Origin of the sequence: Wolbachia endosymbiont (group B) of Gerris lacustris, assembly GCF_964028355.1 — a bacterium.
Classification (GTDB): domain Bacteria; phylum Pseudomonadota; class Alphaproteobacteria; order Rickettsiales; family Anaplasmataceae; genus Wolbachia.
This window is the reverse complement of record NZ_OZ034761.1, coordinates 1,095,758-1,211,100: the sequence shown is the minus strand read 5'-3', so window position 1 is coordinate 1,211,100 and position 115,343 is coordinate 1,095,758. Positions and strand designations below refer to the sequence as shown.

93 protein-coding genes and 30 pseudogenes (2 of these 123 running past the window's edge) are annotated in these 115,343 nt (G+C 34.5%); 73 read left to right on the top strand and 50 right to left on the bottom strand.

Translation table 11 applies throughout. The annotated features are described in order from the left end of the window. Window positions 1–283: pseudogene (locus ABWU62_RS06190) on the bottom strand (IS256 family transposase); its annotated part reaches 698 nt to the left of the window's first position; the annotation flags it as partial. A gap of 81 nt (window positions 284–364) precedes the next feature. On the opposite strand from ABWU62_RS06190, the gene ABWU62_RS06185 reads away from it, so the two are divergent. Beyond that, window positions 365–1,370, top strand: a protein-coding gene (locus tag ABWU62_RS06185; protein WP_353287646.1) for an IS630 family transposase whose coding sequence is annotated in 2 segments (ribosomal slippage) — window positions 365–826 and window positions 828–1,370 — 1,005 coding nt in all. Because the reading frame shifts where the segments join, the coding sequence is not laid out codon by codon here. 10 nt (window positions 1,371–1,380) lie between these two features. Here the strand turns inward: ABWU62_RS06185 and ABWU62_RS06180 are convergent. The 6 genes and pseudogenes from ABWU62_RS06180 to ABWU62_RS06155 form a co-directional block, all read right to left on the bottom strand. Then, window positions 1,381–1,641, bottom strand: a pseudogene (locus tag ABWU62_RS06180) (transposase); the annotation flags it as partial. A gap of 45 nt (window positions 1,642–1,686) precedes the next feature. Further along, window positions 1,687–2,325, bottom strand: a pseudogene (locus tag ABWU62_RS06175) (IS256 family transposase); the annotation flags it as partial. A 14-nt stretch (window positions 2,326–2,339) separates the two neighbouring features. Further along, window positions 2,340–3,345, bottom strand: a protein-coding gene (locus ABWU62_RS06170; RefSeq protein WP_353287090.1) for an IS630 family transposase whose coding sequence is annotated in 2 segments (ribosomal slippage) — window positions 2,340–2,882 and window positions 2,884–3,345 — 1,005 coding nt in all. Because the reading frame shifts where the segments join, the coding sequence is not laid out codon by codon here. A gap of 77 nt (window positions 3,346–3,422) precedes the next feature. Beyond that, a pseudogene (locus tag ABWU62_RS06165) lies at window positions 3,423–3,683 on the bottom strand (transposase); the annotation flags it as partial. Window positions 3,684–3,753: 70 nt separating this feature from the next. Continuing rightward, window positions 3,754–4,521: a hypothetical protein gene (locus ABWU62_RS06160; protein ID WP_353287842.1), complete on the bottom strand. Its 768-nt coding sequence runs from the start codon at window positions 4,519–4,521 to the stop codon at window positions 3,754–3,756. Between the two features lie 226 nt (window positions 4,522–4,747). Further along, a complete protein-coding gene (locus ABWU62_RS06155; protein WP_353287841.1) occupies window positions 4,748–5,107 on the bottom strand; it encodes a hypothetical protein in 360 nt (119 codons plus the stop codon). 159 nt (window positions 5,108–5,266) lie between these two features. Between ABWU62_RS06155 and ABWU62_RS06150 the strand changes: the two genes are divergently transcribed. The 5 genes from ABWU62_RS06150 to ABWU62_RS06130 all read left to right on the top strand — a co-directional run bounded on the left by ABWU62_RS06150 (window position 5,267) and on the right by ABWU62_RS06130 (window position 10,043). Beyond that, window positions 5,267–6,349: a type I glyceraldehyde-3-phosphate dehydrogenase gene (locus tag ABWU62_RS06150; RefSeq protein ID WP_353287840.1), complete on the top strand. Its 1,083-nt coding sequence runs from the start codon at window positions 5,267–5,269 to the stop codon at window positions 6,347–6,349. A gap of 3 nt (window positions 6,350–6,352) precedes the next feature. Then, a complete protein-coding gene (tatC, locus tag ABWU62_RS06145; protein ID WP_353287839.1) occupies window positions 6,353–7,111 on the top strand; it encodes a twin-arginine translocase subunit TatC in 759 nt (252 codons plus the stop codon). 134 nt (window positions 7,112–7,245) lie between these two features. After that, window positions 7,246–7,935: an AAA family ATPase gene (locus ABWU62_RS06140; protein WP_353287838.1), complete on the top strand. Its 690-nt coding sequence runs from the start codon at window positions 7,246–7,248 to the stop codon at window positions 7,933–7,935. 393 nt (window positions 7,936–8,328) lie between these two features. Further along, a protein-coding gene (locus ABWU62_RS06135) for an IS5 family transposase (protein WP_353287093.1) occupies window positions 8,329–9,121 on the top strand; the annotation gives its coding sequence in 2 pieces (ribosomal slippage) (window positions 8,329–8,592 and window positions 8,594–9,121; 792 coding nt in all). A gap of 685 nt (window positions 9,122–9,806) precedes the next feature. Next, entirely contained in the window at window positions 9,807–10,043 is a 237-nt protein-coding gene (locus tag ABWU62_RS06130) for a hypothetical protein (protein ID WP_353287837.1), read from the top strand. On the opposite strand, the gene ABWU62_RS06125 is transcribed toward ABWU62_RS06130, so the two are convergent. Beyond that, window positions 10,020–10,830 (bottom strand): IS5 family transposase gene (locus ABWU62_RS06125; protein ID WP_410542191.1). Its coding sequence is split into 2 segments (ribosomal slippage): window positions 10,020–10,556 and window positions 10,558–10,830, totalling 810 coding nucleotides; the frame shifts between segments, so codons are not numbered across the junction. The two genes, ABWU62_RS06130 and ABWU62_RS06125, sit on opposite strands and share 24 nt — an antisense overlap. Before the next feature lie 133 nt (window positions 10,831–10,963). Here ABWU62_RS06125 and ABWU62_RS06120 point away from each other — a divergent pair. From ABWU62_RS06120 to ABWU62_RS06105, 4 genes are all read left to right on the top strand, one after another. Beyond that, window positions 10,964–11,857 (top strand): hypothetical protein, encoded by an 894-nt coding sequence (locus tag ABWU62_RS06120; protein WP_353287835.1) that lies wholly within the window; start codon window positions 10,964–10,966, stop codon window positions 11,855–11,857. Window positions 11,858–12,014: 157 nt separating this feature from the next. Further along, on the top strand, window positions 12,015–12,614 hold the full coding sequence (locus tag ABWU62_RS06115) for a peroxiredoxin (protein WP_353287834.1): 600 nt from the start codon (window positions 12,015–12,017) through the stop codon (window positions 12,612–12,614). After that, complete coding sequence (gene trxB / locus ABWU62_RS06110; RefSeq protein WP_353287833.1) at window positions 12,601–13,548, top strand: thioredoxin-disulfide reductase; 948 nt, start codon at window positions 12,601–12,603, stop codon at window positions 13,546–13,548. The genes ABWU62_RS06115 and trxB overlap by 14 nt, the downstream gene beginning before the upstream one ends. 92 nt (window positions 13,549–13,640) lie before the next feature. After that, complete coding sequence (locus ABWU62_RS06105) at window positions 13,641–15,092, top strand: ankyrin repeat domain-containing protein (protein ID WP_353287832.1); 1,452 nt, start codon at window positions 13,641–13,643, stop codon at window positions 15,090–15,092. Here ABWU62_RS06105 and ABWU62_RS06100 read toward each other — a convergent pair. Then, window positions 15,087–15,879 (bottom strand): IS5 family transposase gene (locus tag ABWU62_RS06100; protein WP_353287093.1). Its coding sequence is split into 2 segments (ribosomal slippage): window positions 15,087–15,614 and window positions 15,616–15,879, totalling 792 coding nucleotides; the frame shifts between segments, so codons are not numbered across the junction. The genes ABWU62_RS06105 and ABWU62_RS06100 overlap by 6 nt on opposite strands. Window positions 15,880–15,955: 76 nt before the next feature. Here ABWU62_RS06100 and ABWU62_RS06095 point away from each other — a divergent pair. Then, window positions 15,956–16,438 (top strand): annotated as a pseudogene (locus tag ABWU62_RS06095) (IS66 family transposase); the annotation flags it as partial. A 111-nt stretch (window positions 16,439–16,549) separates the two neighbouring features. On the opposite strand, the gene ABWU62_RS06090 reads toward ABWU62_RS06095, so the two are convergent. The 7 genes and pseudogenes from ABWU62_RS06090 to ABWU62_RS06060 form a co-directional block, all read right to left on the bottom strand. Further along, window positions 16,550–17,555, bottom strand: a protein-coding gene (locus tag ABWU62_RS06090; protein WP_353287090.1) for an IS630 family transposase whose coding sequence is annotated in 2 segments (ribosomal slippage) — window positions 16,550–17,092 and window positions 17,094–17,555 — 1,005 coding nt in all. Because the reading frame shifts where the segments join, the coding sequence is not laid out codon by codon here. Window positions 17,556–17,574: 19 nt separating this feature from the next. After that, entirely contained in the window at window positions 17,575–19,227 is a 1,653-nt protein-coding gene (locus tag ABWU62_RS06085) for a phage tail tape measure protein (protein ID WP_353287831.1), read from the bottom strand. Window positions 19,228–19,336: 109 nt separating this feature from the next. Further along, a complete protein-coding gene (locus ABWU62_RS06080) occupies window positions 19,337–19,594 on the bottom strand; it encodes a phage tail assembly protein (RefSeq protein ID WP_149168985.1) in 258 nt (85 codons plus the stop codon). 46 nt (window positions 19,595–19,640) lie between these two features. Further along, window positions 19,641–20,147: a phage major tail tube protein gene (locus tag ABWU62_RS06075; protein WP_265023128.1), complete on the bottom strand. Its 507-nt coding sequence runs from the start codon at window positions 20,145–20,147 to the stop codon at window positions 19,641–19,643. 11 nt (window positions 20,148–20,158) lie between these two features. Then, the gene (locus ABWU62_RS06070; RefSeq protein WP_353288181.1) at window positions 20,159–21,334 is read right to left on the bottom strand and encodes a phage tail sheath subtilisin-like domain-containing protein; all 1,176 of its coding nucleotides are present in this window, start codon (window positions 21,332–21,334) and stop codon (window positions 20,159–20,161) included. Next, on the bottom strand, window positions 21,327–21,887 hold the full coding sequence (locus tag ABWU62_RS06065) for a hypothetical protein (protein ID WP_353287830.1): 561 nt from the start codon (window positions 21,885–21,887) through the stop codon (window positions 21,327–21,329). The genes ABWU62_RS06070 and ABWU62_RS06065 overlap by 8 nt, the downstream gene beginning before the upstream one ends. Window positions 21,888–21,893: 6 nt before the next feature. Continuing rightward, window positions 21,894–22,838: pseudogene (locus ABWU62_RS06060) on the bottom strand (hypothetical protein); the annotation flags it as partial. 78 nt (window positions 22,839–22,916) lie between these two features. On the opposite strand from ABWU62_RS06060, the gene ABWU62_RS06055 reads away from it, so the two are divergent. After that, window positions 22,917–23,922, top strand: a protein-coding gene (locus ABWU62_RS06055; protein WP_353287829.1) for an IS630 family transposase whose coding sequence is annotated in 2 segments (ribosomal slippage) — window positions 22,917–23,378 and window positions 23,380–23,922 — 1,005 coding nt in all. Because the reading frame shifts where the segments join, the coding sequence is not laid out codon by codon here. A gap of 16 nt (window positions 23,923–23,938) precedes the next feature. Here the strand turns inward: ABWU62_RS06055 and ABWU62_RS06050 are convergent. The 7 genes and pseudogenes from ABWU62_RS06050 to ABWU62_RS06020 form a co-directional block, all read right to left on the bottom strand. Next, window positions 23,939–24,433 (bottom strand): annotated as a pseudogene (locus tag ABWU62_RS06050) (hypothetical protein); the annotation flags it as partial. Next, window positions 24,430–24,624 (bottom strand): hypothetical protein, encoded by a 195-nt coding sequence (locus ABWU62_RS06045; RefSeq protein ID WP_264686509.1) that lies wholly within the window; start codon window positions 24,622–24,624, stop codon window positions 24,430–24,432. The pseudogene ABWU62_RS06050 and the gene ABWU62_RS06045, both read right to left, overlap by 4 nt. Continuing rightward, window positions 24,614–25,234 (bottom strand): annotated as a pseudogene (locus tag ABWU62_RS06040) (hypothetical protein); the annotation flags it as partial. The pseudogene ABWU62_RS06040 and the gene ABWU62_RS06045, both read right to left, overlap by 11 nt. 15 nt (window positions 25,235–25,249) lie before the next feature. Continuing rightward, window positions 25,250–26,255 (bottom strand): IS630 family transposase gene (locus ABWU62_RS06035; RefSeq protein ID WP_353287112.1). Its coding sequence is split into 2 segments (ribosomal slippage): window positions 25,250–25,792 and window positions 25,794–26,255, totalling 1,005 coding nucleotides; the frame shifts between segments, so codons are not numbered across the junction. A gap of 82 nt (window positions 26,256–26,337) precedes the next feature. Then, window positions 26,338–26,919 (bottom strand): annotated as a pseudogene (locus ABWU62_RS06030) (hypothetical protein); the annotation flags it as partial. Window positions 26,920–26,931: 12 nt separating this feature from the next. Then, a complete protein-coding gene (locus tag ABWU62_RS06025; protein ID WP_353287828.1) occupies window positions 26,932–28,854 on the bottom strand; it encodes a DUF4815 domain-containing protein in 1,923 nt (640 codons plus the stop codon). 6 nt (window positions 28,855–28,860) lie between these two features. Then, a complete protein-coding gene (locus ABWU62_RS06020; RefSeq protein WP_353287827.1) occupies window positions 28,861–29,544 on the bottom strand; it encodes a hypothetical protein in 684 nt (227 codons plus the stop codon). Window positions 29,545–29,985: 441 nt separating this feature from the next. Between ABWU62_RS06020 and ABWU62_RS06015 the strand changes: the two genes are divergently transcribed. The 7 genes from ABWU62_RS06015 (at window position 29,986) to ABWU62_RS05985 (ending at window position 37,680) form a co-directional block, all read left to right on the top strand. Next, on the top strand, window positions 29,986–30,477 hold the full coding sequence (locus ABWU62_RS06015; RefSeq protein ID WP_265017254.1) for a sigma-70 family RNA polymerase sigma factor: 492 nt from the start codon (window positions 29,986–29,988) through the stop codon (window positions 30,475–30,477). Between the two features lie 76 nt (window positions 30,478–30,553). Further along, window positions 30,554–31,360, top strand: coding sequence for an ATP-binding protein (locus ABWU62_RS06010; protein WP_353287826.1), 807 nt, complete (start codon window positions 30,554–30,556; stop codon window positions 31,358–31,360). A 23-nt stretch (window positions 31,361–31,383) separates the two neighbouring features. Then, entirely contained in the window at window positions 31,384–32,193 is an 810-nt protein-coding gene (locus ABWU62_RS06005) for a helicase RepA family protein (RefSeq protein ID WP_265018055.1), read from the top strand. Between the two features lie 26 nt (window positions 32,194–32,219). Then, window positions 32,220–32,708, top strand: coding sequence for a hypothetical protein (locus tag ABWU62_RS06000; RefSeq protein ID WP_353287825.1), 489 nt, complete (start codon window positions 32,220–32,222; stop codon window positions 32,706–32,708). Next, window positions 32,705–33,889: an AAA family ATPase gene (locus ABWU62_RS05995; RefSeq protein WP_353287824.1), complete on the top strand. Its 1,185-nt coding sequence runs from the start codon at window positions 32,705–32,707 to the stop codon at window positions 33,887–33,889. The genes ABWU62_RS06000 and ABWU62_RS05995 overlap by 4 nt, the downstream gene beginning before the upstream one ends. A 35-nt stretch (window positions 33,890–33,924) precedes the next feature. After that, a complete protein-coding gene (locus tag ABWU62_RS05990) occupies window positions 33,925–35,997 on the top strand; it encodes an AAA family ATPase (protein ID WP_353287823.1) in 2,073 nt (690 codons plus the stop codon). A 150-nt stretch (window positions 35,998–36,147) separates the two neighbouring features. Further along, the gene (locus ABWU62_RS05985) at window positions 36,148–37,680 is read left to right on the top strand and encodes a hypothetical protein (RefSeq protein WP_353287822.1); all 1,533 of its coding nucleotides are present in this window, start codon (window positions 36,148–36,150) and stop codon (window positions 37,678–37,680) included. A gap of 667 nt (window positions 37,681–38,347) precedes the next feature. Here the strand turns inward: ABWU62_RS05985 and ABWU62_RS05980 are convergent. After that, window positions 38,348–38,479, bottom strand: coding sequence for a hypothetical protein (locus ABWU62_RS05980; protein ID WP_353287821.1), 132 nt, complete (start codon window positions 38,477–38,479; stop codon window positions 38,348–38,350). Here ABWU62_RS05980 and ABWU62_RS05975 point away from each other — a divergent pair. Next, window positions 38,473–39,478, top strand: a pseudogene (locus tag ABWU62_RS05975) (IS630 family transposase). The gene ABWU62_RS05980 and the pseudogene ABWU62_RS05975 overlap by 7 nt on opposite strands. Before the next feature lie 388 nt (window positions 39,479–39,866). Here ABWU62_RS05975 and ABWU62_RS05970 read toward each other — a convergent pair. Then, complete coding sequence (locus tag ABWU62_RS05970) at window positions 39,867–40,820, bottom strand: Rpn family recombination-promoting nuclease/putative transposase (RefSeq protein ID WP_353287820.1); 954 nt, start codon at window positions 40,818–40,820, stop codon at window positions 39,867–39,869. A gap of 128 nt (window positions 40,821–40,948) precedes the next feature. Here ABWU62_RS05970 and ABWU62_RS05965 point away from each other — a divergent pair, with 128 nt between their 5' ends. From ABWU62_RS05965 to ABWU62_RS05950, 4 genes and pseudogenes are all read left to right on the top strand, one after another. Then, a complete protein-coding gene (locus ABWU62_RS05965) occupies window positions 40,949–41,869 on the top strand; it encodes a helix-turn-helix domain-containing protein (protein ID WP_353287819.1) in 921 nt (306 codons plus the stop codon). Between the two features lie 171 nt (window positions 41,870–42,040). After that, window positions 42,041–42,697, top strand: coding sequence for a RadC family protein (locus ABWU62_RS05960; protein ID WP_353287818.1), 657 nt, complete (start codon window positions 42,041–42,043; stop codon window positions 42,695–42,697). Window positions 42,698–42,804: 107 nt separating this feature from the next. Then, window positions 42,805–43,968 carry a hypothetical protein gene (locus ABWU62_RS05955; protein ID WP_353287817.1) on the top strand — a complete coding sequence of 388 codons (1,164 nt, stop codon included), beginning with the start codon at window positions 42,805–42,807 and terminating at the stop codon, window positions 43,966–43,968. Window positions 43,969–44,043: 75 nt separating this feature from the next. Then, window positions 44,044–44,211: pseudogene (locus ABWU62_RS05950) on the top strand (helix-turn-helix domain-containing protein); the annotation flags it as partial. Window positions 44,212–44,246: 35 nt separating this feature from the next. Here ABWU62_RS05950 and ABWU62_RS05945 read toward each other — a convergent pair. Together ABWU62_RS05945 and ABWU62_RS05940 are read right to left on the bottom strand one after the other, a co-directional pair. After that, a pseudogene (locus ABWU62_RS05945) lies at window positions 44,247–45,227 on the bottom strand (IS256 family transposase); the annotation flags it as partial. Between the two features lie 14 nt (window positions 45,228–45,241). After that, window positions 45,242–46,247 (bottom strand): IS630 family transposase gene (locus ABWU62_RS05940; protein WP_353287090.1). Its coding sequence is split into 2 segments (ribosomal slippage): window positions 45,242–45,784 and window positions 45,786–46,247, totalling 1,005 coding nucleotides; the frame shifts between segments, so codons are not numbered across the junction. A gap of 281 nt (window positions 46,248–46,528) precedes the next feature. Here ABWU62_RS05940 and ABWU62_RS05935 point away from each other — a divergent pair. Both ABWU62_RS05935 and ABWU62_RS05930 read left to right on the top strand, forming a co-directional pair. Further along, entirely contained in the window at window positions 46,529–48,583 is a 2,055-nt protein-coding gene (locus ABWU62_RS05935) for an AAA family ATPase (RefSeq protein ID WP_353287816.1), read from the top strand. 346 nt (window positions 48,584–48,929) lie between these two features. Then, a protein-coding gene (locus ABWU62_RS05930; RefSeq protein ID WP_087740684.1) for an IS5 family transposase occupies window positions 48,930–49,722 on the top strand; the annotation gives its coding sequence in 2 pieces (ribosomal slippage) (window positions 48,930–49,193 and window positions 49,195–49,722; 792 coding nt in all). A 431-nt stretch (window positions 49,723–50,153) separates the two neighbouring features. Here ABWU62_RS05930 and ABWU62_RS05925 read toward each other — a convergent pair. Continuing rightward, window positions 50,154–50,279: a hypothetical protein gene (locus ABWU62_RS05925; protein WP_019236432.1), complete on the bottom strand. Its 126-nt coding sequence runs from the start codon at window positions 50,277–50,279 to the stop codon at window positions 50,154–50,156. A gap of 76 nt (window positions 50,280–50,355) precedes the next feature. Between ABWU62_RS05925 and ABWU62_RS05920 the strand changes: the two genes are divergently transcribed. Continuing rightward, window positions 50,356–50,493, top strand: coding sequence for a hypothetical protein (locus tag ABWU62_RS05920; protein ID WP_019236431.1), 138 nt, complete (start codon window positions 50,356–50,358; stop codon window positions 50,491–50,493). A gap of 414 nt (window positions 50,494–50,907) precedes the next feature. Here ABWU62_RS05920 and ABWU62_RS05915 read toward each other — a convergent pair whose 3' ends face one another. The 3 genes and pseudogenes from ABWU62_RS05915 to ABWU62_RS05905 form a co-directional block, all read right to left on the bottom strand. Beyond that, entirely contained in the window at window positions 50,908–51,930 is a 1,023-nt protein-coding gene (locus ABWU62_RS05915) for a virulence RhuM family protein (protein ID WP_172758862.1), read from the bottom strand. Between the two features lie 400 nt (window positions 51,931–52,330). Next, window positions 52,331–53,123 (bottom strand): IS5 family transposase gene (locus ABWU62_RS05910; RefSeq protein WP_353287093.1). Its coding sequence is split into 2 segments (ribosomal slippage): window positions 52,331–52,858 and window positions 52,860–53,123, totalling 792 coding nucleotides; the frame shifts between segments, so codons are not numbered across the junction. Window positions 53,124–53,183: 60 nt separating this feature from the next. After that, window positions 53,184–53,501 (bottom strand): annotated as a pseudogene (locus ABWU62_RS05905) (IS630 family transposase); the annotation flags it as partial. Here ABWU62_RS05905 and ABWU62_RS05900 point away from each other — a divergent pair. Then, window positions 53,495–53,683: a hypothetical protein gene (locus ABWU62_RS05900; protein WP_353287815.1), complete on the top strand. Its 189-nt coding sequence runs from the start codon at window positions 53,495–53,497 to the stop codon at window positions 53,681–53,683. The pseudogene ABWU62_RS05905 and the gene ABWU62_RS05900 sit on opposite strands and share 7 nt — an antisense overlap. On the opposite strand, the gene ABWU62_RS05895 is transcribed toward ABWU62_RS05900, so the two are convergent. Next, on the bottom strand, window positions 53,674–53,823 hold the full coding sequence (locus ABWU62_RS05895) for a hypothetical protein (RefSeq protein ID WP_353287814.1): 150 nt from the start codon (window positions 53,821–53,823) through the stop codon (window positions 53,674–53,676). The two genes, ABWU62_RS05900 and ABWU62_RS05895, sit on opposite strands and share 10 nt — an antisense overlap. On the opposite strand from ABWU62_RS05895, the gene ABWU62_RS05890 reads away from it, so the two are divergent. Then, a protein-coding gene (locus ABWU62_RS05890; protein ID WP_353287090.1) for an IS630 family transposase occupies window positions 53,817–54,822 on the top strand; the annotation gives its coding sequence in 2 pieces (ribosomal slippage) (window positions 53,817–54,278 and window positions 54,280–54,822; 1,005 coding nt in all). The genes ABWU62_RS05895 and ABWU62_RS05890 overlap by 7 nt on opposite strands. Window positions 54,823–54,837: 15 nt before the next feature. Here the strand turns inward: ABWU62_RS05890 and ABWU62_RS05885 are convergent. The 4 genes and pseudogenes from ABWU62_RS05885 to ABWU62_RS05870 all read right to left on the bottom strand — a co-directional run bounded on the left by ABWU62_RS05885 (window position 54,838) and on the right by ABWU62_RS05870 (window position 57,487). Continuing rightward, the gene (locus tag ABWU62_RS05885) at window positions 54,838–55,329 is read right to left on the bottom strand and encodes a hypothetical protein (RefSeq protein WP_353287813.1); all 492 of its coding nucleotides are present in this window, start codon (window positions 55,327–55,329) and stop codon (window positions 54,838–54,840) included. A gap of 32 nt (window positions 55,330–55,361) precedes the next feature. Then, window positions 55,362–56,168 (bottom strand): AAA family ATPase, encoded by an 807-nt coding sequence (locus ABWU62_RS05880; RefSeq protein WP_353287812.1) that lies wholly within the window; start codon window positions 56,166–56,168, stop codon window positions 55,362–55,364. Between the two features lie 16 nt (window positions 56,169–56,184). Further along, window positions 56,185–56,688: pseudogene (locus tag ABWU62_RS05875) on the bottom strand (AAA family ATPase); the annotation flags it as partial. Window positions 56,689–56,694: 6 nt separating this feature from the next. After that, window positions 56,695–57,487 (bottom strand): IS5 family transposase gene (locus ABWU62_RS05870; RefSeq protein WP_353287093.1). Its coding sequence is split into 2 segments (ribosomal slippage): window positions 56,695–57,222 and window positions 57,224–57,487, totalling 792 coding nucleotides; the frame shifts between segments, so codons are not numbered across the junction. A 189-nt stretch (window positions 57,488–57,676) separates the two neighbouring features. On the opposite strand from ABWU62_RS05870, the gene ABWU62_RS05865 reads away from it, so the two are divergent. Further along, window positions 57,677–58,132: a crossover junction endodeoxyribonuclease RuvC gene (locus tag ABWU62_RS05865; protein WP_353287811.1), complete on the top strand. Its 456-nt coding sequence runs from the start codon at window positions 57,677–57,679 to the stop codon at window positions 58,130–58,132. A 102-nt stretch (window positions 58,133–58,234) separates the two neighbouring features. Beyond that, window positions 58,235–58,666: pseudogene (locus ABWU62_RS05860) on the top strand (ParB N-terminal domain-containing protein); the annotation flags it as partial. Here the strand turns inward: ABWU62_RS05860 and ABWU62_RS05855 are convergent. Then, a complete protein-coding gene (locus ABWU62_RS05855; protein ID WP_353287810.1) occupies window positions 58,615–58,755 on the bottom strand; it encodes a hypothetical protein in 141 nt (46 codons plus the stop codon). The pseudogene ABWU62_RS05860 and the gene ABWU62_RS05855 sit on opposite strands and share 52 nt — an antisense overlap. Here ABWU62_RS05855 and ABWU62_RS05850 point away from each other — a divergent pair. The 6 genes and pseudogenes from ABWU62_RS05850 to ABWU62_RS05825 all read left to right on the top strand — a co-directional run bounded on the left by ABWU62_RS05850 (window position 58,749) and on the right by ABWU62_RS05825 (window position 64,407). Beyond that, window positions 58,749–59,754 (top strand): IS630 family transposase gene (locus ABWU62_RS05850; RefSeq protein ID WP_353287090.1). Its coding sequence is split into 2 segments (ribosomal slippage): window positions 58,749–59,210 and window positions 59,212–59,754, totalling 1,005 coding nucleotides; the frame shifts between segments, so codons are not numbered across the junction. The two genes, ABWU62_RS05855 and ABWU62_RS05850, sit on opposite strands and share 7 nt — an antisense overlap. Window positions 59,755–59,987: 233 nt before the next feature. Continuing rightward, window positions 59,988–60,993, top strand: a protein-coding gene (locus ABWU62_RS05845) for an IS630 family transposase (protein WP_353287090.1) whose coding sequence is annotated in 2 segments (ribosomal slippage) — window positions 59,988–60,449 and window positions 60,451–60,993 — 1,005 coding nt in all. Because the reading frame shifts where the segments join, the coding sequence is not laid out codon by codon here. A gap of 15 nt (window positions 60,994–61,008) precedes the next feature. Continuing rightward, window positions 61,009–61,791, top strand: a pseudogene (locus ABWU62_RS05840) (DNA-methyltransferase); the annotation flags it as partial. A gap of 28 nt (window positions 61,792–61,819) precedes the next feature. Next, window positions 61,820–62,299: a hypothetical protein gene (locus tag ABWU62_RS05835; protein WP_353287809.1), complete on the top strand. Its 480-nt coding sequence runs from the start codon at window positions 61,820–61,822 to the stop codon at window positions 62,297–62,299. Between the two features lie 19 nt (window positions 62,300–62,318). Continuing rightward, the gene (locus tag ABWU62_RS05830; protein WP_353287808.1) at window positions 62,319–63,797 is read left to right on the top strand and encodes an ankyrin repeat domain-containing protein; all 1,479 of its coding nucleotides are present in this window, start codon (window positions 62,319–62,321) and stop codon (window positions 63,795–63,797) included. Next, a pseudogene (locus ABWU62_RS05825) lies at window positions 63,785–64,407 on the top strand (phage terminase large subunit family protein). Before ABWU62_RS05830 ends, ABWU62_RS05825 begins: the two are co-directional and overlap by 13 nt. Here ABWU62_RS05825 and ABWU62_RS05820 read toward each other — a convergent pair. Beyond that, window positions 64,370–64,528 (bottom strand): hypothetical protein, encoded by a 159-nt coding sequence (locus ABWU62_RS05820; protein ID WP_353287807.1) that lies wholly within the window; start codon window positions 64,526–64,528, stop codon window positions 64,370–64,372. The pseudogene ABWU62_RS05825 and the gene ABWU62_RS05820 overlap by 38 nt on opposite strands. A gap of 45 nt (window positions 64,529–64,573) precedes the next feature. On the opposite strand from ABWU62_RS05820, the gene ABWU62_RS05815 reads away from it, so the two are divergent. The 3 genes and pseudogenes from ABWU62_RS05815 to ABWU62_RS05805 all read left to right on the top strand — a co-directional run. Then, a complete protein-coding gene (locus tag ABWU62_RS05815) occupies window positions 64,574–65,806 on the top strand; it encodes an IS256 family transposase (RefSeq protein ID WP_353287800.1) in 1,233 nt (410 codons plus the stop codon). Between the two features lie 35 nt (window positions 65,807–65,841). Continuing rightward, window positions 65,842–66,374: pseudogene (locus tag ABWU62_RS05810) on the top strand (transposase); the annotation flags it as partial. Window positions 66,375–66,401: 27 nt separating this feature from the next. Further along, window positions 66,402–66,608 (top strand): annotated as a pseudogene (locus ABWU62_RS05805) (recombinase family protein); the annotation flags it as partial. A gap of 284 nt (window positions 66,609–66,892) precedes the next feature. Here ABWU62_RS05805 and ABWU62_RS05800 read toward each other — a convergent pair. Beyond that, window positions 66,893–68,836, bottom strand: coding sequence for an ankyrin repeat domain-containing protein (locus ABWU62_RS05800; protein WP_353273360.1), 1,944 nt, complete (start codon window positions 68,834–68,836; stop codon window positions 66,893–66,895). Between the two features lie 929 nt (window positions 68,837–69,765). On the opposite strand from ABWU62_RS05800, the gene ABWU62_RS05795 reads away from it, so the two are divergent. The 3 genes from ABWU62_RS05795 (at window position 69,766) to ABWU62_RS05785 (ending at window position 82,031) form a co-directional block, all read left to right on the top strand. Further along, window positions 69,766–71,073, top strand: coding sequence for a hypothetical protein (locus ABWU62_RS05795; RefSeq protein WP_353287806.1), 1,308 nt, complete (start codon window positions 69,766–69,768; stop codon window positions 71,071–71,073). A 29-nt stretch (window positions 71,074–71,102) separates the two neighbouring features. After that, window positions 71,103–76,997: a hypothetical protein gene (locus ABWU62_RS05790; protein ID WP_353287805.1), complete on the top strand. Its 5,895-nt coding sequence runs from the start codon at window positions 71,103–71,105 to the stop codon at window positions 76,995–76,997. 69 nt (window positions 76,998–77,066) lie between these two features. Continuing rightward, on the top strand, window positions 77,067–82,031 hold the full coding sequence (locus ABWU62_RS05785; RefSeq protein ID WP_353287804.1) for an ankyrin repeat domain-containing protein: 4,965 nt from the start codon (window positions 77,067–77,069) through the stop codon (window positions 82,029–82,031). A gap of 329 nt (window positions 82,032–82,360) precedes the next feature. Here ABWU62_RS05785 and ABWU62_RS05780 read toward each other — a convergent pair whose 3' ends face one another. Further along, window positions 82,361–83,278: an Rpn family recombination-promoting nuclease/putative transposase gene (locus tag ABWU62_RS05780; RefSeq protein ID WP_353287803.1), complete on the bottom strand. Its 918-nt coding sequence runs from the start codon at window positions 83,276–83,278 to the stop codon at window positions 82,361–82,363. 129 nt (window positions 83,279–83,407) lie between these two features. Here ABWU62_RS05780 and ABWU62_RS05775 point away from each other — a divergent pair, with 129 nt between their 5' ends. From ABWU62_RS05775 to ABWU62_RS05755, 5 genes and pseudogenes are all read left to right on the top strand, one after another. After that, complete coding sequence (locus ABWU62_RS05775; RefSeq protein WP_353288178.1) at window positions 83,408–84,319, top strand: helix-turn-helix domain-containing protein; 912 nt, start codon at window positions 83,408–83,410, stop codon at window positions 84,317–84,319. 170 nt (window positions 84,320–84,489) lie between these two features. Then, a pseudogene (locus tag ABWU62_RS05770) lies at window positions 84,490–85,144 on the top strand (JAB domain-containing protein). Between the two features lie 106 nt (window positions 85,145–85,250). Beyond that, window positions 85,251–86,372, top strand: a complete 1,122-nt coding sequence (locus ABWU62_RS05765) for a hypothetical protein (RefSeq protein WP_353287802.1) — start codon at window positions 85,251–85,253, stop codon at window positions 86,370–86,372. 77 nt (window positions 86,373–86,449) lie between these two features. After that, the gene (locus tag ABWU62_RS05760) at window positions 86,450–87,355 is read left to right on the top strand and encodes a helix-turn-helix domain-containing protein (protein WP_353287801.1); all 906 of its coding nucleotides are present in this window, start codon (window positions 86,450–86,452) and stop codon (window positions 87,353–87,355) included. A 49-nt stretch (window positions 87,356–87,404) separates the two neighbouring features. Beyond that, a complete protein-coding gene (locus ABWU62_RS05755) occupies window positions 87,405–87,560 on the top strand; it encodes a helix-turn-helix domain-containing protein (RefSeq protein WP_237398570.1) in 156 nt (51 codons plus the stop codon). A 243-nt stretch (window positions 87,561–87,803) separates the two neighbouring features. Here ABWU62_RS05755 and ABWU62_RS05750 read toward each other — a convergent pair whose 3' ends face one another. Further along, window positions 87,804–89,036 carry an IS256 family transposase gene (locus ABWU62_RS05750; RefSeq protein WP_353287800.1) on the bottom strand — a complete coding sequence of 411 codons (1,233 nt, stop codon included), beginning with the start codon at window positions 89,034–89,036 and terminating at the stop codon, window positions 87,804–87,806. Between the two features lie 77 nt (window positions 89,037–89,113). Here ABWU62_RS05750 and ABWU62_RS05745 point away from each other — a divergent pair, with 77 nt between their 5' ends. The 14 genes and pseudogenes from ABWU62_RS05745 to ABWU62_RS05680 all read left to right on the top strand — a co-directional run. Then, the gene (locus ABWU62_RS05745) at window positions 89,114–90,058 is read left to right on the top strand and encodes an IS110 family transposase (RefSeq protein WP_265022222.1); all 945 of its coding nucleotides are present in this window, start codon (window positions 89,114–89,116) and stop codon (window positions 90,056–90,058) included. Window positions 90,059–90,280: 222 nt separating this feature from the next. Next, window positions 90,281–90,622, top strand: a pseudogene (locus ABWU62_RS05740) (major capsid protein); the annotation flags it as partial. 97 nt (window positions 90,623–90,719) lie between these two features. Further along, a complete protein-coding gene (locus tag ABWU62_RS05735; RefSeq protein WP_353287608.1) occupies window positions 90,720–91,025 on the top strand; it encodes a hypothetical protein in 306 nt (101 codons plus the stop codon). Then, window positions 91,026–91,523 carry a phage tail protein gene (locus tag ABWU62_RS05730; RefSeq protein ID WP_353287609.1) on the top strand — a complete coding sequence of 166 codons (498 nt, stop codon included), beginning with the start codon at window positions 91,026–91,028 and terminating at the stop codon, window positions 91,521–91,523. Continuing rightward, a complete protein-coding gene (locus ABWU62_RS05725; RefSeq protein WP_353287799.1) occupies window positions 91,523–91,999 on the top strand; it encodes a hypothetical protein in 477 nt (158 codons plus the stop codon). Before ABWU62_RS05730 ends, ABWU62_RS05725 begins: the two co-directional genes overlap by 1 nt. After that, the gene (locus ABWU62_RS05720; RefSeq protein WP_353287798.1) at window positions 91,986–92,450 is read left to right on the top strand and encodes a phage baseplate assembly protein V; all 465 of its coding nucleotides are present in this window, start codon (window positions 91,986–91,988) and stop codon (window positions 92,448–92,450) included. Before ABWU62_RS05725 ends, ABWU62_RS05720 begins: the two co-directional genes overlap by 14 nt. After that, window positions 92,451–92,705, top strand: a complete 255-nt coding sequence (locus ABWU62_RS05715) for a PAAR domain-containing protein (RefSeq protein ID WP_353287797.1) — start codon at window positions 92,451–92,453, stop codon at window positions 92,703–92,705. It abuts the gene before it with no gap. Window positions 92,706–92,707: 2 nt separating this feature from the next. Next, window positions 92,708–93,043: a GPW/gp25 family protein gene (locus ABWU62_RS05710; protein ID WP_172758849.1), complete on the top strand. Its 336-nt coding sequence runs from the start codon at window positions 92,708–92,710 to the stop codon at window positions 93,041–93,043. A gap of 2 nt (window positions 93,044–93,045) precedes the next feature. Continuing rightward, window positions 93,046–93,846, top strand: a complete 801-nt coding sequence (locus tag ABWU62_RS05705) for a baseplate J/gp47 family protein (protein WP_353287796.1) — start codon at window positions 93,046–93,048, stop codon at window positions 93,844–93,846. Next, window positions 93,846–95,006 carry a phage tail protein gene (locus ABWU62_RS05700; RefSeq protein ID WP_353287795.1) on the top strand — a complete coding sequence of 387 codons (1,161 nt, stop codon included), beginning with the start codon at window positions 93,846–93,848 and terminating at the stop codon, window positions 95,004–95,006. Before ABWU62_RS05705 ends, ABWU62_RS05700 begins: the two co-directional genes overlap by 1 nt. Before the next feature lie 168 nt (window positions 95,007–95,174). After that, window positions 95,175–95,885, top strand: coding sequence for an ankyrin repeat domain-containing protein (locus ABWU62_RS05695; RefSeq protein ID WP_353287682.1), 711 nt, complete (start codon window positions 95,175–95,177; stop codon window positions 95,883–95,885). Between the two features lie 38 nt (window positions 95,886–95,923). Then, entirely contained in the window at window positions 95,924–96,385 is a 462-nt protein-coding gene (locus tag ABWU62_RS05690) for an ankyrin repeat domain-containing protein (protein WP_265022317.1), read from the top strand. A 4-nt stretch (window positions 96,386–96,389) separates the two neighbouring features. Further along, window positions 96,390–96,832, top strand: a pseudogene (locus ABWU62_RS05685) (DUF2924 domain-containing protein). Window positions 96,833–96,835: 3 nt separating this feature from the next. Continuing rightward, window positions 96,836–97,831: pseudogene (locus ABWU62_RS05680) on the top strand (recombinase family protein); the annotation flags it as partial. Between the two features lie 122 nt (window positions 97,832–97,953). Here ABWU62_RS05680 and ABWU62_RS05675 read toward each other — a convergent pair. After that, window positions 97,954–98,400: pseudogene (locus ABWU62_RS05675) on the bottom strand (IS5 family transposase); the annotation flags it as partial. Window positions 98,401–98,496: 96 nt separating this feature from the next. On the opposite strand from ABWU62_RS05675, the gene ABWU62_RS05670 reads away from it, so the two are divergent. Beyond that, the gene (locus ABWU62_RS05670) at window positions 98,497–98,775 is read left to right on the top strand and encodes a hypothetical protein (protein WP_353287794.1); all 279 of its coding nucleotides are present in this window, start codon (window positions 98,497–98,499) and stop codon (window positions 98,773–98,775) included. A gap of 292 nt (window positions 98,776–99,067) precedes the next feature. Here the strand turns inward: ABWU62_RS05670 and ABWU62_RS05665 are convergent. Next, window positions 99,068–99,217: pseudogene (locus tag ABWU62_RS05665) on the bottom strand (IS66 family transposase); the annotation flags it as partial. A gap of 401 nt (window positions 99,218–99,618) precedes the next feature. On the opposite strand from ABWU62_RS05665, the gene ABWU62_RS05660 reads away from it, so the two are divergent. Beyond that, window positions 99,619–100,188 carry a hypothetical protein gene (locus ABWU62_RS05660; protein ID WP_353287793.1) on the top strand — a complete coding sequence of 190 codons (570 nt, stop codon included), beginning with the start codon at window positions 99,619–99,621 and terminating at the stop codon, window positions 100,186–100,188. Here ABWU62_RS05660 and ABWU62_RS05655 read toward each other — a convergent pair. Both ABWU62_RS05655 and ABWU62_RS05650 read right to left on the bottom strand, forming a co-directional pair. Then, window positions 100,183–100,933: pseudogene (locus ABWU62_RS05655) on the bottom strand (IS5 family transposase). The gene ABWU62_RS05660 and the pseudogene ABWU62_RS05655 sit on opposite strands and share 6 nt — an antisense overlap. 135 nt (window positions 100,934–101,068) lie before the next feature. Beyond that, window positions 101,069–102,028, bottom strand: coding sequence for a hypothetical protein (locus ABWU62_RS05650; RefSeq protein WP_353287792.1), 960 nt, complete (start codon window positions 102,026–102,028; stop codon window positions 101,069–101,071). Between the two features lie 295 nt (window positions 102,029–102,323). Between ABWU62_RS05650 and ABWU62_RS05645 the strand changes: the two genes are divergently transcribed. Next, window positions 102,324–102,548, top strand: coding sequence for a hypothetical protein (locus ABWU62_RS05645; protein ID WP_353287791.1), 225 nt, complete (start codon window positions 102,324–102,326; stop codon window positions 102,546–102,548). A gap of 336 nt (window positions 102,549–102,884) precedes the next feature. Here ABWU62_RS05645 and ABWU62_RS05640 read toward each other — a convergent pair whose 3' ends face one another. Then, window positions 102,885–103,850, bottom strand: a complete 966-nt coding sequence (locus ABWU62_RS05640; RefSeq protein WP_353287790.1) for an Rpn family recombination-promoting nuclease/putative transposase — start codon at window positions 103,848–103,850, stop codon at window positions 102,885–102,887. Window positions 103,851–103,978: 128 nt separating this feature from the next. Between ABWU62_RS05640 and ABWU62_RS05635 the strand changes: the two genes are divergently transcribed. From ABWU62_RS05635 to ABWU62_RS05620, 4 genes and pseudogenes are all read left to right on the top strand, one after another. Further along, entirely contained in the window at window positions 103,979–104,878 is a 900-nt protein-coding gene (locus ABWU62_RS05635) for a helix-turn-helix domain-containing protein (RefSeq protein WP_353287789.1), read from the top strand. 354 nt (window positions 104,879–105,232) lie between these two features. Beyond that, window positions 105,233–105,469, top strand: a complete 237-nt coding sequence (locus tag ABWU62_RS05630) for a hypothetical protein (protein WP_353287788.1) — start codon at window positions 105,233–105,235, stop codon at window positions 105,467–105,469. Window positions 105,470–105,522: 53 nt separating this feature from the next. Next, window positions 105,523–105,888: pseudogene (locus ABWU62_RS05625) on the top strand (helix-turn-helix domain-containing protein); the annotation flags it as partial. A 76-nt stretch (window positions 105,889–105,964) separates the two neighbouring features. Continuing rightward, window positions 105,965–106,687 (top strand): annotated as a pseudogene (locus ABWU62_RS05620) (IS256 family transposase); the annotation flags it as partial. Between the two features lie 16 nt (window positions 106,688–106,703). Here ABWU62_RS05620 and ABWU62_RS05615 read toward each other — a convergent pair. After that, window positions 106,704–107,709 (bottom strand): IS630 family transposase gene (locus tag ABWU62_RS05615; RefSeq protein ID WP_353287261.1). Its coding sequence is split into 2 segments (ribosomal slippage): window positions 106,704–107,246 and window positions 107,248–107,709, totalling 1,005 coding nucleotides; the frame shifts between segments, so codons are not numbered across the junction. Between the two features lie 78 nt (window positions 107,710–107,787). On the opposite strand from ABWU62_RS05615, the pseudogene ABWU62_RS05610 reads away from it, so the two are divergent. The 4 genes and pseudogenes from ABWU62_RS05610 to ABWU62_RS05595 form a co-directional block, all read left to right on the top strand. Then, window positions 107,788–108,303, top strand: a pseudogene (locus tag ABWU62_RS05610) (transposase); the annotation flags it as partial. 143 nt (window positions 108,304–108,446) lie between these two features. Then, on the top strand, window positions 108,447–109,442 hold the full coding sequence (locus ABWU62_RS05605) for an Rpn family recombination-promoting nuclease/putative transposase (protein WP_353287787.1): 996 nt from the start codon (window positions 108,447–108,449) through the stop codon (window positions 109,440–109,442). A 97-nt stretch (window positions 109,443–109,539) separates the two neighbouring features. Beyond that, the gene (locus ABWU62_RS05600; protein WP_353287648.1) at window positions 109,540–110,772 is read left to right on the top strand and encodes an IS256 family transposase; all 1,233 of its coding nucleotides are present in this window, start codon (window positions 109,540–109,542) and stop codon (window positions 110,770–110,772) included. Window positions 110,773–110,918: 146 nt separating this feature from the next. Beyond that, a pseudogene (locus ABWU62_RS05595) lies at window positions 110,919–111,041 on the top strand (phage tail assembly protein); the annotation flags it as partial. A 16-nt stretch (window positions 111,042–111,057) separates the two neighbouring features. Here ABWU62_RS05595 and ABWU62_RS05590 read toward each other — a convergent pair. The 3 genes from ABWU62_RS05590 to ABWU62_RS05580 all read right to left on the bottom strand — a co-directional run. Further along, window positions 111,058–112,063 (bottom strand): IS630 family transposase gene (locus ABWU62_RS05590; protein WP_353287306.1). Its coding sequence is split into 2 segments (ribosomal slippage): window positions 111,058–111,600 and window positions 111,602–112,063, totalling 1,005 coding nucleotides; the frame shifts between segments, so codons are not numbered across the junction. A gap of 51 nt (window positions 112,064–112,114) precedes the next feature. Next, entirely contained in the window at window positions 112,115–113,989 is a 1,875-nt protein-coding gene (locus ABWU62_RS05585; protein ID WP_353287786.1) for an OTU domain-containing protein, read from the bottom strand. Between the two features lie 188 nt (window positions 113,990–114,177). Continuing rightward, a protein-coding gene (locus ABWU62_RS05580; RefSeq protein ID WP_353287785.1) for a hypothetical protein crosses the window boundary here: on the bottom strand, window positions 114,178–115,343 show its 3' portion. The gene runs 88 nt beyond the window's last position; the window shows 1,166 of its 1,254 coding nt (coding positions 89–1,254); its start codon lies beyond the right edge, outside the window; its stop codon occupies window positions 114,178–114,180.

Here is a 115,343-nt window from a genome sequence, read left to right as displayed (position 1 = left end):
CCTTAAAAAACATGCCATCCATGAACACTATTGGATACACTGATTGCAGTGGACGGCTGCGCCATTCATTGATTATTGGTAGCAATTTACCAGTAATACTGGATATCTCTGCTGCTGATATTTTATGGTCATATATTTCCTCAACGTGTGAAGCTATGTCTCTGTATCCCATGCCACTGGCGTATGTACTTAAGACCTTTGCTTCAAGTTCTGGATGTAGGCTCGTTTGCCTTTTTTTGACTATTTGCGGTTCAAAGTTTCCCTCCCTATCTCTTGGTGTTATACCAATTCCCGCTATACAAGCAACGAATAGACAATAATGGAAAAAAAGCCATACTGGAGTAAGTAAAATAGCGAGGTTTAGATGGCATTAAGATCAAAATTATTGGATGAAAAAGTGGTGGAATCAGCAAAAGAGATGCTGAAGAAAGTAAGAAATAATGCGTATGTTGCAAAAAAACTAAATGCTGTAATTGCAGCAAAAAAGCACAGTATAACAGCTGTAGCAAAAATATGTTGCATTTCGAGAAAGGCAATTACTACATGGATAAAGCACATAAAATTTGGAAGAGAAGAAAAATTATTTTCTCCACCTCAACGCCGTAGAAAAACTATATTGAACCAAAGTCAACTTGAACAAATTGAGGTGTGGATGGAGGAAAACCCCAATATTACTATTAGAGAAATGAGAATAAGAATCCAAGAAAGATTTGGTTTGAATATCAGCAAATCCACAATACATCGTAATATGCAAAGAATGAAATTCTCATATATCACACCAAGACCAGTTCATAGTGGACAGGATAAAAATAAGCAAGAGGAGTTTAAAAAAAAACCTCAATGAAACTATTGTCATGCATTCTGAAAAAGAGCTATTTTTCTTCGATGAATCACGGTTTGGTACACATTCAAAAGTTGGACATGGGTGGTTTAAAAAAGGCAGTAGGACACAGGTTAAGGTAAAATTAGGTAGGGAAAATTTTTATCTCTATAGTGCAGTTAATCCCAGAAATGGAGAGAATTTTAGCTTATTTGCACCAAACGTCAACACTGCTTGTATAAATATATTCCTTGAACAGATGTCGCAATATTTAGGAATACGAAAGGCTTTTCTCGTGATGGATTGCGCTAGTTGGCATAAGTCAAAAAGTTTAAAGATACCTAAAAATATCGAAATTATATACCTACCACCATACTCACCTGACCTCAATCCTGTTGAGAGGTTTTGGTTATATATAAAACAGAACATTTTGCGCAATAAAATCTACGATACAATTGTTCTGCTTGAGAGCGCTTTGTGTAAATTTATTACCTCTCTTTCCCCTTCCACGGTTAAACAACTCTGCAATGCTTCTTATTTGGTTCATTAATAATGAGAGTTGGTATTAGCAGCTCAAATGAACCTGCACTCGTGCGTAAAGTTTTTGCATTTCTCCCATTTCTTCGGTTATTTTCTTCACTTTTAGCTGACATGTGGCTTTCTATTTCACCTTCCAGACTTGCCTCTAGCAACCTTTTTATAAACGGTGTTAATGCTCCATCTCTTCCTGTCAATGGTCTTCCTTCTCGTATAGATGACAGGATATTTGTTTCTAATTCTTTATAATCTACCAACCCATTAGTTCTATTTGCTTGACTCATATCAAACCTCCATTTTTTATATCAATTTATTACTTTTTTTTCGGTTTGACACACTTTTTTGAACGTTCCCCGATATATTTTTTTCAAATCATTTATGAAAACTTTTACATCTTTGCTAGATACATACTTCAGTGAATTCCTTATCTGATGCACTATGCATAGCTGTACTTCTGCTTTAGGAAATACACTATTTATAGCGGTAGGAAAGCTTTTTAGCCCATCAATACAGGCAATTAGAATATCTTCTACTCCTCTTTCTTTGAGGTCATTTAGTACTCCCAACCAGAAGTTAGCTCCTTCACTTTCAGCCAAATAAAAACCTAATACTTCTTTTCTGCCATTTTGATTTATGCCCAATATATTATACATACATTTACTTATGCAATGTCCGTCCTCCTTGACCTTAAAAAACATGCCATCCATAAATACTATTGGATACACTGATTGCAGTGGGCGGCTGCGCCATTCATTGATTACTGGTAGCAGTTTATCGGTAATACTAGATATCTCTGCTGCTGATATTTTGTGGTCATATATTTCCTCAACATGTGAAGCTATATCTCTGTATCCCATGCCACTGGCATATGTGCTTAAGACCTTTGCTTCAAGTTCTGGATGTAGGCTTGTTTGCCTTTTTTTGACTATTTGTGGTTCAAAGCTTCCCTCCCTATCTCTTGGTGTTATACCAACTCTCATTATTAATGAACCAAATAAGAAGCATTGCAGAGTTGTTTAACCGTGGAAGGGGAAAGAGAGGTAATAAATTTACACAAAGCGCTCTCAAGCAGAACAATTGTATCGTAGATTTTATTGCGCAAAATGTTCTGTTTTATATATAACCAAAACCTCTCAACAGGATTGAGGTCAGGTGAGTATGGTGGTAGGTATATAATTTCGATATTTTTAGGTATCTTTAAACTTTTTGACTTATGCCAACTAGCGCAATCCATCACGAGAAAAGCCTTTCGTATTCCTAAATATTGCGACATCTGTTCAAGGAATATATTTATACAAGCAGTGTTGACGTTTGGTGCAAATAAGCTAAAATTCTCTCCATTTCTGGGATTAACTGCACTATAGAGATAAAAATTTTCCCTACCTAATTTTACCTTAACCTGTGTCCTACTGCCTTTTTTAAACCACCCATGTCCAACTTTTGAATGTGTACCAAACCGTGATTCATCGAAGAAAAATAGCTCTTTTTCAGAATGCATGACAATAGTTTCATTGAGGTTTTTTTTTAAACTCCTCTTGCTTATTTTTATCCTGTCCACTATGAACTGGTCTTGGTGTGATATATGAGAATTTCATTCTTTGCATATTACGATGTATTGTGGATTTGCTGATATTCAAACCAAATCTTTCTTGGATTCTTATTCTCATTTCTCTAATAGTAATATTGGGGTTTTCCTCTATCCACACCTCAATTTGTTCAAGTTGACTTTGGTTCAATATAGTTTTTCTACGGCGTTGAGGTGGAGAAAATAATTTTTCTTCTCTTCCAAATTTTATGTGCTTTATCCATGTAGTAATTGCCTTTCTCGAAATGCAACATATTTTTGCTACAGCTGTTATACTGTGCTTTTTTGCTGCAATTACAGCATTTAGTTTTTTTGCAACATACGCATTATTTCTTACTTTCTTCAGCATCTCTTTTGCTGATTCCACCACTTTTTCATCCAATAATTTTGATCTTAATGCCATCTAAACCTCGCTATTTTACTTACTCCAGTATGGCTTTTTTTCCATTATTGTCTATTCGTTGCTTGTATAGCGGGAATTGGTATTAGCAGCTCAAATGAGCCTGCACTCGTGCGTAAAGTTTTTGCGTTTCTCCCATTTCTTCGGTTATTTTCTTCACTTTCAGCTGACATGTAGCTTTCTATTTCACCTTCCAGACTTGCCTCTAGCAACCTTTTTATAAACGGTGTTAATGCTCCATCTCTTCCTGTCAATGGTCTTCCTTCTCGTATAGATGACAGGATATTTGTTTCTAATTCTTTATAATCTACCAAACCAGTAGTTCTATTTGCTTGACTCATATCAAACCTCCATTTTTTATATCAATTTATTACTTTTTTTTTCGGTTTGACACACTTTTTTGAACGTTCCCTACCAAGCCGTTGACAATGCAGCACCAATTCCAGCTCCAGTTGCAGCTATAAGACCAGAGCCTAATAATTCCATATTTGTTTCAGCGCTGTTGCTAGTTATACTGTTAATTAACATCATCGTGCCTGCTCCTAAAGCTGCTACTAACCCAATCCTTGATGGTTTACTTGTTGCATCAAGAGAATATTGTACTACCTCTCTAAGCTCTGAATTCCTGTTTTCTAACGCTACTGCTATTGATGCTGGTAACATAATCATTATTGGCATGGATAACAGTCCTCCAAGTGTTGTACCAATAATTTCACTCACTTTTGATTTTCCAAGATTAACTCCTAAGGCTGTTATACCTAATACTCCAATTGAGCTGATAATCCTTATATTTCTTTCTTCCGTTTCTCTCACATGCGCCTCATATTGTATTGTAGCTTCTGCTAACGCTAACCCAATACTATTTGGTTGCTGTGGAATCTGATTTACTCGCCCTAACTCTTGTGAAGTTTTCCCTCCAATACTTTTGACGGCATCTTCTAAGTCTAATAACGATCTGTTATTTAACCTTACGTTATCTTGACTATCACACAGGATAATGCAGTCTAAAATTGTCATTCTCAGATTGTTCATTTCTATATCATCATTAATATGATCTTTTAATATACCTATAATCTCTAATGCTCGCTCCTTCATATCTCCTTCTTCTTCTGCATTAATTGGTGCAAGTATGAGAAAAATTATTCCAAGCAACTCTTGTTGTAAGTTTTTTAAATCCATAATAATTATCATTAATATTGAGTTAAATAATATAGTACTATAGTTACTTAATCAAATTAATTATTAAGATATTAAAGAGTAATATCCTTAGCCGTAAAATACAAAAATAACTGACGGGTTCTTTATAATTAGAAATATTAAGGAATTTACTAAATAAAAAAGGTAAAAGAATGTTATCTACTTTTCAGAGTCAGCTATTTAGCTAACTCTGAAGAGTAGGAAAGAGCTATATGCTCTGTCCTTGAATATTTGTTTGTTCAATAGTAGTACTTTCCAAATTTTGTAAAGATTCAAATTCTTCTTGCATATTCAGTATGTCTTCTATTACTTGCTGATCTTCATCTCTTTCTTCTAATTGAAATGCTGCTGCTTCTTGAGGTGCTTCTAGCAGTTTTTTTAATATTTCTGTGCGCAGTTTCTCTGTTATTGATTTCCACTGTAGCATTACTAGCATTTCATTTTGCAGCACTGACATTTTCTGTAGTGTTTTCACTTTTTCTGACAGTCCTTTATTTTCTTTTTGCAATGCTTCTATTTTTCTTTGCTGATACTGATTATCTGAATTTGTCATTGGTAATCCATGCATAACCTACTCCAAGTTAAAATTTAGACATTATTAATTAAGTGATACAGTTTCTTTAGTCAAGATAAGCATCAATATATTATGAAATTAGGATTAACAACTAAAAGAATAGAATGAAATATCAGGCAATATCCTCTATAATTAAACTTTTAAGATGGAAAAATGACAATTCGTGTAGGAATTAATGGTCTTGGTAGAATAGGCAGAAGTGTATTGCGTGCTATTTTTGAAGTAGAAAACTATAGCGAGCAAATAGAAGTTGTGGCGGTAAATGGGTCGCTCAGTGCTGAGCAGAATGCACATTTGATTAAATATGACTCTGTTCATGGCAAATTTAACGGCGATATTGATTTTAACGAGTCTGAAAATTGGCTATCTATAAACGGCAAGAAATTTTCTTTATATAGAGAACGTAGCCCTGAAAATATTCCTTGGAATATTGATGTAGTGCTTGAATGCACTGGTGCATTCAACAAGCGTGCGGAAGCAGCAAAGCATAATGCAGAGAGAGTAATTGTCTCTGCTCCAGTTTCAGATGCTGATGTAACTGTAGTTTACGGCGTAAATAACGATATGCTAAAAAAGGAGCATAAAGTGATCTCAGCAGGTTCTTGTACTACAAACTGTCTGGCTCCGATTGTACACATTTTACACTCCAATCTAGGTATAAAAAGCGGTTTTATGACCACTATACATGCCTATACGAATGATCAAAATATTCTTGATGGTAATCATAAAGACTTGCGTAGAGCAAGGGCTTGTGGCCTTTCTATGGTGCCAACTACAACTGGAGCAGCAAAAACAATTGGTTCTGTGATTCCTGAGTTAAAGGGTAAGCTAGATGGTACTGCTATTAGAGTTCCGGTTAGCAACGTTTCTATGGTTGATTTTAAATTTACGACTGATAAGAAGGTAACAGCTAGAGAAATAAATGAAATGTTTAAGGATGCAGCTCTCTCCTCTACGTCATTCCAGCGCGTGACGCTGGAATCTAATTTCTGGATCCCAGTGTCAAGCACTGGGATGACATCAGAGGGTACTAGGATGACAGAGGGTTATCCAATGTCAAATGTACTTTCTGTATGCACGGAGCCTTTAGTTTCAATAGACTTTGTCCATAACCCTTATAGTGCAATTGTGGATTTAGCTGGTACATATGTCACAGGTGATATCTGTAGAGTTGCAGCGTGGTACGATAATGAATGGGCTTTTTCACTGAGAATGTTAGATATAGCTTTATTGTAAAGTATGAACGAAAACTCACAAAAATATGCTTCATTTTATGAGCACTTTGCGGAACTTAGAAAAAGGGTTATTTTTTGCTTTCTATTTTTTTGTGTTACCTTCGGGTTTTGTTACTACTTTAAAGAAAATATATACCGCTTTTTACTTGCACCTTTAATAGAAGTTACAAAAGATAGCAATGATTTTTCTCTAATCTATACAGACTTAACAGAAGCGTTTTTTGTATATCTCAGGGTTGCAATAATGAGTGCACTGTTGTTTTCTTTTCCTGTGTTTGCATGGCAATTCTACATGTTTCTAGCACCTGGCTTATATAAAAGAGAAAGGGCAGTGTTATTGCCATATTTAATTGCAACACCAGTTTTGTTTATAACAGGAGCTTCCGTAGTTTATTACTACATATTTCCCTTAGCCTGGAAATTTTTTATTGCTTTTGAACATAGCAGTAAATCTTTCGGTATACCAATAGAGTTTATGCCATCGGTTAGTGAATATTTAGACCTTGTTCTTCAATTCATGTTTGCGTTTGGTACTGCATTTCAAATTCCAGTCATACTAACCTTAATGGTGAGAGTAGGGCTAATCACTGCACAAAGTTTGTCAAATAAACGGAGAATTGCGATAGTGGTAATTTTCATTATTGCTGCAATCTTAACTCCACCTGATGTACTAAGCCAAGTAGGGCTTGCAATTCCAATGTTAGTATTATATGAGCTGTCTATTCTGATATGTAGATATATTGAGAAGAAAGCAAAGGATTGAATTAAGAATATTATTTATAAATAAAGAATGAGCACCGGAGCGCTTTTTCTTGAACATTGAAATGGGATTATGTAAACTGCCCTTATTGATTTTTCAGTAGACGCCAAGTGAATTAAAATATTACGAGGTGTGTTATGATAATAGTTGTTGGTGGTCAAAAAGGTGGTACTGGTAAAACGACCATAGCCACAAATATAGCGGTGATGCGTGCTAGGGAAGGTAGAAATGTCCTTCTCTATGATCTTGACCCATTAATGCTAGCTACCTTGTGGGCATCCCAGCGAGACAAGGACAAAAGTTTACCGAAAATTAACAGTATTCACAAGGTGTTAGGCCAAATTAACATTGGTGTAGTAATCGGAAATGAGCTACAAGCTTTACAGTCCAAATATCAAGATATTATTGTTGACGCAAGAAGAGTAGATGAAACTTTAAGGGCTGCCTTATCATTAGCTAATCTAGCTATATTTCCGATTCTTCCATCTGCACCTGATATGTGGACGTTTAACACTCTGAGCAACTTAGTTGCCGGTGCTCAGAGTTGTAACAAAAACTTTCAAGCAAGAATCTTACTTAATCGAGTGAATACTAATCCAGTTGTAACTAAAACAGGAATTGAAGAATGTGATGCTTTTTTAAGCTGTTTTGACAACTTAACAAGGTTCGATAGTTTTTTGAGTCAGCGAATTGCAATTGCACGTGCCTCTCGCGAAGGTATGGCGATTGTTGAATCAGCAGACTTAAAAGCAATTAGGGAAATTGAATCTGTTTATGAGGAAGCCTTATCTACTGTAGAAAATCAGAGCCAGCACAGTCAGTGTTAAGGTTGCCACCTAGTTTACATCAAAAATTGAGGGAAATAGCCTTTATAACAAAAGATACAGTTTCTAACATTGGATTCAGGGTTTTAACGGAATACATTAAAACTTTAGAGAAATAAGAAACCAATCAAAATGAAGAAGAGAGGTTTGTTTCCTTGATTGTCTTTCAACTATTTTTCTGAAGTTGGAGGTTCGATAGGTTGCTGTGTAAAAGATTGGGAAGTAGTTTTGTTAGTGTTGAAAATTATAGCTCTTTTCCTAATAGTAGGAACATGATGGAATAGGTAAAGTAGTGAGGAGATGTGAATGCCAGCAGCATATAGTTATGATTTAAGAACCTGTACATGATCTCAAGAAAGGAATAAACTAAGAGATAATGTATATAAGTTAGGATATATGAGGAGTGTATACCCAAGTGATATAAGTCGGGAAAGATTTGAGATTATATTACCAGATCTAGAATCCTGTAGAAAAAAAACAAAACCAAGAAAACTGGATTTATATGAGTTATTTTGCGGTGTACTTTATGTGCTAAAAAGTGGCTGTCAGTGGCGAATGCTACCAAAAGAGTTTCCAAAATGGCGCAATTGTTACGATTACTTCAAGAGATGGAGTAAAAAACCGAATGAAGATAGAGAAAGTGTTCTAGAAATTGTCTTAAAAAAAATTAGTTGGAGAGGTTCGTTTCAACAGTGGTCGGAATACAAAAACAAGCTTCTGCATCATTGATGCTCAAAGTGTAAAAAACACCGATATTGCTGAAGAAAAAGGTTATGATGCCGGCAAGAAAATTTCAGGAATAAAGCGTCATATTGCAGTAGATACGCAAGGTTTGCCACATGCAATTTATATTACTACAGCTAATATCGGAGATCGTACTGCTGCTGTAGAGATGATTTGTAACGCAAGAAAAAATCTTTCCGAAGTTCAAAATATACTAGTTGATGCAGGTTATACAGGAGAAAATTTTGCAACTCAAATAAAAACGACTATTGGTGCAACCGTTGAAGTAATAAAACGAAGTGAATTACATACCTTTGTTGTATTGCCAAAAAGGTGGGTTGTAGAGCGTTCTTTTGCTTGGCTGGAAAAGTGTAGACGGTTATGGAAAAATTGCGAGCGTAAACTCAATACTAGACTACAAATGGTCGTTCTAGCTTTTACTGCCTTGCTCCTCAAAAGATTATGAACAGGCTCTAAGGAAAAAAGCATTGAATGCAGGGGAAAGTAGAGCATTTGTAGCCAAGAGGTTTAAAGTTAACATTCTATGAATGGCAAAAAGGTGCAAGAAAATAGGCGATTTTAAATCAAAATGTAGATCCAATAGAGCGTGATTGATATCTTGCTAGTAATAGTGTAACAGCTTTTATTAAGATATTTTTTGCCATACGGCAGCAATAACAAAGTTAGAAAATTGATGGCTGAATATGTTGGCATTGATAAACAGTATATTATGCTTCAAGCAATATTTACTTTAGTAGCTTCTACAACTTTTTTTAGTATATTGGTGCTTTGTACCAACAGCAGTATTTGCACTTGCTACGTGTTTCTTTGTTAAAAATGATGTACATGCTGCATTTTCTGCAAAAGAACTTTCTCCTGAGTTTACCAAAGTTATTACTGAAAGAGTAGTAAATAATGTTGAGCTCAATGCAGAAGACAACTCTCAATCGAGAAGCTACTTGTATGAGACTGTGTCATATATCGAAACTAGATTTCACAGATAAGGGGTAACAGCAGACACTAGAATGACAAAATCGTTATTCTGCTATGCATTATCGCCGTATAACTATAGCTATATATAAACTAAAAAAGTAATATTTACTAGATCTTAATATTTTAGATTTATATTTTAATAAAATATTACAATTGGTATGAATGATCCATTTAAAAGTGAGGATTATAAAAAAAATCTCGATTCTCTGATCAAAGCTATAAATCTAGGAAATCCAGAGGAACAATTTCATAAAACAGTAACAGATCTGGCTCGTGCTTTAGAGGGTTCTACAGATAAGGCAGAAGATGTAGCTAAGCTTGTTATACGTGATGACTTGAATAATTATGTAAAGAAGGCAAATAAAAAGCCATTAATTCTTAGAGCCTGTTCGTAATCTTTTGAGGAGCAAGGCAGTAAAAGCTAGAACGACCATTTGTAGTCTAGTATTGAGTTTACGCTCGCAATTTTTCCATAACCGTCTACACTTTTCCAGCCAAGCAAAAGAACGCTCTACAACCCACCTTTTTGGCAATACAACAAAGGTATGTAATTCACTTCGTTTTATTACTTCAACGGTTGCACCAATAGTCGTTTTTATTTGAGTTGCAAAATTTTCTCCTGTATAACCTGCATCAACTAGTATATTTTGAACTTCGGAAAGATTTTTTCTTGCGTTACAAATCATCTCTACAGCAGCAGTACGATCTCCGATATTAGCTGTAGTAATATAAATTGCATGTGGCAAACCTTGCGTATCTACTGCAATATGACGCTTTATTCCTGAAATTTTCTTGCCGGCATCATAACCTTTTTCTTCAGCAATATCGGTGTTTTTTACACTTTGAGCATCAATGATGCAGAAGCTTGTTTTTGTATTCCGACCACTGTTGAAACGAACCTCTCCAACTAATTTTTTTTAAGACAATTTCTAGAACACTTTCTCTATCTTCATTCGGTTTTTTACTCCATCTCTTGAAGTAATCGTAACAATTGCGCCATTTTGGAAACTCTTTTGGTAGCATTCGCCACTGACAGCCACTTTTTAGCACATAAAGTACACCGCAAAATAACTCATATAAATCCAGTTTTCTTGGTTTTGTTTTTTTTCTACAGGATTCTAGATCTGGTAATATAATCTCAAATCTTTCCCGACTTATATCACTTGGGTATACACTCCTCATATATCCTAACTTATATACATTATCTCTTAGTTTATTCCTTTCTTGAGATCATGTACAGGTTCTTAGGATATTCAATAGAGTATTAGGAAGAGATGTTTCGATTAGGAATATCAGTAATTTTATCAAAGATAAATTGCTCCCTGTAACTCCCAGAATATCAATCGAATATATAGGTGTTCTTGCAAAAATTTCAAATTTAGAGCGAATAGAAAGAAGTCAAGATAAATATAGGTCATATGGAGTAAATTTAGAAAATAGACAGCAAAAGAAAAATCTCTTATATGAGCGAGAAGATTCAGGTTATGGAGGTTCATTAAACGAAGATCCTGAGTATGAAGAAATATCAAATTATCAAGAGGAAAAAAGTAAATCTTTAACAAAAGATTTGCGTAATCTACAATCAATTAAAGAGGAGCCGATTTATGCAACAATTCCTAAAGAACATATAGAAGCAAAAAGAGAACATAGGAAGAAACAGCAACTTCAATCTCTTGCGCCACCAAAACCACCAAGAGCACCACCAGTACCAGAGAAAATGTTTACTATCAATCAAAAAATTAGACAAGAACCGAAAAAAGATAAACCTGCAGTACCACCAAAGCCTAAAGATTTAGGCGAAAAAGTAAGCACAGAGCAAAAAATAGTAGTGGAAAAATCAGCTGAGAGTAACCCTACACTACCACTAAAATCTGAAAATCAAGATGGTAAAGAATCAGCAAAAAAAGCTGATGGACCAAAAGTACTAGTAGTTGCTATGAAAAAAGAAGTGACTCGCGAGAGTAGTAAAGTAAAGGCATTAAAAGAAAGATTTGAGCGAAATCAAGTAAAGAACGTGTTGCCTGCTGAAAACAAAACTGCTTCAGTAACACAAACGGATATCAGTGTGAAGAGAAAACAATCTCGTTCATTTCCAGTAGGGAATAAAAAATCTTCGATCAACCATCTTGCCAGCAAAATTTTACCTTCCACGAATGTAAATGTAAAAGAAATGGTTAAAAAATTTGAAGGGAGAAAAGGTGAAAGATAGTAATATTTGGGTATTTCCCTACTCATGAAAATTAGCTCTTATCATAACATTTTTACAGCCATAAGAGGAAGTTTTTATAAGATTGGGGCTAAAGAAAACTTGCATGTAAATGTATCAAGGTATAAAATTATAAATATTAAGAATGAATAGGTTAGTTATGAATCTTGTAACAAAATCCGCTATCGATTTTACTGCTTCGGCTGTTCTTACTAGTGGAAAAATAGTTGATGATTTCTGTTTAAGTAAACATATAAAGGATAAGTATGCTGTCCTTTTTTTCTATCCACTTGATTTTACTTTTGTCTGTCCAACTGAGTTGATATCATTTAGCAACAAAATAGAAGATTTTTCAAAACGTGATGTTGAAGTGATAGGAATAAGTGTAGATTCAAAATTTTCACATTATAAATGGCGAAACACTCCAGTTAATGATGGTGGTATTGGAGAGGTTAGCTACACTTTAGTGTCTGATATCAAAAAGTCTATATCAAGAGACTATGGGGTCTTATATGATGACTCAATTGCACTAAGAGCAACTTTTGTTATTGATGATAAGTTTGTTGTGCGTCATCAATCGATAAATGATTTACCTTTAGGGCGTAATATCGATGAATTCATTAGAATCATTGATGCAATAAAACATAATGAAGAGCATGGTGAAGTATGTCCAGCAGGGTGGAAAAAAGGCAAGCCTGCGATGCAGGCAAGCGATGAAGGAGTGGCTGATTATCTAAACTCACACAGTGCAGAATTATAAATTGAGTACAAAAGTTCTTATTATTGGATCTGGAGTAGCGGGTTATGCTGCTGCTATATATGCAGCACGTGCAAATTTAGAGCCAATTGTAGTAACAGGAATGCAACCTGGTGGTCAGCTTACAATTACTACGGATGTTGAAAACTATCCAGGTTTTATTTCTATACAAGGTCCAGAACTCATGGAACAAAAGAGGTTGCATGCAGAGAAGGTGGGGGCAAGGATAATAGATGACGAAATAAAAAGCGTTGAACAACTTGAGGATTCTAATGAGTATAGATTTAGATCTTGTGGTGATACTAGTGACTACTATTCGAATGCAATTATAATCGCAGCTGGTGCGCAAGCGAAGTGGCTTGGCCTGGAGAGTGAAAAGAAATTTCAAGGTTACGGAGTTTCAGCATGTGCAACTTGTGATGGCGCATTTTTTCGAAATAAAGTTGTAGCTGTGATTGGTGGTGGAAATACCGCAGTTGAAGAAGCAATATTTTTAACTCGATTTGCTAAAGAAGTTACACTGATACATAGGCGTGATAAATTAAGGGCAGAGAAAGTAATGCAAGATAGGCTCTTTAAAAATGATAAGATAAAGGTGATATGGAATTATGCTGTAGAGCAGATTCTTGGAGAAGAAAATCCTAAAAAAGTTACTGGTGTTACAATCAAATCGACAGAAATCAATAAAACCCAGGAGTTGAAAGTAGACGGAGTGTTCATTGCAATTGGGCATGCGCCAAATACAGATATTTTTAAGGGCTTTGTTGAAATGGATCAGCAGGGTTATATAATTACGAAACCTGGAACAACTCTAACCAGTAGGGCAGGGGTGTTTGCTGCTGGTGATGTTCAAGATAAGGTATATCGCCAGGCAGTAGTTGCAGCAGGTACAGGATGCATGGCTGCACTTGATGCGGAGAAATTTTTAGAATCATAATTAGTTCTAAAATTTTTAACTAAATCGCTTGCAATTCTCTTTGTTTTTTTTTGTAATTATGTTAATAAATTATAGATTAAGGGGAATTTAGTATGCTTTCGCGAAATAATGTAGATTTTGGAAGAAGGGTTGTTAATGATACAGCATTACGAGCTCAAAATCAAACAACTTCAGGACAATCAACAACAAAATTATTTAAAGCTATTGATGATGAAAATCCAGGAGATTTTGAGCGAGCTCTGGCAGAAGGTGCGAATGTTAATGAGTTTGATAAAGAAGGCTTTACACCTTTGATGTCTATTGCTAATTCCTATGTTGCCAGCAGTGATGGACAGGCTGCGTTAGAGAAAATGGCTAAATTGCTTATACAAAAAAGAATTATCAATATTAACGCTCAAAGTGAGCAACCTGTTTATAAAGAAGAGCACAAGAGAGATCGATTTGGGCGTCTGGTATATTTATTTCGTGGTGAGGAAGTGGCAGAAGTGAGACCGTCACAATATATATATTGTAGCAATGGTCAAACTTTAAATAACGTCGATGATCAAGGTATACCTATACATTTCAATTACACATATGATGCTGTAAAGAAGAGTGTAAGAACATCCTTCATACAAAAAGATACTGCCTTACATATTGCTTGCCAGACTGGAGCTGTAGATATAGTGAAAAGATTGCTCACACACCCAGATGTAAAAGCTGATATTAAAAATTATCACAATACAGTCCCTAAAGATCTTATTACAAGAGGACTTGAGAACACAATGAAATTAGAATTTGAAAAAGCACAAAGAGGAAGACAATTATTAAATGTTCTTTCTGGTAAAAACATTAACGAAGTAAAAAGACTATTAAGTCAAGAATTTAACCCTAATTGCTGGAAAAGCTTGAATGGAGAAATAGAAACACCACTTAGCCTGATTATCAAATCATGTTTACAAGGAATAACACAAGATAACGAGGAAGTATTGACTAAACTTTTAAAACATCAGGAGCTAGATTTTAGTCAAATAAAACCAATACCAGCTATAGAGCGAAATCAATGGGTAAAGCAAATAATTGAACGAGCTATGAAAGAACGATTAACTGATGTTATTAATAGAAAAGATTTGGATGATGTAAAAGAATTAGTAGAAGATAATTGCTTTATAAATGATCAAATTGTTATTGAGGTGCTTGAAAATTTTAATCCTATCAGAGAATATCTAAATGAAAAGTTCCCTACAAGTGCAGAGCAACCTGTAGCAAATACACATAATGTTCAACCAGAAATAAACGATGAGTTTATTTCTCAAGAATTGCAGCGACTTGAAAATCTGAAAGGTGAACTTGAAAGAACAAAGGCTCGACTTACAGAAAAAGAGAAAGAGCTGAATAGGGTCGTAAGTGAAAAAACAAGAGACACTAACAAAATTTCACAGTTAGAAAGGGATTTAAGACAGGAAAGATCAGCTCAGCAAACAAGGATTAACACTCTCACTAATCAAGTAACTCAACTTACTAGAGAGAAAAGTCAACTTGAAAACCTTAGAGCCTGTTCATAATCTTTTGAGGAGCAAGGCAGTAAAAGCTAGAACGACCATTTGTAGTCTAGTATTGAGTTTACGCTCGCAATTTTTCCATAACCGTCTACACTTTTCCAGCCAAGCAAAAGAACGCTCTACAACCCACCTTTTTGGCAATACAACAAAGGTATGTAATTCACTTCGTTTTATTACTTCAACGGTTGCACCAATAGTCGTTTTTATTTGAGTTGCAAAATTTTCTCCTGTATAACCTGCATCAACTAGTATATTTTGAACTTCGGAAAGATTTTTTCTTGCGTTACAAATCATCTCTACAGCAGCAGTACGATCTCCGATATTAGCTGTAGTAATATAAATTGCATGTGGCAAACCTTGCGTATCTACTGCAATATGACGCTTTATTCCTGAAATTTTCTTGCCGGCATCATAACCTTTTTCTTCAGCAATATCGGTGTTTTTTACACTTTGAGCATCAATGATGCAGAAGCTTGTTTTTGTATTCCGACCACTGTTGAAACGAACCTCTCCAACTAATTTTTTTTAAGACAATTTCTAGAACACTTTCTCTATCTTCATTCGGTTTTTTACTCCATCTCTTGAAGTAATCGTAACAATTGCGCCATTTTGGAAACTCTTTTGGTAGCATTCGCCACTGACAGCCACTTTTTAGCACATAAAGTACACCGCAAAATAACTCATATAAATCCAGTTTTCTTGGTTTTGTTTTTTTTCTACAGGATTCTAGATCTGGTAATATAATCTCAAATCTTTCCCGACTTATATCACTTGGGTATACACTCCTCATATATCCTAACTTATATACATTATCTCTTAGTTTATTCCTTTCTTGAGATCATGTACAGGTTCTAACAGAGTCTCGTGGTAAGAAGGTATTAAAAGGGTTATTGCCAGAATATGATGGCATAGTTGTAAGCGATAGATACGCTGTATACAATTACTTCAATCGTGAAAATAGACAAATATGTTGGGCACATTTGGCAAGAGATTTTGAGAGATTTGTCCATAGTAAAAATGTTGAAGTGAGCAAAATTGGCCATGCACTAAAATCGCTCAGCAATAAGGTGTTTGTTGTAGATAAGGCAAAAAAACAAAATTTGATAGATAATTTGAGATTTTATCGACTGATGAGAAAAATCCGGAAAAGGGTAAAACATTTTTTGCGTAAAATGACGAGGGTTGTAAATAGCACTCAAGCTTCAAGAATGGCCGCTAAGATGTTACGGTCTGAGGATATGATGTGGAAGTTTTTGAGAAAACCTGAAGTGATAGACACAACAAACAACCTTGCAGAACGGCAAATTAGACGCTACGTAATCTATCGTAAAAACAGCTTTTTCACCTGGTCAGAGCGTGGAGAAAGGTTCGTGGAAAGAATGTTGTCGATATTTTTGACATCACGTCTGAATGGCCAGAACCCCTTTCAAAAATTACAGAATTTATACCAACTCTCATTATTAATGAACCAAATAAGAAGCATTGCAGAGTTGTTTAACCGTGGAAGGGGAAAGAGAGGTAATAAATTTACACAAAGCGCTCTCAAGCAGAACAATTGTATCGTAGATTTTATTGCGCAAAATGTTCTGTTTTATATATAACCAAAACCTCTCAACAGGATTGAGGTCAGGTGAGTATGGTGGTAGGTATATAATTTCGATATTTTTAGGTATCTTTAAACTTTTTGACTTATGCCAACTAGCGCAATCCATCACGAGAAAAGCCTTTCGTATTCCTAAATATTGCGACATCTGTTCAAGGAATATATTTATACAAGCAGTGTTGACGTTTGGTGCAAATAAGCTAAAATTCTCTCCATTTCTGGGATTAACTGCACTATAGAGATAAAAATTTTCCCTACCTAATTTTACCTTAACCTGTGTCCTACTGCCTTTTTTAAACCACCCATGTCCAACTTTTGAATGTGTACCAAACCGTGATTCATCGAAGAAAAATAGCTCTTTTTCAGAATGCATGACAATAGTTTCATTGAGGTTTTTTTTTAAACTCCTCTTGCTTATTTTTATCCTGTCCACTATGAACTGGTCTTGGTGTGATATATGAGAATTTCATTCTTTGCATATTACGATGTATTGTGGATTTGCTGATATTCAAACCAAATCTTTCTTGGATTCTTATTCTCATTTCTCTAATAGTAATATTGGGGTTTTCCTCTATCCACACCTCAATTTGTTCAAGTTGACTTTGGTTCAATATAGTTTTTCTACGGCGTTGAGGTGGAGAAAATAATTTTTCTTCTCTTCCAAATTTTATGTGCTTTATCCATGTAGTAATTGCCTTTCTCGAAATGCAACATATTTTTGCTACAGCTGTTATACTGTGCTTTTTTGCTGCAATTACAGCATTTAGTTTTTTTGCAACATACGCATTATTTCTTACTTTCTTCAGCATCTCTTTTGCTGATTCCACCACTTTTTCATCCAATAATTTTGATCTTAATGCCATCTAAACCTCGCTATTTTACTTACTCCAGTATGGCTTTTTTTCCATTATTGTCTATTCGTTGCTTGTATAGCGGGAATTGGTATAAGACTTTCAAACTTATCAAAGCTGCTAAAGTACTCATGATTACTGTAGTTAAAGTTGGATATTTTTCTGCAAAAGAAGCTATACGCTCTGTTATTGCTTTCAAACTTCCAGCTACATAATTTAAAGTAGGCAACATCACTGACCCTAGATTCATGCCAGCTTCAAATACTGCATTTTTAAGTAATTGTAATTTATTAGCTGTAGTGTTTGCCCGATTTTCAAATTCTTTCTGCATTGAGGAGCGGTACTTTCCTTTATCAGCTACCTGTTCAATAGCTTTCTTATAAATGTCTAAGCTTCCTACTAAAAGAGCAATGTCATCTTGAAACCCAGCGCCAAATAGATTCATAAGAATACCGGCACGCTCTTGATCGTCTATTCTTTTTAAAGTTTCAAGGAATTGTAATATTGCCTCTTGAGGATTTTTTTTAATGGTTTGTTCGAGCTCTTCTATACTTGTTCCCATCTCATCTAATGCATCGTGAAATTCAGGACTTTGCTCTCTTGCGGTCTGTAATTTACTAAGAAAGTTATTTATAGCAGTTGCTGCTTTTTCAGGTTGTTTACCTAAACTTATGAATGCACTTGCTAAGCTACTTGCTTGATCAACTTCTAAACCAAACTGTTTAGCATTACCGCCAATTCTATTCAGCGTAAGAACCATTTCCTTTGCTTTGGCAGCAGTATTATCTGAAAGATGGTTTATTATGTTACCTACATTTTCCATACCATCAACTTTAATTCCATAGACATTGGATATTTTTGCAATAGCATTACCAGCTTCTTCTGCCGACATATCAAACGCTGTGGTCATTTTGGCAACTACTGTTGTAAACTTCATAAGATCATTTTTGTCAATACCAAGTTGACTACCACTTGCAGCTATTTGTGCTAATTCTGCAGCTGACAAGGGTATTTCACGAGATAATTTCTTTAATTCTTTAGCAAACTTTGATGCTTCATCTTTAGTGTCATTTTGCACAAATTTTACTACTTTTTTTACATCAGCCATAGCACTTTCAAAATCAATTGCAACTTTGATTGGTGCTGCAAGCGAAAGACCTAGTCCAAGAGTTTCTATAATTTGTGACTTAAAATGTGCTTTACTTGCTAAAAAACTTTGGTGACTACGTATTGCAGACCCAAGCTTACCATACTTACCTTTTAGTATTTCAATAGAAGAACCAAGTTTATATTGATCACTTACTAAGGACTTAATATTTCTTCCACTTTTTCTTACTTCTTCATTGAATGAATGTAAAGCATCTCTCTTTTTTAAGTATGCTTCTTTTGCTTTTATTGCAGAAAATTTAGCTTTATCAAACTCAGCTTTTAAAGTTTTGCTCGGTTTCTCTATCGCTTTCATTTGTTTAGCTAAAGATTTTACTTGATCTTCAAAGCCCTTCCACGACCTCCTGCTAGTCAAAACATCATGACCCAACTGCTTAAATTTTGATACTGATTTTAAAGATGAGTCAAGCTTCCTTATGTTCTCACCAAGATAAGTAAGTTGATTACTACTGCCCTTTATTACAGTATTAAAACTGCCATCTAAAACAGCTCCGATTTTTATAGATAACGTTGACATTTAAGCTCCCTTGCTAATTTGCTCCATGAAATAAATTCACTAATCTCCATATCAAGAATGTGCTCAACTCCACCACCTATGATAGAGCCAAGCACTAGTATTTCTAATCTCAAGTTTTTTGGATAATTGGTGAAAAAAAATCCTTTAATACTTCTTGCACTTTTACATAATCAGCAATATCCAACTCTTCAATCGCTTCTTTTGCAACTGATGTCAAATTGGCAGTCAAAGTTACTTCCTTACTTAGATCACTACCATTAAGGCGTTCTATTGCTAAATAATCCCTTACTTTTGGACGTCTAATGGTAAGTTCTGAGACAGAAATACCATCAACTGTTATTGGATTATCAAGTTTTACTGTTGTCATACTTTCTCCTAAAAAATAAAATTCTAAAATCTTTTTAAAACTAAACCTAAATACCTAAAACCGTTTGCAGCAAGGCCATTTGATCAACACCATTTATCTTTCTTATCATATTTTCAGCATCGATCTCTATCAGCTCATTGCCACCTATCGTAAGTTTATAATAATGAGCAGCTACAGTGCATTTTAGAGTGGCTTTTTCAGCAGGTTTCCAGCTACCAAAATCAAATTCTTTGAATATGCCTCTAAGGTTGATAATTACTCCTTCAACCTCATTGCTACCACTACCTTGCATTCCTCCACGGAGCGTTAAAGATACTGAGTTTCCATCTATCAAGCCAAAAAGTCTAAATAGTTCTGAATCATACTCAGCGAAAGTAAAGTCTGCTTCAAGTTTCTCCATGCCCATATCAATATTTATTGGAATATCCATACCACCAGCACGATACTCCTCTGTTTTTATGGTAAGTTTTGGTAGCGTAATTTCATCTATTTTTCCTGCATAACCACGACCATCAACAAATACGTTAAAATTTCTCAGTATTTTCGGTAACACTTTGCTTTCTCCTAACTTATTACACTATTATTTACGAGATGAGATTTGAATGTTATTTGCTCAGCCGGATATGGTGGTGTAAACTCAAAGTCAAAATATACTTTTCCGCTTGCGATGTTTGCTGGTGTGTTTAATTCTGAAGTTGCATAACATTTTCCGCTGATAATCGCTCCCTGAGCTTTCAAATTTGCAAGATAAGAATTCACCCCCTCAATTACATCATCTATGTAAGTTTTGGTAATATTGCGATCAACTGCCCATAGATGAGCTCTAAGTAAACTATCGTTGATTAAATCTGCAGTTCTTCTCACTGATAAAAAAGCCCATTTCGAATCATTTGAACATGTTCTATTTCCCCAAAGCCTATAGCCATTTTGATGAATTATCGTTGTTACTTCATTTTCATTTAAGTGGTTTGCTCTACAATTTGTATTACCGAGCGTAAAATCAATAGGTCTGCTTGTGCCAACAATACCATTTATCTCTTTATTTGAAGGTGAATGCCAAAATCCTTGTTCGCTATCTACTTTTGCTATTAAACCAGCTACAAATGGGCTTGCTGGCAAGATTTCTTCTTTTCCTTCAATAAATACCTTAACCCAAGGATCAACTACGTAAATTCTTGAGCTGCCTACACTTTTTCTCCACTTGATTGCTTCTTCATCATTGGTATTTGGCCCATCTGCTACTATTATGCTTCTCAGCTTTTCTGCTACGGAAATTAATGCTGCAACCACTGCATCTTCTGGTAGTTGGTGAGTAAATTGAGGTGCAATTAATATTCTTGGGGCAACATGAACTATACTTTCACTGCTGAGGAATGCCTCAATTCCCTGATATTCTCCGGTTTCTTTATCAACACCGCCAATTATATTCTTCAGCGTCTCTTCTTCTTTTAATTTTGGATCACTGTTTCCACTTTCTTTAACTCGAATAACTACTACTGTTGCACCAACTTGTGTAAAGATAGAGCTTACTGCTTGTGGAAGGGTACCTGTTTTACCAAGCTTCGCAGCCTCTTTTAATCTTCCTGCAATTAACACTGGTTTATTTAGCGGAAACTTTTGCTCGTCAGCTTCAGGTGCAGTACCGATTACACCTATCACTGATGATTTAGCTGTACGTACTGCCCTTGCTCCAGAGGTTACCTCTATAACGTTTACTCCGTGCAAAAATTCTTCAGCCATTTCTTTGTATTTTTTTCCTAAAATCATCGAGCAAAGTCTTTAGCTCATTTTCACTCTTGGCTTCTTCAATCTTTCTCTTGGCTAAATTTTCAAGCTCTTCACATTTAATTATTGCTTTTACTGCTTTTTTCACTTTTTCCTCAATTATTCTTGCCATTTCAATAACCGTAATACCACGGGCTTTTGCTAAAGGTTCTATAATTTCTTTATCCTTTTCATCTATAGATTCTGGTGCTGCTAGAATGCTTTTTGCGGCTTTCGCTTGAATCTCATAAGATTTAGCTTTTTGGTGAGAATGTCCTGCGTATTGGTGAGTATGATTATCATAATAAGCACGAAGATTAGAAAGTGCAGAAAACTTCGCATTTTCGAGTAATTCCATCTCCATATCTTCTTGACTCCGCTGAGCAATTTTTCCTCCTTCTGTTAAACAATAGCTTTTTTGCCAATCAAAATCTTCTGGTGCTTCATACCAATCATTTTCAGTTGGCTTGCTTTCAAGTGTTGTTGTTTCTACTTGTTTATCATTTTCAAATCTAATGTAGATAGACATTGTTTGTTACCTCCAAATCTCATACGTGTTAGATAATCCTGGACATTGCCAAGCTTTTAGCGTTCTCTCCACATCTACTTCAAGTCCTGTAGTTAGAACATTGCTACGTATGTTATAAATCCCCCACTGAATAAATTGACCATAGTTGTGTACATAATTTGATGCAAGCATACCTTGACTAACTTGTGTTCTGGAATACAGGTAAGATGATGTGTAAAGTAATATTGCAACTGTTTTTCCTGCTGGAATCTCCACATTACCAGATCCAGCTAATTTGCTATCAGAACTCGTGTATTGGTAAACATTTTTCCATATTATTCTTGAAATACTTGATTTATTAGAATTGGTATTATCTGGTGTTCCCACAAATAACCCTGCTCCCCCATACTCCGTACTCGAATACGATGATCCAACAAATTCTATTGCTTTATTTATGTTCACATTGGTTGTATTTTTTACAAATACTACTCCAAGTGCAGCATATGGGTAATAGTATATCTCATCATAACTACCCGAAAAGCTTTTTGTGCATAACTCTCCGTAAATAAATGTTCCTTTACTTCCCTCTATAAAACTTAGTTGTCTTGGCCGATAAAAACTAACGTAATCTGTATTGTACGTATGGCTACCTGCTAGTAGTTGTAACATATAGTCAGTTTTTGTTATATCACTACTCCACTTTCCAAGCTCTGTCGTAAAAGTTCCGTGGCCAAAATAATTATTTTTTCTGCCAAGTACACCAAATAAGAAAGGTAATGACCCTGGTTCAACCATATTGCGCTTTCTTATTTCATTTATAAGAGACACTTTTAACTGTTCATCCCGAGTTTTTACCTCATTTATCAGGGATGTTTTTAATTGGTTATCACGAGTTTCTATTTCCCCAATAATTGATGAGCCAGATGGTACATTATTAACAGCACGAAAATCTTCTACTAAACCTTTAATACCAATTCCCGCTATACAAGCAACGAATAGACAATAATGGAAAAAAAGCCATACTGGAGTAAGTAAAATAGCGAGGTTTAGATGGCATTAAGATCAAAATTATTGGATGAAAAAGTGGTGGAATCAGCAAAAGAGATGCTGAAGAAAGTAAGAAATAATGCGTATGTTGCAAAAAAACTAAATGCTGTAATTGCAGCAAAAAAGCACAGTATAACAGCTGTAGCAAAAATATGTTGCATTTCGAGAAAGGCAATTACTACATGGATAAAGCACATAAAATTTGGAAGAGAAGAAAAATTATTTTCTCCACCTCAACGTCGTAGAAAAACTATATTGAACCAAAGTCAACTTGAACAAATTGAGGTGTGGATAGAGGAAAACCCCAATATTACTATTAGAGAAATGAGAATAAGAATCCAAGAAAGATTTGGTTTGAATATCAGCAAATCCACAATACATCGTAATATGCAAAGAATGAAATTCTCATATATCACACCAAGACCAGTTCATAGTGGACAGGATAAAAATAAGCAAGAGGAGTTTAAAAAAAAACCTCAATGAAACTATTGTCATGCATTCTGAAAAAGAGCTATTTTTCTTCGATGAATCACGGTTTGGTACATATTCAAAAGTTGGACATGGGTGGTTTAAAAAAGGCAGCAGGACACAGGTTAAGGTAAAATTAGGTAGGGAAAATTTTTATCTCTATAGTGCAGTTAATCCCAGAAATGGAGAGAATTTTAGCTTATTTGCACCAAACGTCAACACTGCTTGTATAAATATATTCCTTGAACAGATGTCGCAATATTTAGGAATACGAAAGGCTTTTCTCGTGATGGATTGCGCTAGTTGGCATAAGTCAAAAAGTTTAAAGATACCTAAAAATATCGAAATTATATACCTACCACCATACTCACCTGACCTCAATCCTGTTGAGAGGTTTTGGTTATATATAAAACAGAACATTTTGCGCAATAAAATCTACGATACAATTGTTCTGCTTGAGAGCGCTTTGTGTAAATTTATTACCTCTCTTTCCCCTTCCACGGTTAAACAACTCTGCAATGCTTCTTATTTGGTTCATTAATAATGAGAGTTGGTATAAGACCATCTTTATGACTATTACTAATGCTATTTATTGCTGCAATATTGGCATTCTTTCTCGTATCAAGTAGCGATAAATTTGTTGTTCCTTTTTCATCAATTCTCTTTAATAACTGCTTCTCTGATTCAGAGATCACTGCTAAAGAACTAGCTTTTTTATTATCCAGATCAGTTAAGTGTTTTTTTGCACTATCAAGAAGTTCTTTTAGCTTACCATCAGTCATCTGTACAATTTCAGAAACTGCACTTTTGTCGACTATTGATTCCAATGCTTTAGCAAGATATGCTAATTGATCTGGAGTACTGTTTTCTGCTAAATCCTTAAGCCTCTTTTGTAGTGCATCAATTATCTCTTTTACCTCAGTCATCTGCACAATGTCAGCAATAGCTTTTTTATCTGCTATCAATTCCAGCGATTTTGCAAGATATGCCAATTGATCAGGTGTGCTGTTTGCTGCTAAATCCTTTATCCTTTGGTATATTGCTTCTTTCATTCCCAAAAATTCAAAAAAGTTTCAAATCTAAATCGTTTAAAATTATTTTTTAGTTGATTATGCTCATCTTCTCTTTCGGTAATATCTTCATCTATTTTTTCTATAGCTCTGCGAATACGTACTACATCTTCTACCGCAATATTCTCTGGGTGTGGCAAAGGATATCCGCGCCTCGTTTCATCATTTGGCATTTTCTTGCGTTATAACAACCCGCAAGTTTTTTACCTTTGGACGACAGACAACCGTTCCACTTAAAACCAATTTTATCCTTGTCTCATTGGAGTTAAAATTTGATAGTACATGAGTTCTCTCCACCCAATTTTCTCCAATTGGTTTTCCTGATGTTAAATTCACTAACTGCCAATCCACGTTTTTTTGCACATACGCTTTAACATCTGCAGTGCCAGGTATTAGTGCATCATATGTTATGGTAATTTTAGTGTTAGCTCCTGCTGTAATGCTTCTTGTAACATAATCTCCTTTTTCCCCTATATTACCCATAACTAGCTGTAACCCAGGATATAGCACTGGACTTTTCTCTCGCCCTCCTTTTAGGCTTGCTTTTACCGTTAATTCCCCATTTATTCTTTCACGCAGTGCGAGCGGCAAATTATCAGACAAAAAATTTTCTTTTCCTTCTTCATCTGTTAAAATAAATTCCACATTGGTATCAAATGCTACTTTTTCGACGTTCGTCAAAACAATTAAATCTGATACGTTATTTGCAGTAACCTTGCCAAGATCAATAATGTGAGAAACTTCGCTAAATTTTGCAGCCAAAAGCCGAAACGTTAAATCTAATACCAACTCTCATTATTAATGAACCAAATAAGAAGCATTGCAGAGTTGTTTAACCGTGGAAGGGGAAAGAGAGGTAATAAATTTACACAAAGCGCTCTCAAGCAGAACAATTGTATCGTAGATTTTATTGCGCAAAATGTTCTGTTTTATATATAACCAAAACCTCTCAACAGGATTGAGGTCAGGTGAGTATGGTGGTAGGTATATAATTTCGATATTTTTAGGTATCTTTAAACTTTTTGACTTATGCCAACTAGCGCAATCCATCACGAGAAAAGCCTTTCGTATTCCTAAATATTGCGACATCTGTTCAAGGAATATATTTATACAAGCAGTGTTGACGTTTGGTGCAAATAAGCTAAAATTCTCTCCATTTCTGGGATTAACTGCACTATAGAGATAAAAATTTTCCCTACCTAATTTTACCTTAACCTGTGTCCTACTGCCTTTTTTAAACCACCCATGTCCAACTTTTGAATGTGTACCAAACCGTGATTCATCGAAGAAAAATAGCTCTTTTTCAGAATGCATGACAATAGTTTCATTGAGGTTTTTTTTTAAACTCCTCTTGCTTATTTTTATCCTGTCCACTATGAACTGGTCTTGGTGTGATATATGAGAATTTCATTCTTTGCATATTACGATGTATTGTGGATTTGCTGATATTCAAACCAAATCTTTCTTGGATTCTTATTCTCATTTCTCTAATAGTAATATTGGGGTTTTCCTCTATCCACACCTCAATTTGTTCAAGTTGACTTTGGTTCAATATAGTTTTTCTACGGCGTTGAGGTGGAGAAAATAATTTTTCTTTTCTTCCAAATTTTATGTGCTTTATCCATGTAGTAATTGCCTTTCTCGAAATGCAACATATTTTTGCTACAGCTGTTATACTGTGCTTTTTTGCTGCAATTACAGCATTTAGTTTTTTTGCAACATACGCATTATTTCTTACTTTCTTCAGCATCTCTTTTGCTGATTCCACCACTTTTTCATCCAATAATTTTGATCTTAATGCCATCTAAACCTCGCTATTTTACTTACTCCAGTATGGCTTTTTTTCCATTATTGTCTATTCGTTGCTTGTATAGCGGGAATTGGTATAAGTTCTGATGTGGAGTCCAGGTGCTTGCATTGCTTGATGACAGTAATACTCCTACTTGATATGGCTGACTTGTTACCCAGCGGCTATTTACTGCATCATATTTGCCAAGTTCTGCTATTTTTACTGCAGTACCTGCATCATCGGTAAGTAAAACTATTGCATATTCTCTGCCAGCTTCACACCAGACAGGAGACCAAGTAATACGTGTTGCTGTGCCATCTATCTTTATATCTTTTGGCTCAATATAACTTTCAGCAATGACAGTCTGCGAGGGCATTCCCAATGTTGTTTCTCTAATCTGCACAACAACACGTTTTTTGCCTTTATTTATAAACCATAACTCTAGACCTCCTATGTGTCTGCTCTCATTTAAAGTAAATGTTTGCGCTAATGGATCAACTCTTCTTGTTGCGATAACTCTTCTTCTCTCTTCTATGGTAATAGTTTTTTTACCAGTATACGTTGCTTCTCCATAGCTTCCTTTATCCCCGTAAAACTGTACTAATTTAGTACCTGCTGGAATATTTGCTGGGATTTTTATCTTTCCCTTTAATTTTCCCTGGTTGTTAGTTGTGAGCATATTTTTTACCTCTTACGCAGTAGGCTGAATGAAGACACCATCGAACTTCACCTCCTTGAGCTTTTCATTCGGGGAAAAACCTTCAATTTCAAAATTCTGTACCGCTTCTCTCATAAATTCAGCTTCATAAGAATTACTTGACAATAGCTCTGTCGTTTCTTTAGCATTAAATACTCTGGTTACTGGACTTTTCCAATTTGTTTTTACCTCCGTCCAGTGATCAATGTTTTTATTTAGAGTAATTTGTGCCGGGACTGGATCAAAAGCTTGATATGGATTGATCTTTTCTCCTTTAGTCTGTAAGAGCTGTTCTAGTACCGGTTCAAGTTTATACGGCAACAAATAAGGTTCTCTACCTCTTTCAACATCAATGATTTCTACGTTTATCGGTAAAATTAGTTCCTTGTTTACTATCGCTGCAGACTGAACAATTCCCTGATCACGCATATCATCGTCAAAAAACGAATCAACAAATACTCCTTTTTTCGTTGTAGGTTCTCTTGAATTTGCATCACTGCGTAAACGTTCCTCTGCAACCAGCGCATAAAGATCATTTATTCCTTTTTTCATTGCTTCAAGTTCATTCATCGGCACAGCATGAATAGCACTATTCACTACTTTCACTTTTTCACCTTCTTTCCATGTCTGATGAATATAGCAAAGCAAAAGTTGTCCGTTAGGTGCTTTAGGCATTGATGGTCGCCAAGAATGGGAAATTCCTTTTATTCTCCTTACCACCCCTTTGCTATCGATAGTAATTAAATCAAAGCGGGGCATTTTCCAGGTATAATCTATCAAAACCAAGCTGTTATCAACTGCTCCTTTTACTTTACACCCCTGCTCACTTATATCTTCAGGACTTACATGAGTGCGAAAGCGGTAAGTTATTTGATAACTACTTCCAGGAGCTGGTTCTTTGCCGGGTAATGACCAATCAACGTTTCCTGCGTTTAGTTTATAATCTATGCTGTTTTCATAAATAACGTTGCCTTGTTTAATTTGAATAATTTCAAGTACTGCAGAGTCAGGTATCGGATCAATGGCTCCTGAATATGAACCGTGAGTAATGGTAATAGTTTTTTGAACAGTTATATCTACTTTTTTGATTTCACTTATTGGAAAATCATTAACTTTAAGTTCCATTACTCTTTGGCTATTTGGCTGAAAAGTATGCGGTTCTGATTCAACTGATTTTATATCAGGATCTTCATCAAAAGAAACACGAATACTGTGAGGAAGTTCAATCTCATAGCCATCAACATGAGCTTTGCCCTCATTAATCACAAATATTTCTCCACCTTTTTCGTCCCTTTGCAAGAACATTACTTCAAGACCATTTACAACGTAGGAACCATTTGCTTCTTTGTCATAACGAGCAAGAGCAGTAGTTACTATGTTTGCTTGTGGTGGCGGTGAATGTTCTATTAATACTCCATTTTCAATGTTATAGATTGGATAAAACTCTCCTTCAGAAAAACGTGGAGAAAGACCTTCTGCTTGATAACCCCAAATGGTGGAAACTTTAAGCCTTGCTGCGCCTACTTCCTGGTAGTTTCTTGTGCCAACTGCAGGATCACGAAGATTTTCGTCCTCAAGTTCTGTAATCGTAGATTCTAGATAATAAACACCTATACGCACTGTGGTACTCAGTGGAATAATAAATTCTTCTTTTTCGACTTTTCTAACTGCTCCACGAAGATAGATTTTTCCTGATTCAAGCGTAACTTTACCAGTTTCTCTATCTATAATACAATTGCTTCCTGTTACAACATCACCATCACGAAATATTGCATCTCCTATGCCTTTAAGCTTAGAGAGAGCATACTCCTGAGTCTCGTTTAATTCTGCAGATTGCAAACCTCTTCCAGCAAGAAATAAGCTTTTTTCGTATTCTTTGTCAGGATTAAAGCGGTTATAATAACTATTTAAGGTCATTTTGTTTCAAAAAGTTACAACAAATGAAAAAGTTTCCCTGGTTGCTGCAGTTCTGATAAGTGGTACGGTGTGTTCTAAAACTAACAAAATTCCCGAATTTTCCACGTCTTTTGGTTCAAAATATCTCTGTCCTATAGGTAACCCTTCTTTTACTTTAGTACCAACCATAACCCCTAATTCCCGTATAACTTGATTTGCTGCATCCGTGAAATCGAAAGTGAATTTGAGAAAAAGATTGTTGGTTGGTACATTTGAGGGCCTAAACCTTCCAGAAGGAGTTATAAGTTCGCCATTTTCATCACCTGTGCAGAATAGCACTTCATCCGCAGTACGTCTGCCAAGTTCATTCAAGAGCTTTATAGAATTTATAGGTTCAGGTGGTGTGCTTTCAGTATACTGTACAGTAACTTTATCACTTACTGGAATAGAGCTATTTTCCGTACGTTTTATTAGACCAGTACTACTATCAACTGTATAGTCAACACTTGGCTGATAAGTTGTTTGTCCGATAAAAACTTTTACGTCTTTAATGGGATGGTGATCTAGGGCTATTTCATCCTCAACAAAAACTTTTTCGACTTGATGACTACTTTTCCAGCTTGCATCACCACTGCCCCAGGCAAGATGTAGAGACTGCTCTTTTATACTTGCTGCTATTGCTGCTCTTCCTGATTGTGTGAGAATTGACATTTGAAAGTTTGGCTCCTGTATTATATATATACACGGTTGCTCAACAATTCGTCCAAACAATATAAAAAAAGTTTAAATAATTTTAAGGCAGCTTTTGAAAATCAACTAAATCATAGAAAAGTAGTGCATCAATACAATATTCCACTGTTTAAATAAGATTTTTGGAAATTAGCCAATCTTTCTAACTAGCTTATATCAATTTTCGTTATTGGGAAGACCAAGGTGAATATATTTTACATTTCAGCAATTCACTGGAAATCAAATCCTCTCTTATTCGATTTTCATCTGTCTTATTTAATTTTAGAGAAGTCTTATTTGATCTATTAATAAAATAACTATTATCTTATTCTATTTTTCATAATAGACAAATTACTCTTATTTAAATTCTGCAGGGTCTCGAAAGAAGAATTAGTAATAAATCTTTGATTATTCGAGGTTTTTATGAAATCTAAAAATTCTTTTTCAGGCGTTGATCCGATAATTGTTAAATATATAAAGTACTATGCTAGCTGTCTTAATCATATTAGCTGTTTTATTGATAAGAATCTTGAAGATATAGAGCTGGAACTTTTTTGTGAGGTTTGGCCTTGCCTTAGTCTGTATGATAAAACAAGAAGTAGCTTTAATACTTTTGTTGCTAATTTAACTAGACGTCGTGCTCGTAACCTCTTGCGTAACCAACTATGCACTAAACGTCAGATTAACTTTGGTATTGATGATAACATACCAGATTCTAAATATCTTGAAGATGATATAATGGTATACATTGACGTAAAAAATATAATCTCAAAATTACCGAAATCTCATAGAAAACTATGTGAGCTGCTTAAGGTTTCTACTATTACTGAAGCTGCAAAAATAACAGGTATACCAAAAACAACTGTCTACAACATTTTAAGGCAAATACGCGATAAATTTTCATCTTTAAAATGAGATTTGCTCGATAAGTTTTGGACGAATTACCTAGGTCACCGTGTATATATATCTGAGTGATTAAACCAGGAGAAAAATGAAAATAATTGATAGAGATGAACGAATGAAGACACAAACAGGAGCAAAAATTGTGATCTTTGGTCCTTACGGTATTGGTAAAACCAGCCTCTTAAAGACTATAAGTGAACCAACACTATGTCTTGACTTTGAAGCAGGTCTGCTTGCTGTTCAAGATTGGCAGGGAGATTCAATTAGTGTTCGTACTTGGAATCAAGCTCGGGATATTGCCTGCCTAATTGGTGGTCCGAACCCTGCACTAAAATCTGATCAAGCGTATAGTCAAAAACACTATGAGCATGCCTGTAGCAAGCACAAAGATCTTCTTTCTGAAGTTTCTAAATACCGATGCATCTTTGTAGATAGTATAACCGTTGCTTCACGTTTATGTCTTTTATGGGCAAGGATGCAACCTGAAGCTTTTTCTGATAGATCAGGAAAAGAAGATAAAAGAGCTGCTTATGGGTTGCTTGCTCAAGAGATGATGGCTTGGCTCAATCAGTTTCAACATATCAGAGATAAAGACATCATAATAGTTGGCACATTAGGTCAATATCTCGATGACTGCAATCGTCCAACTTGGCTACCTCAATGTGAAGGTGCTAAAACTGCTAGTGAGATTCCAGGGATAGTTGATGAGGTAATCAGCATGGTTGGAATCAAGAAAGATGATGATACAGAGAAACGTTCATTTGTCTGTCAGACTATTAATACTTGGGGATACCCTGCTAAAGATCGAAGTGGCTGCCTTGATATGGTTGAAGAACCGCATTTAGGTAAATTACTTGCGAAAATTAAAGCCAAAACTTTTGCTCCTATTGTTTAATTAAAAATTGGAGAATAATTATTATGGAACAAAGCTTTTTCAATATCGGTCAAAAAATTCCCTTTTTCAGTGTAAAAGAATACTTGGATGATCAATCGCCAATACCAGAAGATATAATCGCACCAAGGATTCTAACTAAAAGAGGTCTATTGGTACTGGGTGGCCCACCTAAGATTGGCAAGAGTGATTTTCTTATTTCCTGGTTGATTCACATGGCTGCTGGAGTTTCATTTTTGGGTATGACTCCAAGCAAACCTATGAAAATTTTCTATCTGCAAACTGAAATTGAATATGAATATATGAAAGAACGTTTGCAACAACTTCAACTGGATAACGAACTTTTGAATATAGCTGCCAATAATTTAATCATTACACCAAGAGTACAATTATCTTTCAGCAGTGAAGAAATAGATGAAATTAAAAATGTTATCAAAGAGCGTTTCAAACCTGATATTATTGCCGTCGATCCTCTTCGTAACATTTTTAACTCAAGTGAATATGGCAATGAAAACGACAATAGCGCTATGTTATTCTTCTTGCAAAAAACACTTGAAAGACTGAGAAATGTTATCAATCCAGATTCGGGCATAATACTCACTCACCATACAAAAAAACTATCCAAAAAAATGTTAGAAGAAGATCCATTTCAAGGCCTAAGTGGTGCTGGATCTTTACGTGGATTTTATAGCACTGGCATGGTGATGTTTGCTCATGATGAGGAAAGCACTGTCCGTCAAATAGTATTTGAGCTTCGTAATGGTGAATGTGTAGCAAGTAAGCTTGTCGATAAGATAGATGGTCGTTGGAAGCTTGCAGACCAATGGAGTAACTGATTTTTACTTAATTTATAGGAGACAATATGTTATCAGATTTTTTAACTGATTTTAATAACGCAAAACTGCAGAGCAATTTAATACCGAAAGGTACAATAGTCAAGGTAAAAATGGCAATAAAGCCTGGAGGTTATGAGAATTGGTTCACGAAAAGCTACACTACTGGCAGCATCTATTTAAACGCTGAATTTACTATCACTGAAGGTCCATATGCAAAACGCAAGATTTTTCAGATTATAGGTGTCAAAAGTGGCAAAGCAGAAGGTGAAGAAGACATCTGGGGAGAATCTGGTCGTTCTATGCTTAGAAGTATTTTGGAGTCAGCACGGAACATTCATTCAAATGACACTTCAGAAAAAGCAGCTATTGCTAGAAAAGTCAACTCTATAGCTGACTTTAACGGGGTAGAGTTTACTGCAAAAGTTGGTATTGAAGCTGATCGGTATGGAGAAAAGAACAAGATTGCTAAGGTTATTACTCCAGAACAATCTGAAGTTGATTGGTTGCCATTTTGAAGTACGACGAAGGGAAGCTCTGGATTGCTGTAATTGAGAGAGCTATCAAAGATACAGCAGGAAAAAATCTAGAGCTAAAGAAAGAAGCAATTAAATGGTTTGATTCAGAGTCTTTTGAAACTGTTTGTGAGCTAGCTAATCTCAGCTCTAAACGTATGAAAATTATGTATGGGGGTTTTATGCAGAGAAAGGAAATAAAAGGATTATTGATTGATAATATTAAGGAGTGTGTACCTTACCTAATTCCAAACGGTAATTTTTATCGAGAGAGGACTTATGTTGGCAACTGTGACGGGGATATGATTACGGTTAAAATAGTGGGTAAAGAAGCTGGAAACTGGCGTAATTTTACTAAGGGAATCAGTGGTGATATTATTGATCTTTGGACTTTAGTTAAAGGTGATATAAATTCCGCTAAGAAGTGGTTAAATACTAAAGAAAACACAACAGAACATAAAATTACATCGTTTTCAGCAAGGCATTACTTAAATGATAAATCACCAATGCCAAAAGATATAATAGGCCCAAGAATTTTAACTCCAGGCGGTCTTTTGGTTATAGGCGGAACTCCTAAAATAGGAAAGAGTAATTTTCTACTTTCCATGTTGGTACATTTAGCTGCTGGAGTATCATTTCTTGGTATGAAGCCTGCAAAGCCACTCAAGATATTCTATCTACAGAATGAAATGGAATATGGTTACATAAGAGAGCGCTTACAGAAGCTAAGAATCAGCAAGAAAATCCTTGATGAAGGAACAGAAAACTTAGTTATTACTAAAAAAGTACAGTTAACTTTGAATGTGGAAAAAATAAAAGAAATTATATCGGAAAATCTCGATGTAAAAACAGTTGATCTTATAGTGATAGACTCTCTTTTTGATTATAGGAGTATGATCTCTTTTCTGCAAAATAGTATTGATGAACTACGCTCTATAACTAATCCTATGGCTGGAGTAATAGTTACACATTATACCAAAAAAGTGTCAACAACCACGCTAAAAAAGAATCCATTTCAAGCATTGAGTGGTGCTAATGTTTTAAGAAGTTTATATACATCTGGAGTAATGATATTTAGGCCAGAAAGGAATACTCTGCAATTGATGTACGAACTTAAAAACGGCAAACCAATACCAACAAAATTCATAAATATGGTTAACGGACGCTGGATAGCTACAGCTTAACCAAATTTCTAAACTTTAAATATATTGGAGATTTTATGGGTATCTATTGTGATTTTAATACTGCAGCTCCACGAAAAAATGCACCGTTAGTAGAAAAAGAACAACTTAAAGCTCAGCTTCTGTTAAATATCAGATCATGCCTTTCTTATCTATTGCCAAGAGGGATTTTTCGTGGTGATAAGTTTTATGTAGGCAATATACAAGGTGATAAAGGCAAGAGTCTAGTAGTAGAATTAAGTGGCAGTGAAGCTGGCCTATGGCATGATTTTGCAACAGGAGAAGGTGGTGATATCATTGATCTTTGGGCAGGAGTACATAGAAAAAGTACGAGAATAGAGTTTCCTGAAGTAATGACTTCTATAGCTCAGTGGCTTGGTCATTTCAAAAACTCAGGTAATCCAACTGCATATTGGGATTATTACGATGAAAGCGGCCAAGCTATTGTTAGAGTCTATCGTTACGATGATGATAATGGAAAGCGATATCTTCCTTTTGATATTAAAAGATCCGACTTTGGAACGCCAGAGATAAGACCACTCTACAACATTCCAGGTATCTTAAAGTCCGATAAAGTTGTTCTGGTTGAGGGAGAAAAATGTGCAGAAGCGCTGATAAAACAAGGTATTACAGCAACAACAGCAATGTCTGGAGCAAATGCACTTATTGAGAAAACAGATTGGACTCCACTTAAAGGTAAAAATATTATTATTTGGCCAGATAATGATGAACCAGGTAAAAAGTATGCTGAAAATACTACTACAAAACTTATTAGTTTAGGTATTGCATCACTTTCTATGATTAAAATTCCAGAGAATAAACCGAAAGGCTGGGATGCTGCTGACTATTTACAAGAAAGCACAAACGTCTCTGATTTTATCAAGAACAACGCAAAAAAAGTAATGATTAAACCGCCACTAAAGATTTTAGACTGGAGTGCAGAACGCTTTGTAGGTCCGGTACCAGAGCAAAAGTTTCTTGTTGAGGGAGTATTTCCTTTAGGAGTTACTTCAATAGTGGCTGCTATGGGAGATACAGGTAAATGCATGCTTCTTCTTGATCTAGCACTTAAAGTTATAAGTGATAAAGATCAGATATGTAGTTTTGGTTCATTTGTTACTGAGCATGGATCAGTGGTAATTTTTTCAGCAGAAGATGATGCAAGTGAGATACACCGCCGCTTAGAACGACTTGACCCTAAGTGCGAAAGGTTAAAACATAAAGATAAATTATTTATTGTACCACTGCCAAATGTCAGAGGATCACTTACAATACTCAGAAATGTTCGTGGTAAAATCGTTGAAATTTCTCCTGAATTTGAATCAATAATGAAGCAGCTCGAGGAAATAAAAGATCTAAAACTGATAGTATTTGATCCACTTGCTTCATTTATTCATGCAGATATAAATGCTGATCCTGCTGTAGGAGATTATCTGATGTGTTTGCTATCTGATCTAGCGTGTAGTACTGGAGCTTCAATTATTACTGCTCACCACATGAGAAAACCAAAAGGAGAAAAACCTATACTAACTGTTGAGCAAGCAAGAGATGCAATTAGAGGTACCTCTGCACTTGTTAATGGTGTTAGATGTTCATATGCTTTTTGGCCAATAGAAGATACAGCTAAGCAAGAAATCTTTAGGTCAATGGGTGAGACTCCAAGACAAAATGCTTTATTTTCCGGGGCAGTTGTTAAAGCAAATGGGTTAGCTGATCGCACTGTACGTACTTACCTAAGAAATCAAGAAACAGGACTACTAGAAGATATAACGGCACAATTAAAAGTTAAAGACATTAGTGATAAAAGTCTTAAGATATACCTTATCAATGCAATTAAACGATCTGCTATTGCAGGACATCCATTTACTCATACAGGAAGCACAGGAGTATATAAACAACGGCATAGGCTACCTGAAATCTTTCACAGTATGGGAAGAGATAGATTAGAACGTGTGGTGCAGGAGCTTTTACAGGCAAAACAATTAGTAAAAGGAATGTCTAAAGGTTCAAGAGAAGATAAGTGGCTTGACGTTATAACAGGACCATTTGCTTGTGGTATAGGAAAATTCACTCCTGGAGCTGAAGATTTTAGCTGTAGACAAAGCTTATAAGTCTCTATCTTTATTTACAAATCCCTCATACAGGTTTCAAATACTATAAATAGGGATTCTAAAATATACTATCAATTTTCTTAGTATATTATCAAATTATTTATCATTATATGATACAACTTACAGCATATTTATAGTAAGGTGTTAATCATGAAAGAGGCAAAGAAGAATCCAGTAGTTAGATTAAAGGCTACAGTTAAAGAATTTAATTTTCTTAAATTAAGAACAGATCAAGATAATAAATTAGCGAATTCCGGTGAAACAATGTTCTTAGATTTTCAAAGGATGAATTTTATTATTAACGGAAAAGAGATAGATAAAAATCTTATTATTGCATTTAAGGAAGGAGCTAAAGATTATAGAAATGAGATTTTTAACCGTGATAATTTTGATAATCTATCCGAGGAAGGTAAAGCTTTTATGGAACCAGTACTTAAGGAGCTTGATCAAGATAGACTATCTGAAGTTTGGGAAAATCATTGTAATAGCCCTACAGTTGCTGATGAGAAAAAAACTGATGAATATAGAAAGGAATTTGAGAGATTTTATAACGCAGGGAGAAGCTCTTATCATCTATTCTCCAAAAAAGATTACCGTGCATTAGCAAAGGAAATTTTCAAGGAAATGTTTAGATACGCTGAAGCAAAGGTTCCAAGTGATGCTATTTTAGAAGAGTTAGTCACCAATTGTAATCAAGCAGGGTATGGGGCTGGTATATTTAATGAATCTCATGCCGCACTCAGTAGTTGTAGCTTAATTCCACACAGTCCTAAAAAAGCGCTAAACATTTACTGCACTGATCACAACTGCATAAAAGTGACGTCTGATATGGCAATGCCTATAACCACGGTTGACAATCCGGAAGAGAAAATATGCGACCTATCCAGCTCATTAGAATTCACACTCGAATCTCAAAATGACAAAGATGATATAATATATAAAGAAGGTAAATTATCACTCACTATTCCTGAAGAGTTAAAAAATTATAAAGATAATGGCAAGAGCTTGTTTGACATTATTAAAGAATATTTTCAGAAATTTTGTGCAGAATTAGGATTTAAACATAAGACAAAAATACAAATAGAGCATGACTTAGGTACTCAAATCAAAGTAAGTAACTACTTAGGTGGCACAATATCAATCACAGGATCAGATGCAAATAAAGAGTTTATCCATCTTTTAAGCAAAAATCTCAGAGGGAGGTTATTGGAATCAGGATTTGCTCTAGGAGGTGAAGATGTTGATGATATTATTGAAGTCAGAGTATCTGCAGTTATGGATCTACTGCGTGATTATACTAAATTGGAAGATAATAAAGAAAACAGAGAGTTATTAATAAGTGAAGTAGCAGATAATTTAGGGCTTTCCACTCAAGATAAAACAGCATCAGAAGTATTGATGGAATTAAACTCTTTACCTTCTTCGATAAAAGATAAGGTTAATCATAACCAAGTGCAGTTTGTTGTAAATATTTTTACCAATTTAATTATTGAAGGGAAAAGCGAGATGTATGAAAAAAAGGGTGCGATTAATGCAATTGATGCAATTCATCAGAAGGTAGATAAGGCAATTGCTGAACAAGAAAAAAAAGCAACTAATAAACAAGATATAGAAAATGATAAATGGACAGATAGAATAAAAAAACAGAGATTATCTGTGGAATCACATGAACATTTACATTAAAGACACTGGTATGCTCTTTAAATATCTCAGAGTTTAATCTATTTTTTTTATTCTATCTACTTAATCAAAAATATTAACTTTGGAGCCAGAAACTATAACCTATTATAAGCTATGATTTCAATTAAAAAGGGATAAGACATCAAATGGTTGAATTACATTACTGATTCCTGGGTTATTCACTAAACAGTTAGAAATCAAGGAAGCTAAAACCTGCATAAAACCTAGACTTTTTGACCTACATTCCTAAAAGCATTCCTAGTAACTACATACTTAAAGTTAGCTAATATGGCTGATTTTACCATTCCTAAAACTCTTATATATTATATATATATAATAACAATAGTAATAAATAATAAATAAAATAAATATATAAACTACAAATAAATAAAACTTATCAAAAAGAAGGAAGATCAAAAAGACCACCGAAAAACATTATTTAGATTTAATGAAAAAAATAAAATTTAGAGACAATTGCGGTTAGTACGATTTTAAAGGGATTTTACGACTTTAGGGTACAATTCATCACTTAGACCTAAGTTGCTCATGTAAGATAGCTTAAAACTCAATTACGAGGCATTTCTAAATCCTTTCTTACTTTGAACCTCTACCGATTACAAAAAAACTTACTTTAGTCTATCACGTTTTTTATTTGTTGTAAAATATTTTTTCAAAATAATAAGCCAGATGAACGGCCAGATTCAAACAACTTATACCAATTCCCGCTATACAAGCAACGAATAGACAATAATGGAAAAAAAGCCATACTGGAGTAAGTAAAATAGCGAGGTTTAGATGGCATTAAGATCAAAATTATTGGATGAAAAAGTGGTGGAATCAGCAAAAGAGATGCTGAAGAAAGTAAGAAATAATGCGTATGTTGCAAAAAAACTAAATGCTGTAATTGCAGCAAAAAAGCACAGTATAACAGCTGTAGCAAAAATATGTTGCATTTCGAGAAAGGCAATTACTACATGGATAAAGCACATAAAATTTGGAAGAGAAGAAAAATTATTTTCTCCACCTCAACGCCGTAGAAAAACTATATTGAACCAAAGTCAACTTGAACAAATTGAGGTGTAGATAGAGGAAAACCCCAATATTACTATTAGAGAAATGAGAATAAGAATCCAAGAAAGATTTGGTTTGAATATCAGCAAATCCACAATACATCGTAATATGCAAAGAATGAAATTCTCATATATCACACCAAGACCAGTTCATAGTGGACAGGATAAAAATAAGCAAGAGGAGTTTAAAAAAAAACCTCAATGAAACTATTGTCATGCATTCTGAAAAAGAGCTATTTTTCTTCGATGAATCACGGTTTGGTACACATTCAAAAGTTGGACATGGGTGGTTTAAAAAAGGCAGTAGGACACAGGTTAAGGTAAAATTAGGTAGGGAAAATTTTTATCTCTATAGTGCAGTTAATCCCAGAAATGGAGAGAATTTTAGCTTATTTGCACCAAACGTCAACACTGCTTGTATAAATATATTCCTTGAACAGATGTCGCAATATTTAGGAATACGAAAGGCTTTTCTCGTGATGGATTGCGCTAGTTGGCATAAGTCAAAAAGTTTAAAGATACCTAAAAATATCGAAATTATATACCTACCACCATACTCACCTGACCTCAATCCTGTTGAGAGGTTTTGGTTATATATAAAACAGAACATTTTGCGCAATAAAATCTACGATACAATTGTTCTGCTTGAGAGCGCTTTGTGTAAATTTATTACCTCTCTTTCCCCTTCCACGGTTAAACAACTCTGCAATGCTTCTTATTTGGTTCATTAATAATGAGAGTTGGTATAAGCTTGTGAATAACCTCAGTAGGTAGATTAAAATATGAGAGATGGAGATATAATATGTCAAGTAGTGGAAAATTTAAAGTGAGGGTAGCCAAAATAATTAGGGAAACCAGTATCAAGTTTGATGGTCTTAATACTAAAATGGATGAAGTAGACATTAACTGCTAAGTGATTAATGTATTTTCCATATTGAACTTACAGCACGTAGCTTTGATATAGAAGTTTGGGTAACGTTATGATAGTAATTTATATAATTCTATGTGCAATCTTTATAGCTGTTTTAGACAGTTCATTAGACTCTTAATTAAGGGGTATGTCTAACTTAGGAAAGATTTTCATAAATGTTGAAAAGTAAAATGAATAAGTTGTAGTATTTATGTTTTTTCCCTGAGTTGTAAAATTTCAGAATGAGAGAGACCGGTAATTTGAGCGATAACATCTATAGAGACACCGGCCTTGAGTGAGTTTTTGGCCACAGCTATTTTAGTCTTTTTTTCTCCCTCTTCTCTACCTTTTTCTGCGCCAATTTTGATGCCACGTTCTTCACCAATGAGGATGCCTTCTTGTCTACCTTTTTCTTGACCTACTTTAAGACCCTCATCAAATTTTTGAGCAAAAGCAGCAATCTCATCCATTATGCGTTTTTTCATTTGTTCATATGCTAGTAACTCTTCTTCTGACCAATTAAACTTATTCATCTCTTCATAAGCTCGTTTTATTATTACGTCACTACCAACTATTTTATCTAGGTCCTCTTCGCTTGTTTCTGCTGCATATCGGAAAAAATAACACCATTTTTCTACTATATTTTCTAATTGATCTTCCTTCGTCTTTGTAAATTTTGGTAATTCTATGAATACGAAGTAAAAATCCTTTAAGTCATGTTCAAAGCTATTTTGATCTAAAATGACATGATTAGATTTGTACTCAGCCTTATCTGGAAAAATAATACAATCAGCAACAGCAATAAAGATAATTTCCTTGAGGTTATGATACTCATCACCCTGATCAGCTTGACTTGAGTAGGCTTTGGCAGCATAATATTGAGCACGCTTTTCGAAGCCTTTGGTCTTAGTAAACTGCATTTCTATGATGTATCTTGAACCTTGAGAGTCTTTACAAAGAACATCGACAATACTCTGCTTTTTAGCGGCAATTTCAGGGTCCAAAATGGTAGCTAAGAATTCAACATCGTGGATAGCAGCTAAGCCAGTGAAGCCTAAAATATCGTTCAAGAAATGAATGAGAATATCTTTATTCTTCTCGGTGCCAAATATTCTTTTGAAGGCATAATCATTGCGTGCATCAAGGAATTTAGAAAAAGCCATGATAAATTAACCTAAAAAGCATTGATGATTATACACAATTCTAAAGAAATATTCAACTAAAATTCAAACATAGAAGTTTTTGTATATCTTTATTTGGTAGTATTAACCTATATAATATCTATTTCTGTATGGCAAAGCATACTACTGTTTCCATAAGGTACCAAATAGCACAAAAAGTAAGGAGCTGGAGGTTAAAGCGAGGTTATACTCAAAAAGATTTAGCGGGAAAAATTGGCGTAACGTATCAAGTAGTACTACAATATGAAAAAGGAACACGAAAAATTTCGATTGAAAAGTTATACGCTATAGCAAAGGTGTTATCAATTAGTATTACGGATCTGATTCCTGTATCAAATGAAAAAATCCGCCTTGAAGACGAGGAAGAGGAAATATTAAATCTAGTAAGAAAATATAAAACGATTAATGATCAAGAGTTGCACAAGGTGTTTTACTTGCTAGCAAAATTTACCCGAGTTGGTGAGAAAAGTAGTAGAAAATCGGAAAAAATAAAAATTGCAAAAGGTCTGGTTAAAGCAGGAGTTTCTGTTGATACTGTTTCAAAAACAATTGGTCTGTCTGCTGATGAATGTGTTGAAGAAAAAGGAGGTTCTATTTACTGCCAAATAGGAAAGAAGATAAAAGAATGGAGGCTAGTGAGAGAGTATACTCAAAAGGATTTGGCTGAGAAAATGGATATAACACGTGATGAAATAAGCAACTATGAACAAGGACGTGTAGCTATTCCACTGGAAAAATTATATGCAATAGCAGAAACATTATCGATTAGTATTACAGATCTGCTAATAGAGGAAGGTAGTAAAGTAGAAAATGAACTACCGAATTTAATTGAAGAATACAAAAAGATTGAAAGCCAAGAACTACGTAATGTACTAATAAAATCTATGTTTAAAAGCATACAAATTTGTGAGGAGAAAATTAGAGAAGAAGAAAGAATCAAAATTGCAAAGAACTTAGTTAAAAAAGGAATTTCTACCGATATTATTTTGCAAATAACAGGCCTCTCTTTAGGCGAAATTCAACAAGTTTAAAATAAAAAAATCACCATATGTTAATATCCTTACCTCTTGATGAAAAAATAAGTAAAAAAGATTGAGAAATTGATTTGACTTCACTCGAAAGCTATGGCTCTATGCCAATGCTGATAAAAAAACAGCAGTAAATATTTAAAAAAAGTTTGTTGTTAGTGAAGGGTAAATTATATGAATAAAAGTAAAGAGGAAATCGAATTCAGAATATTAGAAAGCAAAGGCAAAGCACTACTTGATCGTGAAATAATGGAAACGTTTCTAAGTGCAGTACATGAAAGGCCGCAAGCTCAAGAAATTGCTAAAAATCTGGTGAATACTTATACGGGAGTAGGAAGGATTTTAGGCCGAGAAATGGATGACCTGAAAGTCATAGAAGGAGTAACTGATTCTTCAATAGCAATGATTATGTGCGTTAAGGAAACACTAGAAAGGGTACTGAGAGAAAAGCTCAAGGGAGAACCAATCATGGACTTACAAGGGCTAGTAGAATACTTGAACGTAAGTATAGGTCATGCAGAGAGGGAATGTGTAAAAATACTGTACTTGAATAAAAGGCGCCAACTAATCGGAGAAGAATCCTATATTGGTGAAATGGAAAAAGCACCAGTATACATAAAGGAAATTATAAGAAAAGCATTAATAAAGAATGCAACATTAGTAATAATGTCACACAACCATCCTGGGGGACGCTTAGAACCATCAGAAGAAGATCAAGAAGTAACGAAGAGCTTAGCAGCAGCATGTAGTACTGTAAGCATTAGATTATTTGACCATATTATCATCACAAGTGGAGGCTATTTCAGCTTTCGAGAAAACGGATTGTTATAGTAGAAAGTATTTGCAAATCTACTCACTATAATTTATAATGAGTAATAGAATGTATAATAATAAAGTTTATTGTACGCTTAAAAAGTATTTTTAATAGTGAGGATAATATGGGTAATAAAATAATTGTACCTTTTGATGATAAGAAAGGAGGTACTTATCAATTAAACGTTGATCTTGATAAATTATCAGAAGGTGAGATGTTAAATGCTATTATAGGAATTGGTCGTACTAGCCAGCAGCCTACTTTTGTAAGCAAAATTAATAAGGCTAAAAAACCTGGAGAAGTGCCCTCCTCTAATAGAGACGTTCAAATCAACTATGGAAAAGGGCTTGATTATATATATGGTACAAAACCTTTAAACGATCAAGCAGAATATTTAAATCCATTTACTTCAGCTTTGAAAAAAATAAAGCCAAATGCAAGCGAAAGTGAAAAGTTAAGCTGGTTTAAGAGTTCTGTAGTAGAGGCAAAAAGCGTAAATGAATTGCATAAAGCCATAGACCAAGTATTAGCATCTGGAGGAAGGCTAAATGCATGTAATGATGGGGAATGGAGCTTTGCTGAGTATGTAATATTGGGCACACATTTTCATAAATTTGATAAGGCTGATCGTAAAAAGCTAATACGTAAATTAATGCTAAACGGTGCAGAGTTTCATGATACTTTATTGGAGAATAAATTGATAGGTGAAATCTATAATGAGCTACAACCAGAAGTTCAGCCACAGATAGATAGGCAGCTAGAAGAACTAGAGAAGGCTGGCGAAAGTGCTGTTCAAGAAGGAGAATTAATAGATATCGAGATAGACAATACAACATCGTATATAGAATTTTCTGATAATAGCAAGGTAGAGGTAGCAAAAATACTGAGAGAGTTAGGAAGTAATATTTTAAAAATTGGTAATAATGCAGTTGAGGTTAAAAGTGAGAAGGGAGGTATAAGAAACTATACCGATATGTCAGATGGAAGCTCTATTGTATTAGAATTTCCTACAAGCGCTGGCAAGCTAAATATCATATTGTACCAAGATGCAAATCAGGTGCAAGTGAGAATAGCAAATAAGGAAATGTGGGCTGAGTTAGAAAAAAGAGGCGAAGAAATAGGAAAAAATTGTCTTTTTGCTGGAATAACGGTTAAAGAAGCAGTAGAAAAAGGTAGTTTCACTAGATGTGGCATATGGAGTGAAAAGCAGAAGGAAGTAAGTGAAAAATTGTTTTCATGGGCAGACAAAGTACGTGAAAATAGTAAAGAAACTTGTAGGGCACTTTAATTCATCAATTTAAAGGTTCCAGAGTCTAGCTATTATATCTGGAGCCTTTGAGCTATAGTAGAAAATATTATATGTATGGTTCTTTGTATGAAAAAAAGTCTAGACTGTGAGGTAGGGCAAAAAGTAAAAAATTGGAGGTTAGAGCGAGGGTACACTCAGAAAGATTTAGCAGAGAAAATTGGTGTAAAGTACTGGGTAATACTGCAATATGAAAAAGGGAACCGTAGAATTTCAATCGAAAGGCGGGAGTGTTAAATAAACTGTGTCAAGCCGCATTTTTAGTTCAACTCAATTTTCAGTCTGTTGGGAAAGAAAATGTCAAGCTGAGACATAGTTAATGACCAATTAGGCAAAGCTGTAGTCCACTTTTGCTCTACCTTTTTTATAGCACAATATACCTGTTTGTACAAGGCATTTGTATTAGTAAATGAGCCCTTAGTTTTAGTAAATTTCCTAATTTGTCTATGCAATCCCTCAATTGGATTGGTGGTGTAAATCAGCTTCCTAACTGGTCCAGAATACTTAAAATAACCAGACAAATTTTCCCAATTGTTTTGCCATGATTTTGTAACCAAGGGATATTTTTCACTCCATTTTTCTTCCAGCTCAAGCAAATAATTCTCAGCAATCTCTTTACTTGAAGCACGATATATTTTTTTCAAATCATTTATGAAAACTTTTACATCTTTGCTAGATACATACTTCAGTGAATTCCTTATCTGATGCACTATGCATAGCTGTACTTCTGCTTTAGGAAATACACTATTTATAGCGGTAGGAAAGCTTTTTAGCCCATCAATACAGGCAATTAGAATATCTTCTACTCCTCTTTCTTTGAGGTCATTTAGTACTCCCAACCAGAAGTTAGCTCCTTCACTTTCAGCCAAATAAAAACCTAATACTTCTTTTCTGCCATTTTGATTTATGCCCAATATATTATACATACATTTACTTATGCAATGTCCGTCCTCCTTGACCTTAAAAAACATGCCATCCATAAATACTATTGGATACACTGATTGCAGTGGGCGGCTGCGCCATTCATTGATTACTGGTAGCAGTTTATCGGTAATACTAGATATCTCTGCTGCTGATATTTTGTGGTCATATATTTCCTCAACATGTGAAGCTATATCTCTGTATCCCATGCCACTGGCATATGTGCTTAAGACCTTTGCTTCAAGTTCTGGATGTAGGCTTGTTTGCCTTTTTTTGACTATTTGTGGTTCAAAGCTTCCCTCCCTATCTCTTGGTGTTATACCAACTCTCATTATTAATGAACCAAATAAGAAGCATTGCAGAGTTGTTTAACCGTGGAAGGGGAAAGAGAGGTAATAAATTTACACAAAGCGCTCTCAAGCAGAACAATTGTATCGTAGATTTTATTGCGCAAAATGTTCTGTTTTATATATAACCAAAACCTCTCAACAGGATTGAGGTCAGGTGAGTATGGTGGTAGGTATATAATTTCGATATTTTTAGGTATCTTTAAACTTTTTGACTTATGCCAACTAGCGCAATCCATCACGAGAAAAGCCTTTCGTATTCCTAAATATTGCGACATCTGTTCAAGGAATATATTTATACAAGCAGTGTTGACGTTTGGTGCAAATAAGCTAAAATTCTCTCCATTTCTGGGATTAACTGCACTATAGAGATAAAAATTTTCCCTACCTAATTTTACCTTAACCTGTGTCCTACTGCCTTTTTTAAACCACCCATGTCCAACTTTTGAATGTGTACCAAACCGTGATTCATCGAAGAAAAATAGCTCTTTTTCAGAATGCATGACAATAGTTTCATTGAGGTTTTTTTTTAAACTCCTCTTGCTTATTTTTATCCTGTCCACTATGAACTGGTCTTGGTGTGATATATGAGAATTTCATTCTTTGCATATTACGATGTATTGTGGATTTGCTGATATTCAAACCAAATCTTTCTTGGATTCTTATTCTCATTTCTCTAATAGTAATATTGGGGTTTTCCTCTATCCACACCTCAATTTGTTCAAGTTGACTTTGGTTCAATATAGTTTTTCTACGGCGTTGAGGTGGAGAAAATAATTTTTCTTCTCTTCCAAATTTTATGTGCTTTATCCATGTAGTAATTGCCTTTCTCGAAATGCAACATATTTTTGCTACAGCTGTTATACTGTGCTTTTTTGCTGCAATTACAGCATTTAGTTTTTTTGCAACATACGCATTATTTCTTACTTTCTTCAGCATCTCTTTTGCTGATTCCACCACTTTTTCATCCAATAATTTTGATCTTAATGCCATCTAAACCTCGCTATTTTACTTACTCCAGTATGGCTTTTTTTCCATTATTGTCTATTCGTTGCTTGTATAGCGGGAATTGGTATAACTGTCAAGGATGACCTTTATAGACGGTTAATTGCAGGTTCAGAGAAATTTAAATAATTGTGGTACGATTTTTAACCTATTGATATTCGCTTGCTTTTTTTTGAGAATAATTGCGGTAGCATTTAAAATAATGTCGATGTAAACATTAGCCTTCAAAACTTGAATAACTCTTATATAAGGTTATTTGTGGTTTTATTATGAATATCGATTCTAAATCTTTAAATGATAAAACAGAACTATTGCTTAACATAAGATCTTGCCTTTTCTACCTTTTGCCAAGAGGAACTTTTCGTGGTGATAAGTTTTACGTAGGTGATGTGCATGGTAACAAAGGAAAAAGTCTGGTAGTAGAATTAAGTGGCAGTAGAGCTGGGTTATGGAATGATTTTGCAACTGGAGAAGGTGGTGACATTATCGACCTTTGGGCAGCTGTGCATAGAAAGAATGCAAGGACAGAGTTTCCTGAGGTAATAGCTTCAATAAGTGAATGGCTCGGAAATAATAAAAAATACAGAGAGAAACAATATGTTGATGAAGACTTCGAGAAATTTATTACCCACAGTTGGAATTATTATGATGAAAATGGCCAGGTCATTGTAAAAGTTTACCGTTCTGATCCTCCAGGAAAGAAAAAAGTATACAAGCCTTTTGATGTCAAACAATCTAAGTTTGCAGCACCAGAGATAAGGCCACTCTACAACATTCCAGAAATCTTAAAGTCTGATAAAGTTATTCTGGTTGAAGGAGAAAAATGTGCAGAAGCGCTGATAGAACAAGGAATTGTAGCTACAACAACAATGTCTGGAGCAAACGCAGATGTTGATAAAACAGACTGGTCGCCCCTAAAGGGTAAACATATTATTATATGGCCAGATAATGATGAAGCAGGTAATAAATACGCAAAAAATGCTGAAAAAAAGCTTTTAGAGATCGGAGTTGAATCACTTGTTATTCTTAATATTCCACAAAATAAAACAAAAGGCTGGGATGCTGCTGATTGTGTGTTAGAAGGAATAAGAGCTTCTGAGTTTATTGAAAGGAGGTTAAAGAAAAATGATAAACTCAATATTTTAGATTGGAATCTCAGCCGTTATTTAGGTGAAGTACCAACACAAAAGTTCCTAGTTGAAGGGTTATTTCCTTTAGGCGTTACTTCAATAGTAGCTGCTATGGGAGATACAGGCAAAGGAATGCTACTACTTGATTTAGCTCTCAAAGTTGCAAGTGATACAGATCAGATCTGTGGTTTTGGTTCGCTTGTAAAAGAGCACGGATCAGTGGTAATTTTTTCAGCAGAAGATGATGCAGATGAGATACATCGTCGCTTAGAACGTCTTGATCCTGAAGGTAATAGAGCAAAGTACCAGGATCGTGTATTTATTGTACCTATGCCAAACACAGGAGGACCATTTTCTATAATAAAAACCAATACGCGTGGTAAATGTCCTGAAACTTCAGAAAAATTTGAAGGTATTAGCGAACAATTAAATGCAATTGAAAATTTAAAACTGATTATTTTTGATCCATTAGTATCGTTTGTTCATGCTGATATAAATTCAGATCCAGAACTTGGGTGGTATTCAACAGGATTGCTTGCAAGTTTGGCAACTGAAACAGGAGCGACTGTAATTGCTGCACATCATATGAGAAAACCTAAATGTGGATCAATTACAACCGTAGAACAAGCAAGAGATGCAATAAGAGGTACAACTGCACTTGTTGATGGAGTTAGATGCTCTTTTGCATTATGGCCTGCACTAGTAGAGCATCAAAATTCAGTGTGTAATACACTAAAGCTTGAAAGAACTCATAGTAAAATTTATCAGGGAGCAGTGGTTAAGTCCAATGGGGCAGCAGACAGAAGTGTAAGAACTTATTTGCGTTCATCAACAGGCTTGCTAGAAGATATATCTGAACAAATTAATGCTATTAAGTCCTCTGATGAAGAGTTAAAAAATATACTTATTCACTACATTAAACTTTCAGCCCACGAAGGCCATCCATTTACGCATACAGGTGGTCCTGGAATTTTCAAACAAAGGCATAAATTACCACCTATGTTTCATAATGTTAGCAGACATAAACTTGAACGTTTAGTACAGAGTTTACTAAATGACAATAGGGTAGTAAAAGGTATGGCTGCAGATTCAAAAGAAGATAAGTGGCTTGATGTTCCAACTGGTCCTTTTGCAAGAGGTGAAGGTAAATTTAAGCTGGGTGCAGGGAAATTCAAAGTTGCTAATAGTCTTTAAAAACAGTTTACAGCCATCAGCATAAATCTGCTATAATAAAAGGTTAATTACAAACTTGAAAAAACTTTTATTTAAAAAATGGGTCATACAAAAAGCATTTAAGCCAAACTGGGAATACAAATTTCGCAACTATAGGCAAGCTTGATGTATTTCATTACTTTGGCTAGGCCGATCTGAGTTTTATAGTTTCCGTGATTTTCGGCAAAATTTCAAAATAAGGAAACAGAAATATAATACACCTAAACCATTGAAATTCAGTATTTTTATCCATTTAATATCTATAAGAACCTGTACATGATCTCAAGAAAGGAATAAACTAAGAGATAATGTATATAAGTTAGGATATATGAGGAGTGTATACCCAAGTGATATAAGTCGGGAAAGATTTGAGATTATATTACCAGATCTAGAATCCTGTAGAAAAAAAACAAAACCAAGAAAACTGGATTTATATGAGTTATTTTGCGGTGTACTTTATGTGCTAAAAAGTGGCTGTCAGTGGCGAATGCTACCAAAAGAGTTTCCAAAATGGCGCAATTGTTACGATTACTTCAAGAGATGGAGTAAAAAACCGAATGAAGATAGAGAAAGTGTTCTAGAAATTGTCTTAAAAAAAATTAGTTGGAGAGGTTCGTTTCAACAGTGGTCGGAATACAAAAACAAGCTTCTGCATCATTGATGCTCAAAGTGTAAAAAACACCGATATTGCTGAAGAAAAAGGTTATGATGCCGGCAAGAAAATTTCAGGAATAAAGCGTCATATTGCAGTAGATACGCAAGGTTTGCCACATGCAATTTATATTACTACAGCTAATATCGGAGATCGTACTGCTGCTGTAGAGATGATTTGTAACGCAAGAAAAAATCTTTCCGAAGTTCAAAATATACTAGTTGATGCAGGTTATACAGGAGAAAATTTTGCAACTCAAATAAAAACGACTATTGGTGCAACCGTTGAAGTAATAAAACGAAGTGAATTACATACCTTTGTTGTATTGCCAAAAAGGTGGGTTGTAGAGCGTTCTTTTGCTTGGCTGGAAAAGTGTAGACGGTTATGGAAAAATTGCGAGCGTAAACTCAATACTAGCCTACAAATGGTCGTTCTAGCTTTTACTGCCTTGCTCCTCAAAAGATTATGAACAGGCTCTAAGACTTTATCTTTCCATTTCCAAAAGACTTAATGAATCAGATCGCCCTAGAACCCGCTACAGTAGCTAGCTTTCCACTTTCCGAAAATCTTATATATTATTATAATATGTAAATAACACTATACATATATATATACTAATAACAAATAATAATAAACAATATGAAAATATAATGAGGTTAACTAGAATTAAAGTAATGCTTAGGGAGTGAAGAAAAAAGAAGTTAGGGGAACTGGAAAGATCTTAAAATATTCATAAATACAAGAAATAGCTTTTAATGCGGATTTAAAACGATTCTATGACTTTGGGGTACAATTATACCACTAAGACCTAAGTTGCTTACGTAGAATAGCTTAAAACTCAATTACAAGGGACTTCTAAATTATTTTCTACTTTAAATTTTTACTTGTTATAAAAAAACTTCATTTTAGTTTATCACGTCTTTTATTCGTTGTAAAATATTTTTTCAAACAGGCAAAGTAGTCGTCAACTGATGTTTGAATTACGTATGCTATTCCATCAAAATATAAATCAATAACTGCTGGCATATCAGAGGCTTATAAATATGGTCATAAGTTAGATGCAGAACGTTCTCGTAGATATTTTTACACTTGTGTTGAAGGTATGGAAGAGAAAGTTACAAACCAACTAAATAAGGATATTACAGTGTATGAAAAGATTTTACCAACCGATTACAAATCGCCAGAATATGGAAGTATTGTGCCAGTTGAAGATTCAAACATTTGGCTTTACTATAATTAGATCTCAGCTACAATACCAGACTCCAGAACTTTTCAGTCTTGGCAGAATCTGGTGCAGTTTATGAGATCTGGTACTTTCTGCTAGCAAAAAAATGATGTATTTTCAATAGTTTAAGGGTTGACAGATTTCTGAGCTGTAATCTGGTTTAGGTGGCAAAAAACTTAGGAATATTGAGGGGTTTTGACCAGTTTTCAGTCTCTAAAGTTTTCTATTATTATATAATAATAAGTAGTATGAATTAACATATACTACTTTCATCTTACTACTCAAAAAACTTAACTTCTGCAAAAAGGTAAAAGCCACTACAATTAAGTTTCAAAGCGATTCTACAACCCACCAAGACCTATGCAAGATAGCTTAAAACTCAATTAAGAGGCATTTCTAAATTGTTTTTTACTTTTATGAAATTTAGCTCTAAGTTTTTACACTTTTTTGATCAAGACTTTTCTTTTCTTCTACCAATTTATCAAAGTCTGACTTGTATGACTTATCCTGTGTTTTTCTAAACACCTCATATTCTTTTGTAGCTAGGGCAATTGCTACTTCATGAGAGGTTTTGCCATAATTCTGTAATATATCTTGCTCATTAAATCTTAAAAATGCATCGAGTTTCTCTTTCCAATCCTTCATATACATTACTTTACCCCTGGCAGCTTGAAACTCTGCGTAATCTATATACATATTTACTATTCTGTTTAGCTGAGCAATTTCATTTTTATCTAAATAGTTTTTTGCTACTTGCGTGTCAGAAAGAAAGATTTTTCCCTTAGGCCCCTTACGCCAATTTGTTAATCCCATATTAGGTTTACTTCTATCCACTCTGTTAGCAATAATTTCTGCTGCTGTATTTCCAGTAATAGCAAAATGCAATTTATTCTGCACTATAGCAAAGAAATTTTTTGTTTCAGTTGAACAGCTTGCATAGTCTACTGAAGTTGCATAAATGTCTGTGATTTTCTGATAAGCCATACGCTCACTTGCACGAATTTCTCTAATTTCTTCAAGCAACTCATCAAAAAACCGAGTGTCAAATCTAGAGCCATTTTTAAATCTATTGCTATCAATCACGAAACCTTTGAAAATATACTTCTTTAGCTTATCAGTTGCCCATGTGCGAAAAGCAGCACCACGCTCTGAATTGACACGATAACCAACTGATATCACAGCCTCTAAATTGTAGAAAACCACATCACGTTTTACTTCTCTTTCTCCCTCTTTTTGAACTATCGAGGATTCCTCGGTAGTTGAGTTTTTATCTAGTTCTTTACATAGATAAATGTTCTTTAGGTGCAATGAAATATTATCAGTTGAACAGCCAAATAACTCAGCCATATGTTTCTGAGTAAGCCATAGATTTTCATTTTCAAATCTAACTTCAATACATACCTTTCCATCATCTGTTTCATAGAATAAAATTTCATTATGATTCCTGTTCATACACTTCCTTTAACACCCTTTGAAAAGCAAATAAAAAGTACTATTAATGATTAGATTGATATAAGTAAACTTACGGGTAAGTTTAACATCGTTTTTATTCATTGTAAAGAAAAAATTTGTATGAAGGAGAAAACTCACTTTGCAACAGCTTTCATAAGTTCCTTGTATCTCTCATCTTTTTTTATTGAGTGTTCCCAGAAAACCTTTAAATTAGCTGATAGCAAGAGAAACAAAGTGTTTGCTAAGTTGCGTAATTGAGAAGAAATAACTTAACTCAAACAAAAAAAATTTAGTGCAAATCAAATTTCCAACCTCATTTCTAGTATATATCTGTTAAGAGGTAGTTGAAAGAGCTACTATAACGTAGACAACCTTAATCCATATACTTCTTAGAGCCTGTTCATAATCTTTTGAGGAGCAAGGCAGTAAAAGCTAGAACGACCATTTGTAGTCTAGTATTGAGTTTACGCTCGCAATTTTTCCATAACCGTCTACACTTTTCCAGCCAAGCAAAAGAACGCTCTACAACCCACCTTTTTGGCAATACAACAAAGGTATGTAATTCACTTCGTTTTATTACTTCAACGGTTGCACCAATAGTCGTTTTTATTTGAGTTGCAAAATTTTCTCCTGTATAACCTGCATCAACTAGTATATTTTGAACTTCGGAAAGATTTTTTCTTGCGTTACAAATCATCTCTACAGCAGCAGTACGATCTCCGATATTAGCTGTAGTAATATAAATTGCATGTGGCAAACCTTGCGTATCTACTGCAATATGACGCTTTATTCCTGAAATTTTCTTGCCGGCATCATAACCTTTTTCTTCAGCAATATCGGTGTTTTTTACACTTTGAGCATCAATGATGCAGAAGCTTGTTTTTGTATTCCGACCACTGTTGAAACGAACCTCTCCAACTAATTTTTTTTAAGACAATTTCTAGAACACTTTCTCTATCTTCATTCGGTTTTTTACTCCATCTCTTGAAGTAATCGTAACAATTGCGCCATTTTGGAAACTCTTTTGGTAGCATTCGCCACTGACAGCCACTTTTTAGCACATAAAGTACACCGCAAAATAACTCATATAAATCCAGTTTTCTTGGTTTTGTTTTTTTTCTACAGGATTCTAGATCTGGTAATATAATCTCAAATCTTTCCCGACTTATATCACTTGGGTATACACTCCTCATATATCCTAACTTATATACATTATCTCTTAGTTTATTCCTTTCTTGAGATCATGTACAGGTTCTAATAGTAATATTGGGGTTTTCCTCTATCCACACCTCAATTTGTTCAAGTTGACTTTGGTTCAATATAGTTTTTCTACGGCGTTGAGGTGGAGAAAATAATTTTTCTTCTCTTCCAAATTTTATGTGCTTTATCCATGTAGTAATTGCCTTTCTCGAAATGCAACATATTTTTGCTACAGCTGTTATACTGTGCTTTTTTGCTGCAATTACAGCATTTAGTTTTTTTGCAACATACGCATTATTTCTTACTTTCTTCAGCATCTCTTTTGCTGATTCCACCACTTTTTCATCCAATAATTTTGATCTTAATGCCATCTAAACCTCGCTATTTTACTTACTCCAGTATGGCTTTTTTTCCATTATTGTCTATTCGTTGCTTGTATAGCGGGAATTGGTATTACTTTTGTAAAACTCGCCACCAGGTAGTAAATGGAGTAGGTATTCTTCAATTCTATCAATTACTAACGCTTTTATTTCTTCTAGAGATTTATTCATAAAAGGTGCCCTCCAATAATTTATGATAAAAAAATGATTCTTTTATTCGCTTATACCAATTCCCGCTATACAAGCAACGAATAGACAATAATGGAAAAAAAGCCATACTGGAGTAAGTAAAATAGCGAGGTTTAGATGGCATTAAGATCAAAATTATTGGATGAAAAAGTGGTGGAATCAGCAAAAGAGATGCTGAAGAAAGTAAGAAATAATGCGTATGTTGCAAAAAAACTAAATGCTGTAATTGCAGCAAAAAAGCACAGTATAACAGCTGTAGCAAAAATATGTTGCATTTCGAGAAAGGCAATTACTACATGGATAAAGCACATAAAATTTGGAAGAGAAGAAAAATTATTTTCTCCACCTCAACGCCGTAGAAAAACTATATTGAACCAAAGTCAACTTGAACAAATTGAGGTGTGGATAGAGGAAAACCCCAATATTACTATTAGAGAAATGAGAATAAGAATCCAAGAAAGATTTGGTTTGAATATCAGCAAATCCACAATACATCGTAATATGCAAAGAATGAAATTCTCATATATCACACCAAGACCAGTTCATAGTGGACAGGATAAAAATAAGCAAGAGGAGTTTAAAAAAAAACCTCAATGAAACTATTGTCATGCATTCTGAAAAAGAGCTATTTTTCTTCGATGAATCACGGTTTGGTACACATTCAAAAGTTGGACATGGGTGGTTTAAAAAAGGCAGTAGGACACAGGTTAAGGTAAAATTAGGTAGGGAAAATTTTTATCTCTATAGTGCAGTTAATCCCAGAAATGGAGAGAATTTTAGCTTATTTGCACCAAACGTCAACACTGCTTGTATAAATATATTCCTTGAACAGATGTCGCAATATTTAGGAATACGAAAGGCTTTTCTCGTGATGGATTGCGCTAGTTGGCATAAGTCAAAAAGTTTAAAGATACCTAAAAATATCGAAATTATATACCTACCACCATACTCACCTGACCTCAATCCTGTTGAGAGGTTTTGGTTATATATAAAACAGAACATTTTGCGCAATAAAATCTACGATACAATTGTTCTGCTTGAGAGCGCTTTGTGTAAATTTATTACCTCTCTTTCCCCTTCCACGGTTAAACAACTCTGCAATGCTTCTTATTTGGTTCATTAATAATGAGAGTTGGTATTAGAAAGGTATCCAATCAAGCTCAGTATTTTCTGGAGTAATAACCGTAGCAATCTTGTTTTTTTCTCCATATCGATCAGCTTCAATACCAACTTTTGCAGTAAACTCTAACCCATTAAAATCAGCTATAGAGTTGACTTTTCTAGCGATAACTGCTTTTTCTGAAGTGTCATTTGAATGAATGTTCCGTGCTGACTCTAAAATACTTCTAAGCATAGAACGGCCAGATTCTGCCCAAACATCTTCTCCTTCAACGCTTGCTTTGCCACTTTTGACACCTATAATCTGAAAAATCTTGCGTTTTGCATATGGACCTTCAGTGACAGTAAATTCAGCGTTTAAATAGATGCTGCCAGTAGTGTAGCTTTTCGTGAACCAATTTTCATAACCTCCAGGCTTTATTGCCATTTTTACCTTGACTGTTGTACTTTTCGGTATTAAACTGCTCTGCAGTTTCGCGTTATTAAAATCAGTTAAAAAATCTGTTAGCATATTGTTCCCTATAAATTAAGTAAAAAAAAGAATCAACTCCATTGGTCTACAAGTTTCCAATGACCATTTATCTTATCGACAAGCTTGCTTGCCACACGTTCACCATTTCGCAGCTCAAACACTATTTGACGGGTAGTGCTTTCTTCATCATGAGCAAACATCACCATGCCTGTGCTATAAAATCCACGTAAAGATCCAGCACCGCTTAGGCCTTGGAATGGATCTTCTTCCAGCATCTTTTTGGACAGTTTTTTTGTGTGGTGGGTGAGGATTATACCTGCATCTGGATTAATAATGTTCCTCAGTTTTTCAAGCGTTTTTTGCAAAAAGAATAGCATAGCGCTGTTGTCATTTTCATTACCATATTCACTTGAGTTAAAAATGTTACGAAGAGGATCAATCGCAATAATATCAGGCTTAAAACGTTCTTTGACAGTATTTTTAATTTCATCTATTTCTTCACTATTGAATGATAATTGCACTCTTGGTGTGATAATTAAGTTATTGGCAGCTATGTCCAAAAGTTCGTTATCCAGTCGAAGTTGTTGCAAACGTTCTTTCATATATTCATATTCAATTTCAGTTTGCATGTAGAAAATTTTCAAAGGTCTATTTGGTGTCATACCGAGAAATGATCTACCAGCAGCCATATGGACAAGCCAAGAGATCAAAAAGTCACTTTTGCCGATTTTAGGTGGGCCACCCAGTACCAATAGACCTCTTTTCGTTAAAATTCTTGGTGAGATTATATCCTCTGGTATTGGCGTTTGATCACTTAAATATTCCTTTACGCTATAAAAAGGGACTTTTTGACCGATGTTGAAAAAGCTTTGTTCCATATTACTCCTTTTAAAATTAAATTGAGGCAACAGAAGCCAAGGTTTTGGCTTTAATTTTTGCAAGTAATTTACCTAAATGCGGTTCTTCAACCATATTTAGGCAGCCACTTCGATCTTTAGCTGGATATCCCCAAGAGTTAATAGTCTGACAGACAAATGAACGTTTCTCTGTTCCATCATCTTTCTTAATTCCAACCATACTAATCACTTCATCAACAATGCCGGGAATCTCACTGGCAGTTTTAGCCCCTTCACATTGAGGTAGCCAGGTTGAACGATTGCAGTCATCAAGATATTGACCTAAGGTGCCAACTATGATGATGTCTTTGTCTCTGATATGTTGAAATTGATTGAGCCAAGCCATCATCTCTTGAGCAAGTAATCCATAGGCAGCTCTTTTATCTTCTCTTCCTGATCTATCTGAAAAAGCTTCAGGTTGCATTCTGGCCCATGAAAAACATAAACGTGATGCAACAGTTATGCTATCAATAAAAATAGAGCGGTATTTAGAAACCTCAGAGCCTGTTCATAATCTTTTGAGGAGCAAGGCAGTAAAAGCTAGAACGACCATTTGTAGTCTAGTATTGAGTTTACGCTCGCAATTTTTCCATAACCGTCTACACTTTTCCAGCCAAGCAAAAGAACGCTCTACAACCCACCTTTTTGGCAATACAACAAAGGTATGTAATTCACTTCGTTTTATTACTTCAACGGTTGCACCAATAGTCGTTTTTATTTGAGTTGCAAAATTTTCTCCTGTATAACCTGCATCAACTAGTATATTTTGAACTTCGGAAAGATTTTTTCTTGCGTTACAAATCATCTCTACAGCAGCAGTACGATCTCCGATATTAGCTGTAGTAATATAAATTGCATGTGGCAAACCTTGCGTATCTACTGCAATATGACGCTTTATTCCTGAAATTTTCTTGCCGGCATCATAACCTTTTTCTTCAGCAATATCGGTGTTTTTTACACTTTGAGCATCAATGATGCAGAAGCTTGTTTTTGTATTCCGACCACTGTTGAAACGAACCTCTCCAACTAATTTTTTTTAAGACAATTTCTAGAACACTTTCTCTATCTTCATTCGGTTTTTTACTCCATCTCTTGAAGTAATCGTAACAATTGCGCCATTTTGGAAACTCTTTTGGTAGCATTCGCCACTGACAGCCACTTTTTAGCACATAAAGTACACCGCAAAATAACTCATATAAATCCAGTTTTCTTGGTTTTGTTTTTTTTCTACAGGATTCTAGATCTGGTAATATAATCTCAAATCTTTCCCGACTTATATCACTTGGGTATACACTCCTCATATATCCTAACTTATATACATTATCTCTTAGTTTATTCCTTTCTTGAGATCATGTACAGGTTCTTAGGAGTAGCACATGATTCTCGAATTTCCGTTGTTGGCCAACAAAAAAACTATAAACCGCTTTTTGATAGTACGTTCGAGGAACTAAACGATATTTTGGAATCAGTGCTACTTATAGTTTTAAATAATGTCAATCCTAACACTGGACCTCGGTAAACAGACAGGCTGGGCAATTCTAACCAATGGAGTAATTGAAAGTGGAAGCAAAAGTTTTCATGGTAGCCGTTTTAGCGGAGGTGGCATGTGCTTCTTGAATTTTCGTAATTGGCTCAATTCTTTGAAAGACATTTCTGCAGTGTATTTTGAGGAAGTGAGAAGACATCTAGGAACTGATGCAGCGCATTGCTATGGCGGTTTTCTCGCAGTTCTGTCTGCTTGGTGTGAAGAGAACAATATTCCCTACCAAGGTGTTAATGTTAAAACTATCAAACGCTTTATAGCAGGCAAAGGCAATGCAAGTAAGAGTGAAGTTATTGAAGCGATACGTGAAAAAGGTTTTGCACCTAGAGATGATAATGAGGCTGATGCTTTGGCATTAATGTTCTATGTTAGTAAAGATTTTAACATATTAAAAATACCATAAAAGTGGGTCCTTTCGGCCATACTGGCTGGTTTAGTGGGTCAGACCCCAGGCCTTCTTTAGCGTCAGAGATATTTTGAATATTAACTTTTTAATTATTAAGATATGAATTTAGCAATCCACTATTATCCTACTCAAAATCTGGTCGAATATGAGCGTAATCCACGTAAAAATGATGACGTAGTAAATAGAATGTGTGCTTCAATCAGGGAATTTGGCTTTCGTATACCAATAGTTGCAAAAAGCGATGGCACTGTGGTTGATGGTCATTTAAGACTTAAAGCAGCAAGAAAACTTGGTATGGAGAGCATTCCTGTTGTTTTAAGTGATAATTTAAATGAACCACAAACTAAAGCTTTTCGGTTACTGGCAAATCAATCAGCTAACTGGGCAAAATGGGACGATGATCTTTTGAAGGTGGAAATTCAAGAATTAGAAGATTTGCAGTTTGATCTTAAAATGACTGGATTTGAGCTAGAAAAAGTTCAAAACTTTCTTGACGATTTAGATGGTGAAGAAGAAGATCTTTCTGACTTATACCAATTCCCGCTATACAAGCAACGAATAGACGATAATGGAAAAAAAGCCATACTGGAGTAAGTAAAACAGCGAGGTTTAGATGGCATTAAGATCAAAATTATTGGATGAAAAAGTGGTGGAATCAGCAAAAGAGATGCTGAAGAAAGTAAGAAATAATGCGTATGTTGCAAAAAAACTAAATGCTGTAATTGCAGCAAAAAAGCACAGTATAACAGCTGTAGCAAAAATATGTTGCATTTCGAGAAAGGCAATTACTACATGGATAAAGCACATAAAATTTGGAAGAGAAGAAAAATTATTTTCTCCACCTCAACGCCGTAGAAAAACTATATTGAACCAAAGTCAACTTGAACAAATTGAGGTGTGGATAGAGGAAAACCCCAATATTACTATTAGAGAAATGAGAATAAGAATCCAAGAAAGATTTGGTTTGAATATCAGCAAATCCACAATACATCGTAATATGCAAAGAATGAAATTCTCATATATCACACCAAGACCAGTTCATAGTGGACAGGATAAAAATAAGCAAGAGGAGTTTAAAAAAAAACCTCAATGAAACTATTGTCATGCATTCTGAAAAAGAGCTATTTTTCTTCGATGAATCACGGTTTGGTACACATTCAAAAGTTGGACATGGGTGGTTTAAAAAAGGCAGTAGGACACAGGTTAAGGTAAAATTAGGTAGGGAAAATTTTTATCTCTATAGTGCAGTTAATCCCAGAAATGGAGAGAATTTTAGCTTATTTGCACCAAACGTCAACACTGCTTGTATAAATATATTCCTTGAACAGATGTCGCAATATTTAGGAATACGAAAGGCTTTTCTCGTGATGGATTGCGCTAGTTGGCATAAGTCAAAAAGTTTAAAGATACCTAAAAATATCGAAATTATATACCTACCACCATACTCACCTGACCTCAATCCTGTTGAGAGGTTTTGGTTATATATAAAACAGAACATTTTGCGCAATAAAATCTACGATACAATTGTTCTGCTTGAGAGCGCTTTGTGTAAATTTATTACCTCTCTTTCCCCTTCCACGGTTAAACAACTCTGCAATGCTTCTTATTTGGTTCATTAATAATGAGAGTTGGTATAAGTTACCATGAAGTTTCTTGAAATGTGGTTTCTTTTACTCACATTAAATTTGTAGTTTTTTTATTTTAATACAATTTCAGTTTTGACTGTAGAGGAGGTTCCGATGTCAAAAAATACCTATAGTGATCAAGTTATACCAATTCCCGCTATACAAGCAACGAATAGACAATAATGGAAAAAAAGCCATACTGGAGTAAGTAAAATAGCGAGGTTTAGATGGCATTAAGATCAAAATTATTGGATGAAAAAGTGGTGGAATCAGCAAAAGAGATGCTGAAGAAAGTAAGAAATAATGCGTATGTTGCAAAAAAACTAAATGCTGTAATTGCAGCAAAAAAGCACAGTATAACAGCTGTAGCAAAAATATGTTGCATTTCGAGAAAGGCAATTACTACATGGATAAAGCACATAAAATTTGGAAGAGAAGAAAAATTATTTTCTCCACCTCAACGCCGTAGAAAAACTATATTGAACCAAAGTCAACTTGAACAAATTGAGGTGTGGATAGAGGAAAACCCCAATATTACTATTAGAGAAATGAGAATAAGAATCCAAGAAAGATTTGGTTTGAATATCAGCAAATCCACAATACATCGTAATATGCAAAGAATGAAATTCTCATATATCACACCAAGACCAGTTCATAGTGGACAGGATAAAAATAAGCAAGAGGAGTTTAAAAAAAAACCTCAATGAAACTATTGTCATGCATTCTGAAAAAGAGCTATTTTTCTTTGATGAATCACGGTTTGGTACACATTCAAAAGTTGGACATGGGTGGTTTAAAAAAGGCAGTAGGACACAGGTTAAGGTAAAATTAGGTAGGGAAAATTTTTATCTCTATAGTGCAGTTAATCCCAGAAATGGAGAGAATTTTAGCTTATTTGCACCAAACGTCAACACTGCTTGTATAAATATATTCCTTGAACAGATGTCGCAATATTTAGGAATACGAAAGGCTTTTCTCGTGATGGATTGCGCTAGTTGGCATAAGTCAAAAAGTTTAAAGATACCTAAAAATATCGAAATTATATACCTACCACCATACTCACCTGACCTCAATCCTGTTGAGAGGTTTTGGTTATATATAAAACAGAACATTTTGCGCAATAAAATCTACGATACAATTGTTCTGCTTGAGAGCGCTTTGTGTAAATTTATTACCTCTCTTTCCCCTTCCACGGTTAAACAACTCTGCAATGCTTCTTATTTGGTTCATTAATAATGAGAGTTGGTATTAGTTGTTGATGACAAAAAGGTAGAAATAACAAAGCCAGGTGATCTTTGGATTTTAGGTGATCATAGAATCTATTGTGGTGATAGCTCTGTAGTTGAATCATATAAAGCGCTGTTAGATGATAAAATGGCAGACATTACTGTTTGTGATCCTCCATATAACGTTGATTATGGTAATAGCCAAGACAAAAAGATATTAAATGATAATCAAGGTGAAAAGTACGAACTTTTTCTCTACGACATCTGTTCCCATATTTTAGCATATACGAAAGGTGCAATTTACATCTGCATATCATCATCAGAGTTTTCAACGTTGCAAAAAGCATTTGAGGAAGCGGGAGGGAAATGGTCAACATTTATCATTTGGGCAAAGAATCACTTTACGCTAGGAAGATCAGATTATCAAAGACAATACGAAGCAATGCTCTATGGATGGAAAAGCGGCAATAAACGTGAGTGGCATGGGGGTAGAAATCAAAGTGATCTGTGGTTTTATGATAAGCCAACACATAACTCATTACATCCAACAATGAAGCCAGTAGAGCTAATGGAGAGAGCAATAGTAAACAGCAGCAGATCAGGAGACATAGTACTTGATCCATTTAGCGGTTCTGGAAGTACACTGATTGCATGTGAGAGAACAGGAAGAATTTGCAGGACAATAGAGTTAGATTCAAAATTTGTAGATGTAACCATAAAACGTTGGCAAATATATACCGGAAGAGATGCCCTTTTAGCCAGTACTGGTAAAACTTTTGCAGAAATTCAAGAAGAAAATTCGTAAAAAGGAGCAAAAAAAGTGGAGGAAAAGAGTGGAAAAAATCACGCAGACGGAATGGGCAAGAGAGATAGGAGTATCAAAGCAATATGTCTGTTATTTAGTAAAGAAAGGAATAGTTGAGTTGGAGGATGGTTTGGTAAATAGAGAACAAGCAAATGAAGCGGTGGCAGCAATAAGAGATCCAAGTCAGCCACTGAGGAGGAAAAATCCAGAAAGTACAAGTAACCTTTCTACGATGTTGCTAGAAACTAGAATAAAAAATGAAATGGAACGAGGTAAACTGCTTGAGGCAAAGGCAAAAGCTGAGATTGGTGAACTTGTAGCAGTAGAGGAAGTAAAGCGCGATGCATTTAATGTAGCAAGAGTTGTCCGTAATAATTTGCTTAATATTCCAAATAGAGTTTCAGCACTGCTTGCATCACTAAGTGACACTGAAAAGATTCATAAGACGCTCACTGAAGAGATTACAAACTCACTTGAAGAATTATCTAACACTAAATTTCAAATATAAGAAAGATTTTGAATATAAAATGGCTGATAACTTAAGTTTAGAGTTAATAAAGTGTCTCATCAATCAACGTGGATTAGATGTTAATGTTAGAGGATTAAATGGAAAGACACCACTACATTGTGCTATAGAGTTTGATGAATTAAGCATGATAGATCTGCTACTTACGAAAAAGAATATCAATCCTTTTGTGGAAGATAATGATGGTAAAACATCTCTTGATTACGCCAAAGAAGGGAAAAAAGCAGAAATATTACAAGCGCTAATTAATAACAAATACGGATCAGAACAAGATAACTTACTTCATTTAGCTGCAATGATAGGTGAAGTTAATGCAGTTAGATATTTGATAGGAAAAGGTGTTGACGTTAATGTACGAAATGCTCTGCATCATACGCCATTACATCTAGCAGCAGGAATAGGACATGCAGAAGTTGTAAAGATTTTGATAAGAGAAGGAAAAGCTGAAATAGATGTCTTTGATGCACGGAATCAGACACCAATGCACTATGCAGTTAATAACAAAAAATTGGAGATAGTAAAGTTACTGCTAAAGCTTGGAGCAGATGTAAATAGCACGCGCATGGGACAAAACTCAATGAAATTGTTACCTATTCATATAGCTGTAAGTAATACTAATTACGATGAAAGAGATCTGTGTTTGGATATCCTCAAATGCTTAATAAGGGAGCCTAATGCTCAAGTCAATTTGCAAGACTACGAAAATCAAACACCACTACATTACGCTGAAAGACTTAAAACAATAGAGGTCTTACTAACGCGAGAAGATATAGATCCATTGGTAAAAGACGATAGCGGCAAAACACCATTTGATTACGCTAAACCTGAGATAAAGAAGGCTTTGGTGAGTAATAAATACGGTTCTGAGAAGAATAGTCTACTCCATTTAGCTGCACAAATGGGAGAAGTTGAGCTTGTAGAGTCTATTTTAAAAGAAGAAATTGATATTGATATTTCAAACAATAAAGGTCTATCACCGATTTACCTTGCTGCAGAAAAAGGACATTTACATGTAGTAAAATTACTACTGAAAAAAGGAGCAAACTATACACCTGTTCTGCACTCAGCAATCAAGTCAAATAATTTAGAATTGCTAAAAACTTTATTTAAAGAAAAGAGTATCAAATTACCAGATGAGATAGGCAAGTCTGTACCAGTTTATTATAGATGTATAGAATATAGAGATGCAAAAGTAAGAAAATACAATAATGTGATCTGTATTTTTACCTCAGTAAGTGCAGTAGCAATATCGGTATATATAGGGTTAACAGCAACAACAATAAGCAGTGCAATCATTTTTGCAACAGTAACAGGAGTATTTGCGCTTGTTATAGCAATAATGATAAGTGAGATGAGTAAAAGATATATAGAAAACGAATTTCAGAAAAAGATGTTTATGGAATTGGAGGAGTGTGGAGGAATAAACTCTACTGTTAACAATATTGAGATAGAACCAATTATGAGTAGATGCAGACAATGATATACGCTAGAGCTTTTTCTGAAGGTTTAAGACCAGATCCCCAGCTTAAAGTATCAGAGTGGGCGAATGAGTATCGAGTTTTAGCAGCAACTGCAGCATCAGAGCCAGGTAAATGGAGAACAGAGAGAACTCCTTATTTAAAAGAAATCATGGATTCACTATCTCCGTCCTCACCAGCAGAAAAAGTAGTATTCATGAAAGGAGCACAGATTGGAGGAACAGAAGCAGGAAATAATTGGATTGGCTATATCATCGATCAAACGCCAGGGCCAATGCTAGTAGTACAGCCGACAGTTGAAATGGGAAAGCGTTGGTCAAAAGGAAGATTTGCACCACTGATTGAAAGTACACCATGTTTAAAAAGTAAAGTAAAGACCCAAGGTCAAGAGACTCAGGCAATACTGTACAAAGTAAGGAATTTCCAGGTGGAATAGTAGTAATAACCGGAGCAAATAGCAGTGTAGCACTGAGATCTATGCCAGTAAAATATCTCTTTCTTGATGAAATAGATGCCTATCCAGGAGATTCAGGAGGAGAAGGAGATCCAGTACTGCTTATACCAACTCTCATTATTAATGAACCAAATAAGAAGCATTGCAGAGTTGTTTAACCGTGGAAGGGGAAAGAGAGGTAATAAATTTACACAAAGCGCTCTCAAGCAGAACAATTGTATCGTAGATTTTATTGCGCAAAATGTTCTGTTTTAGGGAACGTTCAAAAAAGTGTGTCAAACCGAAAAAAAAGTAATAAATTGATATAAAAAATGGAGGTTTGATATGAGTCAAGCAAATAGAACTACTGGTTTGGTAGATTATAAAGAATTAGAAACAAATATCCTGTCATCTATACGAGAAGGAAGACCATTGACAGGAAGAGATGGAGCATTAACACCGTTTATAAAAAGGTTGCTAGAGGCAAGTCTGGAAGGTGAAATAGAAAGCCACATGTCAGCTAAAAGTGAAGAAAATAACCGAAGAAATGGGAGAAATGCAAAAACTTTACGCACGAGTGCAGGTTCATTTGAGCTGCTAACACCAAGAGATAGGGAGGGAAACTTTGAACCGCAAATAGTCAAAAAAAGGCAAACGAGCCTACATCCAGAACTTGAAGCAAAGGTCTTAAGTACATACGCCAGTGGCATGGGATACAGAGACATAGCTTCACACGTTGAGGAAATATATGACCATAAAATATCAGCAGCAGAGATATCCAGTATTACTGATAAATTGCTACCAATAATCAATGAATGGCGCAGCCGTCCACTGCAATCAGTGTATCCAATAGTGTTCATGGATGGCATGTTTTTTAAGGTCAAGGAGGACGGACATTGCGTAAGTAAATGCATGTATAATATATTGGGTATAAATCAAAATGGCAGAAAAGAAGTATTAGGTTTTTATTTGGCTGAAAGTGAGGGAGCTAACTTCTGGTTGGGAGTTCTAAATGACCTCAAAGAAAGAGGAGTAGAAGATATTTTAATTGCCTGCATTGATGGACTAAAAAGCTTTCCTACAGCTATAAATAGTGTATTTCCTAAAGCAGAAGTACAGCTATGTATAGTGCATCAGATAAGGAATTCACTGAAATATGTATCTAGCAAAGATGTAAAAGTTTTCATGAATGATTTGAAAAAAATATATCGTGCTTCAAGTAAAGAAATCGCTGAGAATTATTTGCTTGAGCTGGAAGAAAAATGGAGTGAAAAATATCCCTTAGTTACAAAATCGTGGCAAAACAATTGGGAAAATTTATCTAGTTATTTTAAGTATTCTGGGCCAGTTAGGAAGATGATTTACACCACCAATCCAATTGAGGGGTTGCATAGACAGATCAGAAAATTTACTAAAACTAAAGGTTCATTTACCAGTACAAATGCCTTGTACAAACAGGTATATTGTGCTATAAAAAAGGTAGAGCAAAAGTGGATTACTGCTTTGCCTAACTGGGCTTTAACTATGTCTCAACTTGATATCTTTTTTCCTGGCAGATTAAAAATTGAGTTGAATTGAAAATGCGGTTTGACACACTTTTTTGAACGTTCCCTCTAATTGCCTGTATTGATGGGCTAAAAAGCTTTCCTACCGCTATAAATAGTGTATTTCCTAAAGCAGAAGTACAGCTATGCATAGTGCATCAGATAAGGAATTCACTGAAGTATGTATCTAGCAAAGATGTAAAAGTTTTCATAAATGATTTGAAAAAAATATATCGTGCTTCAAGTAAAGAGATTGCTGAGAATTATTTGCTTGAGCTGGAAGAAAAATGGAGTGAAAAATATCCCTTGGTTACAAAATCATGGCAAAACAATTGGGAAAATTTGTCTGGTTATTTTAAGTATTCTGGACCAGTTAGGAAGCTGATTTACACCACCAATCCAATTGAGGGATTGCATAGACAAATTAGGAAATTTACTAAAACTAAGGGCTCATTTACTAATACAAATGCCTTGTACAAAAGGTATATTGTGCTATAAAAAAGGTAGAGCAAAAGTGGACTACAGCTTTGCCTAATTGGGCATTAACTATGTCTCAGCTTGACATTTTCTTTCCCAACAGACTGAAAATTGAGTTGAACTAAAAATGCGGCTTGACACAGTTTATTTAATACTCCCAGTGTAAGGAACTGAGTGCCAAAATTAATATAGGTACAAGACGTATACAGCAAATTTTGAGGTTGAATTATTTAGCACCAAAGATTAAAGAGGACATAGTAAATGGAAGACAGCCAAGAGATTTGAAATTAGTTGATTTGAGAGAAATACCGATGCTGTGGAGTGAGCAATTGGAGAAATTTTACGGCTCAGCGTCGTAACGTTTATAAAAACAACAATATGAAAAAACATCGAAAAAAGTATGTGCCAGAAAATTAAAAAAGGTTATTGCAAAAGGAGCTACTACAAAGGGCCACACAAAAAGATGCTGAAATTGATATAGAAAAGTAAGTCAATGTTACAGAATCAATTATGTGAAAATATCAATATAAATAATGAAGATTTTAGCATACTGGGCGCAACAATGGTAGAAAATGATCCAAAATCTATAAATTATAGTAGTTTATATTTAAATAATAATCTTTAACCTTTATGGCAAATTAATCTACCTAGAAACTTCTCTCCTAGGATCAGAAGTCCTTCTTAATTCTTCACGTTCTGTCCATTTGTTGTTAGACTCGCTTATTACTTCAGGACGCATTAATCCACCAGATCTTTCAAAATATCCCTGTTCAATAGCATCGTAGACCCAGTAGTTACCAAGCTCGCAATCATTGCCTAACTCTTCTTCGCGACCTTTGAATTTTTCTAATATTTCTTCTCTATTACTCACTTCTACTATAATTTTGCTTTTATTCTGTATGTCAGGATACAGCCTAACGTCTACATTTCCCAAACTGGTATAAAAAGTTAATACTATATCGCTACCTTCTGTAAGATCTGTGTAATTCCTTATGCCATCTTCAGTTTTAATTTCTACTTCACTATTACCAATCCTTACTATATTTCTTCCACACTTTACATCCCCATCTGTTAGACCTAAATCCCTTGTCCCATCTGTTATCTTTATAATGTCTATTTTACTATCTTTAGAATATTCTAAGTAAAAAACGGAGTTGTCTACTCTTGCATCTTTTAGCTCGCTATTGGTTGCACTTTTTGCGATTTCAATAAACTTATGAGAAGTGCTAATATAATCTCTATAAGCTTTTTTTAGGTTAGTTTTATGCTCTTTAAATTCTGATGTCAGTGTGTTAGCATCAACTGTATTACCAAACACTGCCCCTTTTGATACTAATTGACATATTATATTACTAGCAACTTTAGGATTTTTTTCCAACTCACTGATTTTTTTCATCACATAATCGGTAAAAGTGTACTCATTACCTGAAAAGAAATCTTGTGAAAGAGAATAGTTTAATCGTACACCAGACTTTATAGCATCGTTTACAATCTCTTCAAGTTCAGCCATATTTTGAGCTTGAAACACCTTATCAGAAAACTTATTTAACTTCTCCTTTTGATTTGAGGTTAAATTAACGAGTAATTTGCTGACCTGTCCTTTCTTTTGCTGACGATAAATAATATTTTTATCATAATCTAATGCTCCTGCTTCTAGAAATATTTTTCTTAACTCTTGAGCAAGATCTTCATTGTCCCAAGCAAAACGTTCAACATATGAGAACACTTTTGACTCACCCATTCCGTGCCGAATATTTAGCACCACTTTTAGGTCTGAGTCTCTTTTATGCTTACTTAAAAACTCCTTTAAATTTTTAGTGCAGTCTGAATCTAGTGCAAGTAAGTCATACAATTCCTTATTCATCTTTTTCTGTTTATCAGTTAAAAATAATTCTTCTATATTGTAGCAGAGTTTATTAGTTGCTATTTGTTGTGGAGTTTTACCCTTTCTACTTGTTATATTAGGGTTAGCTCCTTTTGAGAGGAGAGAGTTTGTATTATCGTAATGACCTTTGGCAGCAGCAAGGCATAATGGTGTTTTTCCTTTATTATCTTGTATGTTAGGATCTGCGCCTGCTTCTAAGAGTAAATCTATAGCCTGATTTCCTATGCGACGAAATCCACCAATATTTGCTCCTGCAATTGCATGCAATACTGTTGATTGAGATTCTCCTCTTTTGAGGTTAAGAATTACTTTTAAATCTTTATTGTTTCTATTATCATGTAAAAATTCTTCAAGAGGTTCAGTATTATCAAATGAACCACAGTTAGAAGCTAAACATTTTAGAGCACTAAGTAACTTCTTGTTTAAATTTTTTTGACTTGGCGTAAGATCGTGGTCCAGAGCAAACCAAACACAAATTTGTTCATTTAGTCCAAGTTTGCTATCTATTAAAGAAGGTAGTTCATTATGATTTCTAACTGATGGTAAATCTCCTGAGTACCACATATCATTCATCAGCTCATTTAATAAATGCTCTTTAGATGATAGATGTTCTATAATGGATTCATATTCAAAATCAGATGGTTCTGGTTTGGGTTTTAGTAGATTGATGATAGATTTTACCATCCCAGTAGATTCACCCATACTTACCCCTCTAAGCTAATATACACAATACATTGTATGCGATATGTAACATTAAGTCAATAACCATAATCTTTTTACTACTCACGTCGTTAAGCTTTTGTTAAGTTTTTATGGTGAGTACTGCTAGGTTAAAAGTTGTTTATTACTGGAAGTTTTAGCCAATTTTACTATAGATCAACAAAATTGAGAACACCAGCGATATTTAATATATAGGAATATGATGCTTTAAAGGAGTGCAAAACTGCTGAAGCTTATACAGTAACCTGCGGAGCCACTTCAGCAGAATAAAAAACACATGCCAGTATTAGTAGAGAATTATTTATGAGTCAACTAACTTTTTCAAAAAATACTTTAGTAAAAGTATCATGCTAGTTAGTGTTATAAAGAATTCAATTGTTTACTCCTTCAAAAAAGGTCGTATATTTTTGAGAACAAACAGCCTAAAAATAGGATTGTGAAAATAGAATTTTGAAATCTTTGCAATAAAGTTAGGCAAAATAGTTCGTATGTAGATATGGATGAAATGCGCTAATATGGATAGTTTTAGCATGTAATAAGATTGTCATACAAAAAAGTTCGTATGTATCGTTTGGTAGACCAACCCATCCCAAAACAAAAAGCTCTCACCGCCCTTGGTTTTGAGTGTTGGAAATGGCTGTTTTGCTTGAGATATTAACAATATATTTTACTAAATTAATATTAATTTATTTACAGAAGAATTAAGGCAAGCTCGCGACAAAAAAAATTTAAAATAAATAAGAGGTCATGTATTGAGCCTATTAAGGGCCTTTTGCCCAAAATTACTATAAGTCTGAAAAATTTTCTAAATAAGAATTGACAGGTTACAAAGGTGGAGTATGATGTTGAAACTGGTATGGAGTTTATAAATTATTATAGCTCTGTATGCTTTTTTTATGGAGGTAAGAATTATGGACTATGATGACCTAACTAAGGCAGCTTTCTCTATTATTAAAGATAATGATCCTTATAAAGAATCTAAACAACTTCAATTGAAAAATTGGTGCGGTGCATTTTTGCCTTTGTTTGGTACCTGGGGTGAAACAAAACTTCCATTCTTTTTAGATGTATTATCGAATGAAGAATGTTGGGGAAAAACCGATACGATACATGGTATTAAACTCAATAGAAGAGTAGTTGCTAAAAAGATGATTGAACCAAAAAATTGGAAGGGTACAAGCAATCCACTAAAGGACTTTTATCTCTACCAAATCGCATGTTGGTGTTGCTTAGAAGAAGATATAATTTCTCTATTTGAACATTTTAAACAGGAAGATAAAATAAAAGATGGAGATTCAGATGCACTAAAAAAATTAGTTAAATCAGTAAGTGGAAGTTGGTGTACAGATGCAATGATGCAATTTTGGTCACATTTTGTTAGTGGATACATTTCCGAGTTAGATCTAAAAGGTCAGCATCCTTATGTCTTTGGTTTACATCGTGCAGCAATAAGTTCAAATAGAAGGCGTGTAGAAGCAGTAGAATTCTTTTGGGATAAGGTTCAGTCATTACCTGAAAGTGAATTAAGTACTCAGGAAAAAGATGAAGTTTTCATGAGAATTGCAGTGCATGCAGCAGGTGATAGTGGCTATCCTGATGTATTTGAATTTTGTTTAAGTCAGATAAGTCCTGATAAATATCCAGAGCTTTTGAAAGGAGATTTGGAGAAAAATGGTCATTATGGTTCTTTAAATAGAATGATAGATATGCTTAGCTTTGATAAATTTCAGAAGTTATTTGATTATTTAGAACCAGGTAATATTTCAGAAAATAGTTATCATACCCGTTTGTACTCTATAAGAATACAAGACTATTCAGGATATTATGTAAATGCAGCTAAAAAGCTTTTCATGCACATATGGATAAAGGAAGGGTTTGATAGCCATCGTGCACTTGTAATAAATGAAGAAGTAATGGATTCATCTTTTTCTCATACAAATCTATTAGTACGTTGGGTGAAGAAGGGTACTATGGAACCGGTATGGGCGGTGCTAGATAAGCTGGACTCTAATCAAATAAAAGAATTCATGAGTTGCAAACAAGCAGATTACATACGTTCTATATTAGAGCAAGGAGATCATGATTCATTAAATAAGTTTTTAGCGTATGGTAAGTTTGCTGATAAAGAACTCGATCAAAAAAACATACCTGGCCCAAGTGGTGATTTAGCTGAGGTAGAGATTAGTAAACAATCTTATGTTGGGTTAGGTGATCATTAAAAATATTATATGTCTAGAAGGAGTGTTATATGCCTAAAAGAAAGCAAGGAGAAGTGGATAATCAAGGAGTGCAAGATTTTGAATTAATAGAGCTACTAATTCGAGAATCAGTAAAAGCTGGCCCAAGTACTTCAGCTCAAAAAGGGAGTGATTTTGAGTCTTTTAAGGCAAGGTTTCAATCATATATTGATCAGGTTCCTTCGTATTTACATTCAGTAGGTAAGGAAGGTTTTTTTCCGCATTTCTTTTTGGGAAGCTTTTCTACTTTGGTAGACACAGAAATTGCAACAAAGCTGAATATTGAGAAAGTATATTTTATTTTTGATAGTGCAAAGACTCTAAAAGTAGCTGTTATAAAAAATGAAGAAATCAAAAGCCCAGAGGATGTTGCTGATAAAGTAAAGCTCTTTGTTATTGCAGAATCTGGCAGCACAAAGAAAAAGTTTAGTTATGGTGAGTTAGATAAGATATTGGGCAATACTAAAGTCGCCAGGAATAACATTGTGAGGCTAGCTAGAGATCAAGGTAAGCTAGGTGTGAGATTGGTAGAAATCACTAAAGAAAAAGATGCCAAAGGGAAAATGGCAGGGATATCTGTTAATGTGGAAAGTAATAAATTGGACAAGGATACTTCTGCAATCCATGAATGTAAGGAAATAAAAAAAGGGGTATGGAACAATCCAGAAATCGATATAGCAGAGTTGACTAATTCTGATGAAAAAGAGGTGAAAAAATCTTTGGACGAAGTTCTTAAGAAAGTTAGTAAGATCCACTCTGAATATGAGGATTCACTTGTCTATGGTAAAGAGGTACGAGAAGCAGCACATCATGGATTTGTAGCAGGAGCTTTAGTAAATTTTCGCTATAGACATAATCTTAGGGTTTACTTAGAGCAATTTGCAGGGAGAGGTTATGCTGATATCGTTCTAGTACCTCGTGGTAGGGATAGATCATTAAATGCTGTTCCAATTATTATTGAATTAAAAGCAGGAACAGCTGCTGGTACAACGCCAGGTAATGCATTAGAGCAAGCAAAGGATTATGCAAAAGGCTTTCAGCCAAATACAATGCGTGTTTTAACCATTTCAGACAATGTCTTATGTGTAGGGTTAAATTTGGATTCAACTGAAGGCGAAAAGTTTTCAATGTATATATCTCCACCTCGTGAAAGGGAACCTGCTCCACCTACAATACAGAAGCTTTTAGAAGTAACTTCAAGTTGGAATGGTGAAAGAAGTACAATTACTGATATAACAGAAAAAATAAAACAGCCACTAGAACGTATTTATCATACATTTCCTGGTACGCCGGAGAAAGGAGGTAATTACTTTAGTAGATTTCTATTAGGGCAACTTCTTCTTGCTAACGAGTTCGAGAGAATTCATTTAGAGAAATCTGTATTTTTATATAATGAGTACCCACTTGCTCCTTCTACCAGGTCGGGTGCACAATCAGCTGAAAGGCCTGTGACAACATTTATGCTGACTAAAGGAAATCAAGGACAGGATAAAGAGGTGTTTATTTTTCACATTAAAGAGGGAGGAAAAGGAGAGTTTAGTGAGAAAAAGATACCTATTACTCTACCAAAAATTGGTAAAATAACAGAAGTATGTGTAAGTTTACAAGAGGAAAGAAAACCAGATTTTTTTAATATAAAAAAGATTGATAGATATAATTCTTTGAATGAGTATAAAGGGGGAAAAGAATCTTTTAATGGAGAATGGAAAAACATTCCTTATCCTGCCGAGTTAAAGGAAAAATTTGATGCAGTACTAGAGTCTCAGCTTGCTTCTTCACAAGATCGATCTCAATCAATAGGCAAGTATAAGGAGTTATTTGGAAAATTAGGTGAGGCAATGCTACCTTTTAAATTTCTAATAGAAAAAGAAGCGCATACTCAAGCTGTATTTCATGGAGCATTCAGCCACTATAGTGATATAAAGTTAGGAGAATCACAAGAAAACAGAGCATTAGTATTAACAGAGTTTCAAACTGGTAGGGGAAAACGTATTGATATGGTCGTGCATGGTATTAAGTTTGCAGATCAAGCTAGCAGTGCTACAGAATACGATCCAGTAGGATTAGAACTTAAAGGACCAAGGGAGGGTAAGACAGCTGATGCATTGGTAAAGGAGGCAAATGATCAGATAAATACAGAGTATGTAAAAGGTGTAACTTACAAAACACTTACAGATGGAAAAGAAGTGGCCTTTATGGGTGTTGTGTTTGATAAAGGTGCAAATAGTGCAGATTCTCTTATTTTAATGAGCAAAGATGAGTTTGCTTCTGTTAAAGTAATTCATAGCTCTATCTTTAGTTTTAGTCAGCAACAATGTTCTAAAGGAAGGAAACAGCGCAGTACAGGTATGGCCTGTATAGATTCACGTGATGAAGAAGAGATTACAAAGGAAGAAAAAGAAAGATTTATTAAAGAGTTGTTTGGTATTGAAGCTTATGACACAAAAATTATAACTATAGATTCTCCTCAAGTGAGGATTGATGGTGGTAAAATGAGTGTAAAATTCAAAGACAATGACGGTAATGATAAAGAATTAATAATAGATGATACTGCAAGTATTAAGAGTATAGAAAATTATATACTGGATGAGAAAAATCTTGAGATAAAGTTAAAAGTAAGCAGCGATAAAGAGTATGCTATAATAGAAGAAATTAAAGAGCAAGGTAGCGAATATTACTTAAGAATTGATGATTATAGAATAAAATTGGATAGTATATTTCAAGATGGGAAAGAAGTAATCTTTGATAAATTACATCAACTATCAAATGATAAGCAGTTGTTAGAGAATAAAAGATACATTGAAGATATAGGTGATGTTCAAACTAATCAAGATTACAATAATATTGTAGAGGAAATTAAACAGAACTTGTTAGCAAAAGGGGTTAGAGAAGATACTTTCAACAGGTTTAAAAGTCATTTTGATGATCTTGGTGAAAAAGTTTTTACAGATTATATTAGTAATGTAGAAAGCAGCCTTCAAGAAAAAGGAATTGCATTTGATCGTAATAAATTTGATTCAGCAAAAATAAAAGGAGCAAAAGGTGGAAAGTTTTTTTCCATGATAGCCATATATGACTTGCTTGATAGTATAGGTGATACAGCAACACTTGGACGACATGATAATAATGCTTTAAAGCAAGTATTTGGTATCAATGGTATACTAGATGCTATGGATGATGTTAGGACGAGTGTAAGTATTTCTCCTAATAGTAAGGTAGGGAAAATGATTGGTAAAATACCAGGGCCTGCACGTCAAGCTTTTGTTAAGGTTATCAGTAATCCTGTAGTTCAAAGTATTACATTTGCAACCATTGCTTATCAATTTGGGTATAGCGTAAATGAAATAGCTCAAGGAAATCATCACCCACTAAATTATTATTGGACAGCTAGCAGTGGTGTAAAACTAGCAAGCATGAGTATAAGGCCTATAAGCGCAGGTGTTAGCTTTACAGTAAAAAGTGTAAGTGCAACTACTAAGATTTTAAGAGGGTTATCTATTGCAGGCAAGGTTTTAGGAAGGGTAGCAATAGTTACTATGGTTGCTGATGTGTTGATAACAATTGGTATAGAAATTCATGAGAGAATAGAGTATACAAAAGCAATAGCAGAACAAATACCTCTATTACCTGGTGGTGAACAAGCAGAAGTGTTTTTTGCAGGGGTAATCAAGTTTTTTACAGGAAGAGATGTAGAAAAAGAATATGAAGACACAATTAGAATAAAGGGTTATTTAAATTATGTAAAAGAAATAGCTATCCGTTTATTAGATGATAATTATGATATTGCTGCAGTTGTGCAGTATGTAACATCTATTAAAGAAAAATATAGTGAAATAATTAGGTATGATGGCAAAGGTATATGTTCAGGATCTAATATAGCGTGGCAATGTATACAGTATTGCAGATTGGAAGAAAAATACAATAATATCTCTTTTAGTCAAATTGGCAAGGCTTCTAATGTAAAGAACGATTTATCTTTACTTGACATATCCAAAGCATTACCTATGATACCTTATACTCTGAATATGCAAGGATTTGAATGTGCACTTCCTATTCTTGGGGCAATTGCTTTTTCTGCAGGGAGTTTTATAGCAAATAAATGTTTGCAAGAATCATATAAAAAGGAAAAAGTTTATATTGTTAATACTGATGCAAAACATATTCCTCATTTAACTAAATCTGAATACGAAAATCTTGGTTTAAGAATTGTAGATGTACCATTAAAGAAAGAAATGCAACAACCTGATTGCATTGATAAAAGTGAAATACACTCCTCTTATGGTAGCAATCAACTTTGTAATTCTGGCAAGATCTATAGAGATTGTCAAAGGGCTATTTCTTTTTCAGGAGAACCTTTTATTTTTACTAATCCAAAAAGGAAAGATCCTGGTAATACAAAAAGGCAAACATTTCCTAGAGGATCAGTATTATATATTTCAGGACCTAAAACATTAACAGCAGCAGCAAATTATCCAGCAGTAATGAATATTCCAGAGGGTAGTAATATACGTTATGTTGGCTCGAAAAATAATGAAACTATTTTTATTATTAATGACTATACGTCTGGTACTCTTGAAGGTGGACCAGGAAAAGAAAATACTCTAGTAATGAATGTTAAGGCTAATAATGTCGTTGCAAATTTGTATGGTAGAACTATACGTTATGGTAATAGTAATAACATAAGATTGGTTAACACATATAACTATGTGTCCAATTCTGACAGCAAGCAAAATATTACTACTCACTGTAAAACAAGATTGATTAATGTAAAAAATGCAGAAGTCTGGCAGAATTCATCTAATTGCACAGATAAAGATTATGAAGTTAGAGTAGTCAACAGAGAAAACGTGCATCACAGGGGATTAAAGCAAACAATATTTGTTGTTAATGAAGACAGTGATAATGCTAGGATAGTGAGTGATTTAGGCAGTACAGAAAAAATAAAAGAAAATATTGACACAATAAGAGTTCAAGTTGCTAATATCACACAGTGGGGGATAAGTGAAGAAAAAGTTAGCTATAGCTTAGATCTTTTTGCTAATGATATGCAAAGTATTGTCTCAAGTACTAAAATCAATGATTTTAAAAATCTAGTAATTCAAGTAAGTAGCAATGGAATAACAGAATTTGTTACAATACAAGATAAGTCTTTGCTCGATACGGTGAAGGATATTAGATATCAAAAATTGAGAAACTCAGGTGAGAATATTAGTAGAGAAATTATACAAAATAGTGAAAAAAAGTTAAAAGCATTTATACAAGCAAGTATTCTAGATCAAGAATTGACTAATACTTATCAAGTTGCAAAAGATATTGCCAATAACAGTAATTTTGACATACCAGTATCTCAAGTAGAAGTCATTAAAAATCACATGGGAGTACCTAATGAAAAAGTGATAATTGCTGGTATGTACTCAGATCAGGTAATTGTTGATTTTAGCTATAATAATTCTGACGTTACAAATAGTTATCAGAAATACCTTAATAACGGACGGGGTTATGGTTATGATGACTACGTGATGCTATGTAATTACTACCAGGATATTACAATAGAAGGAGAGAAACGGCAACACCATTATATTATCAAACTACCAGATACATTAAATAGCAAAATTTCATCGTTACCAATAAGGCTCAATCTAAAAATAAAAAACAAAGCAGTACCTTATCAAAGTATACCTTATAATATTGTTGATTTTGCTGAATTAAATGTAATGGATGTTGATAGTATAAGCATACAAGAAGGTAAAAGGAGTTATATAAATGCATGTTACAGCAAATCAATCTCTGACCTTACAGAGGATAGCTTAGAGATAAAAGATATTACAATACTTGATAGCAAAGGTAACAAATGGTCTTTGTCTATTGGTTTAGTTGATTATTTTCAAAGCCCAGAACATCAATAAATTGTATTACAAATAAACAATGAGCTTTATAAAATTGATAGTACAAACTTAAGGCTTGATCATGTAGAAATGAACCCTAACTCTTTCAGATACTATCGTCCAGAAGAACAAGGGTTACAGATTTATCATAATCAACCTGTTAATAACCATGATGTTGGTTTAGTTGATTTAAAAGATAAGTCTATATTAGATTTCAATATGAAAGTTATCAATGATAATCTATTACTATCACATAAAAATAATACTCTTGTAAAAGTAGAAAATTGGAATACCTATCAACCAGGAAGGGAGATGATGTTTGCTTTTAATGATACAACAGTTGCTAATGCGAAATGCATATTTTCTGCTTGTAATTCGAAAGATGTTATAGAGGACTTTAATAAGGAGAAAGTAACTTTATTAAAGGAGCACATGTTTGATGCTATAGTGCAAAACAATATTAATGAAGCTAAAGGTTTAATTAGAAAAATTGAAAGTATTAATACTGAAAGTAAGCATGAATTAACACCTTTATATGTGGCTATTCAAGAAGGTAGATTAGACATAGTAGAAATTCTTTTTGAGAGAAAGCACTTTAGTGTTAAAGATAAAGACATCTATGGTTGTAACCCTCTGCACTGGGCTGCTCAGCAAGGCAATTTGAATATAGCTAAGTTTCTTGTTGAGAGAGGTGCTGACATTGGAGCTAAAGATAAAAATGGTAGAACATCTCTTCGTATAGCTGCTTGCAATGGTAGCTTAGATATTGTCAAATTCTTCCTTGATAAGAATGCTAGTATTGAAGCTAAAAGTAACGACCCATATAAGATGATGGGGATAGTTAAAAGTGCAAAAAAGGAAATTATAAATCAAGCAGATACTTCATCTAACGTAAGAAGATGGGCAGAGTTTTTTGTAGAGGAGTTAAGATATTCAATAAGAAGTGTAACAAAAGAGAAGCTAAAGGATGGCATGTTGCGTAATAGGTATAGTTCAGTTAATGAACTTGCTAATGAAATTTATAAATCAGATGGAAAGCTGTTTGATGATATAATTAAAGGAGTTATAAATGAGGTGTATGGGAGAGTAGATACGAAAGAAATATTAAGTTATGTACGCAGTCATAATAATGTTGATCAGAGTATATCAGGTTATGTAGCTGTGTTTGATGCAATGCAAAGGAATGGTGATTTAAATAATAGTGCAATATTTAAGTTAGCTTACTCTATTAAAGAGGCAACGAGTTTTGATAAATATTCTAGTCTCGATTCAGAAAAAAGATCTGATCTTAAAAGGCTAAAAAGTAAATTACCAGAGTCAGTAAAGAATATAGTATTTGCGTCAAAAGTATGCATTAAAAATATTGATCATAATGAATATTTATATGCTGCTAGTAATTATTTGAGTTATGATGATGATAGAAGGAGAGTATTTACTTGGATTCCAAAAGATGAAAAGGATGATAAATTTAGATGGGAAATTAAACTTGATGGTGATGATTATTCTATAATGAATGTTGAATTTAATGAATATTTATACGGTGCTGTTGATTATTTTAATTATGATAACGAGAGGAGGAAAGTGTTTACTTGGATTCCGGGGGGCAGAGTTGGACGAGATACATGGAAGATAGAACCTATTGGTAGCAGCTGTTATATAATGAATGTTGAACTTAACGAATATTTATATGCTGCTGTTGATCATTTTAATTATGATGACGAGAGGAGGAGAGTATTTACTTGGATTCCAAAGAATTCAAAGAGTGATCAATTTAAATGGAATATTGAAGATTGTGGGCATGCTGTGAAAAGAAGGGATATCTCTAGTTCACATACTGATCTCAACTCAGATACGACAAGATCTTCAAGAAAAGCAGAACTAGATAAAGAATTGTTGAGTGCTACAAAGATTGGAAATCTTAGTGAAGTGAAAAATCTTGTTAATCAAGGGGCTAGCGTTGATGCTGAAGATAAAGATGGTAATACCCCTTTTCATAACGCTGCATTGAAAGGGTATTTGACTATAGCTCAGTATCTTGTTGAGAAAGGTGTTGATGTCAATGCTTCTAATGAAGATGGTTGGACACCTATGCATGGATCTGCATTGAAAGGTCATTTAGAGGTTGTAAGGTTCTTGATAGAAAAAGGTGCAAATATTAGTGCTGAGAACATTTTTGGTGAGAAACCTATACATTGTGCTGCAAAGAGAAACAATAAAGATATCATAGAAGTTCTTCTCAGAAAAGGGGCAAGTATCAATGATGCTGATAAAAATGGTAGAACACCTCTATATTTTGCCTCTTGGAACGGTTACTTAGGTTTAGTAGAATATTTTGTACGTGATAAAAAGGCAAATATAAACATCAAGGATAAGTATGGAAAAACACCACTAGACGTTGCTATTGATAGGAACCATATCAGTGTTATAGGATATTTAAGTAAAAAACAATTGGAATTATGTAAGGAGCTATTGGTTGTAGTACAAAGTGGTGATCTTAGTAAAGTTCAAGACCTTGTAAATCAAGGTGCTAGTTTAGATATTCAAAGTGAGGATGGTTTGACGCTGTTACATTTTGCTTTTATTAATAATCGTTTAGATATAGCAGGGTATCTTATAAAAGAAGGAGTTGATATTAATGTTAGGGATAATGATGGTGCTACTTGTCTACATTATGTTTCAAGATTTGGTCGCTTGAATGCAGTGAAGTATCTGATAAGTAAAGGCGCTGATATCGATGCTGAAGATAGTAATGATAGAACTCCTCTAGATGTTGCAGACTCAAGTATAATCAAGATTTTGAGGCAGGCACACTTAGATAAAGAATTATTAATAACTGTACAAAGTAGTGATCTTGAGAGGATAAAAAGTCTTATTGCTCAGGGGGTGAGCAAGGATGAGCATGGTGCATACTATTTTGCTTGGATCGGTAACTTAGGTACAGTCAAGTTTATTGTTGAGAACGAGGGTGGTGTTAATGTTACTGATAAATATGGCTGCACACTACTACACTGGGCTGCACGGGGAGGACATTTAGAGATTGTAAAGTTTTTATTAGAAAAGGGAGCTAATATCAATGCTAAAGATATACTTGGCAGGACTCCTATTCACTTTGCTGTTATGAATAATCACGTGAATATTACAGAGTTTCTTCTGAACCAGGGAGTAAGCGTTGATGAAACTGATAAAAATGGTTCGACCCCTTTACACTATGCTGCTGAGTTTAGTGAATTAGATAGTGCTACGTTTCTCATTGAGAAAGGAGCCAATATTAATACTGCAGACAACTCTGGTAAAAAACCTATTCATGTTGCTAGTGAGAACAATAATAAAAATATTATAGAGCTTTTCCTAAGCAAAGGAGTAAGCGTTGATAATGCTGATAAAGATGGTTGGACATCACTACACTATGCTGCACGGAGAGGATGTTTAGGAGCTACTGAGTTTCTCATTGAGAAAGGAGCTGATACTAAAGCGAAAGACAAAAATGGTCAAGTACCTCTGTGCGTAGCTGCTCAATATAATAAGTCGGATATAATTGACTTTCTACTAAATAGAGGTGCTACTATTGAAGCAAGTGACTTTAATGATGGTCCAATACTGAAGTTAGCCTATTGTATAAAGGAAGTTATGGAGAAGATAAATAATAAAGAACAAATATCTCACTTTGAAGAATTAAAAAATAAATTACCGGAATCAATAAAAAATGCAGTGTTTTCATCAAAAGTATGTATTAAAAATCTTTATCAAAATGAGTATTTATATGCTGCTAGTAGTGATTTTAATTATGATGACAAGAGAAGAAGAGTGTTTACTTGGATTCCAGGGGATAAAAAGGATGGCGAATTAAAATGGAAGATAGAGCCTTATGGTGATAGTTATTCTATAATGAATGTTGAATTTAATGAATATTTATATGCTGCTAGTGATGATTTAAATTATGATAAAGATAGGCGAAGGGTATTTACTTGGGTTCCAGGAGGAAAAGATGAACAAAGTCTGTGGAGAGTTGAACCTTATGGTGATGATATTTATATAATGAATGTGAAATCTAAAGAGTATTTGTATGCTGCTGATTATGCTAAATATGATGATAATAGGCGAAGAGTATTTACTTGGATTCCAGGAGAGTATATTAGACAAGGTACTTGGAAGATTGAAAATTGTGGGTCTATTCACAAGAAACGTGATATACAAGAATTAGATGGTAAAGCAGGTTCTGATTCCCTAGAAGCTATAAGGGCTAGAAACAAGTCAGACTCTCAGCTCTCAGTGTTACCAGGAAGGTTAGGTGATCACTTGCTAGATGGCTCTAATCAAACTGGAGTTGGGGAGTTTGTGAATCAAGTAGCTAATACTAAAGGTAATAAGGAAAAACCTTTACAACGCAGACGCCGTCATCATCATGGTTACTTATCACGTAAACCTCTTGCTATAAATTCAAATAATCAACCTGAGGTAGCAGCAAGTAGTGGTACAAGACCATCTTCATGGATAAATAATTGTATTTCTTGGGCGAAAAAATTAGCAGCCAGCACTTTCTCTATAATTCCTGCATTACCCTCTCAATACAACGTTGCAGACAAGAATAATGTAAAAAGTGATAATAAAAACATACCACAAAGTACAGCATCTGTTGGTTGGAATAAATTCCTAAATAATGAAAATATTGCTCTTGCGAGTTGTGTTGCCGATGCGTTAGATAATACTCCAAGTAGACGCTATCAAGGTTTAATGAGTAAAGGAGTAGAAGTTGTGCCAAGCAGCAGAGTTGCAGTTGAATTTGCTCTTAAAAAATTTAATTCATTTGTAGAAGATAAAATAAGAAACCTAGAATCAAAAGAACAAGCTAGAATACGTGTTGAACTTAAAGATGCGTATCCAGAAATAATAGCAAGCTTGGAAAGAGGAGTTGAATTTAGTGGTAATGTTGGGTTAGATAAAGTTTTAGAAAAGTCCAAGAAGCGCTTTTGTACAAATGTCCTACAAAAGGATAAAGTATCAACTTGTCTTTCTGGTGTGAGAGTAACCAAGCTTGAAAATAATTTGAGTAGGTAAATGAGAATATGAAAGATATAATATGCCAAATAGTGGAAAGTTTACAATAGAATTTAAAGTGGGGGTGGTAGGTCCCAGTATCAAGTTTGATGGTTCTAATACTAAAATGGATGAAGTAGACATTAAATGCTAAGTGGTTAATGTGTCTTCCATATTGAATTTACAGCACGTAGCTTTGGTATAGAAGTTTGGGTAACGTTATGATAGTAGTTTATATAATTCTATGTGCAATCTTTATAGCCATTTTAGACAGTTCACTAGATTCTTAATTAGGGGATATTTCTAACTTAGAGAAGGTTTTCATAAATGTTTAAGTGAATAAGTAGGGATTATGTTTTTTTCTTAAGTTGCAAAATTTCAGAATGAGAGAGACCGGTAATTTGAGTTATAACATCTATAGAGACACCGGCCTTGAGTGAGTTTTTGGCAACTTCAATTTTACCTTCAATTTTACCTTCAATTTTACCTTGTTCATGGCCGATTTGTATGCCTTCTTGTCTACCTTTGTGAGTAGCATCATCGAGTTTTTGAGCAAGGACAGCCTGTTCATCACGAATACGCTTGATCTCTTGTTCATAGGCTATAAATTCTTTTTCTGACCAGTTGAATCTATTTAGTTCTTCATATGCTCTTTTAATTATTAGATCACTTCCTATTATTCTCTCTAGCTCTTCTTCACTAGTTTCGTCTGCATATCTAAAGAAGTAGACCCATTTTTCAACTATACTTGAAAGCTGATCTTCTTTGGTTTTTGGAAATTTAGGCAACTCAATAAATATAAAGTAAAAATCTTTTAGATCATGTTCATTAGTATCTTCATCTCGAATAGTATGCTTTGATTTGTACTCGGATTTATCAGGAAACAGTATACAATCTGCTATAGCAATAAAAATAATTTCCTTAAGGTCATGGTATTGATCGCCTTTATCAACTTGTCTTGAATAAGCTTTAGCGGCATAGTATTGGGCACGTTTTTCAAAGCCTTTAGTTTTAGCGACCTGCATTTCAACTATCACTTGCAGCCCATTTTCATCTCTACAAAGAACATCAACAATGCTTTGTTTTTTAGAAGCAATATCAGGGTCTTGAATAGTACTTAAAAACTCTATATCCTGTATTGCATTTTTTCCGGAAAAGCCGAGAATATCATTAAGGAAGTGAATAAGAATATCTTTATTTTTTTCAGTACCAAAGATGCGCTTAAATGATATATCATTCTTGGGATCGAGAAACTTCGAAAGAGCCATGACGAATTAACCTAAAAAGCATTGATAATTATACACAATTGTGAAGAAATATTCAACTAAAATTCAAACATAGAAAGAAGCATCCCTTTTGTATATCTTTATTTGGTAGTATTAAACTGTATAATATTTATGGCAAATATCTCTATAAGGTATCAGATAGCACAAAAAGTAAGGAGCTGGAGGTTAAAGCGAGGCTATACTCAAAAAGATTTAGCGGGAAAAATCGGCGTAACGTATCAAATAGTACTACAATATGAAAAAGGAACACGTAAAATTTCGATTGAGAAGTTATACGCTATGGCAGAGATATTATCAATTAATATTAAGGATCTTATTCCTGTATCAAATGAAAAAATCTGTCTTGAAGATGAGGGGGAAGAAATATTAAATTTAGTAAGAGAATATAAAAAGATTAATGATCAAGAGTTACGTAAGATATTTTGTTTACTAACCAAGTTTGTTCAAATTAGTGAGAAAAGTAGTAAAAAAGCAGAGAAAATAAAAATTGCAAAGGGTCTGGTTAAAGGAGGAGTTTCTGTTGATATTGTTGCAAAAACAATTGGTCTCTCTGCTGATGAATGTGTTGAAGAAAAAGGAGGTTCTATTTACTGCCAAATAGGAAAGAAGATAAAAGAATGGAGACTAGTGAGAGAGTATACTCAAAAGGATTTGGCTGAGAAAATGGATACAACACGTGACGAAATAAGCAACTATGAGCAAGGACGTGTGGCCATTCCACTGGAAAAATTATATGCAATAGCAGAAACATTATCAATTAGCATTACAGATCTGCTCATAGAGGAAGATGAGATAGTAGAAGATGAGCTACCTGATTTAATAAAAGAATACAAAAAAATTGGGAGTAAAGAATTACGCTATGCGCTAATAAAATCTCTGTTTGAAAGCATACAAATTTGCGAAGAGAAAGTGAAAAGAGCAGAAAAAATGAAAATTGCAAAGGATTTAGTGAAAGGAGGAATTCCAATCAACATTATTTTGCAAACGATAGGCCTCTCTTTAGACGAAATTCAACAAGTTTAAAATAAAAAATCATCATATATTAATATCTTCACTTCTTGATGAAAAAATAAGTAAAAAAGATTGAGAAATTGATTTGACTCCACTCGAAATCTATGGCTTTATGCCAATGCTGATAAAAAAACAGCAGTAAATATTTAAAAAAAGTTTGTTGTTAGTGAAGGGTAAATTATATGAATAAAAGTAAAGAAGAAATAGAATTCAGAATATTAGAAAGCAAAGGTAAAGCACTACTTGATCGTGAAATAATGGAAACGTTTTTAAGTGCAGTGCATGAAAGGCCACAAGCTCAAGAAATTGCTAAAAATTTGGTGAATACTTATGCAGGAGTAGGAAGGATTTTAGGTAGAGAAATGGATGACCTGAAAGTTATAGAAGGAGTAACTGATTCTGCAGTAGCAATGATTATGTGTTAAGGAAACACTAGAAAGGGTGCTGAGAGAAAAGCTCAAGAGTGAGCCAATAATGGACTTACAAGGGCTAGTAGAGTACTTAAACGTAAGTATAGGCCACTCAGAAAGGGAATGTGTAAAAATACTGTACTTGAATAAAAGGCGTCAACTAATTGGAGAAGAATCCTATATTGGTGAAATGGAAAAAGCACCAGTATACATAAAGGAAATTATAAGAAAAGCATTAATAAAGAATGCAACATTAGTAATAATGTCACACAACCATCCTGGAGGGAATTTAGAACCATCAGAAGAAGATCAAGCAGTAACAAAGAGCCTAGCAGCAGCATGTAGTACTGTAAGCGTTAGATTATTTGATCATATTATCATCACAAGTGGGGGCTATTTCAGCTTTCGAGAAAACGGATTGTTATAGCAGAAAGTATTTGCAAATCTACTCACTATAATTTATAATGAGTAATACAATGTATAATAACAAAGTTTATTGTACACTTAAAAAGTATTTTTAATATGAGGTTTATATGACTAGTAAAGATCAGAATAAAAAGACTAATGTTAATCACAAGAAAATATTTGGTGCTCTTGAAAGCGTTGATATAGAGCAGTCTAAATTTGTGAGTAAAATTAATAGCCAGAAGGAGATAAAACTGGAAGATACAATGCCTTTCCCTAGCAGAAACGTTCGCGAAAACAAAATCAACTATGGAAAAGGACTTGATTATATATATGGCACAAAACCTGTAAGTGATCAAGAAGATAAAAATCCATTTGCCTCAGCTTTGCAAAAAATAAAGCCAAATACAGAGAAGCTGAGCTGGTTTAAGAGTTCTATAGTAGAGGCAAAAAACGTAAATGAATTGCACAAAGTTATAGACAAAGTACTAGCTTCTGGAGCAAGGCTAAATGCATGTAATGATGGGGAATGGAGTTTTGCAGAATATGTAGTATTAGGTACACATTTTCACAGATTAGAAAAAGGTGATCGAAAAAAGCTAATACGTAAATTAATGCTAAGCGGTGCAGAGTTTCATGATACTCTACTACAGAATAAACTGATAGGTGAAATCTATAATGAGCTACAGCCAGAAGTTCAGCCACAGATAGATAAGAGACTAGAAGAACTAGAGAAGGCTGGCGAAAGTGCTGTGCAAGAAGGAGAATTAATAGATATCGAGATAGACAATGCAACATTATATATAGAATTTTCTGAGGACAGTAAAGTAGAGGTTGCCAAAATACTGAGAGAGTTAGGAAGTAATATTTTAAAAATTGGCAATGATGCAGTTGAGGTTAAAAGTGAGAAGGGAGGTATAAGAAACTATACTGATATGTCAAATGGCAGCTCTGTCATGTTAGAGTTTCCTACGAGCATTGGTAAGCTAAATATTGTATTGTACCAAGAGGCAGATCAGGTGCAAGTGAGAGTAGAAAATAAGGAAATGTGGGCTGAATTAGAAAAAAGAGGCGAAGAAATAGGAAAAAACTGCCTTTTTGGAGGAGTGAAGCTTAAGGAAGTGGTAGAAAGAGGTAATTTCACTAGATGTGGCATATGGAGTGAAAAGCAGAAGGAAGTAAGTGAAAAATTGTTTTCATGGGCAGACAAAGTACGTGAAAATAGTAAAGAAACTTGTAGGGCACTTTAATTCATTTATTTTAAGGTTCCAGAGTTTACTGGAGCCTTTGAGCTATAGTAGAAAATATTATATGCAAGGTTCTTTTTGTGGAAAAAAGTCTAGATTATAAAGTGGGAGAAAAATTAAAAAGCTGGAGGTTAGAGCGAGGGTACACTCAGAAAGATTTAGCAGAGAAAATTGGTGTAAAATACTGGGTGATATTGCAATATGAGAAAGGGAATCGTAGAGTTCCAATTGAAAGGTTGTATGCTATAACTGAGGCACTATCAATCAGTATTACGGATCTTATTCCTGTATCAAAAAGCTGTCTTGAAGATGAAGGAGAAATATTAAATCTAGTAAGAGAATATAAAAAGATTAATGATCAGGAGTTACGTAAGATGTTTTGTTTGCTAACCAAATTTGTCCAAGTTAGTGAGAAAAGTAGTAGAAAATCGGAAAAAATAAAAATTGCAAAGAGTCTGGTTAAAGCAGGAGTTTCTGTTGATATTGTTGCAAAAATAATTGGTCTGTCTGCTGATGAATGTGTTGAAGAAAAAGTTGGTTCTATCTACTACCAAATAGGCAAAAAGATAAAGGAATGGAGACTAGTGAGAGAGTATACTCAAAAGGATTTAGCGGAGAAAATGAGTACAACACGTGACGAAATAAGCAACTATGAACAAGGACGCGTAGCTACTCCACTGGGAAAATTATATGAGATAGCAGAAACATTATCGATTAGTATTACAGATCTACTAACAGAGGAAGATGAAGGTAGTAAAGTGGAAAATGAGCTACCGAATTTGATTAAAGAATACAAAGAAATTGAGAGCCAAGAACTACGTCATGCACTAATAAAATCTTTGTTTGAAGGGATACGTATTTGTGAGGAGAAAGTGAGAGAGATAGAAAGGATTAAAGTTGCAAAGGATCTAGTAAAAGGGGGAATTTCTATTGATACTATTTTGCAAGCGGTAGGTTTATCTATTGATATGGTTTTAGATGGATAGCTCGTAAAAAAATTATAGCAATAAAGTTTTTTTCTTAAATGGAGGATAAATGTTTGTTTCTGCAAGCAATGTTAGTTACGGAATAGGGCAAAGAATAGAAAATTGTAGGTTAATGCGAGGGCATACTCAAATAGGATTAGCAAGTCAAATAGGTTTAACATACCAAGAAGTAAACAGCTATGAAGATTGTAAGTTAAAAATGTGATATAAAAGAGATAAGAGGGAAAGATAACCCTACTCACTATAGGAATAGGGCTATCACGGGCGTGTGCGACCGAATGAAAGTTGGTATTACAACCGTAGCCATCAAGGTAAACTAGCCCCATCTCTCGATACGTTTGAATAGTTGCATGGGACATATGTATGCACCCGTTTACAATCTTAAATTAATTAAACTATCGAGGTTATTTATTAGGGAACGTTCAAAAAAGTGTGTCAAACCGCATTTTCAATTCAACTCAATTTTTAACCTGCCAGGAAAAAAGATATCAAGTTGAGACATAGTTAAAGCCCAGTTAGGCAAAGCAGTAATCCACTTTTGCTCTACCTTTTTTATAGCACAATATACCTGTTTGTACAAGGCATTTGTACTGGTAAATGAACCTTTAGTTTTAGTAAATTTTCTGATCTGTCTATGCAACCCCTCAATTGGATTGGTGGTGTAAATCATCTTCCTAACTGGCCCAGAATACTTAAAATAACTAGATAAATTTTCCCAATTGTTTTGCCACGATTTTGTAACTAAGGGATATTTTTCACTCCATTTTTCTTCCAGCTCAAGCAAATAATTCTCAGCGATTTCTTTACTTGAAGCACGATATATTTTTTTCAAATCATTCATGAAAACTTTTACATCTTTGCTAGATACATATTTCAGTGAATTCCTTATCTGATGCACTATACATAGCTGTACTTCTGCTTTAGGAAATACACTATTTATAGCTGTAGGAAAGCTTTTTAGTCCATCAATGCAGGCAATTAAAATATCTTCTACTCCTCTTTCTTTGAGGTCATTTAGAACTCCCAACCAGAAGTTAGCTCCCTCACTTTCAGCCAAATAAAAACCTAATACTTCTTTTCTGCCATTTTGATTTATACCCAATATATTATACATGCATTTACTTACGCAATGTCCGTCCTCCTTGACCTTAAAAAACATGCCATCCATGAACACTATTGGATACACTGATTGCAGTGGACGGCTGCGCCATTCATTGATTATTGGTAGCAATTTATCAGTAATACTGGATATCTCTGCTGCTGATATTTTATGGTCATATATTTCCTCAACGTGTGAAGCTATGTCTCTGTATCCCATGCCACTGGCGTATGTACTTAAGACCTTTGCTTCAAGTTCTGGATGTAGGCTCGTTTGCCTTTTTTTGACTATTTGCGGTTCAAAGTTTCCCTCCCTATCTCTTGGTGTTAGCAGCTCAAATGAACCTGCACTCGTGCGTAAAGTTTTTGCATTTCTCCCATTTCTTCGGTTATTTTCTTCACTTTTAGCTGACATGTGGCTTTCTATTTCACCTTCCAGACTTGCCTCTAGCAACCTTTTTATAAACGGTGTTAATGCTCCATCTCTTCCTGTCAATGGTCTTCCTTCTCGTATAGATGACAGGATATTTGTTTCTAATTCTTTATAATCTACCAAACCAGTAGTTCTATTTGCTTGACTCATATCAAACCTCCATTTTTTATATCAATTTATTACTTTTTTTTCGGTTTGACACACTTTTTTGAACGTTCCCATTTATTATGATTACATCTTATCAAAATTTCATTGGCATTGATATCGGAAAATTTAAAAATGTTGCTGCAGCTTATAACCAAAGGAGCGCTATCAAGTTTGACAATGATGCTACTGGTTGGCAACAGTTGTTTCAAAAATTTTCAGATATCCTACCTAATTCTCTAGTAACTTTAGAAAACACTGGAAAATATGAGCTTGGCTTAGCACATTTTCTTGTTGATAAGAATGTTGCTGTACATCGAGCTAATACTCGTAAAGTAAAAAGTTTTATCATATCACATGGAACTTTAGCAAAGACAGATCAATCAGATGCAAGAGCCCTTGCTCAATATGGTTTTGAACGCTATAGTGCTCTATCTCTATTTGTGCCTATGTCAAAAGAACAAACCGCCTTAGTTGCACTCTGTCAACGTCGTGATGACATTACACAAATGAGAACTCAAGAGAAATGTAGGCTTGCAGCACCTGAAAACGACTATATAAAGGAAAGTTGCCAAAAAACAATAGACTTTTTTACCAGTCAGATAAATGAGTTCAACGATGCCATACAAAGAATTATTGATAAAAATCCAGAGTTACAAAAGCGTCAAAAGATCTTGAGAACAGTGCCAGGAATAGGTCTCAAGTTATCACAAGTTTTTGTGTGTCTAATGCCAGAACTTGGCCACCTAAACAAAAAAGAAGTTGCAAGTCTTGCTGGAGTTGCTCCACATCCAAAAGAAAGCGGTAAAACTATTGGTTACCGAAGGATAACAGGTGGTAGAAGCAATGTTCGTGCAAAGCTTTTCACAGCTGCTATGGCTGCTGCAAGATCTAAATCTGCACTTGGTGCTTTTTATTCTGATCTTATTGGTAGAGGTAAAAAGAAGATGGTAGCTATAACAGCTCTAATGCGAAAAATCATAGTAATTGCCAATGCAAGACTTAAAGAAGCAATTAATATGAAATAAAAAAATCTGTATAGAAAATAGGTTAACGAATATGTGCGTCTACACACATTTAAAGCACATATTCGTTAACCATAAAATCTAAGCAGTGCTTGCTGTTTGATATAAATTTCTTTCTGTATAAACTAGGGTTTTTGTTGCCAAAATACATTTTTCAATTGAATAAAAATACAAAATTATCAACAAATGAGACTAAATTCAAAAAATTTTAAAAAACATAGTTGATGGCAAGAAGGTGCAGCACTTCGAAATGATATGAGGTCAGGATTTACGTTTTGTGGAATAACATTTGAGGAATATAGAGGACAAGCAACTGATCCTGAAGGAACCGTGAGAAGATTCATTGAGAAAGATACAGGGCACTGTTTTCCACTAGGAACAGCAAGCACATTTACAACATATTTTGCGCCAGCAGATTTTAATGAGACGGTAAACACACTAGGACAGCCACTTTATGCAAAACAAGAGCCAAGAAGATTTGATAGAGGAACTGATTTACATACGCAGTCAAATCCATTACCAATGTGCCACAGACCAGGAATACTAGCAAAAATTGTTGCAGCATAACAATACTGGTAGAGTAACTACAAGGTGGTGAGGCACAGAACGACTCTACCGGTATGCGCTTTCTTAGCATATAAAGGTTAGTATATCAAAAAGAAATATGCAAGAGAATATTAAGCGATTATTGGAAGATTGTTTTTCCCATTTAGGAGAAGTGGCTTTGTATAAATCAAAGGATAAGTCATACATGGTACAAGTATTAAAGCAACAGCCAGATAAATTATACGAGATTGGTGAAGGACAATTTGTGGAAGAAACTTTAGCGTTAGAAGTAAGTGCGTTTGATGTACTGCAGCCAATTGTAGGAGATATTTTTGTTATAGGTGACCGTAAATATAAAGTATATTCTCCACCGCTGCAAGATAATTCAGGAATGGTATGGAAAATTCGAGCGTCAGGAGTATAAATGCGTATTAACACCGGTAGTATTATACAAAGTATAGATGCTGAAAGGAAAAAAGTGGAAAAAGCGACAGTGAGTGCATTAAACAAAACAGCAATATGGCTAAAATCAAAAGCAGCTAAGGAAATCAGTGAGGAAAAGAGAATAAAATTAAGTTTGATAAGAAAGAGATTAAGGATTTTTAAGGCGAAAATTAGCAGATTAGACGTGTTAATTAGAGCAAATCTCTATGACATTAGAGCATCGACAATTGGCAAAATGCAAAAAACAAGAAGAGGATCGAAAGTAGGAAAGCATGAGTTTATAGGAGGATTTGCAGCAGTTATGCCAAAAGGAAATAGCGGTATGTTTAAACGTGAAGGAAGGGCAGCACTACCAATAAAAGAGGTTAAATTACCATTGGAACCAGAAGCATCAAAAGTAATAAGAGATCTTGTTAATTATGAGGTTGAGGAAGTCTTTACAAAATTTTTTGAACGTGAATTGAGCTACAGAGTATAATGAATTGGAAGGATTTGCATAATGCAATCTGCACTACGCTGAAGAGAGAAATATCCATTATACAAACCTGTGAAATTTATCCATCAATAAGAAAAGAATTAGTAGCGCCAGCGGTGTTTGTAGAACTTAGCAGTCTTGAAAAAGGAGATGATCCTGGAACAGAAGAATTAGCGCTGAAAGCAAGATTTGAAGCACGAATAGTAATTGATAGCACGGTAGAGAATGCCTCAATAATTGTGAGATCATTAGCCACAGAAGTTGCAAGAGTAGTAAATAAAAATACTTGGAATATGAAAAATGTTTCACCAGGAGAATTTATATCAGGAGGAGGAGATGACTTTAGACCAGAGCTCGATGCATATTTAGTGTGGATGGTTGAATGGGTTCATGAGATACATATTGGTAAATCAGTGTGGTCAGAAACTGGAATTAAGCCGCATATTATAGAGATAGGTAACGTATATGTTGGATCATAGTTTTGCGATTTCAGAGCTGAATAGGAAGCTAGCAAACGTTATTCGTATAGGAGTGGTAAAAGAAATAGATTATGAAAAAGCAAAAGTAAGAGTTAAAATAGGAGAATTTTTAACAGATTGGTTGCCGTGGATAACGAGTAAAGCAGGAAAAGATAGAGATTGGTCTCCGCCAGATATTGATGGACAGGTTATGGTATTTTCTCCTCTTGGTGAACTATCATTAGGAGTGGTGTTAGCAGGAATATATCAGGAAAAATACCCTGCACCAGAGAATAAAAAAGAAATAAATAGTATAAAATTTCAAGATGGGACGAAGTTTACATATGATAAAGGTAAGCATCATTTAGAGATTGAAGTAGTAGACAAAATAACACTGAAAGCTGGGGGATCGAGAATAGAAATGACAAAAAGTGGAATAAAATTGAAGGCAGATAAAATAAACCTTAATTAAATGAATAAATCGGTTGTGCGAGTAGGAGATCATTGTGCAGAAGCAACACTACATTTTTGTGTTAGTGGCAGTAACAATGTTTTTGTAAATGGTAAGCCAGTTTGCCGAAAAGGAGATAATTTTACAGAAGGTAGAGTATTAACTGAAGGATCAAAAACAGTGTTTGCAAATGGCTATAGTATAGGAAGAGTTGGTGATCTTGTCTCTTGTGGATTTAAAGTAATAAAAGGCAGTGAAAGCGTATTTGCAAAATAGAAATGAAGGGTATGGATGCTAAAACAGGAAAAATATTAGAAGGCATAGAGCATCTAAAGCAATCAATAATTGATATACTGACCACTCCAGTAAACAGTAGAATAATGAGGAGAGATTATGGCTCAAGATTATTTGAATTGGTGGATAAGCCAATAAATAGAGATTTAACTTTGGAAATCTATGCAGCAACTGCAGAAGCACTGGGGAAATTTGAGAAGAGATTTAAGTTAGAAAAAGTAAAGATTGCTGAAGCTAAAGAAGGAAAAATGACTCTTGTACTTGAAGGTATGTATCTTTCAGAAGGCAAATTCATAGGTATTAGTGGAGTAGTTGTTTAGAAATGCAGACATCTAATATTATTGAAAAACTAAGCTATGAGGAAATCTTTTCCAGAATGAAGGAGGAGTTAGTGCGTAGAGATGAAACCTTTTCAGCGTTAGTAGAATCCGATCCAGCAATAAAGATTCTGGAGGTAGCAGCATGGCGAGAACTTTTACTCAGACAAAGGATAAACGAAGCTGTAAAGGGTAATTTACTTAAATTTGCAACAGGAGAAGATCTTGACTCTTTAGCTGAATTTTATGGAGTAGAGAGGCAAAATGAAGAAGATGATGAACATTTTAGAAAAAGAATAAAAGCAAAAATAGCAGGTTGGTCAACAGGAGGAAGTAAGGAATATTATAAATATCATGCACTGTCAGCAGATAGTAGAGTAAAAGATGCATTAGTAGAATCACCTATACCAGGGAAAGTACAAATTTCAATCTTATCAACAACAACTGGCATAGTGTCAGAAGAGCTACTAGAAATTGTAAAAAAGCAGGTTACTAGAGATGATATAAGGGTTTTAACCGATACAGTAACAGTGATAGGTTGCAATATTACGGAAATAGATATTCACAGCAGAGTGAGCGTAAGTCCTGTAATATCAGAGGAAGAAATCAAGAAGCAGTTCATCAAGAAGTTTGAAGCAAGCAAAAGATTGGGATGGAATGTTACAAAATCTTGGATAATAGCGAATTTGTTTGTGGAAGGAGTAGAAAACGTAGAATTAATCGAGCCAAAAGAGGATGTTGTAATTAGAGGAAATGAATGTCCTATATTGAAAACTTTGAATATTGAATTTATAGGTAAAAACTAATGCTTCTACCACCTAATGCCACAAAACAAGAACGTAGAATAGTTGAAGCAATAGATTATAAAGTAGATTCGAGCTGTATAAGAGGGTTTAAGTTCAACCTGAAAGAAGAAACATTACCATGGATAATAGAAGAATATGGATTAGAAGAAATTTTATTCTGGGTGAAGGATAAGAAAAAGGCTGTAACAGAAGGAGTAAAATTTCAAAGAGTTAGAGGAACGCTAACATCATTAAAAATAGCTCTAAAATGGGCAAATATAGATGAGATTACAATTATTGAAGAACCGCCTGGAAAACATTTTTTTGAGCTGCAAATTGGAATAAAGGATGTGCCAAATGACTTTTTTGTAGATGCAGTTGTAGAATTGGCAAAGCTGTCATTACCAGCAAGATCGCGACTAATGAGAATTTTTAATGACTATTACAATGCTCAAAGATTCATATTAGACGAAAGTTTTTTCGGAGATCTTCTATCAGACTATTCAGGGGTGAAAGTTGAAAAAGAAGGGCCAATGTTGTCTTTTGGTCGGAAAAATTCATTTAAACTAAAAATAGCAAATGCAACTTTCAATTTTAGTACATTTCGAAATCATTATGAGAGAAGTTTTAGCAATGATTTATATCGCCTAGATGTTGCAATACTTGAAGAAACAGAGCCACATACCAAAAACTACAGTGGAATATATGAACGAAGTCACCTGTGGTATAATGTCAAAGCACTATATTCTATTTCGCAGAGTTTACTACCACCAATAAAGTTTGCCAAAGCACAGATTGTACTGTCAGATAGCTGGAAATTAGGAGAAATAAATAGCTGTTTTCCTCTTTGTTATCAAGAAGAGATAGGAGGCACACTTTTCCTTGGTAATGATAAACTTTCTGATCAGCTATGGAACTTGGAATACAAACCAATTTTGGAAAGATTTAATATCAGCTATGAATATGAAGCAAAGAATCTTACTGATCAAAAGGTTGCGAAAGCTAATTTAACGGAATATCACGTTAGTTGCGAAAATGATAGAAGTTCAGGAAAAGAAGATTCGATACACGAATTAGAAAATTACATTTTAGTATTTTACCCAGGAGTACTGAAGTGGCACGAACATAGACATTTGCACAGAAGTTGGAAAAATAGTCAAGTAATATCTCTAATAAGTTAAATACTTATATTTAGATCCTCATATATTATATTAATAATAGGTAAAAGTGTATGAAATAAAAAGAAAAAGACTTGCTTTCTCATGCTAAAAAGGACATGACTTGAATAGCAGCAGGTAAATATAAGAAATTTATCTGGCGCTAGAAAAGCTAATTTTGTGAGGTATGAAATGAGTTTTAGCAAGAGTAAGTTTTTTAAAGAAGTATCAAGTAACGGGTTTAAAAACATTAATAAAAGAAATGAAGAAGGAGAGACGATATTACACCAAGCAGTAGAAATCTCTGATTACAAAACAGTGAGATTATTAATAAAAAAAGGGGCAGAGGTAAATGCAAGAGATAAAAATGGTTATACACCACTACACTGTGCAGTATTTGCAAAAAGCTTAGAAAATGTAAAAGTGCTGCTAAGGGAAGGAGCAGAAGTAAATGCCACTCAATACATCACCGGATGTACGCCATTGCACTCTGCGTGTAAAATGGGAGGAGCAGGAGTTGAAATAATAAAAGAGCTGGTAAAGGCAGGGGCTGAGGTTAATCAACTGAATAAATATGGCGCAACACCAATGTATTACATCTGGGAAAGTGAAAAGTATTGTTCATGGAATAGCGAAGAGAATGAAAAGGCGAGTAAGTTTCTGAGAGAACAAGGAGGAATAACAAAAAGTAGAGAACTGACGTGCTATGGAATAGAGGGGCTAGTGGGAGAAATAGCAGACATGTTGAATGGGAGCTACATGCCGGAGCTAAAAATAATAGAGATAGGAGAAATAAGGAAGAGAGACAAATCGCTAATAAAGAAAGAATGTCAAAATTTAGCAAGCAAGATAATGAGCCAAGTGAACGAAATGATAGATGAGGTGGTGAGAAAGAAGGCCTAAAAGAGGGGTTAAAATTTAAAGAAAAGGTGAGGTAGATTATGAGTAAAAAAGAAAAAGAGGAGTCACTATTAGAGAACTCAAGTAAAAATATTTATGAAAGAGACGAGAATGGAAGAACAGTTCTACATTATGCAGTAGACGCAAAAACAGTGAGGTTATTAATCGAAAAAGGAGCGAATGTGAATGCAGCAGATGTAGAAGGATACACAGCACTGCACTTAGCGGTAACGGAGAAATATCTAGAAACCGTGAGAGAATTAATAAAATCAGGAGGGAATGTAAATGCGAAAGAATATGAAAATAAATGCACTCCATTGCACCTTGCATGTATGGTGGGGAAAGTAGAAATAGTAAAAGAGTTAGTGGAAGCAGGAGCAGAAATAGAGCAAGAAGATAAGTTCGGAATGATAGCAATGGATTATGCGAAAAATAGTAAAGAGATAACCGAGGTATTAAAGAAAGAAACAGACAGGATTGAAAAGCTATTTATGAGAGGCTAAAAATATGGAGGAAGAAACAGAAAAGAAAGTAATGAATTTAGAGAAAAAAGCGTTGGCAGAACTGAGAAAAATATGGAAGAAGGTATATGAGGAAGAAGCACCTAGATACTCAAAGAAATATCTGATACCAAGATTAGCTTATAGAATACAGGAAAAAGCGTATGGAGAAATGTCAAGAAAGGGGACAAAAAGACTAGAGCATCTGGCAGATCGACTAGAGGAGGGAAAAAGAATAAGTAGCGATAAATTACCAGTAGAAGGGACAGAATTAATACTAGAGAGAGAGGGGAAGAGACGCATGCAGTAATGGTAACAGATAAGGGTTTAATCTACAGAGAAGAATTTTTCACGTCATTGTCAGCAGTAGCCGGAAAAATAATGGGAATGAGTTACAATGGGCCGCTCCTATTTGGTTTGCGTGATCAAAAGAGAAGGGAAAATGTGTAAAGGATAAGATGTGGAATATATACGAGAAAGTCAAATGAAGACGGTCTAGAACAAAAGTTTAACAGTCTTGATGCGCAGCGAGTAGCATGTGAAAAATATATAAAGAGCAAAGAAGGCTGGGTAGCATTGGCCGAAAGGTACGACGATGGAGGTTTCTCAGGAAAGAATTTAGAAAGACCAGCAATAAAGGAGTTGTTTGAAGATGTAAAGGCAGGAGAAGTGGATTGTGTGGTAGTATATACGCTAGACAGGTTATCAAGGGAAACAAAAGACAGCATAGAGGTAACATCATTTTTTAGAAGGCACCGAGTAAATTTTGTAGCAGTAACACAGATATTTGACAATAATACGCCAATGGGAAAGTTCGTGCAAACGGTGTTATCAGGAGCAGCGCAACTAGAAAGAGAAATGATCGTAGAAAGAGTAAAAAACAAAATAGCAACATCAAAAGAGCAAGGATTGTGGATGGGAGGAACTTTGCCGCTAGGGTATGATGTAAAAGATAAAGAATTAATAATAAATGAGAAAGAAGCAAAGATAGTGAAGCATATATTTAAAAGATATTTGGAGCTGAAGTCAATGGCAGAATTGGCAAGGGAGTTAAACAGAGAAGGATACCGAACAAGGTCTGACATCTTTAAAAAGGCAACGGTGAGGAGAATAATAACAAATCCAATATATATGGGAAAGATAAGACATTATGAGAAAGAGTATGAGGGAAAGCATGAGGCGATAATAGAAGAGGAAAAATGGCAAAAAGCACAGGAATTGATAAAGAATCAGCCATATAGAAAGGCGAAATACGAGGAAGCGTTGCTAAAGGGAATAATTAAGTGCAAGGGCTGTGATGTAAACATGACTCTGACATACTCAAAAAAAGAGAATAAAAGGTATCGATATTATGTGTGCAACAATCATTTAAGGGGAAAGAATTGTGAATCAGTAAATCGAACAATAGTTGCTGGAGAAGTGGAAAAAGAAGTGATGAAGAAAGCTGAACCCCACTGTTGTAACAGCCGAAACTACTACAGCTAAAGATGAAAATAGTAATACCAATTCCCGCTATACAAGCAACGAATAGACAATAATGGAAAAAAAGCCATACTGGAGTAAGAGCCTGTTCATAATCTTTTGAGGAGCAAGGCAGTAAAAGCTAGAACGACCATTTGTAGTCTAGTATTGAGTTTACGCTCGCAATTTTTCCATAACCGTCTACACTTTTCCAGCCAAGCAAAAGAACGCTCTACAACCCACCTTTTTGGCAATACAACAAAGGTATGTAATTCACTTCGTTTTATTACTTCAACGGTTGCACCAATAGTCGTTTTTATTTGAGTTGCAAAATTTTCTCCTGTATAACCTGCATCAACTAGTATATTTTGAACTTCGGAAAGATTTTTTCTTGCGTTACAAATCATCTCTACAGCAGCAGTACGATCTCCGATATTAGCTGTAGTAATATAAATTGCATGTGGCAAACCTTGCGTATCTACTGCAATATGACGCTTTATTCCTGAAATTTTCTTGCCGGCATCATAACCTTTTTCTTCAGCAATATAATTGTTCTGCTTGAGAGCGCTTTGTGTAAATTTATTACCTCTCTTTCCCCTTCCACGGTTAAACAACTCTGCAATGCTTCTTATTTGGTTCATTAATAATGAGAGTTGGTATTACCAAGCAAGAATGAGTTTACTTCTGTTGAGGTAGTTCATAGTTCTATTCATATGATACATCCCGATACAGTAGAACAACAAGGAGAAGATCAGCGGACTTTAGAATCTGCAATGGGTAGTAACGATGGTGCGAGACCTAGAAATGAGTTAGTATCTCCAGGGATTAGTAGTGTTCCCAGAGGTCGTGGGCGTGGTATGAGGCCTAGAAGTGAGTTGGAATCTCCAGGAGTTACTAATGTTCCCAGAGGCCGTGGGCGTGGAAATCAATGAGTAAAAGAGGATATTAGGTTAACTCAAAGCAGTGTAGTTACCTCTCTTTATGATAAATATAATTTTATTAGTACTGACGCTTTTAATGACAGTGTTATGACAAATAACGCGAATGATCTGGAGGTAGGCGATTAATTTGGTATCCGTTCAGGCAATAGCGTCAACTTAAGAGCCTTCATTAACAAACTCTCCTAAAGACATGATGGCGTTTAGGCTTATCAACTTTATCGCAGCTATACAATCACTGATATTTTTCCTTAAATTGATGCCATTGTCCGTTCAGGAGAGTGGTTTAAGAAACGATAGATAGAAGATTATGAAAAGGGTTGGGTTGCTTTGTTTCCATATTAAGTATAACGAAATTATCTGTTCAAGTTCCTCGCTGTGATTGTGTAAAATATGAGTTTTTACGATAAACGATATAATGCCTAATTTTCCCTTCAGTATTAGACTTGCTGCGAAGGAGGAGAAATGTTTATATAAAGAAAGATAGAGCAAGTAAAAGTGAGGTAAAATGAACATAATCTAAGGTAATGTTCAAAAAAGTGTGTCAAACCAAAAAGTAGATTGATATAAAGAAAAGTTTGTGTACTATATTTAATAGTCCAATCCATCCCAAGAAAACTTCTTCTCACGGTTATTATTTTAAATTAAACGAGAGTGACCATATTGTTAATTTAATGATAGAAAGTATCAAAGTGTATAACTATTGAAATAATGGTATTAGTCATAAAAGGATAACTTTACTTTATTGATTTTTTCGGCTACCATGCGGATAGTTTAACATAGTGAGTTGATATGTTCGCACAGAGTAAAGAATCCAGTAAATTATATAATAAACACTTGAATCCAGATAGTGAGAGCACTCTAGAAAAGTCAAGTTTTGTTACTAGATACTCTATTCCCATTTTTAGTAAGATAAAAAATGTAAAGGATGATAAAGAGAAAAAAGAAAAGCTCAATCAACTTTTAGATGCATTAAGAAAGAAATTGCCTGTGGGCTTTAAGATCGGAGCTGCTGTGGGTGAAGGGGATTGTTTTTTTGATTCAGTTGCTCAAGGTTTGAATGAATTAAAAGGCAAAGGTCTTATTACAAGTGATGAAGGGTTTAACGTAAAGTCTTTACGGAGAGGCTGCAAGGAATATGCACAGAAAGAATCGAGTGCTCCGCAAAGTTCATGGTTGAATAAGCTTCTAGATAAAGAGAGTGAGAAATTTTATGAATATATACCACGTATTGAATTCACTGTAGAAGATATTAAAAATTCCCGTTCTGATTCAGCGGTAGGAATTCTAAACTTGCAAAATGCTATATGGGGCAGACCTTATATTGAGGGTAAGATATTATGTAATGAGTATAAAGTTAATCTTTACTACATGGAAGTACAAGATGATCTTAGAACCTGTTCATAATCTTTTAAGGAGTAAAACAGCAAAAGCTAGAACAACCATTTGTAAGCTAGTGTTGAGCTTTCGCTCGCAGTTTTTCCACAAACGCCTACACTTTTCCAACCAAGCAAAAGAGCGTTCCACAACCCATCTTTTGGGCAATACGAAAAACCTGTGCAATTTACTTCACCTCAACAGTTGTACCAATAGTATCTTTTATTTGAGTTGCAAAATTTTCTCCAGTGTAGCCAGCATCAACTAGTATATTTTTAACTTCAGAGAGTTTTGCTTTAGCATTTTTAACCATTTTTACAGCACTGCTACGATCAGCTGCTTCTGCCGTTGTTATATGAATTGCGTGTGGGAAACCTTGTGTATCAACTGCGATATGACGCTTTATACCTGAAATCTTTTTACCTGCATCACAGCCTTTACTTTCAGCGGTATCTGTATTTTTAACACTTTGAGCATCAATTATACAGAAACTGGTTTTCTCTTTCCTACAATTGTTCTTTCTAACTAATTTTTTTAAAACACTCTCCGAAATACTTTCTTTATCTTTCCATTTTTTAAAGTAGTCGTAACAACTTCTCCATTTTGGAAACTCTTGTGCTCCACTGGCAACAGCTTTTTAGGACGTACAGCACTCCACAAAATACATCATACAAATCAAGTCTTCTTGGCTTTGTTTTTTTCTACAAGATTCTAGATCTGGTAAAATTATCTTGAATTTTTCACGACTTATGTCACTTGGGTATACACTTCTCATATATCTAACTTATATAAATTATCTCCTACTTTATTCCTTCTTTGATATCATGTACATTTTCTTAAATGTTGTTATATTGGAACAGTTTCCTTAATTTAACTTTTATGGTCAAAAAGAGGAAAATCTCCCCTTACCTTATACTTTACTAATGCACTCCGGTGTTTTCTGCTCTGCTTTCTTTTTGGGTTTCTTAAAAAGTTTTTTCCATAAAGATGGTTTTTTTGCTTCACTATTTATTGGATCTACATTATCAATTTTCATCACAGTTGTTGGCAATAGTCGTACATTTTTTGATTTTGGAGGTTGAGCTTCTTCTAAATCAGAGGAATAACCAGAGGACTGTCCACTATTGTCCCCTTTTTTTGTATCAGTAAACTTTATAGATGAAAAAATATGCTCTAAAATTATACTACGAATGAAGTCATGATCTTTCTGACTTTCCACCTGATTTTTCTCTTCTTGTTGTTTCTCTACCCTTTCGATATACTCTTCTTGTGTTTTGAGCTCAGTATTATCTTTTATTTCCACATTCGATAGATGTTCACTTTTTTTTCTCCTCTTCTCTAGACATTTTTTCAATTCCTCCTGTAACCCTTCATTGTGGTCCTTAGGTTTAGTAAAAGAGGAATTTTTTAATGAACCACTATCAAGAAATTCTTTACTAACAGCGCTATCTTTTTGTAGCTTCCAATTATTCAAACCTTCAGTTGGGAAAGGAGGCGGTGGTGGTACACTCACATCTTGATTTGGAAGAGGCGGAGGAGATGGTATAAATGGTGCACTATTGGGTTCTATTTTAGAGGAAGTAGTGGTTGATGGCATAGATTTTTGTGTCTCTATGAGTTTTTTTCTTTCTTTTTTTTTGCTTGATTGAATATCTTGATAATCATCACTCCAACCAGATTCATTTCCAGAATGTTCGCTTTCACTACTTGAGAATGAAGCACATTTCCTTATATCATTTATTTTTTCATAAAGAGATGCAAGAATATCTTCATCCCTATTCTGCTTCTTTCTCTCCTCTAATTTGCTACCAACTCTTATAGCATATTCTTTTTGTGTTTTGAGCTCAGTATTATCTTCTTTTATTTCCACATTCGATAGATGCTCACTTTTTTTTCTCCTCTTCTCTAGACATTTTTTCAATTCCTCCTGTAACCCTTTACTGTGGTCCTTAGGTTTAGTAAAAGAGGAATTTTTTAATGAACCACTATCAAGAAATTCTTTACTAACAGCGCTATCTTTTTGTAGCTTCCAATTATTCAAACCTTCAGTTGGGAAAGGAGGCGGTGGTGGTACACTCACACCTTGATTTGGAAAAGGTGGAGGAGCTGGTACACTAACTTGTGGTACTTGAAGAGCAGACATCTTTTCCGGTGTTTTTGTGCTAATGTCATTATTAGTAATAGAGTTCAAAGTAGGCAAAGATGGTGTGCTAGTATCATTACCATGTGGTTTCTCTTCAAGAAGATTACACGTATTTTTATTATTTATTGCAGCTGATTTGACAAGGTATACTGTTGAACTTAATGCAATTATTGCAGATACAGAAGCAATTGCCACAAAAAGCAGTGGTATCGTAGTAGCATTCAAAATTGCTAAACTTACAGGGTAAATAAATATTCCAGTTGTAAGTGCAGATGTACATAGCAAGAAAGTGGCAATAGAATACTTTAATGGAGACGAAGCTTTAGAAGTGCTCATTTTTAACCTCATATATTAACAATGCTAATGATAGTATTGTTAGCAGCTTATATCAACTAAAAATTATGTATTGAACTTACAGCACGTAGCTTTGATATAGAAGTTTGAGTAACGTTATGATAGTAATTTATATAATTCTTTGTGCTATTTTTATAGCTATTTTAGACAGTTCATTAGACTCTTAATTAGGGGATATTTCTAACTTAGAGAAGGTTTTCATAAATGTTAAAGTGAATAAGTAGGGATATTATGTTTTTTCTTTGAGTTGTGTAATATCAGCCTGAGGAAGGCCAGTTGTCTGGGAAATAACATCAATAGAAATGCCAGCCTTAAGTAGGTTTTTGGCTACAGCTATTTTAGCTTGTTGTTCACCCTCTTCCCTACCTTTTTCCGCACCAATTTTAATACCTTCCGCTTTACCTTTTTGATGGCCGATTTGGATGCCTTCTTGTCTACCTTTTTCTTGACCAACTTTAAGACCCTCATCAAATTTTTGAGCGAAAGCAGCAATCTCATCCATTATGCGTTTCTTCATTTGTTCATATGCTAGTAACTCTTCTTCTGACCAATTAAACTTATTCATCTCTTCATAAGCTCGTTTTATTATTACGTCACTACCAACTATTTTATCTAGGTCTTCTTCGTTTGTTTCTGCTGCATATCGGAAAAAATAACACCATTTTTCTACTATATTTTCTAGTTGATCTTCTTTTGTCTTTGTAAATTTTGGTAGTTCTATGAATACGAAGTAAAAATCCTTTAAGTCATGTTCAAAGCTATTTTGATCTAAAATGACATGATTAGATTTGTACTCAGCCTTATCTGGAAAAATAATACAATCAGCAACAGCTATGAAGATAATTTCCTTGAGATTATGATAATTATCACCTTGATCAGCTTGACTTGAGTAGGCTTTAGCAGCATAATATTGAGCACGCTTTTCGAAGCCTTTAGTCTTAGTGAACTGCATCTCTATTATGTACCTGGAGCCTTGAGAGTCTTTACAAAGAACATCGACAATACTCTGCTTTTTAGCGGCAATTTCAGGGTCCAAAATGGTAGCTAAGAATTCAACATCGTGAATAGCAGCTAAACCAGTAAAGCCTAAAATATCGTTCAAGAAATGAATGAGGATATCTTTATTCTTTTCAGTGCCAAATATTCTTTTAAAGGCATAATCATTGCGTGCATCAAGAAATTTAGAAAAAGCCATGATAAATTAACCTAAAAAGCATTAATAATTATACACAATTTTGAAGAAATATTCAACTAAAATTCAAACATAGAAGTTTTTGTATATCTTTATTTGATAGTATTAACCTATATAATATCTATTTCTGTATGGCAAAGCATACTACTGTTTCCATAAGGTACCAAATAGCGCAAAAAGTAAGGAGCTGGAGGTTAAAGCGAAAATATACTCTGAAAGACTTAGTAGACAAAACAAGCATAAATTACCACACGTTGCTAAGATACGAGCAAGGAACATGTGGCATTCCAATTGAAAGGCTAAAAGTGATAGCAAATGCATTATCAATTCCTATTAGAAATCTCTTTCCAAGACGAAAAGTACTAAAAGAAGATAGTTGTTTCGACAAAGCCAAGACCCAGGAAATGTATAATTTCATAGAAAAAACAGGAGGACACAAAGCAATTTATGCATTAACCAAATCTATCCGAACTGAGGAAGAAAGTAATATAAAAGCAGCAAGAATAAGAATTGCAAAGAATCTAGTTAAGGCAGAGTTTGATAATGACATTATCTATCGAGCAACGGGCTTATCAACTGAAGAATATGCTGATAAAGAGAGATACGAGCCAAATAGAGGACAAGAGATAAAAAAGTGGAGAATAATCAGAGGCTATACGCAAGAAGAATTAGCAAAAAAGCTAGATGTAGGTCCCTCACAGATACATCACTATGAACAAGGTAACGTTACTCTTTTAAGTGAAAGGTTATGGGAAATAGCAAGAGAATTATTAGTGAATGCTGAAGATCTGATAAAGGAATACAAAGAAAATGATGGTGAAGCAGAAAATGAGTTATTAGGTTTGGTAAGAGAATATAGAAAAATTAATCATCAAGAATCACGAGATGAGCTAAATATATGGGTAGAATTTTTATTGCAAAGAAAGCAAATTTACAAAGAGAAGATTGATAAAATAGAGAAAATGAAAGTTGCAAATAATTTACTTCAGTTAGGTTTTTCTACTGATGTTATTTCTAAAATAATTGATTAACAACAATTTTTTTACATGAAGAACTAATCTTTCAATTAGATAAAAATAAGTATCTATTAGGATTTTAACTTACTCATAAAAAAATAAGTAAAAAAGATTGAAAAATTGATTTGACTTCACTCGAAAGCTATGGCTCTATGCCAATGCTGATAAAAAACAGCAGTAAACATTTAAAAACAATTTGTTATTAACGAGGAGTATATTTTATGAATAATGGTAAAAAACTTACAGAAGAAATAGAGAGAGTATTACAGAGTGGAGGAGGAAGTGCTCTATTTGATCGTGAGATAGTGTCAGTGCTTCTAAGGAGCAGTTCATGACAGAAAGCAAGCACAAGATGTTACTAAAACTTTAATGGATAATTGCCCAGGAATAGGAGAAATTTTGGGACGAGAAATCGATGATCTGAAAATGATAGAAGGAATGACCGAACATGCAGCTGCAGCAATTGAATGTGTTAAAGAAGCTTATAAAAGAGCACTCAGAGAAGGATTAAAGAGAGGCCCAGTAATGGATAGCCAAGAAAAGCTGATAGAGTATGTAAGGGTAAATATAGGCTTTTCAGCATGTAATAGTTTAGACTTAATCTGACAGATTAATAAAGTAAGATAAAAATATAAATAAATTTTAAAGGAGTGTCAGATATGAGTAAAACACAAGAAAAAATACTAAAACCAAAGTTGGGGTTGCTAGAACTTGCAAAGCAATTAGGAAATGTATCACAGGCGTGTAAAGTAATGGGATATTCAAGGGATACATTTTACCGCTTCAAAGAGCTGTATGAAACGGGAGGGGAAAAAGCATTATATGAGATAAACAAAAGCAAACCATTACTTGCCAATAGAGTACCAAAGGATACAGAAGAAGCAGTAGTTAAAATAGCAGTAGAGTTTCCAGCATATGGACAAGAAAGAGCAGCTAATGAGTTAAAGAAAAAAGGAATTCTAATATCTGCTAGCGGGATAAGGTCAATATGGCAAAGAAACGACCTCGAAAATTTTAAAAAGAGATGAAAGGGGAACGTTCAAAAAAGTGTGTCAAACCGAAAAAAAAGTAATAAATTGATATAAAAAATGGAGGTTTGATATGAGTCAAGCAAATAGAACTACTGGTTTGGTAGATTATAAAGAATTAGAAACAAATATCCTGTCATCTATACGAGAAGGAAGACCATTGACAGGAAGAGATGGAGCATTAACACCGTTTATAAAAAGGTTGCTAGAGGCAAGTCTGGAAGGTGAAATAGAAAGCTACATGTCAGCTGAAAGTGAAGAAAATAACCGAAGAAATGGGAGAAACGCAAAAACTTTACGCACGAGTGCAGGCTCATTTGAGCTGCTAACACCAAGAGATAGGGAGGGAAGCTTTGAACCACAAATAGTCAAAAAAAGGCAAACAAGCCTACATCCAGAACTTGAAGCAAAGGTCTTAAGCACATATGCCAGTGGCATGGGATACAGAGATATAGCTTCACATGTTGAGGAAATATATGACCACAAAATATCAGCAGCAGAGATATCTAGTATTACCGATAAACTGCTACCAGTAATCAATGAATGGCGCAGCCGCCCACTGCAATCAGTGTATCCAATAGTATTTATGGATGGCATGTTTTTTAAGGTCAAGGAGGACGGACATTGCATAAGTAAATGTATGTATAATATATTGGGCATAAATCAAAATGGCAGAAAAGAAGTATTAGGTTTTTATTTGGCTGAAAGTGAAGGAGCTAACTTCTGGTTGGGAGTACTAAATGACCTCAAAGAAAGAGGAGTAGAAGATATTCTAATTGCCTGTATTGATGGGCTAATACCAACTCTCATTATTAATGAACCAAATAAGAAGCATTGCAGAGTTGTTTAACCGTGGAAGGGGAAAGAGAGGTAATAAATTTACACAAAGCGCTCTCAAGCAGAACAATTGTATCGTAGATTTTATTGCGCAAAATGTTCTGTTTTATATATAACCAAAACCTCTCAACAGGATTGAGGTCAGGTGAGTATGGTGGTAGGTATATAATTTCGATATTTTTAGGTATCTTTAAACTTTTTGACTTATGCCAACTAGCGCAATCCATCACGAGAAAAGCCTTTCGTATTCCTAAATATTGCGACATCTGTTCAAGGAATATATTTATACAAGCAGTGTTGACGTTTGGTGCAAATAAGCTAAAATTCTCTCCATTTCTGGGATTAACTGCACTATAGAGATAAAAATTTTCCCTACCTAATTTTACCTTAACCTGTGTCCTACTGCCTTTTTTAAACCACCCATGTCCAACTTTTGAATGTGTACCAAACCGTGATTCATCGAAGAAAAATAGCTCTTTTTCAGAATGCATGACAATAGTTTCATTGAGGTTTTTTTTTAAACTCCTCTTGCTTATTTTTATCCTGTCCACTATGAACTGGTCTTGGTGTGATATATGAGAATTTCATTCTTTGCATATTACGATGTATTGTGGATTTGCTGATATTCAAACCAAATCTTTCTTGGATTCTTATTCTCATTTCTCTAATAGTAATATTGGGGTTTTCCTCCATCCACACCTCAATTTGTTCAAGTTGACTTTGGTTCAATATAGTTTTTCTACGGCATTGAGGTGGAGAAAATAATTTTTCTTCTCTTCCAAATTTTATGTGCTTTATCCATGTAGTAATTGCCTTTCTCGAAATGCAACATATTTTTGCTACAGCTGTTATACTGTGCTTTTTTGCTGCAATTACAGCATTTAGTTTTTTTGCAACATACGCATTATTTCTTACTTTCTTCAGCATCTCTTTTGCTGATTCCACCACTTTTTCATCCAATAATTTTGATCTTAATGCCATCTAAACCTCGCTATTTTACTTACTCCAGTATGGCTTTTTTTCCATTATTGTCTATTCGTTGCTTGTATAGCGGGAATTGGTATAAAAAGCTTTCCTACCGCTATAAATAGTGTATTTCCTAAAGCAGAAGTACAGCTATGCATAGTGCATCAGATAAGGAATTCACTGAAGTATGTATCTAGCAAAGATGTAAAAGTTTTCATAAATGATTTGAAAAAAATATATCGTGCTTCAAGTAAAGAGATTGCTGAGAATTATTTGCTTGAGCTGGAAGAAAAATGGAGTGAAAAATATCCCTTGGTTACAAAATCATGGCAAAACAATTGGGAAAATTTGTCTGGTTATTTTAAGTATTCTGGACCAGTTAGGAAGCTGATTTACACCACCAATCCAATTGAGGGATTGCATAGACAAATTAGGAAATTTACTAAAACTAAGGGCTCATTTACTAATACAAATGCCTTGTACAAACAGGTATATTGTGCTATAAAAAAGGTAGAGCAAAAGTGGACTACAGCTTTGCCTAATTGGACATTAACTATGTCTCAGCTTGACATTTTCTTTCCCAACAGACTGAAAATTGAGTTGAACTAAAAATGCAGCTTGACACAGTTTATTTAACACTCCCTTCTAGGGATTTAATGGAATAGATGGATGCTTTTTCATACAACCACTTTTTTATTGAAAAATTACTAATAATACTGTATAATTATTAACGGTTTTTAGGAATTTTTGCTATGGCTTTATCTAAATTTCTCGACCCTAAAAATGATATAGCATTTCGCCGTATCTTTGGTACTGAAAAGAATAAAGATATCCTCATTCACTTTCTAAATGATATTTTGAGCTTTACTGGCAAAAATGCAATACAGGATATAGAATTTTTAAGTACTATTCAAGATCCTGATATTGCATCTAAAAAACAAAGTATTGTTGATGTGCTATGTAGAGATTCAACAGGAGTACAATGGATAATTGAGATGCAGGTCGCTAAAACCAAAGGCTTTGAAAAACGAGCTCAGTACTATGCTGCTAAAGCCTATTCAAGACAAGCTGACAAGGGTGATCAATACCATGATCTTAAGGAAATTATTTTTATTGCTATAGCAGATTGTATACTGTTTCCTGATAAGTCTGAGTATAAATCAAAGCACACTATTCGCGATGAAGATACTAATGAACATGATCTAAAAGATTTTTACTTTGTATTTATTGAATTGCCTAAATTTCCCAAAACTAAAGAAGATCAGCTTTCAAATATAGTTGAGAAGTGGGTATATTTTTTTAAGCACGCTGACGAAACAGGTGAAGAAGAGCTGGAAAGGATAATAGGAAATGACGTAATAATCAAAAAAGCTTATGAAGAGCTAAATAGGTTCAACTGGTCAGAAAAAGAATTTATAGCCTACGAACAAGAGGTCAAGCGTATTCGTGATGAACAAGCTGTTCTTGCTCAAAAACTTGATGATGCCAAAAAAGAAGGAAAGATTGAAGGAAAGATTGAAGGAAAGATTGAAGGAAAGATTGAAGGAAAGATTGAAGGAAAGATTGAAGGAAAGATTGAAGGAAAGATTGAAGGAAAGATTGAAGGAAAGATTGAAGGAAAGATTGAAGGAAAGATTGAAGTTGCAAGGGCGATGTTGACTAATAATGTTGATATTAGCACTATTGTCAAGTGTACAGGTCTTTCTGTCGATGAAGTTCAAGAATTAATTCAAGTTGAGGAAAAATAACCCCTACTATCATCTTTATATTGAGAAGGGAACGTTCAAAAAAGTGTGTCAAACCGAAAAAAAAGTAATAAATTGATATAAAAAATGGAGGTTTGATATGAGTCAAGCAAATAGAACTACTGGTTTGGTAGATTATAAAGAATTAGAAACAAATATCCTGTCATCTATACGAGAAGGAAGACCATTGACAGGAAGAGATGGAGCATTAACACCGTTTATAAAAAGGTTGCTAGAGGCAAGTCTGGAAGGTGAAATAGAAAGCTACATGTCAGCTGAAAGTGAAGAAAATAACCGAAGAAATGGGAGAAACGCAAAAACTTTACGCACGAGTGCAGGCTCATTTGAGCTGCTAACACCAAGAGATAGGGAGGGAAGCTTTGAACCACAAATAGTCAAAAAAAGGCAAACAAGCCTACATCCAGAACTTGAAGCAAAGGTCTTAAGCACATATGCCAGTGGCATGGGATACAGAGATATAGCTTCACATGTTGAGGAAATATATGACCACAAAATATCAGCAGCAGAGATATCTAGTATTACCGATAAACTGCTACCAGTAATCAATGAATGGCGCAGCCGCCCACTGCAATCAGTGTATCCAATAGTATTTATGGATGGCATGTTTTTTAAGGTCAAGGAGGACGGACATTGCATAAGTAAATGTATGTATAATATATTGGGCATAAATCAAAATGGCAGAAAAGAAGTATTAGGTTTTTATTTGGCTGAAAGTGAAGGAGCTAACTTCTGGTTGGGAGTACTAAATGACCTCAAAGAAAGAGGAGTAGAAGATATTCTAATTGCCTGTATTGATGGGCTAAAAAGCTTTCCTACCGCTATAAATAGTGTATTTCCTAAAGCAGAAGTACAGCTATGCATAGTGCATCAGATAAGGAATTCACTGAAGTATGTATCTAGCAAAGATGTAAAAGTTTTCATAAATGATTTGAAAAAAATATATCGTGCTTCAAGTAAAGAGATTGCTGAGAATTATTTGCTTGAGCTGGAAGAAAAATGGAGTGAAAAATATCCCTTGGTTACAAAATCATGGCAAAACAATTGGGAAAATTTGTCTGGTTATTTTAAGTATTCTGGACCAGTTAGGAAGCTGATTTACACCACCAATCCAATTGAGGGATTGCATAGACAAATTAGGAAATTTACTAAAACTAAGGGCTCATTTACTAATACAAATGCCTTGTACAAACAGGTATATTGTGCTATAAAAAAGGTAGAGCAAAAGTGGACTACAGCTTTGCCTAATTGGGCATTAACTATGTCTCAGCTTGACATTTTCTTTCCCAACAGACTGAAAATTGAGTTGAACTAAAAATGCGGCTTGACACAGTTTATTTAACACTCCCATTGAGAAATTTAGTATAAAGGATCGTTAATCAAACACAAAAACTATAGTAAAAAAATTAGTTATGTAAAAGCCGATATAGACTTTTATTTAATTAATTTTTAAGGAGGAACATGCAAGCTATAACACTTAATAACCCAATAACAGTTGATAGAATTTCTGTCTCAGAACTTACCGTTAGACGTCCAAAAGTTAGAGACTATCTAGCTATTGAGAGACTTAATGATAGTGATCTAATACCAACTCTCATTATTAATGAACCAAATAAGAAGCATTGCAGAGTTGTTTAACCGTGGAAGGGGAAAGAGAGGTAATAAAATTACACAAAGCGCTCTCAAGCAGAACAATTGTATCGTAGATTTTATTGCGCAAAATGTTCTGTTTTATATATAACCAAAACCTCTCAACAGGATTGAGGTCAGGTGAGTATGGTGGTAGGTATATAATTTCGATATTTTTAGGTATCTTTAAACTTTTTGACTTATGCCAACTAGCGCAATCCATCACGAGAAAAGCCTTTCGTATTCCTAAATATTGCGACATCTGTTCAAGGAATATATTTATACAAGCAGTGTTGACGTTTGGTGCAAATAAGCTAAAATTCTCTCCATTTCTGGGATTAACTGCACTATAGAGATAAAAATTTTCCCTACCTAATTTTACCTTAACCTGTGTCCTGCTGCCTTTTTTAAACCACCCATGTCCAACTTTTGAATGTGTACCAAACCGTGATTCATCGAAGAAAAATAGCTCTTTTTCAGAATGCATGACAATAGTTTCATTGAGGTTTTTTTTTAAACTCCTCTTGCTTATTTTTATCCTGTCCACTATGAACTGGTCTTGGTGTGATATATGAGAATTTCATTCTTTGCATATTACGATGTATTGTGGATTTGCTGATATTCAAACCAAATCTTTCTTGGATTCTTATTCTCATTTCTCTAATAGTAATATTGGGGTTTTCCTCTATCCACACCTCAATTTGTTCAAGTTGACTTTGGTTCAATATAGTTTTTCTACGGCGTTGAGGTGGAGAAAATAATTTTTCTTCTCTTCCAAATTTTATGTGCTTTATCCATGTAGTAATTGCCTTTCTCGAAATGCAACATATTTTTGCTACAGCTGTTATACTGTGCTTTTTTGCTGCAATTACAGCATTTAGTTTTTTTGCAACATACGCATTATTTCTTACTTTCTTCAGCATCTCTTTTGCTGATTCCACCACTTTTTCATCCAATAATTTTGATCTTAATGCCATCTAAACCTCGCTATTTTACTTACTCCAGTATGGCTTTTTTTCCATTATTGTCTATTCGTTGCTTGTATAGCGGGAATTGGTATTAGTAGATTCTAATATATCTTGAAAAAGAGGAATTATTTCTTCTCCACGATTTGATACTTTAATATCAGAGATAGGAGATGGATTATCAAAATTGACACCAACACATAAAATTTCATCTGCAGTAGTTAAAACTCGCTGAACATTTGGTTGAAACCCTTGTGCATACTTTTCTGCTTGCTGTAAAGCCTTATCTGGAGTAGCTGCCCCTGCTTTTAATTCAATAATAATAGGAATAGAATCTAATGAACGGTCAGGACCACGAGCTAACAAGATAATGTCTGCGTAACCCCTTCCTGCAAATTGCTCTGAGTAAACTCTAAGATTATACCTATAGTGAAAATTCATGAAAACGCCTACCATAAATCCATGATGTGCTGCTTCACGTGCACTACTATCATAGGTTAATGAGTTTTCATATCTTGAGTGAATCGCATTAACTCTATCCAGAATTTTCTTTAAAGAAACTTTGACTGCTTGATCATCGGAAATAGCAAGCTTTGCTATATCACCTTCTGGATTACTCCATACTCCTTTTTCTATTTCATGAAATTCTTTACTAGCAGGAGAATCAAGTATTTCTTTAACTTCCATATTAACAAAAACACCATCTTTTCCTTTATAGATTTGTACTAATCTAGATTTTATTCTATCTTGAATTTCATTCTTAATATTTTGCTCAACGTTCCGATCTCTAATCTTACTCCTATCTATATTATTTCTTAATATGCTCTCCAACTCATTAACAGTAAACTGATGGCCACGCTTACCTTCTGAAATGGAAAATAAATCTATATTATTAATCGCGTCTTCAGCATTTCCAATTTGACCATTTTTGACAATAGCTACTTTTAAAGTTTTCGAAGTATCAAAACTAAAATAAATCTTTTTAATATTTAACTTTTCTGCAATTTCTGTATCCAGCAAAGTAGAAAAGCTTCCTAAGAAGAAGTGAGTAAAAAATCCTGCTTTTTCTACAGAGTGTAAATAAGATGGAATCTGATCCACAAATGACTGAAATCTCGTTTCAAAAGATTCAAAATCCTCATCTTGCCTGCTTATATCAACTTCTTTATCTGCTTCCTCTATTAATAACTGTATTAATTCAAAATCTTGTGGCCTTCCCTTACCCATGACTTTTTTTAAACCTTTCGCAAGCTCTTTATTATTAGAGATAATATTCCTTTCAAGACCAAAATTATAATGATTTCGGTTGCCTGGAGCACCAACATGAAATAGCTGTATTTGAATATTTCCATTTTCATATCGACTTTCAGTTGCACCAGAAACACTAATCGTTGCTCTGAGCATTCCACTCATTGCTCTTATTTCAGGCTCACCTCCCCAAGCATTAAGTTTCCGCATGTTCTCTAAGTAACTCTCAAAATTGCCCTCAATAAAACCTCTAAACTCGTTTCTATGAGAACTTATATGATCAACTACTCGATTGCGAAATACATTTCTTACTAAGTTTGCAAATGTGTCATCATAATTTGCAGCACCTAAATTGCTTACCAAATTCCTAATACGATCTAAATTTTGAATTACAGCTCTTTCATTTCCAAATAGCACTTCATACCTTTGTCGAAATAAATCATCGTCGTTTCTGACGGGTATTAAGTAAGCCATAGTAACAGACCAAAACAAGCAACTACCGTCTCCTGGAACATCGATTCTCTTAATCCGACTTCCACTTTCGGAATCAACATCAGATCTCCGATAACGCTTAAGTTGAGAAAATTCTCTAGCTTGCTCTATATACTGTATTTCATCCGATAATTCAGTAATCTTTGAATCAACACCTTCTTTTTTAAGATGATTTGTTGGATATTGTGTCTTTAACATAAACTCCCCTTTATTACATTATACCAAACCCACTATCTATTATCAGAGATATCAACAATATGAGCTGTTTTTACCTGCATACCAACTTGAATATATAACATCTGTATTGTAATGCAACACCTTTTCAATGAAAGCTAAAGTAGTGACAAGAAATCACCACCTACTTTATAGAATTGCCTTATAACACCTTAATTGCCCAATCCTAATTGCTCACATGCTTTGCTTAATTTTACCCCAGTTAAGCTAGTAAGCTCTTCAGCTGTAGACTTACCGTATGATAAAAATTTATTTAGTGAATCAATATCTCTTTTCTCTAACACAGATCGTATATACTCCGCTTGCCTAGAATCCATAAATTCTTTGATTTGATCAAGATTAGCTTTATTTAATACGGACCACACTACTTCCATGCAATTTTTTTTCACTAATGGTACCAATAAATTTCCTTGCAAACCAGAATTGCTCATCTCTTCTCTTAACACCAAAGCACGATGATTATCAAACCCCTCCTTTGTCCACATGTGCATAAAAAGCCTAACACCTGCATTTGCATAACATTCTGAGTATTTTTCTATTTCTATAAATATTAACCATATATGATACTTATCTTCTGGAACATCATTTGGACTTAAGCAATCAAACAATCTTTGAAATTGATCAAAGCGAAGTGCACCCTGTAGCGTGTTTAGACTACCATAATAACCATTTTCAGCTAAGTCTCTTTTTAAAAGTTCTGGATATTTATCAGGACTGATTTGACTAAAACAAAACTCGAATATTTCAGGATAACTATTACAACGACTACCTGCTGCATATACTGCTGTCTTCATGAAGATTTCATCCTTTTTCTGTTCACTCATCTCACTTTCAGGTAATGATTTTATTTTATTCCAGAAGAATTCCACTGCCTGTTCCTGCTTAAAACTCATAGCACATTTAAGCCCGTACTCATATGGATGACAGCCATCTAAATTTAATTTAGAGATATAACCGCTTATAAAATGTGACCAAAAAACTATTAAAAGGTTGCCTCCTAGAGTCTTAACTAAGTGACCATACTCCAACAGACTGTTCTTACCTTGAGCTAATAGTTTACTTTTTCTCTCTTCAAATAAAGCAATAATATCTTCTTCCAGGCAATAACGACAAGCAATCTCATATCTTTTATCACTACTAAAAGGATTATTTGAATTTTGCACAATCAATTTTTTACCTACCACTTGTCTGTCAAGCTTAACTCCGTGTGAATTGTCTACTTTTTTCCAACAATCCTCACTAGACAATACCTGTGCAAGAAAATTACGTCCTTTCCGGCCACTTTTTTGGTGTAGACGCCAATTTGCATAGCACCAGC

Bases quoted from the DNA above. Each gene is read 5' to 3' on its own strand.
- ABWU62_RS06160 (WP_353287842.1), bottom strand. From the start codon at position 4,521: ATGGATTTAAAAAACTTACAACAAGAGTTGCTTGGAATAATTTTTCTC.
- ABWU62_RS06155 (WP_353287841.1), bottom strand. From the start codon at position 5,107: ATGCATGGATTACCAATGACAAATTCAGATAATCAGTATCAGCAAAGA.
- ABWU62_RS06150 (WP_353287840.1), top strand. From the start codon at position 5,267: ATGACAATTCGTGTAGGAATTAATGGTCTTGGTAGAATAGGCAGAAGT.
- tatC (WP_353287839.1), top strand. From the start codon at position 6,353: ATGAACGAAAACTCACAAAAATATGCTTCATTTTATGAGCACTTTGCG.
- ABWU62_RS06140 (WP_353287838.1), top strand. From the start codon at position 7,246: ATGATAATAGTTGTTGGTGGTCAAAAAGGTGGTACTGGTAAAACGACC.
- ABWU62_RS06130 (WP_353287837.1), top strand. From the start codon at position 9,807: ATGAATGATCCATTTAAAAGTGAGGATTATAAAAAAAATCTCGATTCT.
- ABWU62_RS06115 (WP_353287834.1), top strand. From the start codon at position 12,015: ATGAATCTTGTAACAAAATCCGCTATCGATTTTACTGCTTCGGCTGTT.
- ABWU62_RS06105 (WP_353287832.1), top strand. From the start codon at position 13,641: ATGCTTTCGCGAAATAATGTAGATTTTGGAAGAAGGGTTGTTAATGAT.
- ABWU62_RS06085 (WP_353287831.1), bottom strand. From the start codon at position 19,227: ATGTCAACGTTATCTATAAAAATCGGAGCTGTTTTAGATGGCAGTTTT.
- ABWU62_RS06080 (WP_149168985.1), bottom strand. From the start codon at position 19,594: ATGACAACAGTAAAACTTGATAATCCAATAACAGTTGATGGTATTTCT.
- ABWU62_RS06070 (WP_353288181.1), bottom strand. From the start codon at position 21,334: ATGGCTGAAGAATTTTTGCACGGAGTAAACGTTATAGAGGTAACCTCT.
- ABWU62_RS06065 (WP_353287830.1), bottom strand. From the start codon at position 21,887: ATGTCTATCTACATTAGATTTGAAAATGATAAACAAGTAGAAACAACA.
- ABWU62_RS06045 (WP_264686509.1), bottom strand. From the start codon at position 24,624: ATGCCAAATGATGAAACGAGGCGCGGATATCCTTTGCCACACCCAGAG.
- ABWU62_RS06025 (WP_353287828.1), bottom strand. From the start codon at position 28,854: ATGACCTTAAATAGTTATTATAACCGCTTTAATCCTGACAAAGAATAC.
- ABWU62_RS06020 (WP_353287827.1), bottom strand. From the start codon at position 29,544: ATGTCAATTCTCACACAATCAGGAAGAGCAGCAATAGCAGCAAGTATA.
- ABWU62_RS06015 (WP_265017254.1), top strand. From the start codon at position 29,986: ATGAAATCTAAAAATTCTTTTTCAGGCGTTGATCCGATAATTGTTAAA.
- ABWU62_RS06010 (WP_353287826.1), top strand. From the start codon at position 30,554: ATGAAAATAATTGATAGAGATGAACGAATGAAGACACAAACAGGAGCA.
- ABWU62_RS06005 (WP_265018055.1), top strand. From the start codon at position 31,384: ATGGAACAAAGCTTTTTCAATATCGGTCAAAAAATTCCCTTTTTCAGT.
- ABWU62_RS06000 (WP_353287825.1), top strand. From the start codon at position 32,220: ATGTTATCAGATTTTTTAACTGATTTTAATAACGCAAAACTGCAGAGC.
- ABWU62_RS05990 (WP_353287823.1), top strand. From the start codon at position 33,925: ATGGGTATCTATTGTGATTTTAATACTGCAGCTCCACGAAAAAATGCA.
- ABWU62_RS05985 (WP_353287822.1), top strand. From the start codon at position 36,148: ATGAAAGAGGCAAAGAAGAATCCAGTAGTTAGATTAAAGGCTACAGTT.
- ABWU62_RS05980 (WP_353287821.1), bottom strand. From the start codon at position 38,479: ATGCCATCTAAACCTCGCTATTTTACTTACTCCAGTATGGCTTTTTTT.
- ABWU62_RS05970 (WP_353287820.1), bottom strand. From the start codon at position 40,820: ATGGCTTTTTCTAAATTCCTTGATGCACGCAATGATTATGCCTTCAAA.
- ABWU62_RS05965 (WP_353287819.1), top strand. From the start codon at position 40,949: ATGGCAAAGCATACTACTGTTTCCATAAGGTACCAAATAGCACAAAAA.
- ABWU62_RS05960 (WP_353287818.1), top strand. From the start codon at position 42,041: ATGAATAAAAGTAAAGAGGAAATCGAATTCAGAATATTAGAAAGCAAA.
- ABWU62_RS05955 (WP_353287817.1), top strand. From the start codon at position 42,805: ATGGGTAATAAAATAATTGTACCTTTTGATGATAAGAAAGGAGGTACT.
- ABWU62_RS05935 (WP_353287816.1), top strand. From the start codon at position 46,529: ATGAATATCGATTCTAAATCTTTAAATGATAAAACAGAACTATTGCTT.
- ABWU62_RS05925 (WP_019236432.1), bottom strand. From the start codon at position 50,279: ATGCCAGCAGTTATTGATTTATATTTTGATGGAATAGCATACGTAATT.
- ABWU62_RS05920 (WP_019236431.1), top strand. From the start codon at position 50,356: ATGGAAGAGAAAGTTACAAACCAACTAAATAAGGATATTACAGTGTAT.
- ABWU62_RS05915 (WP_172758862.1), bottom strand. From the start codon at position 51,930: ATGAACAGGAATCATAATGAAATTTTATTCTATGAAACAGATGATGGA.
- ABWU62_RS05900 (WP_353287815.1), top strand. From the start codon at position 53,495: ATGCCATCTAAACCTCGCTATTTTACTTACTCCAGTATGGCTTTTTTT.
- ABWU62_RS05895 (WP_353287814.1), bottom strand. From the start codon at position 53,823: ATGCCATCTAAACCTCGCTATTTTACTTACTCCAGTATGGCTTTTTTT.
- ABWU62_RS05885 (WP_353287813.1), bottom strand. From the start codon at position 55,329: ATGCTAACAGATTTTTTAACTGATTTTAATAACGCGAAACTGCAGAGC.
- ABWU62_RS05880 (WP_353287812.1), bottom strand. From the start codon at position 56,168: ATGGAACAAAGCTTTTTCAACATCGGTCAAAAAGTCCCTTTTTATAGC.
- ABWU62_RS05865 (WP_353287811.1), top strand. From the start codon at position 57,677: ATGTCAATCCTAACACTGGACCTCGGTAAACAGACAGGCTGGGCAATT.
- ABWU62_RS05855 (WP_353287810.1), bottom strand. From the start codon at position 58,755: ATGCCATCTAAACCTCGCTGTTTTACTTACTCCAGTATGGCTTTTTTT.
- ABWU62_RS05830 (WP_353287808.1), top strand. From the start codon at position 62,319: ATGGCTGATAACTTAAGTTTAGAGTTAATAAAGTGTCTCATCAATCAA.
- ABWU62_RS05815 (WP_353287800.1), top strand. From the start codon at position 64,574: ATGAGTCAAGCAAATAGAACTACTGGTTTGGTAGATTATAAAGAATTA.
- ABWU62_RS05800 (WP_353273360.1), bottom strand. From the start codon at position 68,836: ATGGGTGAATCTACTGGGATGGTAAAATCTATCATCAATCTACTAAAA.
- ABWU62_RS05795 (WP_353287806.1), top strand. From the start codon at position 69,766: ATGGACTATGATGACCTAACTAAGGCAGCTTTCTCTATTATTAAAGAT.
- ABWU62_RS05790 (WP_353287805.1), top strand. From the start codon at position 71,103: ATGCCTAAAAGAAAGCAAGGAGAAGTGGATAATCAAGGAGTGCAAGAT.
- ABWU62_RS05785 (WP_353287804.1), top strand. From the start codon at position 77,067: ATGAACCCTAACTCTTTCAGATACTATCGTCCAGAAGAACAAGGGTTA.
- ABWU62_RS05780 (WP_353287803.1), bottom strand. From the start codon at position 83,278: ATGGCTCTTTCGAAGTTTCTCGATCCCAAGAATGATATATCATTTAAG.
- ABWU62_RS05775 (WP_353288178.1), top strand. From the start codon at position 83,408: ATGGCAAATATCTCTATAAGGTATCAGATAGCACAAAAAGTAAGGAGC.
- ABWU62_RS05765 (WP_353287802.1), top strand. From the start codon at position 85,251: ATGACTAGTAAAGATCAGAATAAAAAGACTAATGTTAATCACAAGAAA.
- ABWU62_RS05755 (WP_237398570.1), top strand. From the start codon at position 87,405: ATGTTTGTTTCTGCAAGCAATGTTAGTTACGGAATAGGGCAAAGAATA.
- ABWU62_RS05750 (WP_353287800.1), bottom strand. From the start codon at position 89,036: ATGAGTCAAGCAAATAGAACTACTGGTTTGGTAGATTATAAAGAATTA.
- ABWU62_RS05745 (WP_265022222.1), top strand. From the start codon at position 89,114: ATGATTACATCTTATCAAAATTTCATTGGCATTGATATCGGAAAATTT.
- ABWU62_RS05735 (WP_353287608.1), top strand. From the start codon at position 90,720: ATGCAAGAGAATATTAAGCGATTATTGGAAGATTGTTTTTCCCATTTA.
- ABWU62_RS05730 (WP_353287609.1), top strand. From the start codon at position 91,026: ATGCGTATTAACACCGGTAGTATTATACAAAGTATAGATGCTGAAAGG.
- ABWU62_RS05725 (WP_353287799.1), top strand. From the start codon at position 91,523: ATGAATTGGAAGGATTTGCATAATGCAATCTGCACTACGCTGAAGAGA.
- ABWU62_RS05720 (WP_353287798.1), top strand. From the start codon at position 91,986: ATGTTGGATCATAGTTTTGCGATTTCAGAGCTGAATAGGAAGCTAGCA.
- ABWU62_RS05715 (WP_353287797.1), top strand. From the start codon at position 92,451: ATGAATAAATCGGTTGTGCGAGTAGGAGATCATTGTGCAGAAGCAACA.
- ABWU62_RS05710 (WP_172758849.1), top strand. From the start codon at position 92,708: ATGAAGGGTATGGATGCTAAAACAGGAAAAATATTAGAAGGCATAGAG.
- ABWU62_RS05705 (WP_353287796.1), top strand. From the start codon at position 93,046: ATGCAGACATCTAATATTATTGAAAAACTAAGCTATGAGGAAATCTTT.
- ABWU62_RS05700 (WP_353287795.1), top strand. From the start codon at position 93,846: ATGCTTCTACCACCTAATGCCACAAAACAAGAACGTAGAATAGTTGAA.
- ABWU62_RS05695 (WP_353287682.1), top strand. From the start codon at position 95,175: ATGAGTTTTAGCAAGAGTAAGTTTTTTAAAGAAGTATCAAGTAACGGG.
- ABWU62_RS05690 (WP_265022317.1), top strand. From the start codon at position 95,924: ATGAGTAAAAAAGAAAAAGAGGAGTCACTATTAGAGAACTCAAGTAAA.
- ABWU62_RS05645 (WP_353287791.1), top strand. From the start codon at position 102,324: ATGTCATTATTAGTAATAGAGTTCAAAGTAGGCAAAGATGGTGTGCTA.
- ABWU62_RS05640 (WP_353287790.1), bottom strand. From the start codon at position 103,850: ATGGCTTTTTCTAAATTTCTTGATGCACGCAATGATTATGCCTTTAAA.
- ABWU62_RS05635 (WP_353287789.1), top strand. From the start codon at position 103,979: ATGGCAAAGCATACTACTGTTTCCATAAGGTACCAAATAGCGCAAAAA.
- ABWU62_RS05630 (WP_353287788.1), top strand. From the start codon at position 105,233: ATGGATAATTGCCCAGGAATAGGAGAAATTTTGGGACGAGAAATCGAT.
- ABWU62_RS05605 (WP_353287787.1), top strand. From the start codon at position 108,447: ATGGCTTTATCTAAATTTCTCGACCCTAAAAATGATATAGCATTTCGC.
- ABWU62_RS05600 (WP_353287648.1), top strand. From the start codon at position 109,540: ATGAGTCAAGCAAATAGAACTACTGGTTTGGTAGATTATAAAGAATTA.
- ABWU62_RS05585 (WP_353287786.1), bottom strand. From the start codon at position 113,989: ATGTTAAAGACACAATATCCAACAAATCATCTTAAAAAAGAAGGTGTT.